The organism is Salinibacterium sp. PAMC 21357, from assembly GCF_000247645.1.
Taxonomy (GTDB): Bacteria; Actinomycetota; Actinomycetes; order Actinomycetales; family Microbacteriaceae; genus Rhodoglobus.
On the sequence record NZ_AHWA01000005.1, the window covers coordinates 285,066 to 395,303 of the forward strand.

Annotated in this window: 119 protein-coding genes, 3 tRNA genes, 2 pseudogenes and 1 riboswitch (2 of these 125 running past the window's edge); of the genes and pseudogenes, 78 read left to right on the forward strand and 46 right to left on the reverse strand. The window is 60.9% G+C overall.

Features of this window, described 5'->3' with window-relative positions:
- From ON14_RS11610 to ON14_RS11655, 10 genes are all read left to right on the forward strand, one after another.
- Positions 1-327, forward strand: partial view of an NAD(P)-dependent oxidoreductase gene (locus ON14_RS11610; protein ID WP_010205301.1) — the 3' portion only. 594 nt of this gene lie to the left of the window's left edge; 327 of the gene's 921 nt are visible here — the last part of the coding sequence; its start codon lies off the left edge, out of view; its stop codon occupies positions 325-327.
- Complete coding sequence (locus ON14_RS11615; RefSeq protein WP_010205302.1) at positions 324-1,304, forward strand: aldo/keto reductase; 981 nt, start codon at positions 324-326, stop codon at positions 1,302-1,304. The genes ON14_RS11610 and ON14_RS11615 overlap by 4 nt, the downstream gene beginning before the upstream one ends.
- A gap of 55 nt (positions 1,305-1,359) precedes the next feature.
- Positions 1,360-2,676 carry an ABC transporter substrate-binding protein gene (locus ON14_RS11620; protein WP_010205303.1) on the forward strand — a complete coding sequence of 439 codons (1,317 nt, stop codon included), beginning with the start codon at positions 1,360-1,362 and terminating at the stop codon, positions 2,674-2,676.
- On the forward strand, positions 2,673-3,617 hold the full coding sequence (locus tag ON14_RS11625) for a carbohydrate ABC transporter permease (RefSeq protein ID WP_010205304.1): 945 nt from the start codon (positions 2,673-2,675) through the stop codon (positions 3,615-3,617). The genes ON14_RS11620 and ON14_RS11625 overlap by 4 nt, the downstream gene beginning before the upstream one ends.
- A gap of 7 nt (positions 3,618-3,624) precedes the next feature.
- Positions 3,625-4,506, forward strand: a complete 882-nt coding sequence (locus tag ON14_RS11630; protein ID WP_141630049.1) for a carbohydrate ABC transporter permease — start codon at positions 3,625-3,627, stop codon at positions 4,504-4,506.
- A 14-nt stretch (positions 4,507-4,520) separates the two neighbouring features.
- Positions 4,521-5,138, forward strand: coding sequence for a DUF624 domain-containing protein (locus ON14_RS11635; RefSeq protein ID WP_158000090.1), 618 nt, complete (start codon positions 4,521-4,523; stop codon positions 5,136-5,138).
- A complete protein-coding gene (locus ON14_RS11640) occupies positions 5,135-6,208 on the forward strand; it encodes a hypothetical protein (protein WP_010205307.1) in 1,074 nt (357 codons plus the stop codon). Before ON14_RS11635 ends, ON14_RS11640 begins: the two co-directional genes overlap by 4 nt.
- Positions 6,209-6,269: 61 nt before the next feature.
- The gene (locus ON14_RS11645; RefSeq protein WP_010205309.1) at positions 6,270-7,214 is read left to right on the forward strand and encodes a sugar phosphate isomerase/epimerase family protein; all 945 of its coding nucleotides are present in this window, start codon (positions 6,270-6,272) and stop codon (positions 7,212-7,214) included.
- Positions 7,215-7,481: 267 nt separating this feature from the next.
- A complete protein-coding gene (locus ON14_RS11650) occupies positions 7,482-7,694 on the forward strand; it encodes a hypothetical protein (protein WP_010205310.1) in 213 nt (70 codons plus the stop codon).
- Positions 7,691-8,284 (forward strand): hypothetical protein, encoded by a 594-nt coding sequence (locus ON14_RS11655; protein WP_010205311.1) that lies wholly within the window; start codon positions 7,691-7,693, stop codon positions 8,282-8,284. The genes ON14_RS11650 and ON14_RS11655 overlap by 4 nt, the downstream gene beginning before the upstream one ends.
- Before the next feature lie 72 nt (positions 8,285-8,356).
- On the opposite strand, the gene ON14_RS15870 is transcribed toward ON14_RS11655, so the two are convergent.
- Positions 8,357-8,524 (reverse strand): hypothetical protein, encoded by a 168-nt coding sequence (locus ON14_RS15870; protein WP_158000091.1) that lies wholly within the window; start codon positions 8,522-8,524, stop codon positions 8,357-8,359.
- Positions 8,525-8,759: 235 nt separating this feature from the next.
- Here ON14_RS15870 and ON14_RS11660 point away from each other — a divergent pair, with 235 nt between their 5' ends.
- The 4 genes from ON14_RS11660 (at position 8,760) to ON14_RS11675 (ending at position 12,273) form a co-directional block, all read left to right on the forward strand.
- The gene (locus tag ON14_RS11660; RefSeq protein ID WP_010205312.1) at positions 8,760-9,491 is read left to right on the forward strand and encodes a hypothetical protein; all 732 of its coding nucleotides are present in this window, start codon (positions 8,760-8,762) and stop codon (positions 9,489-9,491) included.
- Between the two features lie 135 nt (positions 9,492-9,626).
- A complete protein-coding gene (locus ON14_RS11665; protein WP_010205314.1) occupies positions 9,627-10,589 on the forward strand; it encodes a metal ABC transporter substrate-binding protein in 963 nt (320 codons plus the stop codon).
- 74 nt (positions 10,590-10,663) lie between these two features.
- Positions 10,664-11,404 (forward strand): metal ABC transporter ATP-binding protein, encoded by a 741-nt coding sequence (locus ON14_RS11670; protein WP_026037702.1) that lies wholly within the window; start codon positions 10,664-10,666, stop codon positions 11,402-11,404.
- The gene (locus ON14_RS11675; protein WP_010205317.1) at positions 11,401-12,273 is read left to right on the forward strand and encodes a metal ABC transporter permease; all 873 of its coding nucleotides are present in this window, start codon (positions 11,401-11,403) and stop codon (positions 12,271-12,273) included. Before ON14_RS11670 ends, ON14_RS11675 begins: the two co-directional genes overlap by 4 nt.
- Positions 12,274-12,320: 47 nt before the next feature.
- Here ON14_RS11675 and ON14_RS11680 read toward each other — a convergent pair whose 3' ends face one another.
- From ON14_RS11680 to ON14_RS11690, 3 genes and pseudogenes are all read right to left on the reverse strand, one after another.
- Positions 12,321-13,055 (reverse strand): metal-dependent transcriptional regulator, encoded by a 735-nt coding sequence (locus ON14_RS11680; protein ID WP_010205319.1) that lies wholly within the window; start codon positions 13,053-13,055, stop codon positions 12,321-12,323.
- Between the two features lie 101 nt (positions 13,056-13,156).
- Complete coding sequence (locus ON14_RS11685) at positions 13,157-13,735, reverse strand: hypothetical protein (protein ID WP_010205320.1); 579 nt, start codon at positions 13,733-13,735, stop codon at positions 13,157-13,159.
- A 253-nt stretch (positions 13,736-13,988) separates the two neighbouring features.
- Positions 13,989-15,445: pseudogene (locus ON14_RS11690) on the reverse strand (cryptochrome/photolyase family protein).
- A gap of 100 nt (positions 15,446-15,545) precedes the next feature.
- On the opposite strand from ON14_RS11690, the gene ON14_RS11695 reads away from it, so the two are divergent.
- Complete coding sequence (locus tag ON14_RS11695) at positions 15,546-16,442, forward strand: mechanosensitive ion channel family protein (RefSeq protein ID WP_010205322.1); 897 nt, start codon at positions 15,546-15,548, stop codon at positions 16,440-16,442.
- A gap of 70 nt (positions 16,443-16,512) precedes the next feature.
- On the opposite strand, the gene ON14_RS11700 is transcribed toward ON14_RS11695, so the two are convergent.
- The gene (locus ON14_RS11700; protein ID WP_010205323.1) at positions 16,513-16,974 is read right to left on the reverse strand and encodes a MepB family protein; all 462 of its coding nucleotides are present in this window, start codon (positions 16,972-16,974) and stop codon (positions 16,513-16,515) included.
- A gap of 452 nt (positions 16,975-17,426) precedes the next feature.
- On the opposite strand from ON14_RS11700, the gene ON14_RS11705 reads away from it, so the two are divergent.
- On the forward strand, positions 17,427-18,368 hold the full coding sequence (locus tag ON14_RS11705) for a variant leucine-rich repeat-containing protein (protein WP_010205324.1): 942 nt from the start codon (positions 17,427-17,429) through the stop codon (positions 18,366-18,368).
- Between the two features lie 53 nt (positions 18,369-18,421).
- The gene (locus ON14_RS11710; RefSeq protein WP_010205325.1) at positions 18,422-19,078 is read left to right on the forward strand and encodes a hypothetical protein; all 657 of its coding nucleotides are present in this window, start codon (positions 18,422-18,424) and stop codon (positions 19,076-19,078) included.
- A 46-nt stretch (positions 19,079-19,124) separates the two neighbouring features.
- Here the strand turns inward: ON14_RS11710 and ON14_RS11715 are convergent, their stop codons facing one another.
- Together ON14_RS11715 and ON14_RS11720 are read right to left on the reverse strand one after the other, a co-directional pair.
- On the reverse strand, positions 19,125-19,448 hold the full coding sequence (locus ON14_RS11715; RefSeq protein WP_010205327.1) for a DMT family transporter: 324 nt from the start codon (positions 19,446-19,448) through the stop codon (positions 19,125-19,127).
- Positions 19,449-19,457: 9 nt separating this feature from the next.
- Positions 19,458-19,522: riboswitch (guanidine-III (ykkC-III) riboswitch) on the reverse strand.
- A gap of 105 nt (positions 19,523-19,627) precedes the next feature.
- Positions 19,628-21,658 (reverse strand): transketolase family protein, encoded by a 2,031-nt coding sequence (locus tag ON14_RS11720; RefSeq protein ID WP_010205328.1) that lies wholly within the window; start codon positions 21,656-21,658, stop codon positions 19,628-19,630.
- Between the two features lie 110 nt (positions 21,659-21,768).
- Between ON14_RS11720 and ON14_RS11725 the strand changes: the two genes are divergently transcribed.
- The 4 genes from ON14_RS11725 (at position 21,769) to ON14_RS11740 (ending at position 25,408) form a co-directional block, all read left to right on the forward strand.
- Positions 21,769-22,965 carry an ROK family protein gene (locus ON14_RS11725; protein WP_010205329.1) on the forward strand — a complete coding sequence of 399 codons (1,197 nt, stop codon included), beginning with the start codon at positions 21,769-21,771 and terminating at the stop codon, positions 22,963-22,965.
- A 109-nt stretch (positions 22,966-23,074) separates the two neighbouring features.
- Positions 23,075-23,527: a PTS sugar transporter subunit IIA gene (locus tag ON14_RS11730; protein ID WP_010205331.1), complete on the forward strand. Its 453-nt coding sequence runs from the start codon at positions 23,075-23,077 to the stop codon at positions 23,525-23,527.
- A gap of 28 nt (positions 23,528-23,555) precedes the next feature.
- The gene (locus ON14_RS11735; RefSeq protein ID WP_010205333.1) at positions 23,556-23,831 is read left to right on the forward strand and encodes a PTS sugar transporter subunit IIB; all 276 of its coding nucleotides are present in this window, start codon (positions 23,556-23,558) and stop codon (positions 23,829-23,831) included.
- Between the two features lie 44 nt (positions 23,832-23,875).
- Entirely contained in the window at positions 23,876-25,408 is a 1,533-nt protein-coding gene (locus tag ON14_RS11740; protein ID WP_010205334.1) for a PTS ascorbate transporter subunit IIC, read from the forward strand.
- 103 nt (positions 25,409-25,511) lie between these two features.
- Here ON14_RS11740 and ON14_RS11745 read toward each other — a convergent pair whose 3' ends face one another.
- A complete protein-coding gene (locus ON14_RS11745; RefSeq protein ID WP_026037703.1) occupies positions 25,512-26,147 on the reverse strand; it encodes a pyridoxamine 5'-phosphate oxidase family protein in 636 nt (211 codons plus the stop codon).
- 94 nt (positions 26,148-26,241) lie between these two features.
- Between ON14_RS11745 and ON14_RS11750 the strand changes: the two genes are divergently transcribed.
- Positions 26,242-26,439, forward strand: coding sequence for a helix-turn-helix transcriptional regulator (locus tag ON14_RS11750; protein ID WP_010205337.1), 198 nt, complete (start codon positions 26,242-26,244; stop codon positions 26,437-26,439).
- Positions 26,440-26,443: 4 nt separating this feature from the next.
- Positions 26,444-26,824, forward strand: a complete 381-nt coding sequence (locus tag ON14_RS11755) for a hypothetical protein (RefSeq protein ID WP_010205339.1) — start codon at positions 26,444-26,446, stop codon at positions 26,822-26,824.
- A gap of 81 nt (positions 26,825-26,905) precedes the next feature.
- Here the strand turns inward: ON14_RS11755 and ON14_RS11760 are convergent, their stop codons facing one another.
- Positions 26,906-27,691 carry a winged helix-turn-helix domain-containing protein gene (locus tag ON14_RS11760; RefSeq protein WP_010205344.1) on the reverse strand — a complete coding sequence of 262 codons (786 nt, stop codon included), beginning with the start codon at positions 27,689-27,691 and terminating at the stop codon, positions 26,906-26,908.
- Positions 27,692-28,039: 348 nt separating this feature from the next.
- Positions 28,040-28,672 (reverse strand): uracil phosphoribosyltransferase, encoded by a 633-nt coding sequence (gene upp / locus ON14_RS11765; RefSeq protein ID WP_010205346.1) that lies wholly within the window; start codon positions 28,670-28,672, stop codon positions 28,040-28,042.
- Between the two features lie 43 nt (positions 28,673-28,715).
- On the opposite strand from upp, the gene ON14_RS11770 reads away from it, so the two are divergent.
- On the forward strand, positions 28,716-29,168 hold the full coding sequence (locus tag ON14_RS11770; RefSeq protein WP_010205347.1) for a deaminase: 453 nt from the start codon (positions 28,716-28,718) through the stop codon (positions 29,166-29,168).
- A 45-nt stretch (positions 29,169-29,213) separates the two neighbouring features.
- On the opposite strand, the gene ON14_RS11775 is transcribed toward ON14_RS11770, so the two are convergent.
- Positions 29,214-29,597, reverse strand: coding sequence for a hypothetical protein (locus ON14_RS11775; protein ID WP_010205349.1), 384 nt, complete (start codon positions 29,595-29,597; stop codon positions 29,214-29,216).
- An 18-nt stretch (positions 29,598-29,615) separates the two neighbouring features.
- The gene (locus ON14_RS11780) at positions 29,616-30,578 is read right to left on the reverse strand and encodes a cation diffusion facilitator family transporter (RefSeq protein WP_010205350.1); all 963 of its coding nucleotides are present in this window, start codon (positions 30,576-30,578) and stop codon (positions 29,616-29,618) included.
- A 23-nt stretch (positions 30,579-30,601) separates the two neighbouring features.
- On the opposite strand from ON14_RS11780, the gene proC reads away from it, so the two are divergent.
- Positions 30,602-31,429, forward strand: coding sequence for a pyrroline-5-carboxylate reductase (gene proC, locus ON14_RS11785; RefSeq protein ID WP_010205351.1), 828 nt, complete (start codon positions 30,602-30,604; stop codon positions 31,427-31,429).
- 72 nt (positions 31,430-31,501) lie between these two features.
- Here proC and ON14_RS11790 read toward each other — a convergent pair whose 3' ends face one another.
- The 7 genes and pseudogenes from ON14_RS11790 to ON14_RS11815 all read right to left on the reverse strand — a co-directional run bounded on the left by ON14_RS11790 (position 31,502) and on the right by ON14_RS11815 (position 38,065).
- On the reverse strand, positions 31,502-32,749 hold the full coding sequence (locus ON14_RS11790) for a sugar ABC transporter permease (RefSeq protein WP_010205352.1): 1,248 nt from the start codon (positions 32,747-32,749) through the stop codon (positions 31,502-31,504).
- A complete protein-coding gene (locus ON14_RS11795; RefSeq protein WP_010205353.1) occupies positions 32,746-33,570 on the reverse strand; it encodes an ATP-binding cassette domain-containing protein in 825 nt (274 codons plus the stop codon). The genes ON14_RS11790 and ON14_RS11795 overlap by 4 nt, the downstream gene beginning before the upstream one ends.
- Positions 33,571-33,661: 91 nt before the next feature.
- Positions 33,662-34,738, reverse strand: a complete 1,077-nt coding sequence (locus ON14_RS11800) for an ABC transporter substrate-binding protein (protein WP_010205355.1) — start codon at positions 34,736-34,738, stop codon at positions 33,662-33,664.
- Positions 34,738-34,890, reverse strand: a complete 153-nt coding sequence (locus tag ON14_RS16215; protein WP_237719732.1) for a hypothetical protein — start codon at positions 34,888-34,890, stop codon at positions 34,738-34,740. Before ON14_RS16215 ends, ON14_RS11800 begins: the two co-directional genes overlap by 1 nt.
- On the reverse strand, positions 34,875-35,855 hold the full coding sequence (locus ON14_RS11805) for an ROK family transcriptional regulator (RefSeq protein ID WP_010205356.1): 981 nt from the start codon (positions 35,853-35,855) through the stop codon (positions 34,875-34,877). Before ON14_RS11805 ends, ON14_RS16215 begins: the two co-directional genes overlap by 16 nt.
- Positions 35,856-35,980: 125 nt before the next feature.
- Positions 35,981-36,652, reverse strand: coding sequence for a potassium channel family protein (locus ON14_RS11810; RefSeq protein ID WP_010205363.1), 672 nt, complete (start codon positions 36,650-36,652; stop codon positions 35,981-35,983).
- Positions 36,645-38,065 (reverse strand): annotated as a pseudogene (locus ON14_RS11815) (TrkH family potassium uptake protein). Before ON14_RS11815 ends, ON14_RS11810 begins: the two are co-directional and overlap by 8 nt.
- Positions 38,066-38,148: 83 nt before the next feature.
- On the opposite strand from ON14_RS11815, the gene ON14_RS11820 reads away from it, so the two are divergent.
- The 3 genes from ON14_RS11820 (at position 38,149) to ON14_RS15520 (ending at position 39,197) form a co-directional block, all read left to right on the forward strand.
- Positions 38,149-38,631, forward strand: coding sequence for an ArsR/SmtB family transcription factor (locus ON14_RS11820; RefSeq protein WP_081503571.1), 483 nt, complete (start codon positions 38,149-38,151; stop codon positions 38,629-38,631).
- A gap of 134 nt (positions 38,632-38,765) precedes the next feature.
- Positions 38,766-38,960, forward strand: a complete 195-nt coding sequence (locus tag ON14_RS11825) for a helix-turn-helix domain-containing protein (RefSeq protein WP_010205365.1) — start codon at positions 38,766-38,768, stop codon at positions 38,958-38,960.
- Positions 38,961-39,098: 138 nt separating this feature from the next.
- The gene (locus ON14_RS15520) at positions 39,099-39,197 is read left to right on the forward strand and encodes a 30S ribosomal protein bS22 (RefSeq protein ID WP_003792170.1); all 99 of its coding nucleotides are present in this window, start codon (positions 39,099-39,101) and stop codon (positions 39,195-39,197) included.
- Positions 39,198-39,283: 86 nt separating this feature from the next.
- On the opposite strand, the gene ON14_RS11830 is transcribed toward ON14_RS15520, so the two are convergent.
- On the reverse strand, positions 39,284-40,048 hold the full coding sequence (locus tag ON14_RS11830) for an HAD family hydrolase (protein WP_010205381.1): 765 nt from the start codon (positions 40,046-40,048) through the stop codon (positions 39,284-39,286).
- 18 nt (positions 40,049-40,066) lie between these two features.
- Between ON14_RS11830 and ON14_RS11835 the strand changes: the two genes are divergently transcribed.
- Positions 40,067-40,330 carry a glutaredoxin family protein gene (locus ON14_RS11835; RefSeq protein WP_026037706.1) on the forward strand — a complete coding sequence of 88 codons (264 nt, stop codon included), beginning with the start codon at positions 40,067-40,069 and terminating at the stop codon, positions 40,328-40,330.
- Positions 40,327-40,626 carry a Dabb family protein gene (locus tag ON14_RS11840; protein ID WP_010205383.1) on the forward strand — a complete coding sequence of 100 codons (300 nt, stop codon included), beginning with the start codon at positions 40,327-40,329 and terminating at the stop codon, positions 40,624-40,626. Before ON14_RS11835 ends, ON14_RS11840 begins: the two co-directional genes overlap by 4 nt.
- Positions 40,627-40,690: 64 nt before the next feature.
- Here the strand turns inward: ON14_RS11840 and ON14_RS11845 are convergent, their stop codons facing one another.
- On the reverse strand, positions 40,691-40,981 hold the full coding sequence (locus tag ON14_RS11845) for a hypothetical protein (protein WP_010205384.1): 291 nt from the start codon (positions 40,979-40,981) through the stop codon (positions 40,691-40,693).
- An 85-nt stretch (positions 40,982-41,066) separates the two neighbouring features.
- Positions 41,067-42,395: an aspartate--tRNA(Asn) ligase gene (gene aspS, locus ON14_RS11850; RefSeq protein WP_026037707.1), complete on the reverse strand. Its 1,329-nt coding sequence runs from the start codon at positions 42,393-42,395 to the stop codon at positions 41,067-41,069.
- 67 nt (positions 42,396-42,462) lie between these two features.
- On the opposite strand from aspS, the gene ON14_RS11855 reads away from it, so the two are divergent.
- From ON14_RS11855 to ccsB, 5 genes are read left to right on the forward strand one after another with little or no spacing between them, the layout of a single operon-like run.
- Positions 42,463-43,098, forward strand: a complete 636-nt coding sequence (locus ON14_RS11855) for a histidine phosphatase family protein (RefSeq protein ID WP_026037708.1) — start codon at positions 42,463-42,465, stop codon at positions 43,096-43,098.
- Positions 43,095-43,685 carry a TlpA family protein disulfide reductase gene (locus tag ON14_RS11860; protein WP_010205387.1) on the forward strand — a complete coding sequence of 197 codons (591 nt, stop codon included), beginning with the start codon at positions 43,095-43,097 and terminating at the stop codon, positions 43,683-43,685. The genes ON14_RS11855 and ON14_RS11860 overlap by 4 nt, the downstream gene beginning before the upstream one ends.
- A complete protein-coding gene (locus ON14_RS11865; protein WP_010205388.1) occupies positions 43,685-44,428 on the forward strand; it encodes a cytochrome c biogenesis protein CcdA in 744 nt (247 codons plus the stop codon). Before ON14_RS11860 ends, ON14_RS11865 begins: the two co-directional genes overlap by 1 nt.
- A gap of 40 nt (positions 44,429-44,468) precedes the next feature.
- Positions 44,469-46,037, forward strand: a complete 1,569-nt coding sequence (resB, locus tag ON14_RS11870) for a cytochrome c biogenesis protein ResB (protein ID WP_010205389.1) — start codon at positions 44,469-44,471, stop codon at positions 46,035-46,037.
- Positions 46,034-47,056 (forward strand): c-type cytochrome biogenesis protein CcsB, encoded by a 1,023-nt coding sequence (ccsB, locus tag ON14_RS11875; protein ID WP_010205390.1) that lies wholly within the window; start codon positions 46,034-46,036, stop codon positions 47,054-47,056. The genes resB and ccsB overlap by 4 nt, the downstream gene beginning before the upstream one ends.
- Before the next feature lie 45 nt (positions 47,057-47,101).
- Here ccsB and ON14_RS11880 read toward each other — a convergent pair whose 3' ends face one another.
- Together ON14_RS11880 and ON14_RS11885 are read right to left on the reverse strand one after the other, a co-directional pair.
- Positions 47,102-47,731, reverse strand: coding sequence for a hypothetical protein (locus ON14_RS11880; RefSeq protein WP_010205393.1), 630 nt, complete (start codon positions 47,729-47,731; stop codon positions 47,102-47,104).
- A gap of 54 nt (positions 47,732-47,785) precedes the next feature.
- A complete protein-coding gene (locus tag ON14_RS11885) occupies positions 47,786-48,775 on the reverse strand; it encodes an o-succinylbenzoate synthase (RefSeq protein ID WP_026037709.1) in 990 nt (329 codons plus the stop codon).
- A 42-nt stretch (positions 48,776-48,817) separates the two neighbouring features.
- Here ON14_RS11885 and ON14_RS11890 point away from each other — a divergent pair, with 42 nt between their 5' ends.
- The 4 genes from ON14_RS11890 (at position 48,818) to ON14_RS11905 (ending at position 52,466) form a co-directional block, all read left to right on the forward strand.
- Entirely contained in the window at positions 48,818-49,252 is a 435-nt protein-coding gene (locus ON14_RS11890) for a hypothetical protein (RefSeq protein ID WP_010205395.1), read from the forward strand.
- An 85-nt stretch (positions 49,253-49,337) separates the two neighbouring features.
- Positions 49,338-50,321 carry a 1,4-dihydroxy-2-naphthoyl-CoA synthase gene (locus ON14_RS11895; RefSeq protein WP_010205396.1) on the forward strand — a complete coding sequence of 328 codons (984 nt, stop codon included), beginning with the start codon at positions 49,338-49,340 and terminating at the stop codon, positions 50,319-50,321.
- A gap of 18 nt (positions 50,322-50,339) precedes the next feature.
- Positions 50,340-51,449, forward strand: a complete 1,110-nt coding sequence (locus ON14_RS11900) for an AMP-binding protein (RefSeq protein WP_010205397.1) — start codon at positions 50,340-50,342, stop codon at positions 51,447-51,449.
- Between the two features lie 9 nt (positions 51,450-51,458).
- Positions 51,459-52,466 (forward strand): 1,4-dihydroxy-2-naphthoate polyprenyltransferase, encoded by a 1,008-nt coding sequence (locus ON14_RS11905; RefSeq protein ID WP_010205398.1) that lies wholly within the window; start codon positions 51,459-51,461, stop codon positions 52,464-52,466.
- On the opposite strand, the gene ON14_RS11910 is transcribed toward ON14_RS11905, so the two are convergent.
- Positions 52,449-52,742 carry a DUF4229 domain-containing protein gene (locus ON14_RS11910; RefSeq protein WP_010205399.1) on the reverse strand — a complete coding sequence of 98 codons (294 nt, stop codon included), beginning with the start codon at positions 52,740-52,742 and terminating at the stop codon, positions 52,449-52,451. The genes ON14_RS11905 and ON14_RS11910 overlap by 18 nt on opposite strands.
- 54 nt (positions 52,743-52,796) lie before the next feature.
- Between ON14_RS11910 and ON14_RS11915 the strand changes: the two genes are divergently transcribed.
- The 4 genes from ON14_RS11915 to ON14_RS11930 all read left to right on the forward strand — a co-directional run bounded on the left by ON14_RS11915 (position 52,797) and on the right by ON14_RS11930 (position 56,358).
- On the forward strand, positions 52,797-53,129 hold the full coding sequence (locus ON14_RS11915; protein ID WP_010205400.1) for a PLD nuclease N-terminal domain-containing protein: 333 nt from the start codon (positions 52,797-52,799) through the stop codon (positions 53,127-53,129).
- A complete protein-coding gene (menD, locus tag ON14_RS11920) occupies positions 53,110-54,825 on the forward strand; it encodes a 2-succinyl-5-enolpyruvyl-6-hydroxy-3-cyclohexene-1-carboxylic-acid synthase (protein ID WP_010205401.1) in 1,716 nt (571 codons plus the stop codon). The genes ON14_RS11915 and menD overlap by 20 nt, the downstream gene beginning before the upstream one ends.
- Positions 54,826-54,923: 98 nt before the next feature.
- Complete coding sequence (locus tag ON14_RS11925; RefSeq protein ID WP_010205404.1) at positions 54,924-55,748, forward strand: polyphosphate kinase 2 family protein; 825 nt, start codon at positions 54,924-54,926, stop codon at positions 55,746-55,748.
- Positions 55,749-55,872: 124 nt separating this feature from the next.
- Positions 55,873-56,358, forward strand: a complete 486-nt coding sequence (locus tag ON14_RS11930; RefSeq protein WP_010205405.1) for a hypothetical protein — start codon at positions 55,873-55,875, stop codon at positions 56,356-56,358.
- Between the two features lie 59 nt (positions 56,359-56,417).
- Here the strand turns inward: ON14_RS11930 and ON14_RS11935 are convergent, their stop codons facing one another.
- Complete coding sequence (locus ON14_RS11935; protein WP_010205406.1) at positions 56,418-57,671, reverse strand: isochorismate synthase; 1,254 nt, start codon at positions 57,669-57,671, stop codon at positions 56,418-56,420.
- A 128-nt stretch (positions 57,672-57,799) separates the two neighbouring features.
- On the opposite strand from ON14_RS11935, the gene ubiE reads away from it, so the two are divergent.
- From ubiE to ON14_RS11950, 3 genes are read left to right on the forward strand one after another with little or no spacing between them, the layout of a single operon-like run.
- Complete coding sequence (gene ubiE / locus ON14_RS11940; RefSeq protein ID WP_202800950.1) at positions 57,800-58,600, forward strand: bifunctional demethylmenaquinone methyltransferase/2-methoxy-6-polyprenyl-1,4-benzoquinol methylase UbiE; 801 nt, start codon at positions 57,800-57,802, stop codon at positions 58,598-58,600.
- A 26-nt stretch (positions 58,601-58,626) separates the two neighbouring features.
- A complete protein-coding gene (locus ON14_RS11945; RefSeq protein WP_010205412.1) occupies positions 58,627-59,703 on the forward strand; it encodes a polyprenyl synthetase family protein in 1,077 nt (358 codons plus the stop codon).
- Positions 59,704-59,752: 49 nt separating this feature from the next.
- Complete coding sequence (locus ON14_RS11950) at positions 59,753-61,111, forward strand: FAD-dependent oxidoreductase (RefSeq protein WP_010205416.1); 1,359 nt, start codon at positions 59,753-59,755, stop codon at positions 61,109-61,111.
- A 20-nt stretch (positions 61,112-61,131) separates the two neighbouring features.
- Here the strand turns inward: ON14_RS11950 and cls are convergent, their stop codons facing one another.
- The 3 genes from cls to ON14_RS11965 are packed head-to-tail and all read right to left on the reverse strand — an operon-like array spanning position 61,132 to position 64,385.
- On the reverse strand, positions 61,132-62,607 hold the full coding sequence (gene cls / locus ON14_RS11955; RefSeq protein ID WP_010205417.1) for a cardiolipin synthase: 1,476 nt from the start codon (positions 62,605-62,607) through the stop codon (positions 61,132-61,134).
- A gap of 59 nt (positions 62,608-62,666) precedes the next feature.
- Positions 62,667-63,881: a cation:proton antiporter gene (locus ON14_RS11960; protein WP_010205419.1), complete on the reverse strand. Its 1,215-nt coding sequence runs from the start codon at positions 63,879-63,881 to the stop codon at positions 62,667-62,669.
- Between the two features lie 15 nt (positions 63,882-63,896).
- Positions 63,897-64,385, reverse strand: coding sequence for a YajQ family cyclic di-GMP-binding protein (locus ON14_RS11965; RefSeq protein ID WP_010205420.1), 489 nt, complete (start codon positions 64,383-64,385; stop codon positions 63,897-63,899).
- A 134-nt stretch (positions 64,386-64,519) separates the two neighbouring features.
- On the opposite strand from ON14_RS11965, the gene ON14_RS11970 reads away from it, so the two are divergent.
- From ON14_RS11970 to ON14_RS11980, 3 genes are all read left to right on the forward strand, one after another.
- Positions 64,520-64,604, forward strand: a tRNA-Tyr gene (locus ON14_RS11970).
- 113 nt (positions 64,605-64,717) lie between these two features.
- On the forward strand, positions 64,718-65,827 hold the full coding sequence (locus tag ON14_RS11975; protein WP_010205421.1) for an ion transporter: 1,110 nt from the start codon (positions 64,718-64,720) through the stop codon (positions 65,825-65,827).
- 217 nt (positions 65,828-66,044) lie between these two features.
- On the forward strand, positions 66,045-66,464 hold the full coding sequence (locus ON14_RS11980; protein ID WP_010205422.1) for a helix-turn-helix domain-containing protein: 420 nt from the start codon (positions 66,045-66,047) through the stop codon (positions 66,462-66,464).
- On the opposite strand, the gene ON14_RS11985 is transcribed toward ON14_RS11980, so the two are convergent.
- Positions 66,461-67,543 (reverse strand): DUF3039 domain-containing protein, encoded by a 1,083-nt coding sequence (locus ON14_RS11985; protein WP_039742667.1) that lies wholly within the window; start codon positions 67,541-67,543, stop codon positions 66,461-66,463. The two genes, ON14_RS11980 and ON14_RS11985, sit on opposite strands and share 4 nt — an antisense overlap.
- Positions 67,544-67,699: 156 nt before the next feature.
- Between ON14_RS11985 and ON14_RS15875 the strand changes: the two genes are divergently transcribed.
- The 7 genes from ON14_RS15875 to ON14_RS15940 all read left to right on the forward strand — a co-directional run bounded on the left by ON14_RS15875 (position 67,700) and on the right by ON14_RS15940 (position 72,118).
- The gene (locus ON14_RS15875) at positions 67,700-67,846 is read left to right on the forward strand and encodes a hypothetical protein (RefSeq protein ID WP_158000092.1); all 147 of its coding nucleotides are present in this window, start codon (positions 67,700-67,702) and stop codon (positions 67,844-67,846) included.
- A 145-nt stretch (positions 67,847-67,991) separates the two neighbouring features.
- Positions 67,992-68,678 (forward strand): inositol monophosphatase family protein, encoded by a 687-nt coding sequence (locus ON14_RS11995; RefSeq protein WP_237719734.1) that lies wholly within the window; start codon positions 67,992-67,994, stop codon positions 68,676-68,678.
- 207 nt (positions 68,679-68,885) lie between these two features.
- Entirely contained in the window at positions 68,886-70,115 is a 1,230-nt protein-coding gene (locus tag ON14_RS12000) for a M23 family metallopeptidase (protein ID WP_010205426.1), read from the forward strand.
- 99 nt (positions 70,116-70,214) lie between these two features.
- Positions 70,215-70,286, forward strand: a tRNA-Thr gene (locus ON14_RS12005).
- Between the two features lie 25 nt (positions 70,287-70,311).
- Positions 70,312-70,385, forward strand: a tRNA-Met gene (locus tag ON14_RS12010).
- A gap of 191 nt (positions 70,386-70,576) precedes the next feature.
- Complete coding sequence (gene rhuM / locus ON14_RS12015) at positions 70,577-71,527, forward strand: RhuM family protein (protein ID WP_010205427.1); 951 nt, start codon at positions 70,577-70,579, stop codon at positions 71,525-71,527.
- Between the two features lie 447 nt (positions 71,528-71,974).
- A complete protein-coding gene (locus ON14_RS15940; RefSeq protein ID WP_010205431.1) occupies positions 71,975-72,118 on the forward strand; it encodes a GPGG-motif small membrane protein in 144 nt (47 codons plus the stop codon).
- Between the two features lie 112 nt (positions 72,119-72,230).
- Here the strand turns inward: ON14_RS15940 and ON14_RS12025 are convergent, their stop codons facing one another.
- Positions 72,231-72,767: a hypothetical protein gene (locus ON14_RS12025; RefSeq protein ID WP_141630051.1), complete on the reverse strand. Its 537-nt coding sequence runs from the start codon at positions 72,765-72,767 to the stop codon at positions 72,231-72,233.
- A 199-nt stretch (positions 72,768-72,966) separates the two neighbouring features.
- On the opposite strand from ON14_RS12025, the gene ON14_RS12035 reads away from it, so the two are divergent.
- From ON14_RS12035 to ON14_RS16530, 5 genes are all read left to right on the forward strand, one after another.
- Positions 72,967-73,536, forward strand: coding sequence for a GNAT family N-acetyltransferase (locus ON14_RS12035; RefSeq protein ID WP_010205435.1), 570 nt, complete (start codon positions 72,967-72,969; stop codon positions 73,534-73,536).
- A gap of 51 nt (positions 73,537-73,587) precedes the next feature.
- Positions 73,588-73,935, forward strand: a complete 348-nt coding sequence (locus ON14_RS12040) for a LysR family transcriptional regulator (protein WP_010205437.1) — start codon at positions 73,588-73,590, stop codon at positions 73,933-73,935.
- A gap of 11 nt (positions 73,936-73,946) precedes the next feature.
- Positions 73,947-74,501: a GNAT family N-acetyltransferase gene (locus ON14_RS12045; RefSeq protein ID WP_010205439.1), complete on the forward strand. Its 555-nt coding sequence runs from the start codon at positions 73,947-73,949 to the stop codon at positions 74,499-74,501.
- Positions 74,502-74,591: 90 nt separating this feature from the next.
- Positions 74,592-75,395 carry a heliorhodopsin HeR gene (gene heR, locus ON14_RS12050; protein ID WP_010205440.1) on the forward strand — a complete coding sequence of 268 codons (804 nt, stop codon included), beginning with the start codon at positions 74,592-74,594 and terminating at the stop codon, positions 75,393-75,395.
- Positions 75,396-75,533: 138 nt separating this feature from the next.
- Positions 75,534-75,635 (forward strand): LPXTG cell wall anchor domain-containing protein, encoded by a 102-nt coding sequence (locus ON14_RS16530; RefSeq protein ID WP_081503564.1) that lies wholly within the window; start codon positions 75,534-75,536, stop codon positions 75,633-75,635.
- Positions 75,636-75,739: 104 nt separating this feature from the next.
- Here ON14_RS16530 and ON14_RS12055 read toward each other — a convergent pair whose 3' ends face one another.
- Both ON14_RS12055 and ON14_RS12060 read right to left on the reverse strand, forming a co-directional pair.
- Positions 75,740-76,744, reverse strand: a complete 1,005-nt coding sequence (locus tag ON14_RS12055; protein ID WP_010205442.1) for an NADP-dependent oxidoreductase — start codon at positions 76,742-76,744, stop codon at positions 75,740-75,742.
- Positions 76,745-76,795: 51 nt separating this feature from the next.
- Positions 76,796-77,500, reverse strand: coding sequence for a type 1 glutamine amidotransferase domain-containing protein (locus ON14_RS12060; protein WP_026037712.1), 705 nt, complete (start codon positions 77,498-77,500; stop codon positions 76,796-76,798).
- 126 nt (positions 77,501-77,626) lie between these two features.
- On the opposite strand from ON14_RS12060, the gene ON14_RS12065 reads away from it, so the two are divergent.
- Entirely contained in the window at positions 77,627-78,232 is a 606-nt protein-coding gene (locus tag ON14_RS12065; RefSeq protein ID WP_010205444.1) for a TetR/AcrR family transcriptional regulator, read from the forward strand.
- A 217-nt stretch (positions 78,233-78,449) separates the two neighbouring features.
- Here the strand turns inward: ON14_RS12065 and ON14_RS15880 are convergent, their stop codons facing one another.
- A complete protein-coding gene (locus tag ON14_RS15880; protein WP_158000093.1) occupies positions 78,450-78,587 on the reverse strand; it encodes a hypothetical protein in 138 nt (45 codons plus the stop codon).
- A 59-nt stretch (positions 78,588-78,646) separates the two neighbouring features.
- Here ON14_RS15880 and ON14_RS12075 point away from each other — a divergent pair, with 59 nt between their 5' ends.
- Positions 78,647-79,078 (forward strand): hypothetical protein, encoded by a 432-nt coding sequence (locus ON14_RS12075; protein WP_010205448.1) that lies wholly within the window; start codon positions 78,647-78,649, stop codon positions 79,076-79,078.
- Here the strand turns inward: ON14_RS12075 and ON14_RS12080 are convergent.
- The 3 genes from ON14_RS12080 to ON14_RS12090 all read right to left on the reverse strand — a co-directional run bounded on the left by ON14_RS12080 (position 79,062) and on the right by ON14_RS12090 (position 82,929).
- A complete protein-coding gene (locus ON14_RS12080) occupies positions 79,062-80,021 on the reverse strand; it encodes a helix-turn-helix domain-containing protein (RefSeq protein WP_026037713.1) in 960 nt (319 codons plus the stop codon). The two genes, ON14_RS12075 and ON14_RS12080, sit on opposite strands and share 17 nt — an antisense overlap.
- A 101-nt stretch (positions 80,022-80,122) precedes the next feature.
- Entirely contained in the window at positions 80,123-81,139 is a 1,017-nt protein-coding gene (locus tag ON14_RS12085) for a LacI family DNA-binding transcriptional regulator (RefSeq protein ID WP_010205459.1), read from the reverse strand.
- Positions 81,140-81,267: 128 nt separating this feature from the next.
- Complete coding sequence (locus ON14_RS12090; protein ID WP_141630052.1) at positions 81,268-82,929, reverse strand: glycoside hydrolase family 13 protein; 1,662 nt, start codon at positions 82,927-82,929, stop codon at positions 81,268-81,270.
- A 178-nt stretch (positions 82,930-83,107) separates the two neighbouring features.
- Here ON14_RS12090 and ON14_RS12095 point away from each other — a divergent pair, with 178 nt between their 5' ends.
- The 5 genes from ON14_RS12095 (at position 83,108) to ON14_RS12115 (ending at position 90,649) form a co-directional block, all read left to right on the forward strand.
- The gene (locus ON14_RS12095; RefSeq protein WP_026037715.1) at positions 83,108-84,340 is read left to right on the forward strand and encodes a sugar ABC transporter substrate-binding protein; all 1,233 of its coding nucleotides are present in this window, start codon (positions 83,108-83,110) and stop codon (positions 84,338-84,340) included.
- A 133-nt stretch (positions 84,341-84,473) separates the two neighbouring features.
- On the forward strand, positions 84,474-86,087 hold the full coding sequence (locus ON14_RS12100; RefSeq protein WP_010205462.1) for an ABC transporter permease subunit: 1,614 nt from the start codon (positions 84,474-84,476) through the stop codon (positions 86,085-86,087).
- Between the two features lies 1 nt (position 86,088).
- On the forward strand, positions 86,089-87,015 hold the full coding sequence (locus tag ON14_RS12105; RefSeq protein ID WP_010205473.1) for a sugar ABC transporter permease: 927 nt from the start codon (positions 86,089-86,091) through the stop codon (positions 87,013-87,015).
- Positions 87,015-88,937: a glycoside hydrolase family 13 protein gene (locus ON14_RS12110; protein WP_010205479.1), complete on the forward strand. Its 1,923-nt coding sequence runs from the start codon at positions 87,015-87,017 to the stop codon at positions 88,935-88,937. Before ON14_RS12105 ends, ON14_RS12110 begins: the two co-directional genes overlap by 1 nt.
- A gap of 152 nt (positions 88,938-89,089) precedes the next feature.
- Complete coding sequence (locus tag ON14_RS12115; protein ID WP_010205481.1) at positions 89,090-90,649, forward strand: hypothetical protein; 1,560 nt, start codon at positions 89,090-89,092, stop codon at positions 90,647-90,649.
- Here ON14_RS12115 and ON14_RS12120 read toward each other — a convergent pair.
- The 4 genes from ON14_RS12120 to tdh all read right to left on the reverse strand — a co-directional run bounded on the left by ON14_RS12120 (position 90,636) and on the right by tdh (position 94,801).
- Positions 90,636-91,667 carry an NADPH:quinone reductase gene (locus ON14_RS12120; protein ID WP_010205482.1) on the reverse strand — a complete coding sequence of 344 codons (1,032 nt, stop codon included), beginning with the start codon at positions 91,665-91,667 and terminating at the stop codon, positions 90,636-90,638. The two genes, ON14_RS12115 and ON14_RS12120, sit on opposite strands and share 14 nt — an antisense overlap.
- A 73-nt stretch (positions 91,668-91,740) precedes the next feature.
- Positions 91,741-92,517: a GntR family transcriptional regulator gene (locus ON14_RS12125; RefSeq protein ID WP_010205483.1), complete on the reverse strand. Its 777-nt coding sequence runs from the start codon at positions 92,515-92,517 to the stop codon at positions 91,741-91,743.
- Between the two features lie 8 nt (positions 92,518-92,525).
- Complete coding sequence (locus tag ON14_RS12130) at positions 92,526-93,707, reverse strand: glycine C-acetyltransferase (protein WP_010205484.1); 1,182 nt, start codon at positions 93,705-93,707, stop codon at positions 92,526-92,528.
- Positions 93,708-93,775: 68 nt separating this feature from the next.
- The gene (tdh, locus tag ON14_RS12135; RefSeq protein WP_010205485.1) at positions 93,776-94,801 is read right to left on the reverse strand and encodes an L-threonine 3-dehydrogenase; all 1,026 of its coding nucleotides are present in this window, start codon (positions 94,799-94,801) and stop codon (positions 93,776-93,778) included.
- Positions 94,802-94,959: 158 nt separating this feature from the next.
- On the opposite strand from tdh, the gene ON14_RS12140 reads away from it, so the two are divergent.
- The 5 genes from ON14_RS12140 to ON14_RS12160 all read left to right on the forward strand — a co-directional run bounded on the left by ON14_RS12140 (position 94,960) and on the right by ON14_RS12160 (position 101,583).
- Positions 94,960-96,192, forward strand: coding sequence for a metal-dependent hydrolase family protein (locus tag ON14_RS12140; protein ID WP_010205486.1), 1,233 nt, complete (start codon positions 94,960-94,962; stop codon positions 96,190-96,192).
- Positions 96,193-96,369: 177 nt separating this feature from the next.
- Entirely contained in the window at positions 96,370-97,956 is a 1,587-nt protein-coding gene (locus tag ON14_RS12145; RefSeq protein WP_010205488.1) for an ABC transporter substrate-binding protein, read from the forward strand.
- 41 nt (positions 97,957-97,997) lie between these two features.
- Positions 97,998-98,993: an ABC transporter permease gene (locus ON14_RS12150; protein ID WP_010205490.1), complete on the forward strand. Its 996-nt coding sequence runs from the start codon at positions 97,998-98,000 to the stop codon at positions 98,991-98,993.
- Positions 98,990-99,787, forward strand: a complete 798-nt coding sequence (locus tag ON14_RS12155; RefSeq protein ID WP_010205491.1) for an ABC transporter permease — start codon at positions 98,990-98,992, stop codon at positions 99,785-99,787. The genes ON14_RS12150 and ON14_RS12155 overlap by 4 nt, the downstream gene beginning before the upstream one ends.
- Entirely contained in the window at positions 99,784-101,583 is a 1,800-nt protein-coding gene (locus ON14_RS12160; RefSeq protein WP_010205492.1) for a dipeptide ABC transporter ATP-binding protein, read from the forward strand. The genes ON14_RS12155 and ON14_RS12160 overlap by 4 nt, the downstream gene beginning before the upstream one ends.
- A 26-nt stretch (positions 101,584-101,609) precedes the next feature.
- Here the strand turns inward: ON14_RS12160 and ON14_RS12165 are convergent, their stop codons facing one another.
- Positions 101,610-102,524: a cation diffusion facilitator family transporter gene (locus tag ON14_RS12165; RefSeq protein WP_010205493.1), complete on the reverse strand. Its 915-nt coding sequence runs from the start codon at positions 102,522-102,524 to the stop codon at positions 101,610-101,612.
- A gap of 144 nt (positions 102,525-102,668) precedes the next feature.
- Positions 102,669-102,935, reverse strand: a complete 267-nt coding sequence (locus ON14_RS12170) for a hypothetical protein (RefSeq protein ID WP_010205494.1) — start codon at positions 102,933-102,935, stop codon at positions 102,669-102,671.
- Positions 102,936-103,394: 459 nt separating this feature from the next.
- On the opposite strand from ON14_RS12170, the gene ON14_RS12175 reads away from it, so the two are divergent.
- On the forward strand, positions 103,395-104,444 hold the full coding sequence (locus ON14_RS12175; protein ID WP_026037716.1) for a threonine aldolase family protein: 1,050 nt from the start codon (positions 103,395-103,397) through the stop codon (positions 104,442-104,444).
- 120 nt (positions 104,445-104,564) lie between these two features.
- Here ON14_RS12175 and ON14_RS12180 read toward each other — a convergent pair whose 3' ends face one another.
- Together ON14_RS12180 and ON14_RS15260 are read right to left on the reverse strand one after the other, a co-directional pair.
- Positions 104,565-106,271 (reverse strand): MDR family MFS transporter, encoded by a 1,707-nt coding sequence (locus ON14_RS12180; protein WP_010205496.1) that lies wholly within the window; start codon positions 106,269-106,271, stop codon positions 104,565-104,567.
- Between the two features lie 36 nt (positions 106,272-106,307).
- Positions 106,308-106,802, reverse strand: a complete 495-nt coding sequence (locus ON14_RS15260; RefSeq protein ID WP_010205497.1) for a MarR family winged helix-turn-helix transcriptional regulator — start codon at positions 106,800-106,802, stop codon at positions 106,308-106,310.
- A gap of 166 nt (positions 106,803-106,968) precedes the next feature.
- Between ON14_RS15260 and ON14_RS12190 the strand changes: the two genes are divergently transcribed.
- From ON14_RS12190 to ON14_RS12205, 4 genes are all read left to right on the forward strand, one after another.
- Entirely contained in the window at positions 106,969-107,613 is a 645-nt protein-coding gene (locus ON14_RS12190) for a DNA alkylation repair protein (protein ID WP_050993068.1), read from the forward strand.
- A gap of 120 nt (positions 107,614-107,733) precedes the next feature.
- Positions 107,734-108,111: a hypothetical protein gene (locus tag ON14_RS12195; RefSeq protein ID WP_010205499.1), complete on the forward strand. Its 378-nt coding sequence runs from the start codon at positions 107,734-107,736 to the stop codon at positions 108,109-108,111.
- Between the two features lie 100 nt (positions 108,112-108,211).
- Complete coding sequence (locus tag ON14_RS12200) at positions 108,212-108,643, forward strand: hypothetical protein (RefSeq protein ID WP_010205501.1); 432 nt, start codon at positions 108,212-108,214, stop codon at positions 108,641-108,643.
- Between the two features lie 96 nt (positions 108,644-108,739).
- Positions 108,740-109,621 (forward strand): F510_1955 family glycosylhydrolase, encoded by an 882-nt coding sequence (locus ON14_RS12205; RefSeq protein ID WP_010205502.1) that lies wholly within the window; start codon positions 108,740-108,742, stop codon positions 109,619-109,621.
- Positions 109,622-109,793: 172 nt separating this feature from the next.
- On the opposite strand, the gene ON14_RS12210 is transcribed toward ON14_RS12205, so the two are convergent.
- A protein-coding gene (locus tag ON14_RS12210) for an SRPBCC family protein (protein ID WP_010205503.1) crosses the window boundary here: on the reverse strand, positions 109,794-110,238 show its 3' portion. 29 nt of this gene lie beyond the right edge of the window; 445 of the gene's 474 nt are visible here — the last part of the coding sequence; its start codon lies beyond the right edge, outside the window; its stop codon occupies positions 109,794-109,796.

Below are 110,238 nucleotides of genomic sequence, written 5' to 3' on the forward strand. Positions count from 1 at the left end.
TTTGCTCGTGCTCTCGGCCTCGATCCGGCGGCGGTGCTCGATGCCGTCGAGACGGGCGCGGCTGGTTCATTCATGCTCAGCGACCGAGGACCGCGCATGGTCTCGGTTGATGACCCGCCCGTGTTGAGTGCTGTCGACATTTTCGTCAAGGATACGGAGCTCGTACTCACCGCCGCGCGCGCCGCCGGCTTGGATGTGCCGTTTGCAGAACTCACCGCAACTCGTTTCTTAGCGGCACGCGAGCGTGGGTGGGGCCGCCGCGATGATGCCACGATCATCGAGCTGTACACGACCCCCACCCCACAACTAGAGGAGATCTCGTCATGAAATACATCAATATTGGGCGCAGCGGACTTCAAGTTTCCGCCGTCACTCTGGGGTGCATGAGCTATGGCGACCCCGGCCAAGGCGCTCACGGGTGGAGCTTGCCGGAGGAGGAAAGCCGAAAGTTCATCCGCCTCGCGCTTGAACGGGGAATTACGATGTTCGACACCGCGAACATCTATTCCATGGGTCACAGCGAGGAAATTGTGGGGCGCGCCCTCAATGACTTCGCGTCTCGCGACGACGTCGTCATCGCGACGAAAGTCCACGGCGCTATGCGCCCTGGTCCGAATGGTGGTGGCCTCTCTCGCCGCCACATCATGGAGCAAGTCGACGCTAGCTTGCGCCGTCTTGGCACCGACTACATTGACCTCTACCAGATCCATCGCTTCGACCCGGCAGTGCCGATAGAGGAGACTCTCGAAGCGTTGCATGATGTCGTCAAGGCCGGCAAAGCTCGCTACCTCGGCGCCTCGTCCATGTATGGGTGGCAGTTCGCCAAGCTCCAATACACCGCACGATTGAACGGTTGGACTCCCTTCATCTCGATGCAGGCGCAATACAACTTGCTCACTCGCGAAGACGAGCGTGAGATGTACCCGTTCTGCCTCGACCAAGGCATCGGCGCGCTCCCGTGGAGCCCCCTTGCCAGAGGCAAACTCACCCGCGATTGGGACGAAACATCGAGCCGGATCGACTCCGATCCGCTTTTCCCCAAGCTGTACAACCAGTTCGAGTCTGAGGACCGCAAGATCGTTGAGTCCGTGGCCGAAATCGCCGCCGAACGCGGCGTCACGCGCGCCCAAATTGCCCTGGCATGGGTCATGAGTCGACCCGTTGTCACGTCGCCCATCGTCGGGGCGACGAAACTGTCCCACCTCGAAGATGCCGTTGCGGCCGCAGAACTCACCCTTACCGACAGTGAGATTTCGCGCCTCGAAGAACACTACGTGCCCCACGCTGTTGAGGGTTTCGTCTAAGCCAGCACAATCCGCTTTCCCACTCATTTCAAAGAAGAAATCAGGAGAACATCACATGTCATTCGACCTCACTCGCCGCTCGCTCCTTACTGTGGGGATGGGCGGCCTCACACTGGCCGCTCTAGCCGCCTGCAGTGGTGGCGGTAACACCGGTGCGCTGCCCAAGCCTGGCGAGACTCCAACGTTCGGCGGTAGCCTGCGCATGTCGCAGTACGGCACCGCGGAACGCAAGGCGCGCCTCGATAAAATGTTTGCTCTTTACACGAAACAGTTCGGCGGAGAGGTCAAAGTATCTGCCGTCGAGAGCGCCAGCTATGGCGAGAAACTCGCGACAGAGATGGCAGGCGGTGCCGCGGCTGACATCGTCCCGATGTACCAGTCCCTCGTCGCCGAATACGCCCGCAAGGACCTATTGGCCGACCTTGATGGGTGGCCAACCATCACCGACGTATCCGGGCTGGACCAAGTCTCGATCACCTCTGGGGTCATCGACGGCAAGCGCACGGCTCTGCCGCTCGGCGATAACTCGTACGCTGCCTTCTACGACCGCACCCGACTGAAGCAACTCGGCTTCGAGCCGCCCGAGCCGGGCGACTCCTGGGAAGACTTCATCCGGTTCTCGAACGACGTCAGCACCAAGTCGGGTGGTAGCTACTTCGGCACGATGGATGCCGGCGCCGACATGAATCTCTTCGAAGTGTTTCTCCGTCAGCGCGGCGTCTCGCTCTACGACGGTAGCGCCCTCGGGTTCACCGCCGCTGACGCGGAAGCGTGGTTGGGGATGTGGGAAGACCTCCGCAAGTCTGGAGCAGCACCTTCCGCCGATCGTACGGCTGAGGCCGCAATTGGTGGATACGGCACCACGCAACTCGTCACGGGACAGGCCAGCAACTTCTTCATCTTCGGCAATGTTTTCAAAGCCTTTTCGGATCTGACGGCAAGCGAGCTCGCCATCACGAGTCCCCCGATGCCGTCGGCGTCGGACTCCGGCCTCTACGTGCGTGCGTCGAACTGGGCCGCGGCCTACGCCCGTGGCAAGAACGTGGGCGACGCTGTTAACGTCATCCAATTCATGCTCAACGACCCTGAGGCCGTTGAAACGCTCGGCACTGAGTTTGGCGCACCGCCGAACCTCGACCTGCGCGCTTCTCTCACCTATGACGCCGCCGACCAGGCGTTCGTCGACTACCTCGACCTCGTGGCCTCGGACTTCGCGCAGCCCATCGCCGACCTCGCCGCGACGTTCCCGGCGGGGGCGACCAAGTCGGGGCAGGCTCTCAAGACGGTAAGCGAGACGGTCGCGTTCGGTGACCAGTCAGTCGTGGACGGTGCGGCTTCGCTCGTTGCTCAGATGGAAGGATTTCTTAAGTGACTGCTCTCTCCACTGAGCCAGTCACTGCAACGCTTAAGACCGGGTCGGCACGCAAGGTTCGCCGACCCGGCGACGGACGCTGGGCTGCAGTTTTCTTGGGTCCGTGGGCGATTGGGTTGGTGCTGCTCACAATCGGCCCGATGATGGCCTCGCTTTACCTGGCCTTCACTGATTACGACCTGCTGACCACTCCCACATGGACGGGATTCGATAACTTCACCCGGATGTTCACTGATCCGCTGTGGCAGAAGGCGATGACAGTCACGATCATGTACGTCGCTGTGTCAGTTCCATTCCAGCTCGCATTCGCGCTAATGCTCGCGTTAGCGCTCAATAAGGGCGTCTGGGGTGTTGGCTTCTTTCGCTCGGTTTACTACATTCCGAGTCTTGTCGGCACGAGCGTGGCCATCGCCATCTTGTGGCGTCAGGTATTCGGCAGCGCAGGCCTGTTCAATCAAGGCCTCGGGCTGCTTGGCATCGAAAGCACCACAAGCTGGATTGGTGACTCGTCGACCGCTCTCTGGACACTTATCCTTCTGCGTGTATGGGAATTCGGTGCGCCCATGGTGATCTTTCTCGCGGGTCTACGCCAAATTCCGACCGAGCTCTACGAATCAGCGTCGCTTGACGGTGCCGGGCCATGGCGCCAGTTCTGGAAGATCACCATGCCCTTGTTGACGCCAGTGCTGTTCTTCAACCTCGTACTTCAGATCATCAACGCATTTCAGGTATTCGGGTCGGCGTACATCATCGGCGGCAATGGTGGAGGTCCCGCCAACTCGCTTCTTCTCTACTCGGTGTACCTGTATCAGGCCGCCTTCGCCAATTTCGAAATGGGATACGCCGCGGCCATGGCCTGGGTGCTGCTCATCCTCATTGGGGTCGTCACCGCGCTCAACTTCTGGGTCGGCCGCTTTTGGATCACTTACTCTGATGATTGAGGCTCACATGACTACCAACACCAGGTTGGCTGCCGTCGCAACTCGCAGACGCCGCCCTGTGCCCATCTCGAAGATCGTTCTCACTGTCGTCATATCCGTCGGCGCGTTCGGCATGCTCTACCCGCTGATTTGGCTCCTCTTCGCTTCGTTTAAACCGAACAACGAAATCTTCGCCGTGTCACAGCTATTGCCGCAGATATGGGAGTTCGGCAATTATGCCGAGGGATGGTTTGCTGCCGGCACCCAAACGTTTGGTCGCTATTTCGGCAACTCCGTCGTCATCGCGTTAGCCTCCGTCGTTGGCAACCTCATCTCTTGCTCGCTCGCGGCCTTCGCCTTCGTTCGGCTCAAATTCCGCTTCAAGAAACCGTTGTTCGCCCTGATGCTGATGACGGTGATGCTGCCCGCTCAAGTGACGATCATCCCGCAGTTCATCTTGTTTCACTCGTGGGGTTGGGTGAACACGTACTGGCCGCTCATCTTGCCGAAGTTCTTCGGGGTCGAGGCCTTCTTCATCTTCCTGATGATCCAGTTCATTCGCGGCATCCCGCGGGATCTCGATGACGCAGCGCAGTTGGATGGGTGCAATCCGTGGCAGCTATTCTGGCGAATCATCCTTCCCCTTCTGCGCCCCGCGCTGGTCACCACGGCGATCTTCTCGTTCCTGTGGAGCTACAACGATTTCTTCTCACCGCTCATCTATTTGACGGAGTCGGATCTCTTCACAGTCCCATTGGCGCTGCGTCAGTTCCTGGACTCATCCGGTGAATCCGCCTTCGGCCCGATGTTCGCCATGAGCACTCTGTCGCTGCTGCCGCCCATCATCATGTTCGCGATCTTCCAACGTCAAATCGTCGACGGAATCGCTACCTCCGGTTTGAAAGGTTGACGATGCTCTCGCGAATGACTCAGCACGCTCTCGACCTCGGTGCCCGCGCCGACGTGGTTGTGCGTTATCTGTGGCTCAACGTGTTGTGGCTTGCGGTCGCACTCACAATCGTGGGTGCACCCGCAGCCACGGTCGCCATGCACGCCGTCACCGCAGAGTGGGCGGAGGGCGACGAGCGCCCCGTCGCACAACGCTTTTTCGCAGCCCTGCGCGCAACCGGTTTACGCGCGACCGCCGTCGGCGCCGCCCTAGCTATCGTCGCGTCACTCGTCACCATGAATGTCGTCATCGCGGCCGAAATGGGGCCACAGGCTCCCTTCGTACTGGGCGGGCTGGGGGCAGTGACGCTGGTGACTGCCCTTCTGGCAACCGGCGCACCGCTCGTGATCACCCAAGGCGCTCGTGGCATCGGCGGCATCGCCCGCGCGGCGGCCTACCGTGTTGCCACCCAGCCGGCGGCAGCAGTGGTGTCGCTCGGCTTGGTCCTAGCGATTGCTTTGGCCGCTCTCTCCTTTCCGCCATCGCTACTCATGCTGCCCGCACCGTGCGCGCAGCTCGTCCACTCCATCCGCTCCAAGCGACGGGTGGCATTCCATCTTCCGCGCACTCGCTCCGAAAGGACTTACGCATGACTATTCTCAGCATTGAAAAAACCCACTTCTTGATCGACGGAAAAGTGGTGAACGCCGGACGCCGGCTCGGCGACATTCCACTCGACGGGCTACTGCTCAACAGCCGCATGATCAACGGCATCTTTGATGATCTGACTCCTGAAACCCGCAAGAACTGGGTCTACCCTGACACCGGGGTGTGGGATCCAGACCGCAACACTGACGAGTTCATCGCCGCTATGCCGCAGTGGCGCGCAGATGGCTTGGATGCCTTCACCGTCGGCGTGCAGGGCGGCAGCCCGTTCGGGTACAGCAAGGAACAAGCGTGGGACTCCGGTGGATACGATCCCGATGGCAGCCTGCGACCAGCATCGTTTGAGCGACTTCGCCGCATCCTCAACGCGGCCGACGACCTCGGCTTCGCCGTCATCCTCGACCTGTTCTATCAAGGACAAGAGATGCGACTCATTGACGATGCCGCAGTACGCCGTGCGGTAGTCGCTAGCGCGGATTTCATCCTTGAGGGAGGATGGCGCAACGTCGCGATCGAGATCGCGAATGAGTGCAACCTCCCGCACGAGTACACGCACAGCCGCCTCATGCGGGCAGAGAACGTGCACGAGCTCATCTCACTCGCTCAGTCCGTCGAACGCGAAGGCCGTCGCCTTCTCGTGTCGTCGAGTTTCGTCGACATGAGACACGCGAAGGACAACCCCGAGGTCGTCTTCGTGACAAACGAGACTCTCGCGGTAGCCGACTTCGTGCTGCTGCACGGCAACGGTACGAAAACACCTCACGTCGTCGTGGAGGGTGCGGAAGAACTGAAAGCGATGCCGGGATATCGCGAAGTGCCGATCATCATCAATGAGGACGACCACTTCGAGTTCGACGCCGACGACAACCACATGAAGGCCGCGCTGCGGGCCGGTATCTCGTGGGGCTACTTCGATCCCGGTTCGGAGACCACGTGGCCAGACCCGCAGTCAACGCCTGGCGACTACGAAAACGGCTTCCAATCTGTTCCCATTAACTGGGGCGCGTCATCCGAATTGAAGCGCCGCTTTTTTGGAGAGCTTCGTTCGGTGCGTTGACGCCACACGGGAGAGGGCCGGCCGCGACGCGCCTCAACCACTCATTTCGAAGGGGAATTTAATGAGCATCGACCACCGTGTGAGCTGCAGCACAATTACTCTCCGGCACCTTCCTCTCAGGGAAGCGCTGACGGCCATCTCGGAGGCGGGTTTCACTGAGATTGACCTCGGTGCACTGCCCGGAGTTTGCGACCATGTGCCGTACGTTCTTGATCACGCCGCCGTCAGCGAGGTCTCGCGGATTGTGACGCTGTCGGGCCTAAGCGTGCGCTCAATCAATGCCGACGTCGGTGACCTCAACGTTCCTCTGGATGATCGAGCGACGGTCGCTCGAGCCGAACACGTCGACCGCCTCATCGACCTCTGCGTCGCTGTCGGCTCCCGTGCGTTGGTTCTCCCCAATGGACGCCAGCAACACGACCCGGTCGAGGGCTTGGAAAGCGACCTTGAATTGGTCGCCCGCGAACTCGCCGCCATCGACGCGAAAGCACGGGGGCGCGGCATCGAGTTGTGGGTCGAGGCACCGCATTGGTTCCGATTGGTTTACGACCTGGACCGCACAGCGGCTCTGCTGGATCTGCTGCCCCCTACCGTGGGTGTTGTGTGTGATGTCAGCCACATCACGGCCAGCGGCTCCACTCCGCGAGCCTTTCTTGCTCGCTTTGGACGAAGAACGCGACATGTGCACATTCGGGATGCCGAGCCCGGGTACATTCACCACTCCGTGGGACAGGGAGTGGTCGATTTTCCCGATCTCGTTAGTGCTTTACATGACATTTCTTATGACGGCGTCATGGCGCTCGAACTGGAGACCCGAGACACCGCAGACGCCGAACGGGCGCACGAAGCTCAACGAGTCGCGACCTACCTGTCCGGTCTTCTCAGCGTCAATGCTGACCTAAGGCAACAGTTGGATTCCACTGCCGCTGTCGAGCGATCAGCCGCGGTGACGACGATCGTGTCGGAGGGTGTCGCAGCAGGGTCGACAGTGTCAAGCGAGCTCTAAGAGCTTGATGGAGGTGTGTCAAGAAATGAAGCCTACGGTGTCAGGATGACGCATGAATGCCGGGGAGCGTTGGCGCACCTTGACGTTTATTTAGGGTGTACCCCACTTGGGCGGTTCGCGACCGCGAACGTCCGTAAGGGGAACCTCGAACGGAACGGCGGGTCAAAGAAGTCCACGGTGACAACGCGAAAGGCACCAGTCAGGACCGATACGGATCGCACGTCAATCCATGGTTGACAAAAGACTTAGTCAATCTATGATTGACACATGGTTCCTGAAAATTCGGCCCTGAAGTCGCGGGCAGCGTTCGTATCTACATTTCTCGCGCTTGCTTCCGTTGGTCTCGCGCTGTCCTCGCTTCTTGTGGCTTCCATTGCGATCAAGGTCGTAGTACTCGTTGTCGCCGTGTTGCTGATCGGCGCAGCTGGGGCTTACTTGGCCGTGGTGATCGCACGTCCCAAGCCACCCCGCGACCGGTGAGCCAAGAACCCGAGCGGGCCGACGATATTCTGCGCCGCGCCCTGTCCGAGGCGCTTGCGTCGGTTGACCCAGCACTGGCGGGGCGCCTGGAACACGACCCCGACTCCTATCTGGACCTCATTGATCTGACATCCCGAAGCGCGGCGGAGATCAGTCAGCTTCTGCATTTTGCCGTCACGTCCGCTCGTCAGGCGGGCGTTAGCTGGGAGCGTATCGGGCAACGACTTGGCATGAGCCGGCAAGCAGCCCAGCAGAGGTTCGGACGGGCAATAGACAGCATCGACGTTCATGACGCTGGGGACAAGCGTCGCCTCTTTCCCCTGACCGCGTTCAACGAGATGGACGCGCTTGACGAAGCTGGACGCACGGGGTGGCATTCGATTGACTATGGAATGTACTTCCACGACGTCATCCAGTCCGATGAGCAATGGGAACACCGACGCGTTGCCGCATTCGGATCCAGCCGACACAGCCTCGAGAGCGACGGATGGCACCGAATAGGAACAATGTGGTTTCCGTGGGCCTACTACGCGCGCCCCACAGGGAAGCCAATCGAAGCAGCCAAACCACCCGCTGGTTCAAAGCCCTAACGGACGTCGTTACCTCAGCCAGGATCCGGACGCGACAGCGGGTGGGGTCTCTTTGTTCGCAAGGGGAACCTATTACGGTCGGTAGTCTTCGCGGTCTTCGCGGTCTTCGCGGTCTTCGTAGAGTGAGCGAGCGCTGGGATCCGCGCTTCGGCCACCGTTGGCCGCTCCGCCTAACTGGGTAAACACGAATGCCAGGCGCTTAGCGACCCGACCCATCACATTGAGAAACCGTCTGAACATCGTTGGTCCCTTCTCGATTAGCTCAACTATATTCAGCACCGCAGTTCGACTGCAATACTCGCCTCCGCATCCCGGAGTTCGAACCGGGTCACAAGCGGAGCGCCGAATGCGCTGATGTCATCACACAGGCTTCGGTCACCCACTACGAGATGCCGATGCCGATGTCAGGTGTGAGGTCGCAGTAGCAGTGCGCCACCGCATCCGGCTGACCCGCTCGGGATAAAGTTGCGGTCACATGAAGAGCTCAGTGAGTCAGTTGCGTGGTCGTGGATTTTTGCGCGACGAGGACCTCGATGCGTCCCGCCACTTGTCGGCGGCTGAGCTGACGCAACAGTTGGACTCCACTGACCCTGTCGAGCGATCAGCCGCGGTGCGGTTACTTTCGCGTGCTGCGCCTCCGGATGCTTCGCTGAATCAGCTTTTCGTGGAGCGACTCATGCGAGAGACCAAGCTCTATACCAAGCTCGAACTGTGCGAAGCGCTCCAAGCGGGCGGCCACGAAACCGCCCAGCTGCTCATTCCGCTGCTCGGTGCTATCGGGCGGAATCAGCACGAAAAGCCCTCCGCCGAAGCGTTCAAGAAGACTAGCTACCCGCTTCCGCGAGACATCGTGGCGCGGATTCTCGCGCGTATGGGCCCTGTGGTGTTGCCGCCCTTGATCGCGGCCGTTGTCGACGGATCGCGGACGCAGGCGGTTGAGGCGATCGATGCCGTTGGCTTCCTCTGTTTCTATTCGGCGGCGACAACGACGGATCGGCTGGCTGCGCTTCACGCGCTCACCGAGAAGCTTCGCGGCAACCCTGATGACGAGCTCATGCAGTGGAAAATCGCGCGTGCGCTCGAGAGTTTCAATCATCCGGATGCCACGCTCATCCTTGAGCTAATCGTCGAGGAAAATGCCAATCCGGTGATAGTTCAGGAAGCTCAGCGGTCGCTCGCGTTGGGTGCCGAACGGCCTGCGCTGTAGAGGGGCTTGTGGCGTTCTCCTGCGCCAATCATGCGCAGGAGAAAGATCCGCAACTATTACCGATCGTTGAGGTTTCACGCTAACTACGTCTCAACGTAGTTTCTTAAAGAGGCTCTCCCAACATAGGATCAGAACATGGGAATGAGAGCTGCAACAGGGCGCCGGCACACCACGCGCGCGACGACGATTGCCGCTGCGGCATCCGCCCTTCTTATCGGTCTCACCGGCTGCACTGCGGTGTCGGATGCTGGTGCCACGACCGACCCAGACGACGACCGCCCCGTCGTGCTCACCACGTTCACGGTGCTCGCCGATATCGCCGAGAACGTGGCCGGCGACAACCTGCGGGTGGAATCCATCACCAAGGTGGGTGCTGAGATTCACGGCTACGAACCAACGCCCGGCGACATCGCCAAAGCCGCCGAAGCCGACCTGATTCTCGATAACGGTCTCAATCTCGAGGTGTGGTTTGAGCAGTTCGTCGATGGTCTCGACGTTCCTCATGTTGTGGTTTCTGACGGGGTGGAGCCGATCGATATCACCGAGGATGCCTACGCTGGTTTGCCCAACCCGCACGCGTGGATGAGCCCCCTCAACGCACAGATTTACGTCGACAATATGGAGGCCGCGTTCGCCAAGCTCGACCCTGATAATGCCGCCGACTACGCCGCCAATGCCGAGGCCTACAAAGCCGAACTGCAGCTCGTGAACGATGAACTCACGGCCGAACTCGCCGAGTTGCCGGCGTCACAGCGCGCGCTCGTCTCGTGCGAAGGAGCGTTCTCTTACCTGGCGCGCGACGCAGGGCTCAGCGAGCATTACCTCTGGGCGGTTAACGCTGAGCAGCAGTCGACGCCGCGCCAGATTGCCTCTGTGATCGAGTTCGTGCGGGCCAACGACGTTCCCGCCGTCTTCTGCGAATCCACGGTCTCTGACCGCGCGATGCAGCAGGTCGTTGAAGCCACCGATGCCAGCTTCGGCGGAACCCTCTATGTTGACTCGCTGTCGGAGGAAGGCGGCCCGGTGCCCACCTACCTCGAGTTGCTGCGCCACGACGCCGAGACCATCATCGCCGGTTTGACCGGGGTGTCGGAATGAGTGGCGAGCGCGCCGGCGCTGCACGAGACGGCGGGGGAGCCGCGTCATCCGTCCCGCTCGGTTCAGCGCCCGCGATGATCGTGCCCGCCATCGACGTGCGCAACGTCACCGTTCATTACGGTGACGTTCTCGCGCTCGACAACGTGAGCCTCAGCCTCGCGCCCGGCCGCATCTACGGCCTCATCGGCATGAATGGCTCGGGCAAGTCCACGCTCTTCAAGACCATTACCGGGATGCTGCGCCCCGACCGCGGAACGGTCGCGCTGGCCGGTCAGCAGCCTGCACTCGCGCGCAAGGCCGGAGCAGTTGGATACGTTCCGCAGAGCGAAGACGTTGACTGGGCGTTCCCGCTCTCGGTGCGCGATGTGGTGATGATGGGCCGCTACGGGCATATGGGCATCTCCCGCCGCCCGAAGGCTGCAGACAAAGCTGCCGTTGCCGCGGCGCTCGCCCGCGTCGAACTGACCGACCTCGCCGACCGCCAAATTGGCCAGCTCTCGGGCGGCCAAAAGAAGCGGGCATTCGTGGCGCGCGGCATTGCCCAGGGCGCGACGATCCTGTTGCTCGATGAGCCATTCGCCGGCGTCGACAAACGCTCCGAGGGAACAATCACGACACTCCTGCGCGAGCTCGCCGCCGAGGGAGCCACCGTGCTCGTCTCCACCCACGACCTCAATGCGCTGCCGAAGCTCGCCGACGAAGCGATCTTGCTGATGCGCACGGTGCTGCTGCAATCCACTCCCGCCGAAGTGCTGAAACCCGAAAACCTTGCACGGGCCTTTGGCCTCGATGTCACGGCGGGAGACGCCGCGTGAACCCTCTCGACTTTCTCCTCGAACCCCTCAGTTACGACTTCATGGTGCGGGCTCTCGCCACGAGCGTGACCGCCGCGATTGTGTGCGCGGTGCTCTCGTGCTGGCTTGTGCTCGTGGGCTGGTCGCTCATGGGCGATGCCGTTTCGCACGCCGTGCTGCCCGGCGTCGTGCTCGCCTACGTTGTCGGTGCCCCGTTTGCTGTGGGCGCGGTCATCTTTGGCTTCCTTGCCGTCGCCCTCATCGGCATCGTAAGAAACACGAGCCGGATCAAAGAGGATGCCGCGATCGGCATCGTCTTCACCACCCTGTTCGCCCTCGGAATCGTGCTCATCTCGATAACCCCGTCGCAGACCGACCTGAACCACATCATCTTCGGCAACCTGCTCGGAGTCTCCTGGGCCGACCTCGCCCAAGTGCTCATCCTCGGTGCGATCACGCTCACGATCCTTCTCGTGAAGCGCCGCGATTTCACCCTCTACGCCTTCGACGCCACCCACGCTCACGCGATCGGCCTCAACCCCAAGGTTCTCGGCGCTGCCCTCCTCGGGCTCCTCGCCCTCACGGCGGTCGTTGCCCTTCAGGCGGTCGGCGTCGTTCTCGTCGTGGCGCTGCTCATCATCCCCGGCGCCACCGCCTACCTACTCACCGATCGCTTCTCGCGCATGCTCGTGATCGCCCCGGCGATGTCGGCGCTCGCCGCAGTCACCGGGCTCTACCTCAGCTACTACCTCGACACGGCATCCGGCGGCATGATCGTGCTCGTCGAAGGCTGCATCTTCGCGCTCGTTTACCTGTTTAGCCCCACGCAGGGCGTGATCGGTAAGCGCCTCGGTGCTAGGAAGCGGCAGCGGATGCTCGCCGCCCAGTAAAGGCAAAAACACCGCCAGCGCGCCGAACCCGCGCGGTGCGCCTCACGCTATTCGGTGAGGGTGCCGCCCGATACGTAGAGTGCGTCGGTCGCGCTCCGGCCCAGGCTGATCGGCCCGGCGGATTGGCGCCCGCCGTTGTTGCTCGCCCCACTGGTTTCGCCGTCGACGCCACCCAGCACCACAACCTCGAGCGCATCCGAATACGGCGCCCCGGCGTTCACGCTGAGCTTCGCTTCGAACACGATGCCGCGCTCTTCGAAGAACTTGAGCAGCTCGGGGTCGTCGTCAGAGATGCGTTCCACGACCACGGTGCTGCCGGGGGCGACGCGGCTCAGCTGCACGGCATCCGGAATCGTGATCACGCCGTCGGCGCTGGGGATCGGGTCGCCGTGCGGGTCGCGGGTGGGGTGTTCGAGAAACTCATCGATGCGCTCGACCATGAAGTCGGAGACGGCATGCTCAAGGTTCTCGGCTTCGTCGTGCACCTGGTCCCAGCTGTAGCCGAGCACGCTCACGAGGAACGATTCGATGAGGCGGTGGCGGCGAACCATTGCCACGGCGTGAGCGCGTCCCACATCAGTGAGCGCGATGGAACCGTAGCGGGCGTGGTCGAGGAAGCCTTGATCGGTGAGGCGACGCACGGCATCCGAGACGCTCGAAAGCGTGTAGCCGGTGCGTTCGGCGATCACGGTGGCGGTGACGGGGGCATCTGACCATTCGGAAAGACTCCACACGGTCTTCAGGTAGTTCTGGGTGCTGACCGAGAGCTCTGTAACCGACATGCGCCCAGTCTAGAGCCGAAGATTGAAGTACGGCGAGACGTAGTTAACGACGCTTGCCCTCGCCCGGAGAACATCAGGCGAGGGCAAGCGGGTGAAGAAAGTTAGTTGAACATTCCGTCGAGACCAAGGTCACCGGTGATGCCACCGATGAGGTCGTCGGTGTCAATAACACCGTCGAGGATGTCGTCAACGTTCACAATGTCGCTGACGTTGTCGGTGACATCGGTAACCACGTCGGTAACTTCGGTGACGTTGTCAACAACGTCGGTTACCTGAGTCGCGTTGTCGACGACGTCAGACACGTTGGCGTCGTTCGCAACGTCGCTGACGTTGGCCGAGTCGCTGATGTTGCCGATCGCAGTGTCGTTGCCGGAAGCAACGGGGGCGTTTACTTCGTTGCCCGACGCGATCGCGTTTCCGTTGAGGAGGTCACCGTTGAGAATTCCGCCGCCGAGAATGTCCCCGCCCAGGATGTCGCTGCGCAGGAGGTCAACATCGCCAACCTGAGGTGCGATCAGTACCGGGATGTCGGTGCTGCTGGAGGATGAGTAGGAGTAGCCCTTCGTCGAGGAGTCGCTGTCGCCGGTTGCTGCCATGGCGGGAGCTGCGGCTCCAACTGCGATCAGTACTACTGCAGTAGCGGTTGCGCCGATCGTGGTCTTCTTCGTGAATGCGTTCATTACTGAACTCCTTCTAACATTTTTGGCCCGGTGGGGCCGTGCGTCTCGAGTCTTTCCCGAGCCGCAATGAGTACTCCGGAGCGAGGCTGTGACCGGTTTGGGGGTCATTCCAAGAAACGCGAAATTCAAGCAATCTGGCATGCGGATGCGGGCAACTCTCGCCCTCAGATCCGCATGATTCCGGGGCTGTGAGAGCAAGCTGGCAGTCAACTGAGTGGAGTCTGGCGAAGTGCCGAGTGGTGCATCCAGCGGCCTATTCCGCCGCCGCGGCCTTCACGGCCGTGTACGCCTCGAGGGCTTCGCGGCGGGTTTCGGCGAGATCCACAATCGGTTCGGGATACGCGTCGGTGCCGAGTTCCGGAATCCAATATGAGACATAGGCGCCCGTAGGGTCGAACTTTTTCTGTTGCAGCACCGGGTTGAACACACGGAAGTAAGGCGCGGCGTCCGCCCCGGATCCCGCGACCCACTGCCAGTTGGCGGGGTTGCTGGCCTCGTCGGCGTCAACGAGGGTGTCCCAGAACCACTGCTCGCCCGCGCGCCAATCGATGAGCAGGTTCTTGATGAGGAAGCTTGCGACGACCATGCGCACGCGGTTGTGCATCGTGCCGGTGTGCCAAAGTTCGCGCATCCCGGCATCGACGAGGGGGATGCCGGTGCGGCCGCGACGCCACGCTTCGACTTCGCTGACTCCCGCGGGTTCGTCCACGCCGCCGAGTTCGTCGACCGTGTATCCCCAGGGGAACGCGTTGTAGGCGGGGCGGTAGCTGTCGGTCGCAAGGCGAGGGTTCTCGAAGAGCAGGGCGGTCGAGAATTCGCGCCAGCCGATCTCGCTCAGGAACTTGGCGACGTTCTTGCGGGCCGCGGTGGGGATGCCAGCCGAGCCCGAGCCTGCGCCGTTGCCCGAACCAGAGCCCGATCCACGCAGCCGGTGCCAGATTTGCGCAGAACTGATCTCGCCAAACCGCAGGTGCGGGCTGAGGCCACTCGTGGCATCCACGGAGGGCTCGTCACGGCGGTGGTAGTCGGCAAGGCGGTCGGCAACGAAGCTTTCGAGGCGATCGAGCGCGCCCGCTTCACCGGGAGTCCACGTCTCGCGCAATCCCTCGGCCCAATCGGGGCGCATCGGCAGCAGCGACCAGTCGGCGAGGTCGTCGCTCGCGGGGGAGTCGGCGGGCCAACTCAGCGCACTCGCCTCAGGCGACGGAAGCAACTCGCGCACCGGGGCTCCTGCGCCGCACGCCAATACGGGGTGAAAACCTTGTACGGCTCGCCCTGCCCGTTGCGAATCTGCCACGGCTCGTTCAATAGATTGCCCTGATGGCTTTCGACCGTGAGTCCCTGCTCGCGCAGACTCGTTTTGAGGCCAGCGTCAATATCGCGGGCTGCCGTGTAGCGGCGGTTCCAGTGCACCGAGGCGGCGCCGAGCTCGTCCACGAGCGCCGGCAGCACCTGCGCGGCGGGGCCGTGACGCAGGGTCAGTTGGCCGCCCAGATTCTGCAGGGCGGCATCCAGAGCAGTGAGGCTGTGATGCAGCCACCACTTGCTTGCCGAACCCAGCGGCCGGATGCCGTCGCCGGTTTCGTCATGAATGTACACAACCACGAGTGGTCGGCCTTCACTCACGGCCGCCGTCAGGGCTGGGTTGTCGGCTAGTCGCAGGTCGTTTCGCAACCACACGACGGAGGGCTGATTCTGGTTTGCGCTCACCCCGCCACTCTACGTTTCGCGCCTGAAAAGAGCAGGCGTAAAATCGCACCTCACAGGTCGCGTTGCCGATGGTGGCGATGCGCGAGAGGGGTGACCGGCTATGAGTTTCTTCGGTGTTCGTTACGAGACTGCTGACTTCGGCGATGTGCTCGACCGGGTGCAGGGCATTTTCACGGACCTCTTCTTGGCGCTGCCGAATGTGATTCTCGGCGTGCTGGCCTTTGTGATCTTCTGGGGTATTTCGTGGCTCGTGGCGAAGCTCGTGCGGTCGGCAGCGCGGCGAGCAGGGCAGCCGCGCGGACTGCAGGTCGTGCTGAGCCGCTTGGTCGCGTGGTCGATTCTCGCGTTCGGGCTGCTGGTGGCGCTGACGATCATTTTTCCGACGATCACGCCGGCGTCACTCTTCGGCACCCTCGGCGTGAGCGGTGTGGTGATTGGGTTCGCGTTCCGAGACATTTTTCAGAACCTGCTGTCGGGCATCCTGATCCTGTTCACCCGTCCGTTTCGTATCGGCGATCAGATCGTGTCGAGCGATCACGAGGGTGAAGTTATTGACATTCAGGTGCGGGCTACGCGGGTGCGCACCTACGACAATCGGGTGGTCGTGATCCCCAATAGTCAGCTCTATACCGAGCGTGTTGTCGTCAACACGGCCTTCGACAAGCGGCGGCTGAGTGTGGCGGTCGGCATCGGCTATGACGACAGCATTGCGGATGCTCGTGCCGCTATCGTCGACGCCATCACCGCGTTGCCCGGCATCATCGACGACCCCGCCCCGACCGTTTTGGTGACGTCGCTCGGTGACTTCAGCGTGAATCTTGAGGTGCGGTTCTGGATCAACCCGCCCAACCGCCGCGAAGCCGTCGAGGCGCAAGATCAGGTGCTTGAGGCGATCAAGAAGGCGCTCGGCGATGCGAACATCGAGATCCCGTTCCCCATTCAGCAGCTCAAGATCGAAGACGGGTCGGCGCGGACTCGCGAGAGCGACGCGGAGTAGATCGCGGGGGCGGCTGGCGGCGCTGGTTCGTTGCGATCGGCACGGTCGTCGCATCCGGCATCCGGCATTCTCAGCGTCCGCTGAGCGGGTGAAAGTGCTCGCACTGCCAGCGCTGGGTGTTCTGCGCTTGACGATTGCGGGTGTCGGCCCAGGGCGGGTACACGCGAAAGCCACGTTTGCCGCCATGGCCGTCGACCGAAACGATGCCGCGGGCGACTAGCACTCTGAGCGGAAAGACGAAGGCGCCGAAGCTGTTGCTGTCGCGGGTGACGACGACGAGGTGCTGCGTGTCATCGTCGCTGGGGAATGGTTGCGTAGTGCCATCGGCGTCTCGCCGCCAGACCGTGACGAAGAACCCGGGTTTGGTGGGGGTGAGTTTCGCGACCCGAAACCGGGTTGCAGCGGGGAGCGTGGTGACGGCCCCGTATTCGGCATTGTCGGGCTCAGGCACGAGTTGGTCGTGCTCGGGCAGCGCGTCGCCGAGGCTGTGGATGGCGTGGTCGACATCCGGATGTAGCGCGGCGGCGGTCACGGTGTCCGTTCGATTCGGTGGTCGTGCCAGCCTAGATCGTGCCTGCCTAGGTCGTGCCCGCCCCGGGATTCGGGCATCCGTTAAATAGTTAGAGGGCCGGTTTCAGAGGCATGAAACCGACCCTCTCCCTTTGCACCAAGAGTGTCCTGCAATCACATTCCGCAGTAGCTGCCACAGCAAACAACTTCTGCCCTATGAATGTATAACGGAAACATAACGCTGTCTAGTTACCAATCCGTTATTTTTAGACATTTTTCAGAAAACTTTGTCTACCCCCAGTCTTTTGGCCGAAACTGCAGTGAACCGACAGCACCGCTTGCGGCTGCACGGCGGGGGTTCGGGCGTCGATCGACACCCCCTCAACCCCGCAGCCATTGCTCTGATCAAATTTGGCATAACCTCAATAAACAACCTCGAACTACTCCGGCCGCAATGAGAACGAAGAGATCACTATGACTGCACCTGAACCAGCAAGCTTCACTCTTGCGGACCTCGCTGATCCCTCCGTGCCCGCGGCGACGCTGGGCCAGCTCGCAGGGTCTCGACCCGATTTGTGGAACGCGATCGTTGCGCACCCCAACTGCTATCCCGGTCTCGCCGAATGGATCGGCCAGCAGACGCAGAACCCCGCTCCGCCGCCCACGGCCGCCGAACAATCCCCTCAGCCGGTGCCGGAAGCTGAGTGGACCGCGCGGTTCAGCCGAGAACAAGGCCGCGAGCCGCTGTTGAGTGAGTATCACGCCGCCGTCGCAGCGGGAGAGATCATCACGGAACGTAAAGCAAGCGATGTCTCGGTGGAGCAGATGGCTGCGGGGGCGAAGCAAATGGCCTCGGGGGCGAAGCAGTACTTCACAAAGACTGTCGCGCCGGCGGCAAGCGGAGCAGCTAAGTCGATCCACAATGCGGTGAACGAGCGGTCAGCGCAATCGCCGAGCTCCGCGATGTGGCCGACCGTGACCCAAATTACGATCCTCGTCGCGGCCTTCATCGGCCTCTTTAGTCTGTTCCTGCCGCTCGCTTCGGTATCGGGGTTTGGCATCTCGGCCAGCATCAACTTCTTCTCCGATGAACTTGCCGCGGAGCTCGGCAGTGACAGCAAAGGGGGAGAGGGTGTCATTCTGGTGCTCTTCATGCTCGCCCTGATGGCGCTCACCGTGATCTCGTTGGTCTTTCGCAAGCGGTGGGCGCGCATCGCCGTCAGCGTGGTTGCGATCATCGTCGGACTCGTCTGCATGTTCGACGGTTTCGTGATGATGGTAAACTTCAGCCGCATGAGCTTTGTCACGCTCGGCGCGGGACTGGTACTTCTCGCTTTCGTCGGCATCGTGCTTGTCGTTGCCGGCACTCTGACGCTCTTGCTCAAGAAGCCAACTCCCGTCTCGCCGGCGGTCTAGCAGCAACGCAACTCTGAACTGCCACCAATCTCATTTTTGGCTTATTCTCAAATATGGCCCTAACGGATGTTGTCGACCACCAGCGTGCTCAGGTCGCCTACGTCATCGGTGCCGGCGTCATTGCGCTGGGGGCCGCATCGTTCGCTGTCGCCAGCGACATTCCTGCGTGGATGCTCGCGCCGGTAGCCCTTCTTTATCTGGGGCCACTCGGGCTCGCCGCCTTCATCCTGGCAAGCACTATCGCGCTTTTTGCTGTTGAGCTCCCCGCTGGAGTCGTTCTCTCGCTCTCCGTCATCGGGTCGGTGGGCATCGCGTTCGTGAACGTGATCAGTGCGCGCCAATGGCGCCTGCGAAAGCACGCTGATCCAGCCATTGTGGGCAGTGCGCTCCGTCAGCGGGGGTGGGATCGGCTGTATGGAAGCATTCTCTTCGTGCTGGCGGGTGGCGCGTTCATCGCCCTCTCCATCGCCGCAGGCTATGCAGCGTTCTTCGCGGAATACGAGGTTAACGCGTCGAACACGGTGGATCGCTCCGACGAGGTCGAGCTCGTCACCTCGGTCGCCTGGTGGCTGGGGCTCCTCGTCGCGGTCGTCGGGCTTGTGCGGTGGCGAGTGCGCCTAGGGCAACACCAGCGAATCTTCTCGTGGGGCGCCCTCGACTTCGCGGCGATGCTCGGGCTCATCGCTGCGGTCGTGCACGTCTCGCGGTGATCCCTCGTCGAAAGGCCGCAAGCGCTAAACCTGCACCGAGAAACGTTTAGTTCGCAGAGTCGACGAGCTTGAGCCCCACCACGCAGCCGACGAGCCCCATGAGCAGCAGTACCTTGACCCACGAGACGGGTTCTCCGCCGAAGATCATCGCATAGGTGACGGTCAGCGCGGCGCCGATGCCGACCCAGATTGCGTAGGCGGTGCCAATGGGGATCTCGCGCATGGCATAACCGAGGCCACCCATGCTGGCGAGAATCGCAACGCCGAAAATTACGGTAGGCCAGAGCTTCGTGAAGCCCTCCGACTTGCCGAGGGCGGTGGCCCACACGGCTTCGAGCACGCCAGAAAGAATCAGAATAAGCCAGTACACAACAGTCTCCTTGGCCAGTCTTGTCGCATACCCGGTACTGATCCGTCGTCGGGAGCCGACTATCGCGGCTACCCTCTCACCGTATCAAATCAGGGCTAAATTGGCAGGGATGTTGGCGGCAGCGCAGCGCTGAACGTCGTTCGGAGGCTAGAGAACGGGCTCGCCTCTCCGCTTCGGCCCTAGCGCTCGAGGGTGCGGCGAGCTGCGGCCACCACTGCCTCCAGCGTGATCCCACGTCGAGCCATCACTTGAGCACCCGAACCAGATTCGCCAAACTCTTCGACGCTCACTACTTCGCCGTCGAGCCCGACCCAGCGGTACCAGCCGTCACCGCGTCCAGCCTCAACGGCAACACAGGCGGCAATAGCTGCAGGGAGAACGCTCTCGCGGTACGCAGCATCGCTCGCCGCAAACCACTCGACGCTCGGCATCGAGATAACCCGAACGCCGACGCCGTCCGCGGCCAATGCTTCGGCTGCCTCAAGGGCGAGTGAGACCTCGCTGCCGGTGGCAATAAGTGCGAGATCGAGGCCGTCGCCGTGCTGCCACGCAACATAGCCGCCGTGGGCGACCTTGGCATCCAAGTCGTCGCGTTCGTGCAGCACGGGAACATCTTGGCGAGAAAACACGAGAGCCGTGGGGCCAGCGGGTTGCGCGATCAGGCGCTTCCACACGGAGACGACCTCTGCGGCATCCGCGGGGCGCACAACATCAAGCCCGGGCACGGTGCGCAGTGAGGCAATCTGCTCAACGGGCTGATGCGTCGGCCCGTCCTCACCAACCGCAACACTGTCGTGAGTGAACACATAAACGACAGGCAACTGCATGAGAGCTGCGAGGCGGATGCTCGGCCGCATGTAGTCGCTGAACACAAGGTAGGTCGACGCAAACGGTCGCCATGGCCCCTGAATCGCGATGCCGTTGAGTATCGCTGCCATGGCGTGCTCGCGTATCCCGAAGCGGATGAATTCGCCGCCGGGGTTGCTCGCGGTCACGGCGGAGCCGGGCACATCTACTCCCGTAGAGCCGGCGAGGTCTGCTGATCCGCCCCACAGCGATGACGTGCCCTGCAGTGCCTTGAGAGCGACGCTGTTGAGTTTGCGGGTGGCCGATGGGGCGCCAACCGCGGGGAGTTTGATCGCCTCGAGTGCGCTCAGTGCTGCTGTCGCATCGGGCTTGCGGAAGGAGTGCCAGGCGCTCGCCGCGGCGGGCTCTGCAGCTTTCCACGTCGAGAGTGCCGCGTTCCATTCGTCTTCTGCGGCTTGGCCGCGAGTGAGGGCGCCGCGGGCAAAGGCGAGCCCGTCGTCGGTGATGAGGTCGTTGAGAGGGGCATCCGGAGCAAAACCGAGTGCACTTTTGATGGCCGCAACTTCGTCGTCGCCGAATCCGCCAGAGTGGGCAGCGGGCTTGCCAGAGAACTGCGCTGATGGTGCGCCAATCACGCTGCGCAGAGCGACGAATGTTGGCCGACCATCGCGTGATTGCGCGTCAGCGAGCACGGACTCAATCTCGTCAAGATTGCTGGCGTCGGCGATGTCGAGCACTCGCCAGCCGTAGGCGGCATAGCGTGCGCGCACGTCTTCGCTGAAGGCTGCTTCGCCGGTGGAGTCGATGGTGACGTTGTTGTCATCCCAAATCACGACGAGGTTGTCGAGGCCGAGAGTGCCGGCCAGGCTCGATGCTTCGCCGCTTACTCCTTCTTGCATACAGCCGTCGCCGGCGATGGCCCAAATGGTGGTGTCGAGCAGGTCGTTGTTTGGAGAGAAGAGGGCGCGCTCGCGGCGGGCGGCCAATGCCATGCCCACGGCAGAGGCGACTCCCTGGCCGAGGGGCCCGGTGCTCATTTCGATGCCGGGGGTGTGCTCGATCTCTGGATGCCCGGGGGTGCGGCTGTCGAGGGTGCGGCTTTTGGTCAGTTCGTCGAGCTCAAGCCCGTAGCCCGTCAGAAATAGCTGCACATACAGCAGCAGGCTGGCGTGGCCGGCGGAGAGCACGAGGCGGTCGCGGCCGAGCCAGGCGGGGTTGTGGGGGTTGTGGCGCAGGATCCGCTGGTAGAGCACGTGGGCGAGGGGCGCCAGCGCCATGGCTGTTCCGCCGTGGCCGTGGCCTTTGGCTTGCACGACGTGGGCGGGGATTGCGATGGCTGCGCGCAGGGAATCCGCTTCAGCGGGAGTGATGTTTCCTGAAAAGGGGAGGCCGGTTTCTGACATACCTGACACTTTGGTCTACAAGTGTACTAAAGTCAATGTGTGCAGAAAGATCTGCGCAGTCACGAAGTAGACTTTCCGTCACGGTCGGTCACAATGCGGAGGACAAAGCTATGGCGCACGTGATCTCGACGGGTTCTGGCGTCGTGCTTGATCTCATCCGTTCAGCCCAGGCGACCACCCGCTCGGATCTCATCGCGCAGCTGGGCTGGTCGCGAATCACGCTCGCGCGTCGCCTCGACGAACTGCTCAACGCCGACATCATTGTTAGCGCCGGCCAGTCTGACTCCCGCGGCGGGCGCCCGCCCGAAGAGTTTGTCGTCAACAAAGATGCCGGTCTGCTGCTCGCGATGGATATCGGTGGCTCGCACTCACGCCTCGCCATCACCGACCTGGTGTCGAACATCCTTCTCGAAGACGAAGCCGATATCGGGCTCAGTCATGGCCCCGACGACATCTTCGACTGGAGCTGTCAGGTTTTCGATCACCTACTCGCCAGACTCGGCAAGTCGCGCGCAGATGTGCGCGGAATCGGTGTCGGCGTTCCCGGCCCCGTCGATCCGACTAGCGGCCGAATCGCCTCGCCGCAGGTCAATGCCCAGTGGGCGGATGTCATTGTCAAAGATTATTTCCCGGACGATTTTCGGGCGGTGTTCGCTGTTGATCGCGACGTCAACATTCTCGCGATCGCTGAGCATCGCTTGGGGTGGCCGGAGCACGCTGATGCCATCGTTCTGAAGGTCGGAATGGGCATCGGTTGCGGTCTTGTTCTTGACGGCCGTGTTTATCACGGTGGTCGTGGTGGGGCGGGAGATCTTGCGCACTCGCCCGTCGGCGGCGACGAGGAGTGCCTGTGCGGACGAGTCGGATGCCTCGATACGGTGGCCAGCGGCCGTGCGATCAAACGCGAGCTGCACGCGCGGGGAACTTCGGTGCGCACGAGTGCTGACATTGTGGAGCTGGCCTCCAGCGACCATCCGGGAGTTGCCCAAATTTTGGCACATGCTGGAAGCCAAATCGGTGAGGCGCTGCTCGATCCTGTCGCGTTGCTGAACCCTTCTGCTGTGGTCGTGGGCGGCAATATCGCGCACGCGGGAGCAATCTTCCTTGACCCCATCCGCGAGCGACTGCTGCAGGACGCTACCACCTTCTCTCGCCGTGATCTCGTGGTGATTCCCGCCAAGTTGGGGCATCAGGCAGGTGTCATTGGGGCGTCGCTTATTGCGCAGGACGCACTTTTCGAGCCGGATCGCATTAGCCGGTTGACCAGAGAAGACGATGCTTCTTTGGCGAAATACGGCGAGAAATAGCCACTTAGGGATATTCGTAGACATAAGTCCTGTTGGGGGACTAGGCTCACAAGCGCCCAGCGCGCTCATTAAGTGAGTGCGTGAACGACCGGTGAGAGAGCAGGATGCAGTGAGCGACACCTTGGCCGACGAACTCAGCGACGACGCGATCGTCTTGCACGCTGACGCGAGCGACTGGCGTTCCGCCGTTCGCATTGCCGGCGATGCCCTCGTCGCCACCGGTTCAACCACCGACGAATACACCGCCGAAATGATCCGCGCCGTCGAAGAACTCGGGCCATACATCGTTATCGCACCGTCAATCGCACTGGCACATTCGCGACCGTCGCCTGCCGTGCTTAAGACGGGACTCAGCTGGGTCAGTTTGGCGACTCCGGTCGAATTTGGCCACTCGGCTAACGACCCCGTTCGACTCATCGTTGGCCTTGCGGCCGTCGACCACGATTCACACCTCGCCACCATGTCGAACCTCGCTGGAGTGCTCAGCGGCGATCTCGACCGCCTCCTTGAGGCGACCTCCGCAGAACAACTCCGGGAAATCATCCGAGAGAACACGCAGTAAACCACTCTCGAAATCGAAAGGCAAAGACATGAAGATCGTTGCGGTCTGTGGAATGGGTATCGGTACCTCCGTGCTCTTGAAGATGAATGCAGAGAAAGTTCTTCGCACCCTCGGTGTCGACGCCGATGTCGAGGCTGCCGATATCGGTGTGGCTCGCGGCATGGCTCGCGACGCACAGATCGTACTGACCTCGGAAGAGTTTGCCGACGAGATCGGCGAGGTTCCTGCGAACGTCATCATTATCGACAACTTCTTCGACCTCGAAGAGATCACAGCAAAGCTCAAGGCAGCGCTGCCCGAATAACGCTTCATCTTTTCGCCTAACCAACAAACTCAAGGGAGAACACAATGGAGTGGCTTGTTGTAGTCCTGAATTTCCTCGGACAACAGATCCTCAACGTTCCGGCCTATCTCGTCGGAATCATTACCGCAGTGGGGCTCATCGCTCTCAAGCGGCCAGCCGGAGCCGTTATCGGCGGTGGCCTTAAGGCCGCGCTCGGCTTCCTGATCTTGGGCGCCGGCGCCGGAGTTGTGGTTGGTTCGCTCAACCCACTCGGTGACCTGATCCTTCGGGTCACGGGGGCGCAGGGTGTCATCCCCACCAACGAGGTCATCACAGCCCTCGCCTCGGTCGAGTACGGCGCCACTAGCGCTTACGTTCTCACCCTTGGCTTCATCGTGATGCTCGCCCTTGCTCGGTTCACGCCGCTCAAGTACGTGTTCCTCACCGGCCACCACATGGTGTTCATGGCGCTGCTGCTCAGCGTTGTGCTTTCTGTTGGTTTCGGCCCCGACCTTAACTGGCTCGTCATCCTGATCGGCGCACTGCTGCTCGGCGTAATCATGGTCGTCATGCCGGCGTTCGCTCATCCGTGGACCAAGAAGATCACGGGTGACGACACCATCGCTATCGGCCACTTCGGTACCCTCGGCTACATTGCCGCCGGTGCTGCTGGTCAGGCAACCGGTCAGAAGAGCCACTCCACGGAGAAGATCAACTTCCCGCAGGGCCTCAAGTTCCTGCGTGACTCGATGGTCGCCACCGCAATCTCGATGGTGCTCATCTACCTGGTCTTCGCCGTCTGGGGCCTCATCGCCCTGCCGCAGCAAGAAGCGTTCGACGTCTTCGGATCAGCGGATGCCGGTGCCTACATCATGGCCGCATTTGCTCAAGCACTGCAGTTCGGCGTTGGTGTCGCGATCATCCTTTACGGTGTGCGCACGATCCTCGGCGAGCTTGTTCCTGCGTTCCAGGGAATCGCCGAAAAGGTTGTTCCTGGTGCCAAGCCGGCCCTCGACATCCCGCTGGTATTCCCCTTCGCCGCGAACGCTGTGCTGATCGGATTCCTCGCATCGTTCCTCGGTGGGCTCATCTCGCTCGCACTCCTGGCAACGTGGCTTGGCCCGGTCTTCGGCCTTGCGCTGATCCTGCCCGGCATGGTTCCCCACTTCTTCACGGGTGGTGGTGCTGGCGTTTACGGCAACGCGACCGGTGGACGAATTGGTGCGGTAATCGGTGGTTTCGTCAACGGTGTTCTCATCACGATCCTGCCCGCGATCCTGCTGCTGGTGCTCGGCGAGCTTGGCTTCGCCAACAGCACCTTCGGCGATGCTGACTTCGGTTGGTTCGGAACCCTCATCGGCGTCAGCCTGCTGAGCGGCGTGCCGGCAGTGGGAGTGGTTCTGACCATTCTTATTGCGGTCGTGCTCGTTGTTGTGGCATCCATCTTCCAGATCCGTGTCGTCAACACGGGTTGGGTGCCGGGAGCCAAGCGTGATGCGTGGCTCGCTGTCGAGGCTGAGAAAGCTGAAGCAGAGAAGGCAGCTGAGAAAGCGGCGGCAAAGGCTGCTGCTGAGCCTGCTGCAGAAACAAAAGCTTAACCGCGGAGTCGAGCCATTCGGGTAGCTCGGCTGGGCGCCATTCCTTCGGGGGTGGCGCCCTTTTCTGTTGGCCGCCTATTTTCTGCAACTCGCCTGTTGTCGGTCAGCCGCGGTCATGCAGCGCTCGAACCGACTCTGGTGCGTGGATGCCGGAGCGCAGGTCAGGCGCGTCAACGACGGTCGCAGCTCTTGTTCCCCATCGCACCTGTCCGGCCCACGCATCATCGGCGATATCGTCGTCGGTGTCTTCCGGCCAGCCATCGGAGACGCGGAGAGACCACTCGTCAACGGGAAGGGCGAGCACGAGTGTTGCTGCGAGCTCTTTCTTATTGTTCGGGCGAACTTCGCGCAGGCGCCCCGGGATCAACTTCTCGGTCAGTGCATCGAGCGCGGCGGACTTCTCGTCTCCGTGGAGTACCTGAAACGACCCGAACAGCACGGCGCTGCTATAGATCAGCGACGACTCAAATGCCGATCGGGCGACAACGATCCCGCCGAGCGAGGTGACGGACACTGCCGCTGGGACTCCGGAGACGAGGCGCATCCACCGCGAGCCGGTCGATCCGTGCACGATGAGCGAATCACCAAGCCGGGCAACTGCTGTTGGCAGTAGCCCTGGGCTGCCGTCGTCATTGACGTAGGCGACGTTCCCGACGATCTCCGAATCGAGCAGCGCGTCTAACGCTTCGCGCTCGTGTGACATCAGTTCGGGCATCCGGGTGGCGTTCGTTCTGCTCATTCGATCAGTGTGACAGGCAAGCCCGCGTAAGCCTAGAGGCGCATAATGACAAGCCCGCTTGACACCAGCCGAGTGTGTAAAGGATGCTTGTCACATGGAATCTGAGATTAGAGATAGGCGCCAGGCTGCTGGGCTTTCGCAGGCAGCTCTAGGCGAAGCGCTCGGCGTTTCTCGCCAGACCATAAATGCCATTGAGACAGGGCGTTACGACCCATCCCTGATTCTCGCTGTTCGGCTTGCCCGGTTCTTTGGGTCGACGATTGAGGAAGTGTTTCACATTGAAGACAATTAGTCGTTTGAAGATTTCAGCCATCAACGTGGTGTTGCTGTGCGTTCTCGTTGCCGCAGCAGTCGTCACAGGAGTCACCGGCAACTGGTTCGAAATGACCCTCCTGCTCCTCGCGGCGGTATTCATCTTCGCCAGTGCCGTATACGCGCGAGGCCAGAAAGCCAGCGATGTCCTCCGGCTTAATGCGATCGAATACCGCGACGAACGCGACCGACTCCTCGCGAAGAGCGGGTTCGCCGTTGTTGGTATCGTCGCGCTCATTCTCGCGATCGCCGAGTTCATTCTCGCCGCAGTGTTTCAGGAACTGCTCGCTCTTGCCTCAGCGCAAGTACTTGTGCTGAGCGCGGTGTGGGGTGTCGCCAATTCCGTTGCAGCCAAGCGCGGTTAGGCGCGGCTAAGCGACCGCCGTTCGCTCGTGCATCCGATTTCTCGAAAGACGCGCAGCGAGGCGAGCGGTTGCAGCTGCGCCCTAGATGAAGTCAGGGCTGGGCGTCGAGGCGAAGCGCACCGAGACATCCGGATGACGGTCGTAGCGGTAGCCGATGCCGCGAACCGTACGAACAACATCTTCGTACGCGCCAAGCTTGGAGCGCAGGCGACGGATGTGGACGTCGATGGTGCGCTCGTTGGGGGCTTCGTCGTCTTCGGCAGACCAGAGGGTCGAGATCAGCTGAGCCCGGTCGATGGTTTGTGATTCGCGCAGGATGAGGAACTGCAGCAACTCGAATTCTTTGTAGGTGAGAGCTGCGGGCTCGTCGTCGATGAGTACGCGCTTGCGGGAGAGGTCAACGACGACGCCGCTGGCTGGTTTCTCGACTGGCTCTTCGGCTTGGCGGTGCTTGGCAAGGGCTGAGGGGTCTTGAAGGGCGAGGCGGACAACATCCACATCGCGTCCTCCGGCACCTACTGGAGCGAGGGCGACGGCGGCGTGGGTTTCGGAGCCGGGCACGAGCTGCTGCGTGAGCAGTTTGAGCTGCTCAACAATGGCGCTCAGGTCGGTGCCAGCAGCTGCTGCCTTGAGTTCGTCGATGCCGACGTACAGGACAAAGCCGCGGGCTTCAGTTCCCTGAGGCACGGCGCGAAGGCGAGGCGCCTCGGCTGCGGGAACGGCGGGAGCCGTAACAGCAGCGGGGCGCGTGTCGCGCGCTGGCTGGACGGCAAGTGACAACTCACGAGCTACATGAGTTGGCGCAAGGGCGGGAGCCGCCGGAGCGAAAGAGGTGCGAGGGGTACGTTCGATGGTTGCAAGTGACATGGGTCCAGAAATCCTTGGAGAAGGGGTGAAGGGCCTCTGATGATGAGGGTGTGATCCTTCGGGAAAAAACAAATGTGACAAGTGAGATAGTCGCCGTTATGAGGACGAAAATCTGGGGGCGCTAATTCTGGTGAGAACGCCCGGCGCTGGTTGGCCGACTAGGCACACATTCGACAACACGAAGCTGCACTTACAAGCGCAGTGCCCGCCACCGCAGTGCTCGTAAGCATCGCGCTAGCGGTCCTGGAAGCCACGAGGGCGGTCAGGTCGCGAGTTTGTACAGTCATGGTTGCAATGATGTTTCATGCAGCGCGCCTCTGTCAAGTTACGCGCGAGAAAAGTGTGCGGCTAGACGAGACCGTACAGTCTGTCTCCCGCGTCGCCGAGTCCGGGCACGATGTAGCCGTTCTCGTTGAGGCGCTCGTCGAGCGCTCCGAGCACGATGGTGACGTCGCGACCTTCCATGGCCTTTTCGACGGCAGCAAGGCCTTCGGGGGCTCCGAGGATACACACGGCCGTGACATCCGTAGCGCCCCGGTCGAGCAGGTACTGGATAGCAGCGATGAGTGAACCACCGGTGGCCAGCATCGGGTCGAGCACGAAGCACTGGCGGTTCGACAGATCATCGGGAAGGCGTTCGGCATAAGTATCGGGCTGCAGGGTTTCTTCGTTGCGCACCATGCCCAGGAATCCGACCTCAGCGGTGGGAACGAGCTTGACCATACCCTCGAGCATTCCGAGCCCGGCACGCAGAATAGGCACGACGAGAGGCTTGGGCGAGCTGATAGCGACACCCGTGGTCTTGGTGACCGGAGTCTCAATCTCGACCGCTTCGACCCGCACAGAACGAGTGGCCTCGTAGGCCAACAGGGTCACCAACTCTTCGGTCAGCGCCCGAAAAGTGGGGGCGGCAGTGTTCTTGTCGCGCAGCACGGTGAGCTTGTGCGTGATGAGCGGGTGGTCGGCAACGTGAACTCGCATAGGCTAAATCTACTTGAGGTCTGGACCGATAGGAGAACCGATCGTGACAAAGTTCGATCAGTGGATGACGCGGGCCATCGCCGAGGCGAAGCTCACGGCCGATTCTGCTGACGTTCCTGTCGCCGCTCTCGTCTTCGATCAGAACGACAATCTCGTCTCCGTTGGGCGCAATGAGCGGGAGCTCACGGGCGACCCCACGGCGCACGCCGAGGTAGTGGCGATCCGGGCTGCGGCCGCGGCCACCGGTTCGTGGCGCCTCGACGAGATGACTCTCGTGGTCACGCTCGAGCCGTGCACGATGTGTGCTGGCGCGATTCTGCAGGCTCGCATCCCGCGCGTGGTGTTTGGCGCGTGGGACGAGAAAGCCGGCGCATCAGGCAGCGTTAATGATTTGCTGCGTGACCGCCGGCTTCCGCACAAGGTTGAGGTGGTGGCGGGCATCCAAGAGGCTGAGTGTGCTGCGCTGCTGACCGAATTCTTCGAAGCCCGTCGCTGACCCACTTGGCATCGCTGACCACACGGGTTAGCTAGCCCGTGTGGCTTAGTGCCAGAGCACCGCGACGAACACGTTGATGAGCGCCCCCATGCCCGCAAGGTGCAGGAACGGCAGGGTGGCTTTCTTCTCGCTCGTGCCAGCGCTGAGGGCTTTGGCCTGACGCGAGCGAGCGACCATGACGGCAACGAGAACGACGATAGCGAAGATCAATTTTACGGCGATCTTGGCGTTGTTGACGTCTTCGTCATTCATCTGAACTAGGCCAACAAGGATGAGACCGGTGACGAGCTGCGTGATGGCACCAATGAGCATGGTGCCGAGTTCGAAGCCTTCTTTGCGGCGCAGCTGGAGAGCGAACGATCCGATGATCAGCGCAAGCCCCAGGATGTGCAACGCGAGCACGGTGTGAATGATTGGTTCAAAGTTCATGGTTTCGGGTTCTTTCTACTAATCGTTTCCCACGATGACGATTGCGTCGGTGGGCGGTGCAGCTTCTGGCGGGCGGCGGTAGACGTCTGGCTCGATGTAGATCACGCGAGCCATGGGCTCTGCCTCCCGAATGTCGCGTTCGACGCTATCGATGCTGGCGGCAACATCTGAGACGCGGGAGACCGATCCGAAGTCGATCTTGGCTCCGACGAGAAGTTCTTCTGGCCCGAGGTAAAGCGTCTTCATGTGGATGAGCGAGCGCACGTCGGGGTGAGCGTTGATGGCATCGCGGATGAGGTTGCGCTGCTTCACGGTTGCGCCTTCTCCGACGAGCAGGCTCTTTGTTTCGATGCCGAGAACGATGGCGACGATGATCAGCAAGATTCCAATAGCAATAGTGCCGATGGCATCCCACAGGGAATCCTCGGTGAGAATCGTGAGGCCAACGCCGAAGAGGGCGAGCACGAGGCCGAGCAGCGCGGCAACGTCTTCGAGGAGAACGACGGGCAGCTCGGGTGCTTTGGCATGACGGATGAAGGCAATCCAGCTTTGCTTGCCTCGAACCAGGTTCGACTCGCGCACGGCGGTGCGCAGCGAGAACGACTCGAGAACGATCGCGATCAACAGCACCGTGATTGGCAACCATGCCTGCTCAAGCGGGTGCGGATCCTGCAGCTTGCTGACGCCCTCGTAGAGCGAGAACACGCCACCGACGGAGAACAGGATGATCGAGACAACGAAGGCGTAGACGTAGCGCTCGCGGCCGTAACCGAACGGATGCTCGGCATCCGCGTGTTTCTTGGCTTGCTTGCCGCCGAGGAGAAGTAGGCCTTGATTGCCCGAGTCAGCAAGAGAGTGCACACTCTCGGCAAGCATGGAGCTTGAACCCGAAACGAGGAATGCAACGAACTTTGTTACCGCAATTCCGGCATTTGCCAACAGTGCCGCAACGATTGCTTTGTTTCCGCCAGACGCGCTCATGGGATCAATCCTAGGATGTTCAGGTGACTACTTCTCTTCCAAGCATTGCAATTGTCGGCGCCGGATCAATGGGGGGTGCAATCCTGCAGGGTCTACTTGACCCTTCGGTGACCGTAACCGGGGGCATCCGTGTCACAAACCGCTCGGAAGCGAAGGCTGCTGCCGTACGTTCAGAGGGCGTTGAGTCGTTCGCTTTGGAGAATACTCCTGACGGCAACGCTCGTGCTGTGAAGGGCGCCAAAGTTGTGATGCTCGGCGTAAAGCCGCACATGATTCCCGACACCCTCGCCGACCTTGCCCCGTTCCTTGAGCCCGATGCAATCATCATCAGCGTCGCCGCCGGCGTCACTACTGCGCGGATGGAAGCCATCGTCGACAACGTGGTGTTGCGTGCCATGCCCAACACTCCCGCTATCGTCGGCAAAGCGGTGACCGGCCTCAGCGCCGGATCGCGGGCCACTGAAGATGACCTCGCTATCGGCCGTGCCGTATTTGGCACTGTCGGCGCTGTTGTCGAAACGCCCGAATCGCAGATTGATGCGCTCAGCACGATTTCCGGATCGGGCCCGGCCTACGTGTTTTTGATTCTCGAAGAGTTTTCCCGCACCGCCGTCGATATGGGGTTCACGCCCGAGCAGGCGTTGACTTTGGTGGCGGGAACATTTGAGGGTTCGCTGGCGCTGCTGGCGTCATCCGACAGTTCGCCAGCGCAACTGCGCAAGCAGGTTACAAGCCCCAAGGGCACCACCGAGCGGGCGGTCGAGCAGCTTCAGGCTGCTGACCTCAAGGCGATCTTCGACAAGGCGACGGCCGCAGCGTTAGCTCGCGCTAAAGAACTCGCGGCAGGCTAGTTCTCTGGTTGCCCGCTAGCGCCTCCGTAGCGCTAGCGAGCAGCCTCCACTCGCAGTACGCGCCTTGTGCGGCTAGAAGCGGCCGTGCAGCGCGCGTGAGCGGCGTGACAGCGAGTCGATGATCACGGCCAGCAGCAGTACTGCTCCGGTGACCATGTAGCGCACTGACGAGTCGAGGCTCAGCAGAGTGAGCCCGCTCGAGATCGACTGAATGACGACGATGCCGAGCAGGGCAGACCAGGCGCTTCCGCGGCCGCCGAAAAGGCTTGCGCCGCCGATGACTGCCGCGGCGATTGCGGTGAGGTTGGTGTCGCCGCCCCCGCTGCTCTGGTTGGCCGCCGCCAAGCGTGATGCCGCAAGAACTCCGCCGAGAGCTGCGAGCGTCGCGCTGACCATAAACACCGAAATATAGACCCGATCGACCCGGATGCCGGCACGCCGGGCTGCTTCGACGTTGCCGCCGATCGCATAGATCGACCGCCCCCAGCGAGTGCGTTTGAGCGCGAAGTCCACCGCGACCACGAGCACGACAAAGAGCAAGAACATGAGCCCGATGCCGCGGTCGGTGTTGAGGTACCAGGCTCCGAACACGAGCGCGACGATGAGCAGGCCACCCCGTAAGAGGATCGATGTTCGTGATTCTGGGAGTAGTCCGGCACGCAGGCGACGGTTGGCCAGCGAGAGGTGGGAACCGACGTAGGCGAGCGTGGCGAGCGCGGCAAGCACATACGAGAGCCAGGCGGGTAAGAACATTAGTTGGGCGAATTGCACGATCCAGGAATCGAAGGGGATGTTGATCGAGCCGAGGGATCCGAGCACCCACAGTTGAAGGCCCAAGACCCCGAGGAGTCCGGCGAGGGTAATGACAAAGCTGGGCACACCGAAACGGGTGAGGAGAAAGCCGTAGAACAGGCCAAAAAGTGCGCCAGCGGCTAGCGCAGCGAGGATTGCTAGGGGCAATGGCCAGTTCAGCTGGGTGAAGGCGACGGCCAGAATTGCCGCGGCGAGCCCCGAGAGCGAGCCGACCGAGAGGTCGATTTGGGCGAGCAATAAGACGAGAACAACGCCGAGCGCGATAGTGCCGAGCGCGGCACACTGCATTGCGAGGTTCACGAGGTTGGCGCTCGACAGGAACGTGGGGTTCAGGATCTGAAAGACGGTCCAGATGATTGCAAGTCCGACGACGACAGGGATCGCGCCGAGGTCACCGCCGCTGACGCGGGCCCGGAAGGCGGCCAATGATTCTGCGATGCCGGTCGCGGGCGCGAGCTCGGCCGGGGGAGCGGAATCGCGCGGTGGGCGGGGCGTGGAAGTGCTCATGAGCTGAGTCCCTCCTTGGCGCGGGTGAAGTTCGCGCCCTGTAACGTGGCGCGGCGACTCACCGCGTTGTCGGTAGCGCCGGTTATCGCCGCGATGATGTCTTCGTAGGTGACGTCGGCGACGGCAAAATCACCATTGTTGCGGCCGAGGCGCAAGACGACAACACGGTCGGCAACGGCCTGCACGTCGGCCATGTTGTGGCTCACCAGCACGACGCCGTGCCCGCGTTCTCGCAAGTGCTCGATCAGGTTCAACACTTCAGCAGTTTGGGCGACTCCGAGCGCCGCCGTTGGTTCATCAAGCACGACAATCGTCGGGTCTCCGATGAGGGAGCGTGCGATCGCGACGGTCTGGCGTTGGCCACCAGAAAGTCCAGCAACGGGCGTGCGCACCGAAGGAATCTTGGCCGAAAGCTGTCGCAGCAGCTCCCACGTGCGTTGCTCCATCTCGACCTCGTTGAGGGCCCCAGAGCCTAGCTCCCGGCCGAGGAACAGGTTGGAGACAACGTCGAGGTTGTCGCACAGCGCCAAATCTTGAAACACCGTCGCGATGCCAAGATCGCGGGAATCCGTGGGGTTGGCGAGGGAAACCTCATCGCCGTAGTGGGTGATCGTGCCCGAGGTGGCCTGATGCACCCCGGCCAAAATCTTCACGAGCGTCGACTTGCCTGCGCCATTGTCGCCGACGATCGCCACGACTTCGCCGGGGTAAATGTCGAGCGACACATCGATCAGCGCCTGAATCGCGCCGAACGATTTGTTGAGGCCGCGCATCGAGAGGATCGGCTCATCGTCAGAAACAGTCTGAGTGACTTCGGTCATAAGACGCTCTCTTTCGTGCTCGAAACGTGTGCGCGCGAATCGCATGCGCCCGCACGGTTCGCGCGAGAGTCGCCGCTGAATTGGCGCGCCATTATTGAATCCCCGCGGCCGCGCACGCTTGAGCGTATTCGGTGGTGCAGATCTGCTCCACCGTGTAGAAACCGTCAGCAACGACCGTCTCCATGATGTTCTCGATGGTGACGATTACCGGGGTCAGCAGGGTGGTCGGGATGCCGTTGGTTTCGGTGCTCTGCCCGACAAGAGTTTTACCGTCGAGCAGTGAAACTGCGTGGGAGGCGGCGATCTCTGCTTCCCGCTTGAAGTCTTTGTAAATGGTCATGTACTGGTCGCCACTCACAATGCGCTGAATGGCCGTGAGCTCAGCGTCTTGACCGGTGACCGGGGGAAGCAGTTGCACGCCACCTGATTTGAGCGCCGCAATTGCGCCGCCCGCGGTGGCGTCATTTGCGGCGTAAACGCCAACAAGGCTGTCGCCGTGCTGGGTGACCTGGCTGGCCATCCACTCTTGGGCTTTGTCTGGGCTCCAATCCGGAGTATCGAATTCGGCAACAACGGTATACGCGCTGCCGTCGATGACGCTGTGCGCGCCCTTCTTGAACAGCCGTGAATTGTTGTCAGTGGGGGAGCCATTGATCATGACGATGTCGCCAGAGGAAAGCCCCTGCTTAGCTAATCGTTCAACGAGCGCCTTGCCCTGAAGTGAGCCGACTTTTTCGTTATCGAACGACACCCAGAACGCCAACTCGGGGCTGCCGATTAGCCGGTCGTAGGAGATCACCGGAACTTTGTGCCGCTGAGCCGACGCCACAATCGTCACCGCCGCCGAAGAATCAACCGGGTCAAGAACGAGCACGCTGATTCCTTGAGCAAACGCTGACTCTGCCTGCTGTTGTTGTTTCGCCGGATCTTGGTCCGCGTTGGCGTACACGACCTCACACTGCGGGCACAACTCGGCAACCTTGGCTTCAAAGAAGGGGCGGTCGTAGGCCTCATAGCGAGCGGTCTTCGACTCCGGAAGCAGCAAGGCGATCCGAAACTCAGCCCCCGCGCTGGAAGCGCCGACAATGGTGCAGCCACCGAGAAACAGCATGACGAACAGAAGCGAGGCAATGACGCCGGCGCCGCGCCGTGACCGGACACCCCACATCACGAGACAGCCTGGGCGGTTGTCGATTCAGTACCGATAGTGAGCTGGTCGATAGCAAACGAGATAGCACCAAGCAGCTCAGTGCGGGCACCGAGTTGGCTTTGCACCAGATCGGCCGCACGATCGGGGCCGACGATTACGGCCCGTTCCATGGCATGCCGCATTGGGCCGAGTAGCAGCTCGCCACCTGCGATAGCTCGCCCCCAACCGCGATGCGATCGGGATCAAGAACGTTGCAAATGTTTGCCGCAGCGATGCCCAAATGACGGCCGGCGTCGGCGATCGCCCGGATGCTCGCCGCGTCCCCGCCGATCGCCTTCACGACAACATCGTGCAACTTGAGCCCGCGGCGGCCTGCCCGCACCGAATCGATGATGGCGTCGCCGCCCACGAGCGTTTCTAGGCAGCCGCGATTTCCACAGCGACACAGGGCGCCATCTTCATTGAGCACCATGTGCCCAAATTCCCCCGCGGTGCCATTGTGGCCGCGGAACACTTCGCCGTTCAGAATGAGCCCAGCACCGATGCCCTCGTCGACACTTATGTACAGCGAATTCGGTTTGCCTCGCAACGCCCCGGTGCGGTACTCCGCCAGCGCCCCAAGGTTGGCATTGTTGTCCACATACACGGGGCTGTTGAGACGGATGCCCAAAGACTCAGCCACCGGAACGCCATCCCAGCCGCGCATGATTCCGGTTCGGGTAATGATGCCGCTCGACACATTCATGGGTGCAGGCATGGCCAAGCCGACGGCCAAAATCTCGTCATGGGTGGCATCAACCGACTCAAGCATGTCGGTGATCAGTTGAGCGGCACGATTGAGTTCGTTGTCGGCACGGTGGTCTTTTGCCAGCGGCATGTGTTGCTCAGCAACAACCGTGTGAGCCACATCTGCGAGCGCTACCCGCATGTGGCGTTCGGAGAAATGCACGCCAGCCACGAGGCCAAGAGCGCGGGCAAGAGTCACCTGATGGGCGCGACGGCCGCTGCGCGTGCTCATGGTGGTCGCGAGCACTCCGGCGGCCACAAGCTCTTTGACGATATTGGAAACGGTGGCGGGAGAAAGCCCTGTAATGCCCGACAGCTCGATCTGGGTGAGCCCACCATGATGCTTCACCGCGTCTACTATGCGAGCGCGGTTAGCTTCGCGGAGCGAAGATTGCGACCCAGGGGTCGCCCGTTGTTTGCTCACTGAATCAAGATACAGGTACGCGGGGTTGAAGAATCAGTCCGCAAACGGGGCTAACTCGCGAGAGTCGCGAACTTTTCAATGTTTTCTGAGTTGCCGCTCACGATCACCAGATCATGATTCGAGATCACGGTCTCTGGAGTGGCATAAGTGAATTCCTTGCCGGGTGACTTCACCCCGACTACGGTAATTCCGTACTTGCGGCGAACCTGTGACTCGCTGAGGGGAATTCCGCGAATCGGCTTCGGTGGGTACATTTTCACGATGGCGAAGTCATCATCGAATTCAATGAAGTCGAGCATCCGCCCCGACACCAAATGAGCAACGCGCTCGCCGGCTTCAGCCTCAGGGTAAATGACGTGGTTGGCGCCGATACGGTTCAAGATCTTGCCGTGCGAACGACTGATCGCTTTCGCCCAAATCTGGGGAATCTTGAGGTCGACCAGGTTGGCGGTGATGAGCACGCTCGCCTCGATCGACGAGCCAACAGCTACGACGGCGATAGAAAAATCTTCAGCACCGATCTGGCGAAGCGCGTCAATGCTGCGCGCATCCGTCTGCACTGCATGGGTGACACGCTCTGACCATTTTTGAACGAGGTTGAGGTCGGCGTCGATCGCGAGAACTTCGCGGTCGAGGCGCTGAAGTTGACCGGCGGTGGCAGCACCGAAGCGGCCGAGGCCGATCACTAGAACCGGTGCATTGTGCGGAATTTTGTCAACCAACGATTGGCCTCTCTTCTGCTCTGGTGAACAACTGACGACGCTGACTGGCCGCAAGGGCTGCCGCCAGCGTAACTGTTCCCACTCGGCCTGCCCACATGGTGGCGGCCAGAATGTACTTGCCACTATCGGGCAGGGATTCGGTGAGCCCCGTGGATAGACCACAGGTAGCAAAGGCAGAGATCACGTCAAACAGAACCCGATCGAGTGGCTCTTTCGTGATCTGCAGAATTGCGACGGTCGAAATAGCAACGATCGTTGCTCCCCACAGCGTGACGCTGACGGCCAAACGCAAGACATCCGTGGGAATGCGGCGATCGAAGGCGTGCATGTCGTTATCGCCGCGGGCTTCGGCCAGCGCGGCCAAAAAGAGCACAGCAAGCGTCGTGACTTTGATGCCACCAGCAGTGGATGCCGAGCCGCCACCCACAAACATCAGCATGTCGAATACGAGCAGCGACGAGCCATTGAGTTCGTTGATATCAATCGTGGCGAAACCGCCAGAGCGCGTCATCGTCGAAAGGAATGTGGCCGTCAGAGGTCTCGACATGATGCTTTGGCCGCCAAGGGTATTGGCGTTATTCCACTCGAGCACTATGACGGCGATAGCGCCAAAGATGATGAGCAGTATCGTCGTGGTGATCGTGAGTCGAGCGTGCACCGACAGGCGAGCTCCAGACTTGAGCTTGCGAACGACAGCGAAGATGACCGGAAAGCGAGGCTACCCAGAAAGACGCCAGTGCCGATGGCTCCGAGCATCCACGGGTCTTGAGCAAAAGCTTCCATGCCCCCGACGGACGGCACGAAACCAGTGTTCGTGAAAGCGGATGCCGCAAAGTAGAACCCTTGCCAAATGGCGGGCCACACATCGAGGCCTTCAACCAGCAGCCGGGGAATGATGACGAGGGCGAGAACGAACTCGATGGCTAGGGCGCTGATCGCGACAGTGGCCAGGAGCCCACCAATTTCACCGAGGCGAATCGCTTGCGACTCAGAGACGGGGCCGACGTGAATTCGTGACGGGTTGGAATCGCTGGCAGCGATCAGTCGTTGGCGCAGTCCGAGGCGACGAGAAACAACCAGGCCAAGCATGCTGGCGAGGGTGAGCACGCCGATTCCGCCGACCTGAAGCCCGACCAAGATTGCGGTGTTGCCGAATGCCGACCAGTGAGTGGCCATATCCAGTGTCGTGAGGCCCGTGACACAAATCGCCGAAACTGCGGTGAAAAGGGCATCTACAAGGGGAGTGGCCTGCCCGTCGCGAGCCGAAATGGGCAACACGAGCAGAGTGGTCAGCACGATCACGAGGGCCGAGAAGATGGCGATCGCGAATCGAGCTGGGGTCGCCGCAGCGAAGCGATCTACAACGTCACGTATCTGACCGGCGATACTGCGATCACGATTATGTGCACGCATGGGTGCCCGCGGACTCATAAGTTTTCTCTCCCCACGCACAGGAGGCCATGGTACTACCCAGCCAGCCCGACTACCCTTATGCAATGGCCGACATCTTTGACGTAGTAGCCGATTCAACGCGGCGTAGCCTTCTAACAGTGCTGCTTGAGCAGTACATCGCCTCTGATTCCCCGAGTGGTGAACTCAGCGTGAGCGAGATTGTTGAGAAGCTCGATTTGAGCCAGCCGACTGTCTCCAAGCACCTTAAAGTGCTGCGCGATCATGGTTTGGTTTCGGTGCGTGAAGACGGTCAACACCGTTATTACCGCCTCGACTCCTCGCCCCTTGAGGAGGTTGAAGACTGGTTGATCCCCTTCCTGAGTGCGGACTTCCATGAGGACTTCGACGACGCGGTTCGCGAATCGACCGGCGCCTTTGCGGCGTGGTCGGGGGCAGATGTTGGCGATAACTTTGGCCGCCAAGTCGCTGAGCGAACTCATCAGGCTCGCTCGGCGTTGCACGATGTTTCGGAGGCTGCCAAGAAGCTGCCCCGCAACATGCGCACTCGCATCTTCGGTAACGATTAGAGCGAAGGCGCGCCGCAGCTGCGGCATTAGGGCTTTACAGCGAGTCACACCAGCCCCTAGTGTTACCGATTAGCACTTCAGTCACACACTGAATGTGTTTTGCAGCCGTCTGTGAGCTAAAAGGGGCTAGACCAATGTCACGGGATCTTTCTGAGATGCGCTTTCTCACCGTCGCTGAAGTAGCGGACATGATGCGTGTCTCGAACATGACCGTGTACCGCCTTGTTCACTCAGGAGAACTGCCCGCAGTTCGCTTTGGCCGGTCATTTCGCATTCCGGAATCGGCCGTGGCCAATGCGGTTGCACCCTCAATTTCTGAGGTTGGCTAACAGCTAACATTCAGTCTGGGTTCGATGCTTGTTCCTCGAATCTGCAAAACCCGCCCGGTGCGGTAAACTCTTCCGGTATGTCTTTCCGCGGTTCTGAATCGGACCGGGTCGGTTCGTTCAGAAATCAGTGAGGTCCCTATGGGTTCAGTCATCAAAAAGCGTCGTAAGCGTATGGCCAAGAAGAAGCACCGCAAGCTGCTTCGTAAGACGCGCCACCAGCGCCGCAACAAGAAGTAAGTAGTCCTAACGACTATTGACCGTCCTTAAGGGCGGTCTCAAAGCCGAACACCCGACCGTTCGAAAGAGCGATCGGGTGTTCGTCGTTAACGCCGGCTTTTGCGAACCGTTTTGGCTTCCCGCTTGACGCGTTTTCTTGCCTCTTTCAGGCCGGCGCGGTTGAGCGGCATGACCTGCCAACCCATTTTTTCGGCATGATGCGTGAGTTTGGCATCCGCATTCACCGCAACGCGGTGGCCCACTGCAGTCAGCAAGGGGATGTCGTTGCTGGAATCGGAGTACGCCCAGCACTCAGCGAGGTCGGCTCCGAGCCGCTCGGCGAGCTCTGTGGCGACGACAGCTTTCTCGTCTCCGTGAAGCACGTGACCGTCGAGTTCGCCCGTGAGAATGCCATCTTTGGCGTGAACGCGGGTTCCTAGCGCGCCAGTGAGTCCGAGTCGCGCGGCAATGACCTCCGCGACAAACTGTGGAGTTGCCGTAACGAGCCACACTTCATGACCCTTCGCGAGGTGCTCACGAGTGAGGTCGACAGTCTCAGGCCACAAGTTCGGCAAAATATCGCGTTCATAGATCTGTTCAGCCAATTCGAAGAGCGTGTGTTCCGAGTGCCCGCCGACTATGGCCAACGCACGTTCGCGCGCAGTGGCCATGTGCTTGTGATTCTCGCCAACCGAAATAAAACGGAATTGGTGCCACGCAAAGCGAGAAATGTCGCGCCACCCCACGATTCCTCGGCGCCAGGCCTCCTTGGCGAGGTAATAGACACTTGCGCCACGCATCAGAGTGTTGTCCACATCAAAGAAAGCCAGAACAGCGTTCTGACTGGTCAGGGGCGTCGTTACCTCGGGCATCGGCATTATTCTAGGGTCGTGGCCACTAAACGTCTTACTTTGATTTCGAAACCCGGTTGTCACCTGTGTGACGATGCTCGGGATGTGATCACTCGCGTCATCGCTGAACTCTCTCCTGAGCTCGTGATCGACGTTACCGAGAAGTCGATTCTCGATGACGAAGAACTTCACGCAAAGCACTGGGATGAGATTCCCGTAGTGCTCATCAACGACCGCGTTCACACCCTGTGGCGTGTCGACCCCGCGCGGCTGAGCGCCGCACTCTTGGAGGAATCCGAATGATCCGTCACGTCGTCATGTGGAAGCTCAACGCCGAAGACCCTGAGGGCCAGAAGGTCGCCGCCGAGGCGATGGCCGCAGCGCTTGAGCCGCTTGTTGGCCAGATCGATGGCCTAGAGCGGCTCACCGTGCGCCAAAACGTTGCTAACGCCGCGACGAACTGGCACGTCATCCTGGAGTCAGACCACACCTCAATTGAGGCTGTTGCGGCCTACGGCGTACATCCGTTGCACGTTGAGGCCGGAGCCGTGGTCAAAGCGAACACTCGCGAACGCGCAGCGGTCGACTTCGAGCTGTAGAGCCCACGAGCTGTAGCGGCCACAAACTGTAGCGCCGGCGAGCTGCAAGGCGCGCGCGGTGGCCCTACTTCTTTATGGCGATGGGGCCCGTGAGGTGATTCTTGATCGAGTCACGCTCAGCGGCCAGCGACGCGAGAGTTCCACTGTCTAGCCCGGGCTGCAGCATGTCGTCGAACGGATTGCCCTGTCCAGACTTGGCGTGCACAATCTCGGCATAGTTGGTTGCCGCCGCGGCAACCTGAGCGCTCGCTCGTTGCGCTTTCTTTAGCGAAACGGGCTTGGTGCCCACCACTTCCGCATGCTTATTGAGCGCCTTTTTCAGATCTTTGAGTGCGGCATCAATTTTCTTTGACATGTCGTCATCCTGCCTTAGTGGGCTATGCGCTGGCTATGGGTTCGGTGTGTCGAACTGTGAGGCCCTCGCGAGCCCCACATAAGGGCTACGGAGTGAGGCGGGTTGGTCCGCGGAACAGGTACGTGGCTTCACGCAGGTTCGGCAGGCCGAGCATCAGCATCAGCACGCGGCCAAGGCCCATGCCGAAGCCACCGTGCGACGGCACTCCGTAACGGAAGAAGTCGAGATAGAAGTCGAGCTCGGCTGGATCAATTCCCTTGTCGCGAATCTGCGCCTCCAACACGTCAACGCGGTGCTCGCGCTGAGCGCCAGTGGAGATCTCGACGCCGTTGTAGACGAGGTCGTAGCTGTTCGTGAGGCCCGCATCATCCGCGTGACGCATGTGGTAAAACGGACGGATGCTCGCGGCGTAGTCAGTCAAGAACACGAAGTCGTGGTCGAAAGTTTCTTTCACGTAGGCGGCGATCTGGCGCTCACCCTCCGGGTCCATGTCAGCATCGGCGCGCGGCACCGTGTAGCCGCGGTCGCTGACGATCTGCTTAGCCTCGGCAAGCGGGATGCGGGGGAACGGCGTGGTCGGAACGGTCAACTCAATGCCGAACAACTTCTCGATCTCTTCGCCGTGCTTGTCTTTGACAGCTTGGAAGCCAACGACCATGAGTTCTTCGTGCATCTTCATGACGTCTTCGTGGCTGTCGATCCAGCTGATCTCGTTGTCAACCATCGTGAACTCGGTGGCGTGACGTGACGTGAAGCTGGGGTCGGCACGGAAGCTGGGGGCAATCTCGAAGATCTTGCCGAAGCCGGCAGCCTGAGCCATCTGCTTGAAGAACTGCGGGCTCTGCGCGAGGTAGGCCTTGGTGTCGAAGTATTCAACCTCGAACAGTTCAGCCTTCGACTCGCTGGCACTCGCCATGAGCTTGGGGGTGTGAACCTCAATGAAGTCGTTCTCGACCCAGTAGGTGCGCCACGCGTGCTCAAGCGTGGTCTGGATGCGGAAAATGAGGCTGTTGCGCGGAACGCGAAGGTCAAGGAAGCGCCAGTCCATGCGCTTGTCGACGCTGGAGTCTTCAGCAATGGGAGTCTCGGCGATCGCTTCGCCGGCAAGCTCGAGCCCATCGAGCTTGATCTCAACGCCGCCGAGCTTGACGCGCTCATCGTGCTTCAACTCACCGGTTGCGGTGAGGAAGGTGCCCTGGGCAAGCCCAGAGATGATGTCGGCGAGAGCATCCTCAGCCGGTGTTCCGTCTTCGTTAAATGAGCGGGGGTGAACAAGCTGCACCGCACCCGACTCATCGCGCAGCACAACAAACTGCACCTTCTTTTGATCTCGGACCTTGTCGACCCAACCCGAAACGGAGGTTGCTCCATCGCTCGCGGCGGCCAAGTTCTTAATAAGGGTGCGTGTAGTCACAGCGCCGAGTTTACAAGGCATCCCGGCGGAGAAAGTGCGTCAAGGCACTCGACGTAGACTGAGAGGCGTGCCAGCAGACCTCATCCATCTTGTCCGCCATGGTGAAGTGCACAATCCAGACCGCATTCTTTATGGCCGACTGCCGGGTTATCACCTCAGTGAACTCGGCCACAGAATGGCAGACCTTGCCGCCGCAAGCCTTGCCGATCGGCCCCTCACCGCGCTCTACGCGAGCCCGCTGCAGCGCGCCCAAGAGTCAGCGCAACCCTGGGTCGATCGCTACAAGCTCCCCATCACGACCGAAGATCGCCTCGTAGAGCCCTACAACTGGTTTGAGGGCGGTCGTTTTCAATTTCCCCAAGTGCTGCGCAACCCGAGGGCTTGGCCGCAACTGATCAACCCGCTCAAGCCGAGCTGGGGCGAAGCCTACGTCAGCGTTGAAGCGCGGATGCTCGCCGCCGTCGATGCGGCGTGGTCTGCGGCTGAGGGTGGCGAAGTAGTGATGGTGAGCCACCAGATGCCGATCGTGATGGTCGCGCGTTCGGTCAAAAAGATGCGCCTCGCGCACGACCCCCGCAATCGTCGCTGCACCCTGTCGAGCATCACGACGTTGGCCCGCGAGGGTGACAGGTTCGTCGAGGTTGACTATCAGGAACCTGCGGGAGAATTGCTCGCAGCATCCATCGATCTAGGAGCAGTGTGAACCGCCGCCTCATCGCCGCCATTGTGGCGGTCTCTGCTCTTCTCACGGTTTCGTGCTCGAGCCCAAACGAGTCGTTGGCCGAGCAGTACGAGAACGGGTCCGAAGAGGGTTATATCTCGGGTGATGGTTCGACCGTCGAGATCCCCGCTTCTGAACGCGACGCACCCGTCAGCTACGAAGCCGTGCTCGATACCGGCGAACAAGTTTCAAGTAGTGACTTCGATGGTTCGGTGTACGTCGTGAACTTTTGGTACTCCAGTTGTCCGCCCTGCCGACTCGAAGCCCCCGATCTTGCCGAGTTGAGCGTTCAATTTGCTGACGTTCCGTTCCTGGGTGTGAATGTGTCTGACACCGCCGAGACGGCGCGAACCTTCGCCACCGCGTGGGGTGTGCCCTACGCGTCCGTCGTCGATGCGAAAACTGCAGGCGTTCAACTGGCGTTCGCCGGTTCCGTTCCCCCCAACGCGGTGCCAACCACCCTCGTGGTTGACCGCAATGGAAAAGTCGCCGCCCGTATTAGTGGCCTCATCCGTGATCCGAGCATCCTCGAAGCGATGATTGACTCTGTCGTCGCCGAGGGCCAGTAGTGTCGAGCCCGATCGGCGAGCTCGTTCTCGGTGGCAATCTTCTTGTTGTGATTCCGATCGCGTTGCTCGCGGGTCTCGTGTCTTTCGCGTCTCCGTGCGTGCTGCCTCTCGTGCCGGGCTACCTCGGCTACATCGGCGGCTTTACGAGCGCCGAAGAGAAGGGCAGCACCAAGCGGCTCGTTCTGGGCGTTGGCCTGTTCATTCTGGGCTTCACTATCGTCTTCGTCGCGTTCACCGTGCTGTTCGGCACTGCCGGCCTATTGTTGCGGCCGTGGCTTGATCTCATCACCCGAATCGCTGGCGCCCTCGTGATCGTCATGGGGCTTGTCTTTATCGGGCAAGTCACTTTTGCGCAGCGAACGATCCGACCGCAGTTCAAGGTTGCGACTGGTCTTGCTGGCGCACCGTTGCTGGGTATTGTGTTCGCGCTCGGCTGGACACCCTGCGTTGGCCCAACGCTCATTGCGGTTGGCAGCATGGTCTTGGATGGCGGCGACCCCGGGCGCGCAGCAATTGTCGGCATCGCCTACAGCCTCGGTCTCGGCATCCCGTTCCTGTTAGTGGCGCTTGGTTTGAACTGGGCAACCACGTCGGTCACCTGGATGCGTCGCCACATCCGCCTAATCAATCTGATTGGTGGCGGGCTACTCGTGCTGATCGGAGTACTCATGGTCACCGGCGTGTGGCGTGCAATCGTGACAAGTTTGGGGGCGGTGATCGGTGGCTTCGACACACTCCTCTGATCCAGTGACCGGTGGGGATGCTACGCGTCCCAGTGACCACATGGATGCTCCGGTTCCCCAGAGCAAAATTCAGCAGCCGCGGCTGGGCTTCGTGGGGTATGCGCGCTTCTTCTGGCGTCAGCTCACGAGCATGCGCACCGCGCTGTTCCTGCTGTTGCTGCTGGCTGTGGCAGCGATTCCCGGCTCCCTCGTGCCGCAGGTTAGTTCTGACCCCAACGGTGTTGTGGCGTACCACCGCAACTATCCCGACACCGCAGCGGTGCTCGATTTCTTCCAGGTCTTCACCACGTACACCTCGGTGTGGTTCTCGGCGATCTACCTGCTGCTGTTTATTTCGCTCATCGGTTGTGTCTTGCCCCGCACGAAGCATCACTTCGATGCGCTTCGTGCTCGCCCCCCGAAGACTCCGGCACGGCTTTCGCGCCTCGAAGGCTTCACGACTCGCACTACTGAGGCAGACGCTGCCACTGCGGTTGACGGCGCTCGACGCTTGCTGCGCTCGCAGCGTTACCGCACCGAGCTGTATGGCGATTCGGTCAGTGCTGAGCGTGGCTATTTGCGAGAAACCGGCAACCTCGTCTTCCACTCGGCTCTCGTGGGTGTTCTTTTGGCCGTCGGCCTCGGTGGTGGATTCGGCTACACCGGGCAGCGCGTCGTCGTTGAGGGGTATGCGTTCAGCAACTCGCTCGCCAGCTATGACTCGTTCAACCCTGGTCGGTTCTTTGCCGATACCGCGCTCGAGCCATTCACTATTGCGCTTGACTCGTTCGTGCCGGTGTATGAACAGTCGAACAAGGATGCCATTGGGCAGGCCATTGACTACACCGCGAATGTGACAACGACCATGCGTGGTGAGGCCTCACAGTCTGCTCGAGTGAAGGTCAATGAGCCGCTGAGCCTTGGCGGCACCAACGTTTACCTGTTGGGAAATGGCTATGCGCCGGTGCTCACGGTTCGAGACGCTGACGAAGCCGTCATCTGGTCGCAGCCAACAGCCTGTCTGCCTTTTGACTCCAACTTGGGCAGTACGTGCGTGATTAAGATTCCGGACGGCTTAGAGCAGCAGATTGGCATGCTCGGCTTTCTTTACCCCACCACTAATGCGCTCAGCACTGGCGCGTTGGTTTCGGTGTATCCCGACCTCATCGCTCCGACGCTCACGCTGGAGGTGTATGAGGGCGATCTCGGCCTCGACAACGGTCAAGGCACCAATGCCTACGCGCTCAACACAGACTCGCTTGAGCAGATCGCCGGTCGTACTTCTGAGGCCGACACCATTCGCTTAACTCCGGGGGATCGGGCAGAGCTGCCTAATGGTCTCGGCAGCGTCGAGTTGGCGAGCATCCCACGCTTCGTCTCGCTTGATGTGCACCATGATCCGTCGCAGGGCCCCGTGCTGCTGTTCGCGATTCTGGTGATTGCTGGCCTCGTGACAAGCCTGTTTGTGCCACGACGACGGATGTGGGTCGCAGCATCGACAGACAAGACAGGCACGACAACGATCGAGTACGCGGCGCTGGCACGTGGTGACGACCCGAACCTCGAAGCGGCAGTCGCCGAGTTCGCGGATAAACATTCCCAGCAACTGAGCGTTAGGGTGGATTCGTGACTGAGACCTTTGTGTCGTTTTCCTTAATCGCTGTCTATTCAGCGATGGCGATTTATACGTTGGCGTTCGTGATGTTCGCCGTCGATGTGGCGCGCCGTTCTGCCGAATCGAGTGATGCCTCCGCGGCTGCCGCGACCGGGCTGACTTCGGCTTCGACCAGCCGTGTTGGTGTGATGGCTGCCGCTGCGGGTTCGTCCGCTGTCGGCACAGCAACCAGCACGCTGACGAGCGACAATGCGCCGCGTTCGGGCGCAGAAGCTGCTCGCCCCGCCTCGCCCAAGTACTTGCGCCTCGCGATGGCGCTCACTGTGATCGCTTGGGTGCTGCACGTCGGCGCTGTGGTGTTCCGTGGCGTTGCCGCTAATCGGGTGCCGTGGGCCAACATGTTTGAGTTCACGCTCACCGCCACCGCGCTCATTGTCGGTGTGTTCCTGCTGGTTCAGTTCTGGCAAGACCTCCGCTTCTTGGGTTCGTTCATCACCGGTTTCTCGCTGATCGCCTTGGGCGTTGGCACATCAAGCTTTTATGTGGATGTTGTGCCGCTGCCGCCAGCGCTGCAATCAGCCTGGTTGGTCATCCATGTCTTCGTTGCCAGCTTGAGCACTGGCGTCTTCGCGCTAGCGGCTGGGCTCTCGATCGTGCAGCTCATGCAGTCGCGTCGTGAATCAGGCAAGGCCCTCAAGCTGCGCTTTCTCGACACTCTGCCTGCCGCAGATCGCCTCGAAACTTTGGCGTACCGCCTCACCGTCGTTGGCTTCGTCATGTGGACCTTCACTCTCATCGCTGGTGCAGTGTGGGCCGAGCGGGCTTGGGGTCGTTATTGGGGCTGGGACACCAAGGAGGTCTGGACTTTCATCATCTGGACCATCTATGCCGGTTACATTCACGCGCGGGCAACTCGTGGCTGGCGTGGCTCACGATCCGCCTGGTTAGCCATTGTTGGGTTCGCTGCGATCGTCTTCAACTTCACGATCGTCAACCTCTTCTTCAAGGGACTACACGCCTACTCAGGCCTGTAAGCACGCACGCTGGGTGCGGTCGATCGCCGCGGTCGTTCGCTGGATTTAGCCGGCCGGAGTCAGCTGAATCGGAACTCGCGGGCTGCTCTCGCCAGTAGCGAATTGCAGAACGGGCCCGTCGGCGGTGCACTCATACGGTGCTGAGTTGATGGGGGCGCTCGACATGAACGCGCCGAACAGGTCCGTGCCATCGATCGTGACCCCAGACACCGTGACCGAGACGGCAACGGCGCTCACATCATGCGACGTGGTGATCTCAGTGTCGTTGGCGGTGTAATCGCCGGTGACACCGCCCGTGATGCTGCCGACGCCATCCGCCCCAGCGACGGTCAAGAGAATCGAGAAATCGGGGGTGTAGGCGTAGGTGGACTCAGTAAACGTTAGTCCGGTGCCGCCATCGACCGTGATGTTGACGCCCTCACTTGAGGTGCTCACGGCTGAGTAAAACGCCTGCATCTGATCTTGAGCGATGTACCAGTCACCGATCAGACACTCTGGTCCTGTCTCGGGCTGTTCTGCCTCCGGCAGCGCTGCTTCTGCTTCCGCCTCAGCGACCGGTGTCTCGGTGGCGGGTTCCGGAGTGGAGCAGGCTGTCAGCGCGCCCAATCCCACCAGGCTCAGCGCCAGCAGGCGCACGGGCAAACGAGCGGGAACCCGACACGACACAACAGTCATTTTCACTCCTCGGCAAGCGGTCAACAGTGCCCAGCATAGTGAGCACACCGATCGCTACAGTGAGTAGTTTTTACCTAATTCGTGGCAGCGTTCGAGGCGAGAAAGCCACCACTGAGTGCGCTCCGGATTTGCCGCCCACCGGGTAAGGAGAGCCTCGTCAGCATCCACTCGCCGCACCTCGATGCGCCCACCGCGGGCCCGCAGGGGAGAAGCGGTGACATCGGCAGCGAGCAGCGACGCCGTCCCCAGCCCGCAGTCATAGTCGAGCGGGTCGATCGCCGCGGCCAAATGCGCACCCATTGCGAGCCCCACCGACGTCTCAAGGGCGCTGGAGACCACAACGGGCAGCTGTGCCTCGGCGACGATGCTCAAAGCCCGAGAGATGCCACCCAACGGTTGTGCCTTGATGACCAGCAAGTCTGCGGCGCCCGACCGAGCAACCGCCAGAGGATCTGCTGCCTTGCGTACACTCTCGTCGGCGGCAACCGGGATATCCATGTACGCGATTCGGCCCCGCAGTTCGCCCAACTCCTCCACCGAGGCGCAGAGCTGTTCCACATATTCGAGGTCGAACTCAGCGAGAGCATGAACGGCACGCTCTGCCTCATCGACCGTCCACGCGCCATTCGCATCAATGCGGATGCGACCGGCCGGCCCCATGACGCGACGCACCTCAGCAACGCGCGCAACATCATCCGCGAGCGTATCGCCTGGCTCGCCGACCTTGACCTTGGCGGTGCGGCAGCCATCGAAGCGCTCGAGCACGGCTTCGACAAACTCGGCGGCAACCGCCGGTACGGTCGCGTTCACGAAAACGTGGTCGCGCACCAGCGGGGGAGTCTCGGTGAAGGCATAGTCGATCGCGGCCATCAGCCACACGGTCGCCTCAGCATCGTCGTACTCGACGAAAGGAGAGAACTCGCTCCAGCCTTGAGGGCCGCGAAAGAGCAAAGCCTCACGCTGATCGATGCCCCGAAAACGGGATGTCATGGGAAGGGACACCACATGAGCGGTGTCGAGAATTTCGTTCACTGAAGGGAACATGTTCCTAGTCTGGCAAGTTCCACCGTCAGTTAGGGTTATTGCGTGACTAATCCGGGGGATATTGATCGTATTGCGACGAAAGTTGTGCCGTACTACGTGGTGGGAGTCGTCGACGACGATCCCGAAATCTCGGCAGACGACCCCAATTTTAACGATGACGGCCCTGACGACGCTGCCCCCGACGGCTACCTTGCTCGCCGACCGCGCCCAACCTGGCTCGGCTATATCGCGGCATTGCTGGGCTTCGCGACCCTTGTACTGCTCATCGTGGCGATGCTCGTTGCTACCGGGGGAAACTTTGGCGCCGGCACCGCACTCAGCTACGCGACGATCATTGTTTCGATCTCGGCCATCATCACCGCCGTCATCTGTCTGGTTCTCGGCTACCAGCGTCGGTGGGCGGCATTCGGGCTCGCGCTCGCCATCCTTGCCAACCCGATTGGCCTCGTGACAGTGTTTCGCTACTTTGGTGGCTAACTAACGCGTGTTCACCGCTGGCGAAAGCTGAGCATCCACGGTCCGGCATGCCGCCGCTGCGCAAGCCGGTAGCTAGGGTGGAGCCATGGCGCTGGTTTCAGAAATCTTTGACGAAAAATTGTGGCGATCAGTCGCCGGGTTCGATGACCTTACGGACATCACCTACCACCACGATGTGACGGGCACGATAGCGCGCATCGCCTTCGATCGCCCCGAAGTGCGCAACGCCTTTCGCCCGCACACCGTCGACGAGCTCTACCAAACCTTGGATGATGTTCGCCAGAATCCCCGCATCGGCGTCGTGCTGCTTACCGGCAACGGACCGAGCGAAAAAGATGGCGGCTGGGCGTTCTGCTCCGGCGGCGACCAGCGCATCCGCGGGCGTGCTGGCTACGAGTACGAAGGTCAAGAGGGTGCCACGAACCCCACAGCGGCCGGTGCCGCCGCTGCAGCCGGCGACGCGGCACTAACCGAGGCCGAAGCTGCCGCCGCCGCCGGGAAGCGTCGTGCCGCCGCCGGGCGCCTCCACATTCTCGAAGTACAGCGCCTTATCCGCTTCATGCCCAAGGTCGTAATCGCCGTCGTTCCCGGCTGGGCAGCGGGCGGCGGGCACTCCCTTCACGTGGTCTGTGATCTCACCATTGCCAGCGCCGAACATGCCAGATTCAAGCAGACGGATGTCGACGTCGGCTCGTTCGACGCCGGCTACGGCAGCGCCTATTTCGCCCGCCAAGTCGGCCAAAAGTTTGCCCGCGAAGTATTCTTCCTCGCTCGCGAGTACGACGCCCAACGCGCCCTCGACGCCGGAGCGATCAACGCCGCCGTGCCGCACGCCGAGCTCGAAGCGACCGCCTACGACTGGGCTCAGACGATCATGACCAAGTCGCCAACGGCCATCCGCATGGTGAAATTTGCGCTCAATGCTGTTGACGACGGGCTCGTCGGTCAGCAAGTATTTGCTGGGGAAGCAACCCGGCTTGCCTACGGCACTGATGAGGCCGTCGAAGGCCGCGACTCGTTCCTCGAGAAGCGCGCCCCCGACTGGTCACCATTTCCCTGGCAGTACTAACGCAACGGAGCATTAGCGATGACACGAGAACTCTGGTCAGTCGACGCACGAGACCCCCGCAAAGTGTGGGCGGCCATAGTGCCAGCACTCGACGGGTCAGGAGCCGCGATTCTGCCGCACCCTGCCTCCCCCTCAGGTCTGCCAGAGACCGTGCCAGCGGAAGTCGCCGTCGTCGTCGAAACGAGCGGATCGACCGGCCGACCCAAGCGCGTCATGCTGAGTGCTGCCGCGCTGAAGGCGAGTGCTGCGGCATCCGATGAGCTATTGGGCGGGCCAGGCCAATGGCTCTTGGCGGTTCCCGCGCACTATATTGCGGGCATCAACGTGTTGGCACGTTCGCACTTTGCGGGCACCGTTCCGGTGATGATGTCGCCCAAAGGATTCACTGCCGAGACTTTCGTGGCGGCCGCAACCGAACTCACCGCTGAGCGACGCTTCACCTCGCTCGTGCCCGTTCAATTAGCCCGACTTCTCGAATCTGAGGATGCCGTTGCGGTGCTCGCGACCTTCACGCGAATTCTGGTCGGTGGCCAATCGACCCCGCCGACACTCTTGGCGGCGGCCCGCGCTCGCGGAATCACCGTCTCGACAACCTATGGGTCGAGTGAGACCAGCGGCGGGTGCGTGTGGGATGGTCGGCCGCTGCCCACCGCCCAAATGCGACTCGTGGATGATCGAATCGAACTAGCCGGCCCCATGCTGGCTGTCGGTTACCTTGACGACCCCAGGCGCAGCGCATTCTCGTTCCGCGAACACGACGGCACCCGCTGGTATCGCACCGATGATGTCGGCGAGATTGTCGACGGAGTGCTTCGGGTGCGCGGCCGTGCCGATGACATGATCATCTCCGGCGGAGTCAAGGTTTCGCTGGCTGAAGTAGAGAACGCCGTTCGCGCGTTACCCGGCCAGAGTGCGGCGGTGGTTGTTGCCGCACCGCATCCTGAATGGGGTGAAGCAGCGGTAGTCATTACGACAGTCTCGATCGATGTTGATGCCGTTCGCCACTCAGTTTCGGCGCAACTGGGGGCTGCAGCAGCGCCCGCTCGCGTCATGCTGATCGATACGATTCCCCTGCTGACTACAGGAAAACCCGACCGCTTGGCGCTGGCGTCAGTAGTGCTTAAGTAGAATCCCACCGTGGCCTCTCCTAAACAGCAACGCATCGACCCCAAAACCGTCGCACCGAAATCGAGCACCAATTCGGCAAAGAAAAGCGGTCGCCCTGGTGGTCGCCCGCCCAAAGCACCCAAGATTGCGAAAGCAACAGCGCGCGATTGGATCAGCGGAGCCCGTATTCAAACGTTGCCGCTGGCCTTCGCCCCCGTGGCCCTCGGAACCGCAGCCGCCTACGTGCTGCCGCATGAAGAAGATGGGGCTGGCTGGCACTGGTTGCGCGCGCTGCTCTGCCTGATTGTTGCGGTATCGCTTCAGATCGGTGTCAACTTCGCGAACGACTACTCCGATGGAGTGCGCGGAACCGACAAGAACCGCGTCGGCCCCCGACGCCTCACCGGCTCGGGTGCTGCTCGACCACGCACCGTCATCACCGTGGCGTTCGTCTGGTTCGGCATCGCCGCTGTGGCCGGGCTCATCATTGTGATCCGCAGCGGACACTGGTGGATGCTCGCCGTCGGCGCCCTCGCAATCATCGCCGCCTACTTCTACACCGGTGGCAAGCGACCGTATGGCTACCTCGGCCTTGGCGAAGTGTTTGTGTTCATCTTCTTCGGGCTCGTCGCGACTGCCGGAACCACCTATGTGCTCGCCGATACCGTGACCTTGGAGTCATGGTTGGCTGCGGTCGCCGTCGGGCTCTTCGCTGTTGCCACGCTCATGGTCAACAACATCCGCGACATCGACCAAGACAAGGTTGCCGGCAAGCGCACGCTCGCTGTGATGATGGGCAACGTGCCATCGCGCGTCTTCTACGTAGTCGCCATGCTTGTGCCGTTCGGCATCTTGGGCGTCTTCACGCTGCTCTACGTGAACGCCTTCTTGGTCTACTTCGTATTGCTCGTAGCCCTACCGGCATGCGTGATCGTGTTGACCGCCAAATCGGCAGCCGAACTGATCTTGGCACTGCGGCTCACGGGGATGACGGCGCTGCTGTTCGGCCTAGGGCTCGCTTCAGCGGTCGCTTTCTAGATCGCGACGCTCGGCGTCGGGTTCTCCGGCGCCGAGTTCTGATTCCGCGTCTTCAGCATCACGGTCGGGGTCGTGGCTGGGGCCAGCCCGGCGTGCCACGATATCGAGAGCAACAGCATCCCGAAGCTTGCCGAAAAAGATATACGAAATCGCGAATCCGAGAATCGCGGCGATAAGGGCCGAGAGCCACCATTCCACCTGCGCGACCATCAGCAGTGCAAAGACCGCCGCAAAGATTCCGAGCCGCAAGAGTGAGTAGATGATCCAAGGTTTCACCGCATCAGTCTAGGCTCGCATCCCGCACGCAGTCTGCGAGCGTAGAATGGGCGCATGCCTCGTCTACTTGTCGTTCTCGCATTCGCGCTAGTCGCGGTAGACGTGTTCGCCATTGTTGATGTGATCCTCACCGATCGCAGTCGAGTTCGCGCAATGCCTAAGGCGTTGTGGGTACTGGTGATCGTGCTCCTTCCCGTTATTGGGGTGGTGCTGTGGTTCATGCTTGGCAAGGCACGTAGTGGCAGCGCTGGTCGCACGCGCACGCTTGCCCCCGATGATGACCCCGACTTCTTGCGCAATATGCGCGCCAAAGAAGAACAAGATGAACGCATTCGCCGCCTTGAACAGGAACTAGCAGATCTCGACGATGACGATAAGACCAACTAGCTCTCCGGCCACTAATTTCTCGGTAGCCCTTCTCGAAGAGTTCGTTCGTCTCGGCGTTCGAGACATTGTGGTGAGTCCCGGTTCGCGCTCGCAGGCACTCGCGCTTGCTGCTGCCGAATTTGAGAAGCAGGGTTTGTTGCGCTTGCGGGTGCGCATTGACGAACGAGTTGGCGCATTTCTCGCGCTGGGTCTTGCTGTCGAGACCGGGCTTCCTGTTCTGGTCGTCACGACCTCAGGCACGGCGGTCGCCAACCTGCACCCTGCGGTGCTCGAGGCGCACCATTCGGCGGTTCCCCTGATCATCATCAGCGCCGATCGCCCCGATTCCTTGCGGGGAATTGGCTCTAATCAGACCACCCAGCAGCCCGGTATCTTCGGCACCGCAGTGCATCAAACGTGGGATGTCGAAGCGCCAACGGGTGCTGCTGGAGAGATGGATGCTGCAGCACAGCTTGCCCGCGACGCCGTCGCCGCGGTCCATGGCCCCGTGCACCTTAACCTCTCCTTCGACGAGCCGCTATCGGCACCTTTCGCGTGGCAGCCGTCGGCGGTAGACGTGGCCCCCGAGGTGTCGGCCCCCAGCGAACCTCCGTTCCCTGACTTGTTTAGCGATCTTGATTCCGCGGTGGAATCACCCACTGAGCAGTCGCCAGAAGCGCCAACGAAGATTGCGTTGAGCCCTTCCCCTGCCACCGTGGTCATTGCCGGTACGGGCGCTGGCCCACGGGCTGAGCAAGTTGCCCGCGAGCTCGGTGCTCCCTTGATTGCTGAGGCAGCCAGTGGCGCCCACTTCGGGCCCAACCTCGTTGTTGCCTATCGCGAGCTGCTCAACGCCGCCAACTTTGGTGACCGGGTGGCGCGCGTTATTGTCTTCGGACACCCCACGTTGAGTCGGGAGATTCCGGCGCTGATTCAGCGACCCGGCGTTCAGACCATCGTGGTGCGGCATCCGTCTGCCGACGATTACAACCCTGGTCGTTGCGTTCGGCTCTTCGTCGACGAAGTTTCTGTATCGGGCGAGCCCACTGACCGGGCGTGGCTCGGTCGCTGGGTATCCTCAAGCCGCCAGTTGCTCGAGACCGAAAGCATTGCCCCCGATATTGAGGCGGATGCTGGCACTCACGCCAAGTCGGAGCTCGCGATTGTGCGCACCCCCGTCGACCGTCGCATGCTCGCTGAGGCTGTATGGCGAGCTACGTGGCCCCACGACCGACTGGTTCTTGGTGCTTCGCGATTGATCCGAGAAGTAGACCGTGTTGTGCCCGGCAAGAAGATTCCGGTGCACGCCAATCGTGGGCTGGCCGGAATCGACGGAACAATTTCTACCGCGTTGGGAATCGCCCTCGCCAGCCAGGCCGAGCCGGGCAACCAGGGAGTCACCCGAGTACTGCTCGGCGACCTCGCGATTTTCCACGATATTGGGGCCCTCATGTTTGGTGTGGGGGAGCCCCGCCCGCGCATCCAAGTCATTGTTGGTAACGATGATGGCGGCACCATTTTTGATGTGCTTGAAGTTGCGAACCAGGCTGGCGACAGCTTCGATCGCGTCTTGTTGACTCAGCAAAACGCCTCCATCGAGGCGCTCGCGGTTGCTTATGGCTGGCGCTATGTTCGGGCATCGACGCGCGGCGAACTCGATCAGGCACTGTCGGCTCATCCTGAGCCGACCATCATCGAAGTTCCACTGCCGCGTTAGGTGCAGCCGCACTAGGCGCTGCCGTTGCCGGGCTCGTGCGCTAATTCGTGCCTGAGATTTTCTGAACTCGGCGGTGCACGCGGACTAGCCTTGAGCGCATGAGCACTCTCTCTCCTGTCACTGCCGATTTTGAGCTTGCCGGTATCGATCCTTCGTCGACTCCCAGTTTTGAGGGCGGCAAGAAAGATGCCGAGAAACAGTTGTCGCGAAACGCTAAGCGATTGGCGGCGCTACAAGAGCGCCTCTTCGCTGAGAGCAAGTTTGGTGGCGAGCGCCGAGTGTTGCTGGTGTTGCAGGCCATGGACACGGCGGGCAAGGGCGGCATCCTGCGTCACGTAATTGGTGGCGTCGACCCCCAAGGCGTGCAGATTCATGCGTTCAAGGCGCCAACGGAGGAAGAAAAGTCGCATGACTTTTTGTGGCGCATCCGAAAGGAGCTGCCGACCGCGGGCAACATTGGAGTCTTCGATCGCTCGCACTATGAAGATGTGCTGATTCACCGAGTGCGTGGATTCTCCACCCCCGAGACCATCGAAGAGCGCTACGGAATCATTGAAGAGTTCGAGAATGAACTTGTTGCGCAGGGCACCACTGTGATCAAGGTCATGCTGCACATCAGTGCCGAAGAGCAGAAAGAGCGACTGCAAGAGCGACTTGATCGCCCAGAAAAACACTGGAAGTACAACCCCGGCGATGTGGATGAGCGCTTGCTGTGGGCTGACTACCAGCAGGCTTACGAGATCGCACTTCAGCGCACGACTACTGACGCTGCGCCTTGGTATGTGGTTCCGGCTAACCACAAGTGGTACGCCCGGCTAGCGGTTCAGCAACTGCTGTTGGAGGCGCTGGAGGCGATGGATCTGCAATGGCCGGGCGCTGACTACGACGTTGAGGCGGAGAAGAGGCGGCTGGCTGCCAGCTAGCGGGCACGATAAAGGTGGGGACAAAATATTCTGTTCACGGGGCTGCGCGTGAAGGATATTCTCAATAAGGTTGCTCGCGCCCTAGATGCGGCAGCCCGCGATTATGCAGAGGTAGAGAAGACAAATGAGTCCCGCTGGCCGCACTGATTCTATTGAGCATTATCCCGCCCGTTCGATGGAGGTGTCGTTAGGGCCCGCGTCGGTGCACGAGGTCGTCCTGGCGGCGATGACACGCCACCGGTACCGTCTTCACGGCGATGTTGCTGCCGGGGTGGGTATCTACCGAATCGGGTCTGCCGCGAGGGAATTTCTCAATCAGGTGCTGCCTGTTGAGATATTTTCTACCATGGCGGGAAAGCCGCACGGCTCGGCAGAGATTGCGGCCTGGACTGTTCCTGTGCCTGGAGGGGTGCGGCTGACGCTAAGCCTTCGTACCGGGTTCCCTCACGCTGTGGTCGTGCGCGCTGTTGCTGCTGAACTCATCGATGAGTTTCGTGCCAATGGAGTTTTGATTCAGGCGAGTGAACCGTTCACGGGGCTCGATCTGCCACCTGAATCGCCCGGGCGCCCCAAGAACGTGCCCAGGGGAAGGCGCGCTCAGTCGGATTAGGGCCGGATGCAGTTCTCGCGAACGCTAGCTGTGCGAGATACCCGCAGAAGACCAGACTCTTAGCCGAACGCTTCGATAATCGGGCGAAACTTCAGCGCGGTCTCCGCCAGTTCCTTCTTCGGGTCTGAGCCCGCAACGATGCCGGCACCGGCATACGCCGTGATGTTCGTGCCGTCGACTTGCGCACAGCGCAACGCCACCGCCCATTCTCCGTTGCCGTTCGCATCCACCCAGCCAACCGGCCCGGCGTAACGACCGCGGTCAAAACCTTCAAGCTCGTCGATGATGCGAATCGCGGCCGGTGTTGGGGTGCCCGCCACCGCTGCAGTCGGGTGAAGAACGGCCACGAGATCGAGCGCACTTGAACGTTCGGTCAGCTGCCCCTCGATGTCGGTCGCGAGGTGCCACAGGTTCGGCAATTGCAGGGCGAACGGTGAGGATGCCGCAAACAGTTCACTGCTCAGCGGCAGCAGGGCATCCATCACGCTGGCAAGCGCGAGCGCATGTTCTTTCTGATCTTTAGCGGAGCTCGCGAGGGTTGAGGCTGCTCGCCCATCGGAGATGCGGTCATCGCCGCGCGCTGCACTGCCGGCGAGAACACGGGCGCTCACGGCGCCATTCTGAACGCGCACGAGAGTTTCGGGGCTCGAGCCGATAAGGCCATCGACGGCAAAAGTGAAGGTATCGGGATAGCAGGCCGCCAGGGCATCGATGGGCACTCGCAGATCGGCGTTGGCGGGCAAGGAGCCCCTTTGATCCCGGGCGATTACGAGTTTCGCGGCATGACCTTTCGAGATTTCGCGCAGTGCTGCTTTTACGGTCGAGGTGAACCCTTTGGGGCTCATTTCGCCTGGCGCGAATGACAGGTGCACTGGATCACCGAGGGCAGTGCGCGGAATGCTGGCGATGAGATCGGTCGTGTCGGGCAGTCCGCTCACTTCACCGCTGGTTATGGAGGTCACCCACTGGATGCCGTCGCGGCTGCCGATGATGATGCGGGGCACGATAAGCACACTGACTGCGGCGGACGAATCGGCAAAGGCAAAGCTGCCGAATGCTACGAGCCCGGTGCCGGCGCGTTTAACGCTGTCGTGCACTACAGCGGTGCGAGAAAGTTCGTTCCACGCTGCGGTGGCTTCGGAAAATCGGTTGGCGCCGTGGAATTCGAGGCGGAGTAGTTCGCCGATTCCGACGATTCCGTCACCATTGCGCACAAACGCGAGGGGGTGGTCGGGCGCGATCCAGTCAAGGATGCGGTCTACCGCGCCACTGGGGCGCGTAACAATGCTGAGCGGTTCGCGCGGGCTAGTCATCGCAATCGTCTGTTTTATGGTCGGGTACGGGCTGTAGGGGAGCCCAATTATGCCTCACAACTATCAGAGTACCTGTCAGTTGCCGCGAAGGAAGTGAGCATCTGGTCAGAGCGCCCTAGACTGATGGGGTGGGTAAGGCAGACATGAATAAGCGACCGGACGACGTGGCCGGAATGTTTGACGGTGTCGCAAAACATTACGACCGCACAAACACGGTTTTGTCGGCCGGAAACGCGGTGCTGTGGCGGGCTGCCACGGTGCGCGCTATTGCGCCGGCAGCGGGCGAACGCATCCTCGATATTGCGTCGGGCACTGGCACAAGTTCAGCGGCTCTTCACCGCAACGGTGCCAGAGTTGTTGGCCTCGACTTTTCTACAGGCATGGTCGAGCAGGCTCGCAAGCGTCACAAGAAGATCGAGTTTGTTCAGGGCGATGCTGAGCAGCTGCCTTTTGGTGACAACGAGTTCGACGCCGTGACGATCAGTTTTGGGCTGCGCAACATCAATGACCCCCGCGCCGCTCTCTCAGAGATGTTCCGAGTTCTCAAGCCTGGTGGTCGTCTCGTGATCACCGAATTCTCTAAGCCTCCGGTTGCCATTGTGCGTGCCGGGTACTTCACTTACTTGAACCGGGTCATGCCGATCATTGCTGACCGCACGAGTTCGAACCCTGAGGCCTACACGTACCTTGCAGAGTCGATTCGTGAATGGCCAGATCAGGGTGAGCTCAGCCAGTGGATTCGTGCTGCTGGTTTCACCAGGGTCGCATACCGCAATCTCACGGCGGGCATCGTTGCTATGCACCGCGGCCACAAGCCTGTCGATGAAACTGTGCTCGCTTCGGTCGCCAAGCGCAAAGATCTCGCCACTCGGCCCATCAAGACCATCAGGACCCCCAAGACCCCCAAAGACGCCACACCGAAGCCGTAGCGCTTCGCAAAAGAAACCGGTTGATAGTGAACCCGAGCGTTCCTTCTGCTCGCCGCAGCAACACCCTGAGTTCCTCTCTGGGGCTGGGCGAAAAGCTTTTTGCCTCTAGCGATGAGCGCCGCTTTGCTGCCGCGATTGAAGAAGGTCTCGAGCAGGTTGAAGCCGGTCTTCTTGCGCACATGAAGTTCGCTGATGACATTGCGGATGCCACGAGCCGTTACTTGCTTGAGGCTGGTGGCAAGCGGGTGCGTCCCGTTCTCGCGCTGCTCACCGCTCAGCTGGGTTCTGGCAATAATCCAAACGTGGTGACGGCCGCGCAGGCCGTGGAAATCACTCACCTGGCTTCGCTGTACCACGACGATGTTATGGATGAGGCGCAGCTGCGCCGCGGCGTGCCCAGCGCACAAAACGTGTGGGGAAACTCGGTCGCGATCCTGACGGGTGATCTGTTGTTTGCGCGGGCGAGCAAGCTCGTTGCGGGCCTCGGCAAAGACGTGCTGATGTTGCAGGCGAACACCTTTGAGCGATTGTGCCTTGGACAGCTTCACGAAACTCTGGGCCCGAAGCCTGGTGAGAATCCGGTCGACCACTACCTTCAGGTGCTGGCAGATAAGACCGGGTCGCTCATCGCTGCGGCGGCCGAAGTCGGCGTCATGTTGTCTAATGCGCCAGAAGAATACACGGTGCCCGTGCGCGATTTCGGGGAGAAAGTTGGCGTCGCCTTCCAACTCATCGACGACGTCATCGACCTTTCTGGCGAGACCGGCAAGACGGGCAAGAAGGCCGGCACTGACCTGCGCAGCGGTGTTGCTACGTTGCCGCTGTTGTTCCTGCGCGAGCTGGCCACAACAGACAGCGATGCCGCCGATTTGCTGACGCGCATTGAGCGTGATGTCAACGCCAACTTCTATGGCGAAGGCGATGATGCTGCACTGGATGCCGCAGTGACCGAACTGCGGGAGCACTCGGTTACGAAGAAGACTTTGGATGAGGCTCGTCGCTGGGGCCGTGAAGCGGTTGCTGCTCTCGCGCCGCTTCCTGATGGCCCTGTCAAGAAAGCCCTGACGCGTTTCGCCGAGAGTGTTGTTGAACGCTCTAACTAGCACTCCCTACTCGCCCGCGCTGCCTCGAGATGAACGGAAACTACAGCCGATGAGCAAGCTCAGACTCGCCATTGTTGGTGCCGGCCCCGCCGGAATTTATGCCGCAGACATCCTGCTGAAAGCAGAACGACAGTTCGACGTGTCGATTGACCTGTTCGAGCAGTTGCCCGCGCCGTATGGTCTCGTACGCTATGGCGTTGCCCCCGATCATCCGCGTATCAAGGGCATTGTGAATGCTCTGCGCGATGTGCTCGATACCGGCAACATCCGTCTTTTCGGCAACGTCACTTATGGGCGCGATATCACCCTCGACGATCTCAAGAAGCACTACAACGCCGTGATCTTCTCTACGGGTGCGGTGCGGGATGCTCCGCTTGCGATCCCCGGAATCGACCTGCCCGGCAGCCATGGTGCCGCCGATTTCGTCAGCTGGTACGACGGTCACCCCGATGTTTCCCGCGAGTGGACGCTCGACGCGAAAGAGACCGCAGTTATCGGCAACGGAAACGTTGCACTCGACGTTGCCAGAATGCTCGCTAAGCACGCGGATGACCTCCTGCCGACAGAGATTCCCGCCAACGTCTATGAGGGCCTCAAATCGAGCCCCGTGACCGACGTGCACGTGTTTGGTCGTCGCGGACCCATGCAGGTGAAGTTCACCCCGCTCGAGTTGCGCGAACTCGGCGAGCTCGACGATGTTGACCTCATCGTCGATGAAGAAGATTTCGACTACGACGATGCCTCGAAAGCGGCGATCGAGTCCAACAAACAGATCATGGTGCTTGACCGAATCTTCACGAAGTGGCGCGGCCAAGAAAAGGGCACAGCATCACGTCGCTTGCACTTGCACTTTTATGCCGGCCCCGTTGAAGTGCTCGGCACCGATCGTGTCGAAGGTTTCCGCTACGAACGCACCAAGCCCGACGGGCAAGGCGGCGTTGTCGGCACTGGCGAGTTCCGTGAAGTTGCGGTGCAGAGCGTGTATCGCGCTGTTGGCTACTACGGATCGCCGCTCGACGGCATCCCGTTCGACAACCACCGCGGAGTAATTCCCAACCGCGAAGGCCAAGTCATTGACGACAACGACGAGCCGGTGCACGGCGTTTACGCGACCGGTTGGATCAAGCGTGGGCCCGTCGGTCTCATCGGTCACACCAAGTCTGACGCGATGGAAACCATCAAACACGTCATGAATGACCAAGCAAACTGGTGGAGCCCCGAACATCCAGAAGAACAGTCCGTTGTTGATCTGCTGAAGAGTCGCGACGTCGACTACACCAACCTGCAGGGCTGGCAGCTGCTGGATGCTCACGAAATCGCTCTCGGAGAACCTGAAGGCCGCGCGCGCATCAAGCTCGTCGACCGCGACGAAATGATTGCAGCCTCGAAAGCGGTTGGCAGCAACTAGCGCGGTAGCACCGACGCGCTCTACTGAACGGCGGCGGTGAGTCGTGCGATGTTGTCGAGCACTTTGGAGCGCCGCGGGCGTTCCATCCACTCTTCGAGGGTAAGTTCGCGACTCACGCTGCGGTATTGCTCCTCGAGGACACGCATGTCGGCAATGATTTCGGCGCCATGCATCATGACCGAAATTTCAAGGTTGAGGCTGAACGAACGCATATCCATGTTGCTCGAGCCAATCACCGCGATCTGGTCGTCGATCGTGAAGTGCTTTGCGTGCAAGACCGTTGGCGTCGGGTAGAGCCAAATTCTCACTCCAGCGCGCAAGAGCGTCTCGTAGTAGCTGCGTTGGGCGTGATAAACCAGCGCCTGATCACCGACTTCAGAAACGAAAAGCTGCACATCTAGCCCGCTCTGAGCTGCTGTCGTGATCGCATAAAGCATTGAGTCGTCTGGCACGAAATAGGGGCTCGTGATGATCACGCGTTCTTGAGCGGCATAGAGCAACGAGTTGAACAAGCGCAGGTTGTTCTCACCCTCGAAGCCGGGGCCGCTTGGCACAACCTGGGCGTCAAGGTTTGCTTCGGTGGCCATTGGCGGGGCCAACGCACTCTCGCGCACGAGCAGTTCATTCGTTTCGCTGTACCAGTCGGTGATGAAGAGCGCGTTAATTCCGGCAACGATTGGTCCCTCAAAGCGCACCATGAGGTCTTTCCACTGGAGGCCGCGTTTCTTATTGACGCGCTTGTTGTACGTGGAGTCGACCATGTTCTGTGAACCCGTGAAGGCGAGCTTGTTGTCGATCACGAGCAGCTTGCGGTGGTTGCGCAGGTCGAGGCGTTGAAACTTCCACTTCAGCGGTTGCAACGGCAGCATCAGTTGCCACTGCACCCCCATCTGCTTCAGGCGGCGAATGGTCGTGAAGTAGCCAGGGGAGCGCAGCGATGCCAAGTGGTCGAGCAGCACTCGAACCCGAACACCACGCCTGTGCGCCGCTTCTAGGGCGTCGAAAAAGGGCGCGGTTGTCGAGTCCAGACTGAGAATGTAGAACTCAACGTGCACATAATTGCTGGCACCGTTAACGGCCGCAGTCATGGCATCCAGCGACTCTTTATAGTCAGAGAAAAGCTTCGCCGAGTTTCCACCGACGAGGGGCATGGCGCCGAGAGTGCGATTGAGCTCCACAACGGGTTCGAGCCACGGTGGCCACGGCTGATCTCGACTGACCTGATCCATACCTTCTGTGGACTCAACGATGAACTGGCTAATCTCGGCCTGCTTATCGCGGCGCCCCTTCGGCAGCTTGCGGCTACCGAACATGAGGAACAGCAGAATGCCAACATACGGAATGAAGAATATGGCGAGCAGCCACGCCATGGCGGTTTGCGGACGGCGATTGCGCGGAACATAGATGATCGAAAACACTCGCACCGCGACGTCGATGAGGATGAGAACAGCCGCGAGAATCGCTGTAAAGCTGAGATCAATGCTGCCCAAGTCCATGGGCGAAGTCTATCCAGTAACGACGCTAGCAATGGCGCCGCGGTGCTGCTGTCATTGCCCTAGTTAGGGGGGCCGTTGCCGTTCAGCGGCGGGCCCTGCCAGGCCGGGGTCTCGCCAGGCTCGCTGAATGATCGGGCGACTACAACATCCGTGGAGGAATGGGCGATGATCGACAGCGCAATCGTGAGTGCCACGAGGTGGAAGATCAGGTCACCGGCGGGAATATCTGCTGAGACCACGACGAGAACGTAGACCACGGAGGCGAAGCCCTTCGGACCAAACCACATGGCCGCCACTTGCTCTCGCATCGAAAGGCCTGAGCCGAGGAACGACACAAAGAGTGCCGCCGGGCGGGCGACGATGAGCGCGAGAATGGCGAAGAGCCAGCCGGTCCACGCGATCTCACCCAAGAACTTGAACGACAACAACGCCCCGAAGACCATGAGAGCAAGCAGTTTGAGCAATTCGGAGATGATCTCGCCAAACTCTTCGAACTCCTCGCGCTCTTTTTGCCCCACCGTCGCCACGGTGACTCCCGCAGCGAAGGCCGCGAGAAAGAGGTTGGCGTGCAGCGTGGTTGACAGGGCAAAAACAAGCAACCCGATCGCGATCGGAACAAGCGGTTCGAACACGCCAGCGGCCGCAAAGAGGCGGGTGTGGAGCGCCTTGATGACCAGCCACGGCACGGCAATTCCGATCACGGTACCGATGAGCAACTCGAGGCCCAACTCGCCTAAATGCAAATCTTCGGAGCCAGAACTGACCGCCAGAAAAACGATGACGAACGGTAGAGCGAGCCCGTCGTTCACCCCGGACTCAACATTCAGAAGCTGCCGCAATCGCTGCGGAACGCGCTTGTTGCCCACCAATGCCGCAGCGAAAACCGGGTCAGTGGGGGCCAGAATGGCGCCGATCAGCAGCGCCTCCGGCCAATCCAACCCCACCAGAAAGTGCGCCAACACCGCGGTGATGCCGAGAGTGAGCGGCAAACCCCAACCCAAGGCGCGACCGGGAAGCCGCCACGCTTTGCGCAGGTCAGGCCAACCCATCTTCATGCCATCCGTGAACAACACCACGAAGAGAGCAATCTCGGCGATCGTCGAGACTTCAGACGATGCCGAATCGAAACTCAGGATGCCCGTTGTCTCTGAACCGATCACAAACCCGACAAGCAAGAACAACACGGCCGCCGAGAGCACGGTTCGGCCCGCAAGCGCAGAAAAGAGCACCGCCACCAAAAGAGTGGCCGCGAAAATCAGCAGGAAGGTGTCCACGCTGCGGGGGAGCTGTTAGCGGAAGTTCACAAACTGAAGGGCAACTTCGAGGTCTTTGCCCTTGAGGAGCGCCATCGTCGCCTGCAGATCGTCACGGCTTTTGGACTGCACGCGCAATTCATCGCCCTGAATCTGCGACTTCACGCCCTTGGGGCCCTCATCGCGGATGATCTTAGAGATCTTCTTTGCGTCTTCAGAGGAGATGCCATTCTTCAGGCTGATCTCGATGCGGTATTCCTTGCCGCTGGCAAAAGGCTCACCAGCATCAAGGCTGCGAAGCGAGATGCCGCGCTTGATGAACTTGGCTTCAAGGACCTCAAGTACCGCCTTCACCCGCTCTTCGGCGTTTGCCTTCAACAGCAGGCTCTCACCGGTCCACTCGACCGAGGCGCCAACGCCTTTGAAGTCGTAACGCTGAACCAGCTCCTTCTGAGCCTGGTTCACAGCGTTTTCCGCCTCCATTTGGTCAACTTTGCTCACAATGTCAAACGAAGAATCAGCCATGCGCCCATGCTACCCGCGCAACGCACAGAACTCTCATTGCCCGCTTTTGGCGATGTGGTCACATGGAGGTCAGTTTCCTTGTATTCTGGTTCAGCGCGTTCGGTCAGATGAATACATGTGGCCGAAGGCGTCTTGGCGAGTTACCCAAGTGGCCAAAGGGATCTGACTGTAAATCAGACTGCATCGCATTCGAGGGTTCGAATCCCCCACTCGCCACCACTTGTAAACATACGGAAACTGCCCCGGGAGCGCTCGACTACGAGATGCTCACCGGGGCATTTTCCTGCGCGGATGGTGCGCACTGTGCGTGCCCTTTCCGGAATAATGGGCGCGTGACTCTAACTTCATCTCCCGAGAGCCCGCCTTTTCGTCGTCGCTTAGCTCAGTTCGTTGACTCATCTCCGGTTCAGAACGCCGTTCTCGCCGTCATCATCGTCAACGCAGTGGTCATTGCCCTCGCCGCTGCAGCCGATGAGGGAACGACCCTGTACAGCGTGCTGCATGCCCTCGACTCGATTGCGCTCGTTGTCTTTGTCATTGAACTCGTCCTCAAGCTCGTCGCTTACGGGCCGAAACGGTTCTTCAGTGACGGCTGGACCGTTTTCGACTTCATTGTTGTTGCGATTGCCCTTGTTCCCAGTTCTGGCCCACTTTCGGTGCTCCGGGCACTGCGCGTTCTGCGCATCCTGCGGGTCGTGAAGTTTCTCCCTCAAGTGCGCATGGTGGTGGAAGCGTTGCTGCGCTCATTCCCCGGCATCGGAGCCATCGCGCTGTTGATGTCCCTCGTCTTTTTCGTGGCATCGGTCATGTCGACAGAACTATTCGGCGATGCCTTCCCCGAGTGGTTTGGTGACATCGGAAAGTCCACCTATTCGCTGTTCCAGATCATGACGCTGGAAAGCTGGTCAATGGGAATCGTTCGCCCCATCATGGAAGTGATGCCGCTGGCCTGGCTCTTCTTCGTGCCGTTCATCCTGATCGCCGCCTTCATCACCCTGAACCTCTTCATTGCCGTGATCGTCGACACCATGCAGTCCCTGCGGGTAGAGCGCGACGAGGCAAAGCACGCGGAATCTGAGCAGGAAAGCCCACGGGTTGCCCTAGACCTCGGCGACGACGAGCTCGTGATGCTGTCCAACGCTCTGGCTCGTTTAGCAGCAACGGAGTCTGCGCAGCCAGAAGTGCTTCGGATGTGGGAGATCGATACCCCTACGCTTTTGCGCGACGAGGTGCAGCGGCTACAGCAGGCTCTCGCCGGCGATCAAGACCTTTCACACACAGACTGGACGCGAGCCCTGTTCGCCTCTGATCGCGCGGTTATCAGGGGCTACGCTCACGGAGTGAAGTCTGAGCCGCGGGCCGCTGACGACCACGCGGCACTCACGCTTTCTCGCGCGATTCGCGCACGGTTCGATGCGCACGGCCTGGCGAATGCCAAGTGAGCATCTGCCGTACGTCGCAAAGCCCTAATCGATTCTTGCGAGTTGTCGATCAGATTTTGTGAGGATGACTGTAGCAAGTTGTCCGGCGATGCAAGCTCATCTTTTGCACGGATAAATCTGCCAGTTGTCTCAGCATTTGTAGAAAAGTTTGTAAAACAGATATTGCAGATAGTACAGTTGCTGCATATACACGGATGTGTGTCCGCGAAGGAATAAAATGCAAACTATCGAATCAACAAATACCGCTGACTCAGAAGTAGTTGAAGAGACATTGGCTGCTCTCCAGGATTCGCCTTTAGCCGCTCAGCTTCAAGCTCTTGTGCGTCAACTACGCGAAGGCCCTGTCAAATATGTAACAGGCGATAAGCCTTTAACTCCGAATGAGGCGGCAAAATTTCTCCAGATCAGTCGCCCTGTAGTAATGTCCCTCATTCGACGTGGAGAGCTGACAGCACTGCGCGTCGGCGAACGTGACAATCGAATCCCGTTCGCTGAAATTCAGAGTTTCGTCGCGAGACGAGATGCAGCTTCTAAGGATCTAGCTGCGTCCTTCGCTCGCGGAGCGTCGGCTCATGACGATGCCATTCTTCGAGTTGCTGGTGTCGACGCTGAGCGCGCAGCGGAGTTTGGTTTCTAAGAGACGCGATTCTCCGCGATTCGTCGAAGGAGCAGTTCTTTTACTGCGGACATGTTGGGTAGCTCGTCGACGCACCGATCGCAGACGTCCATGCTTGCGGGGTTCTGGCTGGAAACGAACCAAGCGCCACAGGCTGAACGCATAGGAACTTTTAGAACGATCGAATCGACAATCGCACGCTGATGGACGTAATGCGCGACAGTTGTCGGTTCCGTCTCAGCAATTGGCAGTTCGAAATCGCCTTCTACCTCTGAGGCGTAAAGCAATTGTTCTACTCTTGAGGGAGAAAGTTCTACGATGCAAAGCAGGTCCCCATCGTTTGTATAGCTGACATTTCGCCCCCAAACAACTTCGTCAGTCTCAAGTGTTGGCATGATCGTATTCACAAGCGTGTCCCCGATGGGCTGGCTCACGTGAACGCTCGGCGATAGCGTCAGAATTACCTGAACTAAAGCCTCCTCGCTCAACGCCTCTTTCGTGTCTGTGGGTACTGCCTCATCGCGAAGCAATTCGAATTTGATGTGTGCACGGATGGCGCTAACGTCGAGCGGCAAAAATGAAGGGGGAGGCTCGGGGAGATCTGCGCCAGCATGTCCCGTCCCATTTTTCCAAGCTTCCGCGAAGACCGTTATGACGGTTCGGACCAGCGAAGAACGCCATTCAACGGTCATTCGCTCAACCTGGTCGCGGCTCAGTTGCAGTGCCTTCACGGCGTCGTCGTCAGACGTGGGCAACATTGCTTTGCCGTGCCGCTTGAACTGTGCAGGCGAGGACTTGTGGAACGCGTCGTGAGTGTCGGCGAAGGCGATCCAGTGGGAGTTTTGATGACTCACGATTGCTGAGCGCCAACCGGCGCCGACTGACTTATCGCGACCCTCGATGACAGCGAATCCTGCACACTTAGTTGACTCGCGATGGAGCGAAAAGCGCGAGTGTTTCACTGCTGGATCGAAGGCTTGGCAAATCTGTACAGCGGGATGAGCGAGCTCGCTAAGTAACGGGAGTTCTTTGAACCGTTTTTCGACAAGAAGCTGACGCTGCGCGGTGTCTATCCAGCCGGAATTCAAGCCATTGAGCATTCGGAGAGTGGGCCAAGTCATGATTCGCAACCCTACCGCCTCATGACAATGCCTCGGGTAATACGTTCGTTCTTGGACTTGACGTGTTCAGGATCGCGAGGAAATTCGCCGCTATTGCTTGCACTGCACGGACCTCGCGAGGCAAAGCTGCGTGAGTTGACTTCGGGGATTCTACGCGACGTCGATGCCCAATATCCTGCTGATCGCTTCGAGATTGCCCTGCCGCGCCCCGCCGTCCTCAACGGCAGCGGCTGCGTGTGGCACCGCATCCGCATCCGAATCTACTCGGGCGATCAGCGGTGATGACTAACGCTGCTGAGGCCTAGGCTTAAGAAATGCCTCACGCCGAACTCCTTGACCTTGCTGCCAGCATTGCGACCCAGGCTGCAGAACTTGCTGCCCGCCGGCGTATGAAGGGGTGGCCGTTGCGGATCGAAAATCCTCGTCAGTGGATGTTGTCACTCACGCAGACCGCGAGACCGAGCAACTCATCCGCACGCTGTTGGCCGAAGCCCGCCCCGACGATGGATTCTTCGGTGAAGAGAGCACGCCCACTTCGGGCTCAAGTGGGCTGACTTGGGTAGTCGACCCCATCGATGGCACCGTGAACTATCTCTATGGCATCCCGCACTATGCCGTGAGCATTGCTGTTGTTGAGGGTGACCCTGACCCTGCGACGTGGCGTGCGCTCGCCGGAGCAGTCGTGAACTTGGGGGCGCAGGAAACCTACACGGCCAGTGCTGGCGGGGGAGCGTTTCTCAATGGAGAACGTTTGCAGGTTGCCGAGGCAGTAGACCTCTCTCAGGCACTCGTGGCCACGGGGTTCTCTTATATCCAAGATGTGCGCGTCGAGCAGGGCCGCGTTATTGCTGAACTGATTTCACAAGTGCGGGACATTCGACGCATGGGCACCGCATCGCTAGACCTCTGCATGGTGGCATCCGGTCGAGTGAATGCGTACTTCGAGCGTTGCCTGAAACCGTGGGATCACGCGGCAGGAGCGCTCATCGCGCAGGAGTCCGGAGCGACCGTAAAGGGCAGGGGAGACAACGCCGCTGGCGAAGACTTTATCTTGGCAGCAGAGCCGACCGTTGCCCGGCTTTTGGAAGACGTTTTGGCCAGACTTGACGTCTAAGTAGACCACTTGAAAGTGGGGTAGCGAGTAGACCACTTGCACGCTAACCTTTATGAATCTGTTACCCACGTGCAACCCGTACGCACGTGGGCAAATACCCGAATTATGCATTCACACCTAGCAGTGAATCGCGTGGAGGAGAAGAATGTCACTGACGAGCACCTGTGCCTCAGTGACGTTCTCCTCACGTGAAACGGGGCTCATTTAGTGAGCCTCGACGCCGCTTTCCCACAGCGCCCAGAAACGGGGGAGCATATCCCCCTCACGCGTAAGCAATTGCGTGAGCGCGAGCGAGCAGCCGACCGCGGCAATAACAAGCGCGGTTCGCAGCATGTCGAACAACCGGTGGAGGCTCCGGTTGTTCCCGTGTTGGCAGATCTCTTCACGCCCAGCACAGTCGCGGCGCCTGTGGTTGTCGAAGCAGTGGTTGTTGAAGCAGCGATTATCGAATCGCCGATTGTTGAAGCAGTGATTGTCGAGCCGGCGATCGACTCCCCAGTACGCGTCGACATTGAAGCCGTTTTGCCGAGTCGGCGATCACAGCGCGCACAAGTCGCGACGCCCACCAAAGCATCGAAGTCCACGAAGTCGCCGAAAGTTCCTAGGGCGTCGAAGTCGTCAAAGGTTGCGTCAGCTCCACGGTCGCGCAAGGCAGAACCCACGACCGTAAGGTCGAAGCGAATTCGGGTATCGTCGGCAACTTTCACCGCACAAAGCGCTTCCCGGCGGCCCGGCAAGAGTTTCGCATCCAAATCCTTGTCGCTTGCCGCAATGATCTTCGCGGGCGCCCTGCTTGTGGGCGTTTCGGTGCCCTCGAACGTTTTTCTCTCGTCAGAGGATGTCGCGGCTATCGCTGCCCCAGAACCGGAGACCCCAAATCTTGCCGCCGACTCGCGCCCCACACAGTCACTCGCTGTTTCGGATGCCGTGGTTGCTGAAGTGGCGGAGCACGACAGCCTCGAGGTCATTTCTTACGCAGAAATCCTTGCCCTCAAGTACGCCGGCATCAGTTATGAGTACCGCACCACTGCTGGTGCGGTGCGTTGGCCGTTTCCCAACCAGATCCCGATCACTGACGGTTTTGGTAACCGCATTGGTGGGTTCCACAAGGGAACCGACTTTGCGGCAGCCCAGGGCACCCCGATTTACGCCATTGCAGATGGGGTCGTCTCCTATATCCAGTCTGACTACACGGGTTATGGGTATAACGCGATAATCAGCCACGTGATCAACGGCCAGCAGGTTCAGAGCCAATATGCGCACATGGTCACCGGGTCGAGCCCACTCGTTGTTGGCGATCCCATTCGTGTCGGCGACTTCGTCGGACTTGTCGGTCAAACCGGGCGATCCTACGGCGCACACTTGCACCTCGAAATCCATCTCGACAAGGTCCCGGTTGACCCCTTTGCGTGGTTGAGCGCGAATGCTGTCAACTAATCTTCCGTAGGGGCCAAATTTCGGCCAAAACCGTACTTTGAGCCCTGAAACGGGTGCTAGTCTCTTACGGTGCCAATCGCGCGATATGCGTTTTTGTGTGCCCCCTTAGCTCATTGGTAGAGCACTTCCTTGGTAAGGAAGAGGTAATGGGTCCGATTCCCATAGGGGGCTCGCTTATCCAGTAATTGGATGATGCGGCTGAGTAGCTCAGTTGGTGAGAGCGCACGACTCATAATCGTGAGGTCGCGGGTTCGAATCCCGCCTCAGCTACAACTAAAGACGCCCGAGAATCCGCAGATTTGCCGTATTCTCGCTCCTGCGGCACGCTTACGATGTGCCCCGTCACGCACTCGATAGTCCTCTGCTCTGGGGAGGGCTTCGCCTTGATGCGGGTGGTCACCGGTACCCTGTGAGAGAGCGCCGATCGATGCGATCGTGATCGATCTGGAAGGGACTGTGTCATGAATGACGAGTCGGCTGGCCAAGTTAAGCTCTATCGTTCGCGGGATGGCTCCGTTTCTTTGGAGGTGCGAACGGGCAGTGACACCGTCTGGATGACGCGGCAACAGATGGCTGAGTTGTTTGGGCGAGATGTGAAGACGATTGGCAAGCACATTGGAAACGCCCGCAATGAGGAGCTTGCTGATATTTCAACTGTCGCAAAATTTGCGACAGTTCAACACGAAGGTGACCGGGTTGTTGAACGAAAAGTCGAGCATTTCAATCTCGATATGGTGCTGTCTGTGGGGTATCGAGTCAAGTCGGCTGAGGGCATCCACTTTCGCCGGTGGGCAAGTGATGTACTCACTCGATACGTAGTTGATGGCGTAGCGCTTAACCAGCAGCGTCTCGAGCAGGTCGGGTCGATCGTGCGTATTCTGGCGCGGTCGTCTGACGAGCTTATTGCCGGGGTCGCGGATGTGCTGGCCGGTTATCTTCCGAGCTTTCAACTTCTCCGTGACTATGACGCGGGACAGCTCGATGCTGGGCCCGGCTCCAAGCCCGGCTGGACACTCACTATTGACGAAGCGCGATCGGTGATCGCCGAGGTTCGCGCAGGGTTCACTGAAGACAACCTGTTCGGCTACGAGCGCGGCGAAGCGCTCGAGGGTGTGATCGAGTCGATCTACCAAGGGTTTGCCGGTCAGAAGCTTTACCCGACGGTGGAGTTGAAAGCCGCAAACTTGTTGTACCTAGTGATCAAGGACCACCCGCTGTCTGACGGCAATAAGCGCAGCGCGGCGGCCCTCTTCGTCACGTTCCTCAGCCGCAACAGAATTCTGTTGGATTCTGACGGCGTGCCCCGAATTTCGAATAACGCCTTAGCCGCGATCACTCTTCTGGTTGCCATGAGCGACCCGAAAGAGAAAGAGCTCATGGTCGCGCTGGTCGTGCGCATGCTGTCGGAGTGAGCCTGCCGCACACACAGCCGCGCGCGATCACCTCAGCTGCGCCGGTTTCGGCGGTGGAAGTGTTAGCTCGCATGGCGAGCGGCTACAACGGATACACGTCTCATAATCGTGAGGTCGCGGGTTCGAATCCCGCCTCAGCTACAAACGGCGGTTTCATTTATTGAAACCGCCATCGTCATTTAATTGGTTGAGCGCGGAGATCTTGGTCAGATCTATCCGTTCGCAGGCGAGCCTGACGGCACTTTAGGTCGCTGACCCTGTCCGAGTCACTCGGACTTGTCGACTGTCTCCGGAATCATGATGATGCTCTTGCCCTCGTGATCATCACCGCGAGAATTTTGATGGAATACGTTGGTCAGAGCCCGAATGGGGGGTACAGTTTCATCACCAAACCCGACCTGGCTATAGGCGTAAGGTCGTCGGATCTTAACGAAATGGAGCAACACCATGGCAACACTTCTCTGGATCATCGCCGCAGTTCTCGTTATTGCTGGCATTGTCGCGCTCGTTCGCCGCCAGCTAATTTGGGGCATTGTGCTCATCGTCGTGGGACTGCTGGTCGGTCCGGGTGGTGTGAGCCTCTTCACCTAACGCCGTGCGCTAGCGCGGTATCAATCGCACGCCGAAGCCCCCGGGATTCCGGGGGCTTCTTAGTTAAGCCGTAAACCTCGCATCCCGCTGCGCATGGGTCGAAGCGGTGGTGCTATTCGGGTGTCGATTGCGGAAGTTGGTCCGTAATGCGCAGAACAACATCGGCCGGGGCTCTTAGCGCAGTGATGACGAAGTCTGTACCTACTTCTGTAGTGGAGAAATCTCCGCCCTGTAGTTTGCCGGCGCAGGATCCCTCAAGCGTGACCTGTTCGACGCCCGCGTTCTCAACGCTGAACGTCACATCACCATCACCGCGGCAGGCGAAGAAGAACGAATATGATCCAGGCTCCAGCACGGAATCAGAAGTCGTGAGACTGCTGCTTGAGTCAGGGCCCACATGAGCGGCTATTCCCGCGAGGGCGGACTGGGGACCCAGGTTTGCGGTGACACTCGCCACCCAGTTGTCCATATCGACCGGGTCATGGGGCTGCCCGGGCTCCATCGCAGACATTGCCTGCGGTGTGGATGATGAAGTCGCTGCCGGAGAAGACGAGGCTGGGCCTGAAACATCTCCGGAGGAGCAACCCGCGGTCGACAACAAAAGTGCTGCCACGCTAAACACGACAACCAAATGTTTAGTCTTCTTCATGTTTGTCATCGCCCCAGCTAATCATGTAGTGCGGGAGTACCGAAAGAAGGAGTAGACGCCACAGGGCGCACTTTCAGGATCGAGAGGCGGCGTTTTACAGGATGTCATCGAGAGCAGTGCTGTTAGGTTAAACGTCAATGCGAAATTCATTCGGACGCGTGGTCTCGCGACCGCGAAACGTCAACCGAGGTCGATAACCATGTTCGGCATCACCCGCCCGCGACTGATGCGGGGAGCTTCACTTCCTGCCCCCGTGGAAGCTCCGATCATCCACACCGAACGTCTCACGCTGCGCCCTTTCTCGATGGCCGACAGCGACCGGTGGTTCGAGATCCAGTCTGACCCTCAAGTTCGGGCATTCACCTCGTGGCCTGAACGGAATCGTGACGAGTCTCGCCGCCACCTCAAGAACCGCACCCACCACGTGTTGTTGAAGCAAGCTGACGACTTTTTGGCCCTCGCAGTCGAACATGATGGCGTCCTGATCGGTGATGTTTCTCTTCACTTGCGGTCTGTCGAAACGGTCACTCGTTCCGCCGAGATTAGCTGGATTCTGCACCCAGACTCGCAGGGTCACGGCTTCGCGTTAGAAGCGGCACAGGCCATGCTTGAACTGGCATTCACCACCCTTGAGGCACGCGTGATTTACGCGCTCGTGCACCCCACCAACACGGCGTCGATAGCCTTGGCACAGAAGCTCGGATTCACTCCCTTCGACGGTCGCGACGGCGAGATAATTTTCGTCTCCACCGGCCTGCCCCGAAAGTAGCGCCGCCGGCGGAGGACAAAGCAACCCGCCTGATCGCCTACTCTGAAGGTAATGGATCACACTCTGCTCAAACAGTTCGTCGCCGCCGGGCGCGAACTTCACTTTGCGCACGCGGCACGCTCGCTTGGCGTTCCCCGCTCGAGCCTCATCGCCGCCATCCGATCGTTAGAAGCGCAGCTGGGTTATCCGCTGTTCGACACTTCCGCTTCGTCGACGCAGCTCACTCCTGAAGGCGAAATTTTTCTGGTGGATGCAGAACGACAGCTCGACAAGTCTGCAAAGTCTGCTGCAGCCTCGGTAGCAAAACCCGGTGGCAAAGCGAAAGCATCCAAGGGCAAAGGACGTGCACCAGCAGTAAAGGGTCAGTCGAAGCCCGGCAAGAGACGTCAATCCCGGTAGTTAGACGATCAATGCGAAGCCTGCGAAACCCTTCCATTGGCGTTGCCATCGATGCCCCGGTCATGCGCACCGCACGGCTGCTGCTGCGCCCCCACCGGCTGACGGATGCCGACCGCTGGTATGAAATTCAGTCGATCCCCGGAGTGCGGGAATACACGACCTGGCCTCAACGCAATCGTCGCTCATCGTTGCGCGACCTGAAGCGTCGAACCCGGCAAACACGATTGCGTCACAGCGATGATTATCTTTCCCTCGCCATAGAGCATGAGGGCGAACTTGTGGGCGATGTCGGATTGCATTTACGGTCAGTGTCAGCAACCGCTCGGTGTCTCGAAATCAGTTGGATCATTCATCCTGAACATCAAGGCCAAGGGCTTGCGTACGAAGCCCTGTGCGCAGTGCTCGACTTTGTGAGTGCCAATATTGAGGCGTTGTTGCTCGTTGCGGTGGTGCACCCCTCAAATGCTGCTTCTGTTGCACTGGCCCGAAAGCTGGGGCTGCAGCCCCTGCCCGGCGCTGCCGACCGCACCATTTTCGTGGGCACGAACGGGACGTTGCCCCAGTAGCACGCCACTTTCAGCAACAGAACGAGCCCACATCGGTGCCCGTGGCCTGAAGCACTGCTAGCGTGACAGCCACCGTCGAAGGGAATAACGATGTCAAAGAAGACCTATTCTCCAGAGCAGCAAGTTGATCGGCTGCGCATCTACAACATGGTCGCGGGCAGTCTGCATCTTCTGCAGGCCATCGGCTTTGCGATCGTGCTCACGATGCTCAACACCCAAGTACTGTTTGCTGTCACGGCGGACTACCTTGCGGGGCCTCCCGGTGCGCCCATTGCTCCCGAGCGCGTCACCGTGTTCGAGATCAATATCGGGATCGGGGTCGTCGCGTTCCTTGCGCTGAGCGCCTTCTTCCACTTCCTCATCTCGAGCCCTTGGTTCTTCGGACGGTATAAGACGGGCCTGCTGGAGAGCCGCAACTACTTCCGTTGGACGGAATACTCCCTCAGCTCATCCATCATGATCTGGCTGATCTTGGCAATCAACGGCGTAACCGACATTGCCGCGCTGTTCTCCGTCTTCGCCGTGAACGCCGCGATGATTCTCTTCGGGGCGCTTCAGGAGAAGTACGAACAGCCCGGCTCTGGTGGAATGCTGCCGTTCATCTTCGGATCAATGGTGGGAGTCGTACCGTGGATCATCGTCCTGATCTACTTCTTGCGCCCCGGCAGTGCCAACGAAGTTGCGGCCCCCAGCTTTGTTGTCGGCATTGTCATCTCGCTATTTGTGTTCTTCAACACGTTCGCCATCAACCAGTGGCTGCAGTACAAACAAATCGGCAAATGGAGAAGCTACCTTCAGGGGGAGCGCACCTACATCACGCTCAGCCTGGTCGCGAAGACTGCGCTCGCGTGGCAAGTGTTCTCGGGGGCGATCATCCCGGCGCTGACGAGTTAGCGAGCGACGACTTCCCGGTTAGTTGGACCACTTGTCTGCAAGCCGACGTCGATCCTGCGGCACCCCTAGGGTTAGCCGGGTCGGTTCTACTCACGCTCTGCGCCGGATGTTACGAACACCAGTGTGTGACCCGAACCGATGCTCGCTGCAACGGGCAGCTCAGTTCCGCTTCTGCCGATCGGTGTACTGGCAGCGTTGCTTCTCGCCGCTGGAATCGTGTTGCGCCGACGGATGGCCTGACTTGCGCGTTAGTTAAGAAATGCCCCGCAGCGTCAGCTGCGGGGCATTTCTATTTCACACGAGGTGTGTGTTGTGGGCCGTTCGGGTCGGCAGTTGCGGAAGGGTTACAGGCGAACGATTGCCTTGCCGATGTTTGCGCCGTTCATCATGCCGTTGAAAGCATCAAGAGCGTTATCGATGCCGTCGGTGATGGTTTCGTCGAAGACGATCTTGCCTTCGCCGAGCCATCCCTGCATTGCCGCACCGAACTCGGGGGCGAGGTGGAAGTAGCTTCCCATGGTGAAGCCCTTGATGGTCAAGCCACGGGTCACGATGTTGGCACTGTTCTTGATGCCCTCATCCTTGCCGTTGATCAATGACATGACGCCGCAGACTGCCACGCGGCCGCCGTCCTTGAACGCGCCGAGTGCTGCCGAGAGGTGCTCGCCACCCACGTTGTCGAAGTAGACATCGATGCCGTCGGGTGCTGCGGCATCCAGCTGACCGGCAACGTCGCCATTCTTGTAGTTGAAGGCGGCGTCGTAGCCGTACTTGCTCGTGAGGAGTGCAACCTTCTCGTCGGTGCCAGCGGAACCGACGACGCGTGCTGCGCCGAGGAGACGGGCAATCTGGCCGACCATTGTGCCAACTCCACCTGCTGCGCCAGAAACGAAGACGGTGTCGCCTTCCTTGATGTGCGCGATCTGAGTGAGGCCGGTCCAGGCGGTGATTCCGGTGATACCGAGAACGCTGAGGAACAGCGAAGGCGAGATGCCGGGAACATCGGGGAGAGCCGTGAACTGGCCAGCAGGAGCCTGCGCGATGTCGCGCCATCCGAGCTGGTGCTGAACCAGCGTGCCGACAGGAAGTGATGCGTCGTTCGACTCGAGGACTTCACCAACGGCGCCGCCGCCCATGGTCTCGCCGAGGTTGAAGGGAGCTACGTACGAGCGGCCCTCGTTCATGCGACCACGCATGTAGGGGTCGACCGAGAGGAAGGTGTTGCGTACGCGAACATCGCCGTCAGCGAGCTCGGGGAGTTCGATCTGAACCTTCACCACGTTGTCGGTGGTCGGAACGCCGGTGGGGCGTGAGGCGAGCTGCCATTGGGTGCTTGTAACAGTTGTCATGAAAATCTCCTTGAAGTTGTTAACGTGCGAAAAGTGAGAAGTGGGCGGTCGTTAGGACTTGTCGGCGACGATGCGCTCGGCGACGGCGACGGATGACGCGGGGTTCTGGCCGGTGTAGAGCTGGCCATCAACGACTACGTAGGGCGCGAAGGGTTCGGGAGCCTTGGAGTAGTCAGCACCCAATTCGACGAGCCGGGTCTCGACGAGCCACTTGACCTTGTCGGCGAGGCCGGCAATTTCTTCTTCGCTGTTCGCGAAGCCCGTCATCTTGCGGCCCTTGAGGGCCCATTCGCCGGTGGCCTTGTCGGTCGCGGCGAGTAATGCGGCGGGCGCGTGGCAGAGCACCCCGAGCGTGGTGTTCGACTTCACGGCTTCAACGATGAGTTGACCGGAGTCGTCGTCGGTGGCGAGGTCTTCCATGGGGCCGTGGCCTCCGGGGTAGAAGATGACGTCGTAGTCGCTGGCGTTGATGGCATCCAAGCGGAGTGGATGCTGCAGCACCGGCTGGAGTTCCGCGATGCGGGCTTCGAAGTCAGCGAGACGCTCGGCTGAACCGACACCACCTTCGCTGAGGCTGGAAGCGTCAAAAGTGGGGGCGATGCCGGCGGGGCTGGCGAGCTGAACTTTCCAGCCGGCCTCGGTGAAGATGCGGTACGGCTCGAGGAGCTCTTCTGCCCAGACACCGGTGGGGTGTTGTGTCTCGTCAGCGAGCGTCAGGTAAGACGCTGCCGAGAGGACCATTAGTACGTTTGTCATGTGAACTCCTTACAAAACCGGGTGGCTCGTTGCCGGGCCGATTGATCGTTTACCAAACCAATTGGTTCGACAGTACGTCCGCGTGTAAGCTAAGTCAAACCAACCGGTTCGATTTGGAGGTGTTTGGTGGTTTCGACAGAAATGCCGCGTGATCAACTCCGTGGCCGCGAAACAAAACAGCGCGTACTAGAGGCAGCTGCTGCCGAGTTTGCTGAATTTGGCGTTGCTGGGGCGCGAATCAATCGCATCGCAGAGACAGCAAAAGCAAGCAAAGAACGCATCTACGCCTGGTTCGGCGACAAAGATGCGCTCTTCGATCACGTCATGCAGACCGGCCTCGACCAGCTCGCCCATGCCGTACCCATCGACGCCGACCTTGTCGAGTACACCGTGCGGCTGCACAACTACTTCGTCAACGACAAGAGTGCACAGCGCGTCACAATGTGGGCGTGGCTCCACGACGCTGAGACGCTCGGCTCATTCTCCGAAGGGCGCGTCGAGGGATACCGGCACAAGCTTCAGGTGATCGCCGATGCGCAGGGGCGAGGGATCGTGGACTCATCGTGGCAGCCAGAAGAATTACTCGCACTGTTGCTTGCCGTTGCCAGCAACTGGGAACGCGCACCAGCAGAACTGCGATCCATCGGATGTGCAGAGTTTGCCGACAGCGAGAAAGCCCGCTGCGACTCCGTGCGCGAAGCCGCCCGCCGGCTCGTCGAGCCCAGCTCTTAGAAGCCCGGCGACGACATCCGTGACGTGTCCGGGTTCGTTCGGGATCGTCGAAATCGCACGGGCGCAGTGCTCGCAGGGAGTGTACTGGACGCTGACGACTAGACCCGTGAGTACAGACAGGGGCGGCATGACACTACACACCAACGACGATAAACGAGCTATTTCCGCCATCCTCAGCGAGGCGATGATGCAGGCAGATAGCCAGCTCGTTACCGCATCATGCGTTGCGCCCGATCTGGTCGCTGTCATCGAACGCACCGATGTCACTCGCCTCAAGGGGATCAGCAAACTGGAGTTCGCTGCCGTCACCTCTGAGCTGCGCCGAGCGCTCACCGCCTATAACGCGGACCACCATACAATCGCGCTCGAAGTGGCTGAGAAAGCACGACACCTGAAGAACCACGATCGTGACGGATGCTCGCCCAGGGCCTCCTTGTGGCTCTTGCGGTGGGCGGACTCTTCGTCGTTACGTTCGCTATTGTCTTCTCGCTCGTCATTCTTGTTGGAACGTTCGTCATGCGATCGGTGTGGATCGCTCGCCTCGGGGAACGCGCCGAAACGCTATCCCGCGCCTTCGAAGGTCCCGCGGCAGAGCTGCGGGAAAAGCTAGGCACGACCCCCGCGCAGGCGCGACAGACGATGTGGTCGAGCGCGACAGGCCTCTGCGCGCGTTCCGACGCGCTCTATCTTGAGTCGCTCGAACCAGCGCAGCGAGCGTCAGAACTTACGACGCGCCAGAAGGACGCGCAGCACTGGGCCGATCGTCGGTTCGCGCGGCAGTTCGGGAGTGAGCAACCGTACGAAGAACGGTCGGCGACCTCTGTGGGGCTCACCGTCGCGTGTTGAGCGATGGGCCGTTGCGTCGGCTGATTTCGGACAGGCCAAGCCTGCCGAGCAGATGAATGATGGCGAGAGCGGTGTAACCGGTGATGAGCTTGTCGGCGAGTGAGATCGAGATGTTGACGGTAAAAACGCTGGCCCACAGACCGTCGCCAATTGCCCGCAGTGTCGCAATAAAGTCGTCACCGGCGTGACCGGCAACGCCTCCAAATACCAGCACGGTGATCGGGACAGCGGTGATCGTGCAGGCAAGCGCCACTAAGACGTTGAGCAGCAAAAAACGTAGCCGGGTCCTATCGAGGTGCCAGAGTCGCACCCCGTAACCCCAGACGAGCGCCCCCACGACATTGACGATCGCGTAGGCGAGGGTTGCGGGCACCGTAGAGAAAACCCCGACGACGTTGGTCGAGAGCCCGACGAGGGCTCCCTGCCACGGCCCGAGCACGATCGCGACGACTGCGGTTCCGATCATGTCGAGAAAAATCGGCAACTCAAACTTTGAGACAACGCTGCCGCCGAAAAGGTTGAGGCCGACAGCCGCGACCATCAAAACGACGACAAAAGCGAGCCGTGAATCGGAGTTCGGGGTCGGGTTCAGCGGGGCGTGCGGGGTGGGCGGGATCTGCGCTTTCATCGTCGTGCGGGCGGCGAGACAGCGAGTTCTCCAGGCTTCGGCCTCGATGTCGTCGCGGCCCAGAGCGACAACAATTTCGGCCACAAGCTCGGCATTGATGCGGCTTCGTCCGGTGCGGAAGATGTCGAAGACCGTCGAACGGGCAACGCGCGCAGCGGCAGGACTAACGCCGTTTTCCTCACGGCGATGAGCGATGCGCGCGGCAAGCTCGGAGTACGACACTTCTCCGGCGGCGACCCGCAGTCGTTGCAGATCATCCGCTATCTGATCGAGAGAGTCGGCAGGAAAAGACGAGTGATCATTCTCCGTGCTCACGTCTGCCCCCAGACTCTCGACGCCTGCAAGAGGCCCATTCGACTCTGATTGTGCCACAGCGAAACTAGAGAACAGTCCGAGGTAACCCGAACTGGGTGGGGCTACTCGGGTGGACGGCTCGTGCTCGACCGCACGACCAAGTCGTAGCCAATCGGAGTGTTTTCGGGTATTTCGGGATGCTTTCCCGGCACCAACAAATTCATCAGAATCTCTACCGCATGCTCGCCCTGAGCTTGAGGATACTGGGCGACAGTCGTGAGTCCGAAAAATTCGGAGAGCTCGTGGCCGTCGATCCCGATGATGGAAATGTCGCGCGGAACGACAAGACCGAGATCGCGCGCGGCCAAAATGCAGCCGATCGCCATCTCATCGGACGACGCAAAGATTGCCGTCGGCCGCTGTAGAGGATTGCCCAGCAGTTGCTTAGCAGCGTGGTAGCCACCCTGAATGGTGAAGTCCGCGGTCGCGAAGAAGTGTGATTGTGGTTCGATGCCCGCGGAGCGCAGAGCAGCCTCGTAGCCGCGGCGGCGATTTGTCGGAATGTGGAACTCAAGATCGTAGTCCTCAGAGCCACCGATATGCGCAATCCGAGTGTGCCCCAACGACAACAGGTGACTCGTTGCCAGATTCGACACGGCATCGTCGTCGAGGGTGAGCGTGCGCACGCCGTCAATGGGGCCACCCACTCCCACCACAGGCTTATCCAACGCTTGCAGTCGATCGACCTCAGCGGGGGAAAGCTTCAGCGAGACCGTGACGATCCCATCAATCCGCTTTCGCTGAAGGAAGACGTCGAAGACTGCCTCACGTTCTTCCACGCTGCCCGACAGGTTGTACAGCGTCACGTCGTAGCCGTGGCGCATCAAAGACTGCTGGGCACCCTCGACCACAGACGTAAAGAACCAGCGCGCCAAATACGGCACCATGAGCCCCACGTTTTTGGTGCGCCCTGAGGCGAGGCTCGATGCGCTTGATGACACAACGTAGTCAAGCGCGGCAGCGGCATCCGCCACTTTCTCGCGCGAGGCCGCCGAAACGGGGCCATTGCCGCTGAGTGCCCGCGAGACCGTGGCGGTCGAGACGCCAGCGCGGCGGGCAACATCTTCGATGCTCGCCATCGGTAACCCCTCGTCGGATGCTTGTCGTTGTGCGCCACTGGGGCGAATGGATGCCGACCAACAGTCGGCACACTGCTGCCGATTCTAGCGACCGGCATCCGCTCGCTGCTATTCGGTAGGCCGGTGGGCTAGCAGCGCAGCCACACTGTGGTGTCGGCGGGAAGCTGATCGTCGCCGAGAGGGCCGCTCGAGAGCAGTACTTCGCCGGCGGGGAGAGCCACGGCGGTGTCGCCGGTGTTGGCGTACACCAGCACGTCGCCGTTGCGGAGGCCGAGCACAGATTCGGCGCCGGTTTCGAGCCACTCAAGGTCGCCGGTTCCCAGTTCGTGGGCGCGGCGGAGGGCGAGGGCGTGGCGGTACAACGAGAGCGTCGAGGTGCTGTCGTTGAGCTGGGTATCGCGGGCGAGGGATGCCCAGTCGGCGGGTTGCGGCAACCACGCGGCATCCGACGGGCCGAAGCCGAAGGCGGGGGAGTTGGCCTCCCAAGGGATCGGCACCCGGCATCCGTCGCGGCCGTAGCGTTCGCCGCCAGTGCGGAACCAGGTGGGGTCTTCGCGGGCCTCATCGGGTAGGTCGATTACCTCGGGCAGACCGAGCTCTTCGCCCTGATAAATGTAGGCACTGCCGGGGAGGGAAAGCATGAGCGCGGTGGCGGCGCGAGCGCGACGAAGGCCAAGCTCGGGGATGGGGAGACCCGCCGACTTGGGCCCGATGCCGTGACCCTGCGGATTCTCGGCCGTCAAAGCGAGGCGAGAAGCGTGACGCACGACGTCGTGGTTAGAGAGCACCCACGTGCTTGGCGCCTTGACCTCGCTGAAGGCGCTGATCGAAGCGTCGATAACCGCACGCAAAGGCTCTGCAGCCCAAGGCGTTTCGAGATAGGGAAAGTTGAAGGCCTGGTGCATTTCGTCGGGACGCACCCACTTGGCCATGTCAGTCAGCGGATCAACCCAGGCCTCGGCGGCGAGAATGCGTTCACCCTCGTAGCTGTTCAGAATGGTGCGCCACTCGCGGTAAATCTCGTGCACGCCATCCTGAGCCCAGAACGGTGCGCGGGATGCGGCGAGCTCGGCGGCCGCACCGCCCATGCTGCCGCCCGCGAGCGGGGGAGTCCAGTCGGGAAGGCCGTCGGCTTTGATCATGCCGTGGGCGACATCCACCCGGAATCCGTCAACGCCACGATCGAGCCAGAAGCGGAGTACGTCTTCGAACTGGCGGCGAACCCACGGGTTGTTCCAGTCGAAGTCGGGCTGGGTGGTGTCGAACAGGTGCAGATACCACTGGCCAGGGGTTCCGTCGGTTTCGGTGACGCGGGTCCAGGCACGCCCGCCAAAGACTGACTCCCAGTTGTTTGGCGGGAGTTCGCCATTCTCGCCCCGACCGTCGCGGAACATGTAGCGAGCACGCTCGTCGCTCCCTGGCGCGGCGGCGAGTGCGTCTTGGAACCAGCGGTGATCGCTCGAGGAATGATTGGGCACGAGGTCGACGATCACGCGCAGGCCAAGCTCGTGAGCTCGCTCCGTCATCGAGTCAAAGTCGTCAAGGGTGCCAAAGAGCGGGTCAACGTCACAATAGTCGGCGACGTCGTAGCCGGCATCTCGCTGAGGCGAGGTGTAGAACGGCGAGAGCCAGATGGCATCGACGCCGAGCTCGGTGAGGGCGGGAAGGCGGTCGCGAATACCCAGCAAATCACCCATTCCGTCACCGTTGGAGTCAGCGAATGACCGCGGATAGATCTGGTAAATCACAGCAGAACGCCACCACTCGGTGCCGGGAAGAACGGAAGTCATAGCCGTCACACTATCGCTTTCCTCGGCCAAATCTAAGCGCTTCCACATCATCGTGTCCTTATCTCCTCAAGAAAAACCTGAAATTTTCCCCAGAGGTGCTTGCTGAAAAGTGTCTATAAGAGGTATACATGGAAGCGCTTGCAGTTTGCAATGCTTTCACTGACGAAAGGCAGCACCAATGAGGGTGAACAACAAAGGACTGTGGGCCGTAGGCGCACTCACAGTTACTGCATCGCTAGTTCTAACCGGATGCACAGCAGCATCCGATTCAGCAGATAACGGATCCGGCACCGGCGAATCACTCACCGTGTGGGTCGACGCCGACCGTGCAGCCGTTCTCAAAGACGCCGCAGCAGACTTCACCGCCGAGACCGGCGTCGAGGTCAAGCTTGTGCAAAAAGAATTCGGTGACATCCGCGACCAGTTCATCGCCCAAGCCCCCACCGGAAAAGGCCCCGACATTGTGATCGGTGCCCATGACTGGCTCGGAACCTTCGTGACCAACGGTGTCGTTGCTCCCGTCGAACTCGGAGACAAGGCGGATGCTTTCCAAGACGTCGCCATCACCGCCATGAGCTACGAAGGCCAGGTTTACGGCGTTCCGTACTCGATCGAGAACATCGCCCTCGTGCGCAACACGGCCCTCGCGCCCAGCACACCGGCAACCTTCGACGAGATGGTCACCATGGGCCAAGCAGCAGGGACCGAATACCCGTTCCTCGTAGGACTCGACCCAGAAGCGGCCGACCCCTACCACCTGTACCCCTTCCAGACCTCGTTCGGTGCGCCAGTATTCGGCACCGCCGCTGACGGAAGCTACGACGCCGACGCCCTCGAAATCGGCAACGCCGGCGGCGACGCCTTCGCTGCCTGGCTCGCAGCTCAAGGTGCAGCTGGTGTGCTGAACACCAACATCACTGGCGACCTTGCCAAGGAGAAGTTCATCGCCGGTGCAGCACCCTTCTACCTGACCGGGCCGTGGAACGTACCCGCAGCAGTCGAAGCAGGCATCGACGTTGCGATCGAATCGATCCCCTCCGCCGGTGGAGAAGCAGCGCAGCCATTCGTGGGCGTGCAGGGCTTCTTCGTCAGCTCCAAGAGTGAGAACGCGCTTGCCGCCAACGAGTTCATTGTGAACTACATGGGCAGCGAAGACGTGCAGACCGCACTGTTCGAAGTTGGCGGACGCGCACCAGCGCTCACGGCATCCTTCGAAGCAGCAAGCGAAGACCCGATCGTTGCCGGATTCGGTGCCGTCGGTGAAAACGCGGTGCCCATGCCGTCGATTCCCGCGATGGGAGCCGTGTGGGAGTTCTGGGGCGTAACGGAAGCCGCCATCATCAACGGTGGCGACCCCGCGTCGCTCTGGCAGAAGATGTCAGGCGACATCGAAACCGCTATCGCCGGATAGCTCACGGTGGCCGTCCGTCTGCAAACGGGCGGCCACTTCCTCGCCCCACCATCGGACCGGGCGCTGTTTTTTCGCAACGCAGCCCCGGTTCGCACTGCTCAACTGACTCGCCCGCCTTCAATGGAGAATCCCCGTGACGACAACCCCCGAGACTGATCCCGGCCCCATCCGGCAGTCGGCCCGCGCGAAACGTGCGACCAGGATTGCGGATGCCGCAGCCGGTGGCTGGAAAATTGTCGCCGTAAAGATCCTTGGCCTCGGCGTCGTCGACGCCATCGCGATCTATGCACTGTTTGTGCTGGTGCGCAGCGAATCGTGGCTGGTGGCTGGACTCGTCGTTGCCGTCACGCTGCTCGTCAACTGGATTTACTTCTCCCGCGGAAAACTGCCGGCAAAGTACTTGACGCCCGGCCTGATTTTTCTCGCGATCTTCCAAATCTTTGTGTTGCTCTACTCGGGGTATATCGCCTTCACCAACTACGGCACCGGTCACAACTCGACCAAAGCGGATGCCGTCAACTCGTTGCTGCTCTCGTCGCAAAACCGGGTCGCGGATTCACCGAATTACCGCCTCACCGTGCTCGAACAGCTCGGCGAACTTTCCTTCCTCGTTACCGAACCCGACGGCAGCGTGAGCATTGGTGGCGAAGAGCGTCCGCTCAAGGACGTAAACAACGCGCAGCTGGAGGGCGGCGTTGCTGTCGGCCTCGACGGCTACACGACCCTCGGCTTTCAAGACATCCTCGGCCGCCAAAGTGCGATCGCCGGAATCAGCGTTCCACTCACCGATGATCCCAACGACGGAATGTTGCGCACCCCAGATGGGTCGAGCGCCTTCCTCTACACCTCGTCGCTCGACTACGACGAAGCCGCCGGCACGATGCGGGACAAGAACTCCGGCATCACCTACTCCGATATCGGCACCGGCGCCTTCACCGCCGACAACGGCCAAGAGCTGCTGCCGGGATGGAAAATTGAGGTCGGACTCGACAACTTCGTTCGCGCGTTTACCGAGGAATCCATCCGTGGTCCGCTTATTAGCGTGACCGTCTGGACCTTCGCATTCGCGTTCCTTTCGGTGTTCACGACCTTCGCGCTCGGCTTGTTCTTGGCGATCGTCTTCAACGACAAACGGATGAAGAGCCGCAAGTATTACCGGATCATCATGATCTTGCCCTATGCCTTCCCCGGCTTCTTGTCGGCGCTCGTGTGGGCCGGAATGATGAACCAAGAGTTCGGATTCATCAACACCGTGTTGCTGGGTGGGGCCGAAGTTCCCTGGCTCACGAACGAGTGGCTGGCCAAGGGATCGGTGCTGTTTGTGAATCTGTGGCTGGGATTCCCGTACATGTTCCTGGTGACCACCGGTGCACTGCAGGCCATCCCTGAAGAGCTCACCGAAGCTGCGACAGTGGATGGCGCGAAACCGTGGGCCATCTTCAGATTCGTGAAACTGCCCCTGCTGTTGGTCTCGGTAGCTCCGCTGTTGATCTCGTCGTTTGCGTTCAACTTCAACAACTTCAACCTCATCTACATGCTCACCAACGGTGGGCCGCGCGACGTCTCCGCAGGGGTGAATGTCGGCGCGACGGACATCCTGATTTCGATGGTCTACAAGGTTGCCTTCGTGGGAGCCAACCGCGACTACGGGCTCGCGAGTGCCTTCGCGATCATCATTTTCATTCTGGTCGCGGGCATCGCGATCATCAGTTTCCGTCGCACGAAGTCGCTTGAGGAGTTGAACTGAGATGACTGCAACAACTCAGAAGAACAATGCGGATGTCGCTGTCAGTCCGAATGCCGTCGTCGGGCATCCGCGACGCTCGTTCAAGCGCTGGGCCCGCGAAACCGGCTGGCGTCACATCATTGGCGTCATCATGTCGATCTTCGCCGCGTTCCCACTGCTCTACGTGTTTAGTGCGTCGCTGAACCCGGGCGGCACTCTCGTCACGGCCAACTCGCTATTCTCGAGCTTCAACTTCGGCAGCTACGTCGACCTCTTCAATCGGCCTCAGCAACCGTATGCCGCATGGTTCGGCAACACCCTGCTGATCGGCGGCATCTCGTCGCTCGGCACCGTTTTTCTCGGCGCCCTCGCGGCATATGCCTTTTCGCGCATGCGGTTCATCGGTCGTCGAGTTGGGCTACTCACGTTGCTGCTCGTGCAGATGTTTCCGCAGCTTCTCGCGGTCGTCGCGATCTTCTTGCTGCTCTCCGGCATCTCCGAGATATTCCCCGCGATTGGCCTCAACAGCCAGATCGGGCTCATCATGGTCTACCTCGGTGGCGCACTCGGAGTGAACACCTACCTGATGTACGGGTTCTTCAACACGGTTCCGTCCTCCATTGATGAAGCGGCGAAGATCGATGGCGCAGGTCACGCGCGCATCTTCTTCACGATCATCCTGCGTCTCGTCGCCCCGATTCTGGCTGTCGTCGGTCTGCTCTCGTTTGTGGGAACGACGAGCGAGTTCGTGATCGCCAGCATCGTGCTGATCGACCCCGATAAGCAGACCCTCGCGGTGGGCCTCTACCAGTTCGTCTCTCAAGAGTTCTCGCGCAACTGGAGCATCTTCGCTGCCGGTGCCGTGCTCGCGGCCATCCCCGTGATGACCCTGTTCTTGTTCCTGCAGAAATACATCGTCGGTGGTCTCACCGCGGGAAGCGTGAAGTAATGGATGCCCTACTCCCGCACCACGATGGCTCGGCGCTGCACGTCTCTATCCAGACGCCCGCGCTCGGCGACACCGTCACTCTGCGCCTTCGCGTGCCGGTCGGTTATGGCCCGCTGAAGGCTGTGCGGGTGCGCGAGAATCCCGACCACGAACCGCGCTGGACGGATGCTCGCCTCATCGGCACCGCCGCCGGCTGGGATTGGTGGCAGGCCGACATTGTCGTCGAGAATGTGCGGCACGGGTATCGCTGGTTGCTCGTGCATGACAACGCTGTTCAGGGCAATGCCGGCCGCGTCGAGTGGCTCAACCAGAGGGGGCTGCACTCGATCGAGACGCTCGACTCCGAAGACTTTGCCCTGCTTGCCACTCCGGCTGCCCCAGAGTGGTTGGCGGAGACGGTGATGTACCAGGTCTTCCCCGATCGCTTCGCCCGATCATCCGCCGCCGAAGCTCACGAGACACCCGAGTGGGCGATTGCCGCGCGCTGGTACGAACCGGTCGACCCCGTACTGCCGGGTCGTTCTAAGCAGTTCTATGGGGGAGACCTCGACGGCATCACCGAGCACCTCGATCACTTGACCTCGCTCGGCGTGACGATGCTGTACCTCACGCCGATCTTTCCGGCGCGCTCGAACCATCGCTATGACGCGTCGAGTTTCGTGGATGTCGATGACCTGTTGGGTGGGCGCGAAGCGCTGATCCGTCTGGTGGACAAGGCCCACGCTCGCGGGCTCAAAGTCATTGGCGACCTGACAACGAATCACTCGGGCGATGCGCACGAGTGGTTCCAGGCGGCGTTCGGCAAGCCGGAGGCGCCTGAGGGTGATTTCTACTACTTCACGAATGAAGAACACACCGAATACGTGGGTTGGCTGGGCACGCCTAGCCTGCCCAAGTTCAACTGGAACTCGACCGAGCTGCGTCGTCGCTTCATCGAGGGCGACGATTCGGTGGTCGCGCACTGGTTGAAGGAGCCCTACAACTTCGACGGTTGGCGCGTGGATGTCGCGAACATGACGGGGCGGATGGGCGCGGAGGATCTCAACGAGGAGGTGCGGCAGATCATCCGTCGCACCATGGAGGACGTGAACCCTGACACGGTGCTGTTGGCGGAATCGACGAACGATGCCGCGAGTGATCTGCAGGGTGATGCCTGGCATGGCGCGATGACGTATCCCTCGTTCACGCGACCGGTCTGGGGATGGCTCACCGAACCCGGCGACACCTCCCACGTGACCGCGGATGGGTCGATCGACCCCGAGGCGTGGTTCTTCGGGCAGCCCATTGGTGGCATTCCGAACTACAGCGCTCGCGACTTTGCGGAAATGACGGTGCGGTTCACGGCGAGCATTCCGTGGCGCATCCGGCTCGGCAATATGAACGCGCTCGACACTCACGACACCGCGCGGTTCCGCACGCACGCGCCCGCCGAGAATGTGCCGCTCGCTCTCGCGCTGTCGGTGACGCTGCCGGGAGTGCCCGTTGTGTTTGCGGGTGATGAATTCGGCCTCAGCGGCGACGATGGCGAAATGTCGCGCACGCCCATCCCGTGGGGAACCGAAAGTGACCCCGCCGTTGCGCCGACGCTCGACGTTTATCGCCAGCTGATCGCGCTGCGGCGCGAGTTGCCGACGCTCTCGCGCGGCGGCCTGCGCTGGCTACATGTCGCCGGCGACGCCCTAGTGTTTGTGCGCGAAGACGCCTCCGCCACTGTTCTCGTGGTTGTCGCGCGCTCGCCGCTGACGATCACGCTCCGGCCGGGGGCAATCGCGGCGACAGTTTCGGCGGCGGATGCTGCAGCACCCACCTTCCTCACTGGTGACGCGACTCTGGCATCCGCTGCCGCCGGGCACACGCTCTCGACGGCCGCCCACACGTGCGCGATCTGGACTCTGCCCGGCGTCGAGCACCCCGGCGCCTAGCTAGGGGCCGACTGGCTAGGGACCCGCCTCGCCGCGAGCGGCCGCCACGCCTAGAGACAGAAAGCGTTGCCGATGTTAGATTCTGCGTGGCACTGTGTGTCCTCCCGGCGTGCGCCCGCGTGCCGACAGGAGCGCTGCAGAGAGTGGGTTGAATGCGTTTCGCGGCCATCACTGCTCGAGCCCGCGGGCGCTTTCTGCGCTCCCTAGCGATTGAGTCCTTGTGGCTGCTTGGCGCGCTGGGCCTCGCGCTGTTCGTCGTCACGTATCTCGCCGGAACTTCCGGTCGCGGCGAGCTGATGTTCCTCGACGGCGACTCGATGATCGTGCCGCTGTTTTCGCGGTCGATCATTGAGGGCACTGCAAGCAATTGGGCGATGTCTGCGGTGCTGTTTGTGCCTGAGATCGCCGTGTTCCTCGTCCTCTCGCTCGTCGGCTGGGGCATCCACGAAGCACAATTTCTTTCAGCGGTCGCAAACTTTGTGGCGCTGTATCTTGTTTTTCGTGTGACAGCCGCAACGGTAGCTGTAGGCAACCGGGCGCCGCTCGCCGCCACCGCGGGCTTTGCGGCGGTCTGTGCTCTCGCGCTAACCGAGGGCAGCGGCGACGGCGACAGCGCGCAACTCGCTTCCCTGTTGGCGATGACCACCTATTACGCCGCAACCGTTCTGGGAGCCCTGCTCACTGTGGGCATCACGCGCCGCATCGTTGGCAGTGTGTCGCCTCAACGTTTGCTCGCCGTCGTGCTCTTCGTCGTTGCGGCTCTCTCCGTGCTTTCCAACCCGCTGTACCTCGCTTGGGCAATAGCGCCGCTCGTTGTCATTGTGCTCATCACGAGCGTTGGCGTTCAGGGGGCGCGCTCGCATTTTTGGGTTCTTGCGGCGCTTATCGGCGGCTCCGTGCTCGGCTATCTATTGAGGCTCCCGCTTGCACCGTGGATCGTGGCAAACCCGGATAACTACTTTCAGCCCAGCCGGTCACGCGCATCGCTCGAGTACTACTGGTCGCTTTTCCTTGAACGACTATCGAGCCCGGCGGGTGTTCTCGCAGTCGCCGTCGTGGTGACACTCGCGTTGCTCGGAATCTGGCTCACGGTGCGCTCGCTGCGCCACGGAGCAACCGCCTCCGCCGTCGTCGCGGCCTATTCGTGGTTTGCTCCCGTCGCGACGACGGTCGGCTTCATCCTGCTGGGCACCGAAGCGTCCCGCTACCTGCAGCTGTGGGCATTTGCTCCGGCACTCGCGCTGGTGGTTCTGATTGCGGATGCACGGCACCCGGCGCTCGCAGAGACACCGTGGCGTCGGCTCGTCGCTTTCGCTGCGATTCCGGCGCTGCTCGGCGGTGCCGTGTTTGTCGTGGTGCTTCCGGCAGCCGTCCAGCGGGCGTCAGAGAGCGACCAGTCACTCGCCTGTGCCGTCGACTGGGTGAACGATTCCGACGCGGTGGGTGCCGGCCAATTCTGGAGCGTTCGCGCCGTCAAGACTCATTTGGATGACCCAGCTCAGCTCATCCAAACCGACTTCGCCCTGCGCGATTATGCGTGGTTGGTCGATCGGTCAGATTTTGCTCAACGTGAGGTGTCGTTCTTGATTGTTGACAATCAAAGCTCACCCTTCACGCTCCCGCCGGCGGCAGCCGAGCTGCCCTCAACCACGATCGACTGCGGCCGCTTTCAGATTCTCGACTACAGCCCGGCGAGTATCACTCGGCCGTAACGTCAATCAGAACTTTGCCGACCGCTCCGCTCTCAACAAGAGCGTGAGCATCCGCGGTCTGCGGCAGGCCAAATCGGTGAATGGGCAGTCCGGTCTTGTCGCCGATGTCTAAGGCCCCGTCTTCGAGCGCGCCATTGATCGTTTCGCCGGCCGCCCGAATCGCGTCGATTCCGACGGTGTAGAGCAGCACGAATTGGTAGCGCACGTTGAGCGCGAAGTGGCGGCGCACGTCGAGCGTTACCAAGTCTCCGCCGTTGTTCGCGTAGACCGCAATTGACCCACGATTGCGGATAACCGCGAGGTCAAGGTCAGCATTTTGGGCGGGAGCGACTTCAACAATTTGGTCAACCCCATCCGGAGCAATCGCCCGGATCTGGTCGATGATATCGGCGTCAGTGTAGTTGAGCACGTGGTGGGCGCCAGCGGCGGTGGCGAGTGCTGCTTTCGCAGGACCGCTTACCGTGGTGATGACGGTTGCCCCGGCCCAACGCGCCAGTTGAATGGCAGCATGACCGACAGCACCGGCGCCTCCGGCCACAAGCACAACCTTGTCAGCAAGGGCAGTCGGGTGCAGCTGGTCGGGCCCATCTTCGGCAATAGTGAGCGCGCGGTACGCCGTTATCGCGGGAACCCCGAGGCTCGCACCCTGGTCAAAGCTTGCGCTTTCTGGCAGAACAAAAACCCGTTCGGCCGGAAGCACCGCCTGCTCTTGGCTCGTGCCGCTGGCGGCGCGCTGGTAGGCGGCAAGCGCCAACCACACACGATCGCCGACGCCAACATGTTGCACGTCTGAGCCGATGGCCTCCACAATTCCCGAACCATCTTGGCCGGGCACAACGTTGTCGAATGGCAATGCCTGACCGGATGCCGCGCCGCGGCGTGACTTCCAATCCGTGGGGTTTACCCCGCTGACGACGATGCGCACGCGCACTTCGTCGGGACCGGGTTCGAGCACTGGCCGCTCAACAAGTTGCAGTACGGAAGGGTCGCCGGTCTCGCGGTAAACAATTGCTCTCATGCTGAAGTCAACGGCTTGTCACTGCGGGAAAATTCCATAATTCAGGAGATCGCCACCCGAAATTTGGCCGTCGCTAGTGCCCGGGGATCGCACTCCACGGCGCTCGCATCGTGCGCACAAAGGAGTACATGACGAGCGTGGGGTGGTGGTGTTCGAGGGCGTAGAAGATGCGCTCGCCGCTGAGGGTGACGCCGATGGTCTCCCACATTTTGGCCTCGGTGCCCTTCTCGAGCTGCAGCAGATCGGCGTACTTGTCGTCGAGCAGCGCAACACCGGCGGTCACAATTTCCCACGCGATGCCTTCGCCCCAGAGGTTCTTGGCCGACTCGTAGACCGGGTCGGTGGGGTTGATCGGGTCGTGTTCGCCAGCGGGCAACGGGATCGTGTACTCGGCGACCATCGCGGCCTGGTCATCGGCGTACCAGCGCAGCACGATCTTCACGGCGCAGGTGGTGCTGAGTGGTGACAGCAGGGGAGCGAGATCGGCGGGAAGCTCAATCGTTTCGGCCGTCAAGATTTCGACCGAGGGCGTGTAGCCCATGCGGGCGAGAACTTCGCCGTAGGAGACACTCGCTTCGAAGCGTGCGCTCAACCGCAGGGCCACCGGGTCGACGACAGTGGCGGCGCCCTGACTGCGAATCACAATTCCCTGACGCTCCAACTGCGCGAGCGCCACCCGAACCTGCGGGCGACTGCAGCCCAACCACTCGGCAAGCTTGAGCTCGCCGGGCAGCAGAAAGTTGGAGTCGCGAGCAGCCTCACGCACGTGACGAAGCACGCCACTGAGGATTCGTTCATCCTCCGTGAGTGATCCGGTGACGATGCGGCCTTCGGGGACCGTAATTTCCATGTGCGCTCCTATGCGGCGATCGACTCTCGAGCGGCCACAAAAGCCTCAACGCAACGGCTGATGTCCTCGCTTGAGTGTCCAGCCGACAACTGTACGCGAATACGAGCTTTGCCCAACGGCACGACGGGGAACGAGAAGGCGATCACGTAGACGCCGAGCGCGAGCAGAGCATCCGCCATAGCAACAGCTTCGTGCTCATCAGCAAACATGACCGGAATGATCGGATGCTCGCCCGGCAGTAGCGTGAACCCGGCCTCGGCCATTCCGGCGCGGAACTGTTCCGCGTTTGCCTTGAGCTTGGCGCGGCTCTCAGCGCCTTCGGCCACAAGGTTGAGCGCTTCGATCGAGCCGGCAACCACCGAAGGTGCAACGGCGTTCGAGAACAGGTACGGGCGTGCGCGCTGACGCAGCAGTTCCACGATCTCGGCGTGAGCGCTGATGTAACCACCGGATGCTCCGCCCAGGGCCTTACCGAGCGTGCCCGAGATGATGTCGACGCGGTCGGAGACTCCGCAGTGCTCGGGTGTTCCCGCTCCGGTCTCGCCGACGAACCCGACAGCGTGCGAGTCATCGACCATGACCATCGCGTCGTACTGTTCGGCGAGGTCGCAGATCGCCTCGAGGGGAGCGAGGTAGCCGTCCATCGAGAAGACACCGTCGGTGACGATGAGCCGGCGGCGGGCATCCTTCGCGGCAATCAACTGGGCTTCGAGGTCGGCCATGTCGCGGTTCTTGTAGCGGTAGCGTGCAGCCTTCGAGAGGCGGATGCCGTCAATGATCGAGGCATGGTTCAACTCATCTGAGATCACGGCATCCTCGGCGCTCAGCAGCACTTCAAAGATGCCACCGTTCGCGTCGTAGCAGGAGGGGAACAGGATGGTCGCCTCCATGCTCAGCAGTGCCGAAAGCCGGTTTTCGAGCTCAACGTGCTGGGTCTGGGTGCCGCAGATGAAGCGCACGCTCGCCATGCCGAAGCCCCAGTCGTCGAGCGCTTCTTTCGCGGCCGAGACGAGGCGCGGGTGGTTGGCCAGACCGAGGTAGTTGTTGGCGCAGAAGTTGAGAACCGGTTTGCCTGCCGACTCGACGTGGGCCGACTGGGCGGTATCGAGTTGGCGTTCTACTTTGTAGAGGCCAGCGGAGCGGATCTCGCTCAGGGTGTCGTTGAGTTGTTCGCGAACTGTTCCGTACATTTCGTTCTCCTAAAAAATTGGGGCGACCGCGCGGGATGACCGAGCGAAGCTGAGTGATGGGGGTCGTGTTACGACCAGTCGATGATGACTTTGCCGCCGTTGCCGCGGCGAGCGGCGGCGAATGCTTCTTCCCACTGTTCGGCGGGGAATCGGTCGGTGACGACAGCCGAGACATCCAAACCGGTGTGCACCATGGCATTCATGGCGTACCAGGTCTCGAACATTTCGCGGCCGTAGATGCCTTTGATGGTGATCATGTGGGTCACGACGGTTGCCCAATCGATGCCGATGGGCTCGGCGGGCAGGCCGAGCATCGCAATGCGGCCGCCCTGATTCATGTTGGTGATCATCTCGGGCAGAGCCGTGGGGTGGCCACTCATTTCGAGCCCGATGTCGAAGCCCTCTTTCATGCCGAGCTGTTCTTGGGCTTCGGCAATGCGCGTGGTCGCCACGTTGATCGCGAGGTTCACGCCCATCGTGCGGGCGAGCTGCAGTCGCTCTTCGTTCACATCGGTGATTACGATGTTGCGGGCACCGATGTGGCGGGCGACTTGGGCGGCCATGAGCCCGATGGGCCCGGCGCCGGTGATGAGCACGTCTTCGCCCACCATGGGGAACGACAGTGCGGTGTGCACGGCGTTGCCGAGGGGGTCGAAGATGGCGGCGAGCTCGGGGTCGATATCGAGCGGATGCGCCCAGACGTTCTGTTCGGGAATCACGACGAATTCGGCGAAGGCTCCATCACGATTCACCCCAATGCTGGAAGTAAATTTGCAGAGGTGACGACGGCCAGCGCGGCAGTTGCGGCAGTGCCCGCAAACGACATGACCTTCACCCGAAACAAGGGCACCGACCTCGACGGAGGTGACGCCTTCGCCGAGCTCAACGACGTGGCCGGAGAACTCGTGGCCGGGAATCAGTGGGGCATTAATGGCGCCGGCGGCCCAGGCATCCCACGACTCAATATGCAGGTCAGTGCCGCAAATTCCGGTGCGGGCGACGCGGATTTTGACCTCGCCGCGGGCGGGGGTGGGCTCTGGTCGTTCGGCCAAGATGAGGCCGGGTCCGGCCTTGTCCTTATAGAGGGCTTTCATCGTTGATTCCTCTCGGGCGGCGCGACGTGGCGCGTGATGTGCGCTTGTGGCGCACGTCATTCGACGTGTCCGCTGCTGTGTTTCAGGGTACTGTCACTTGTTTACAAGTGCCACTCTTCTGCTAGCGTCATACAAATCATAAGTTGAAGGAGCCATTCGTGACCGAAATATCCCAGCGCATCGAGGGAATATCGCTATGGGATGGAACGGGCGCGCTCGGCATTGGCTCCATCAGCTGGACAGGTGACCGGATCGACGCGGTAGAAACTGCTACCGACGCCGACGCAGCTGATTCGGATGCCTCAACCACGGCATCCGAATACAGCGTGATTCCGGGTCTCGTCGATACCCACGTTCACCTCGGCGGCTACGCCGGACCGGACAAGGTCGACTGGGTTTCGTGGCCGCTGCTCACGCCGTGGGAAGAACAGGTCTTCCATATCGCGGCGAACGCGCACCAGGCAGCCCGCAACGGTGTCACCACGCTCCGCGATCTCGCCGGAGACGGACGTCAACTTGCCGTCAAGCGTGCCTTTGACCAGGGCATTCAGCAGGGCCCGCGCATTCTCGTGCACGGCCCCGTCGGCATGACCGCAGGCCACGGCGACCTCTTCATCCCGCCGCACTACCCGCACCGCACGCCCACCGCCGACAGCCCGGACGAGTGCCGCAAGCTCGTGCGCGAGTACGCTCGCGCCGGTGTTGACGGCATCAAGATTTTCACGAGTGGCGGCGTGCTCTCGACCGGCGACAAAGTCGGCTGGCGCAATCAGACGATCGCCGAAATCGAGACGACCCTCGATGAGGCGCACGCTCTCGGCCTCAAAGTCGCCGCCCATAGCCACTCCACCGAGGGCAACCAGATTGCCTTGGATGCCGGAGTCGACTCCCTCGAACACGGCACCGGCATCACCGAAGAACAGTGGCCAGCACTGCTCGAGCGCAACATCTCGGTGGCGCCCACGCTCATGATCAACGACGTAATCGCCGAGGCCCGCATCCCGGTCTCGGCAGAAGCGCAAGAAAAGGCGCAAGCCGTGGTGATCGAGCGCAACACCAACTTTGCTGCAGCAGGTCGCGCGGGAGTGCGCTTCGTGCTCGGAACCGATGCCAATGGCATCTTCGTAAAATTCGGCGATCAGATGGAAGAAGTACGTCTGATGGCCGAGATGTTCGGCTGGAGCGCCGAACGTGCGCTGCAGTCCGCAACCTCGGATGCCGCCGACGCAATCGGTCTGGCCGCCAAGGTGGGAACCCTCGCGACCGGAATGGGTGCTGACTTTGTCGTGCTCAGGGGCCGTCCGTGGGAAGACATCACTGAGCTTCGTACCGAAAACATTGTCGCGGTTGTCTCGCGCGGTGTCGTCGTGTTCGGAGAACTGCCGCAGTAATCGCGTCACCAGCGTCACCAGCGTCACCAGCGTCACCAGAACGACTACCTCCAGCAGTGACCGCACCACCCGCATGACCAGTACCAGCACCACCAGCACCACCAGCATCCGCATCGCATTCCGCAGTACCACCGCAACGCTCACCACGTTGCGTCGACAGCACTGAAAGGACCGAGTATGAACTCCCCGAAAAACCGAGTACTTCGCTGGGGCATTGCCCCCATCGGAGCACTTGCCGCACTGGGCCTGTTGGCCTCTTGCGCGGCAGGGCCAGCCGCTTCGCCCAAAACGGATATCACGATGGCAGTCACGGGCGACCCCGTGTGCCTCGACCCCCAGCAGGTCACCCTCACCACCGCGCTCAACATTGGCCGCCAGGTTGTTGACTCGCTCATTGATCAGAATGCCGAAACCGGCGAACTGGTGCCGTGGCTCGCCGAGAGCTGGGAAACCAACGATGACCTCACCGAGTTCACCTTCGTGCTGCGTGATGACGTCACCTTCAGCGATGAGACCGCGCTGACGGCAGACACCGTGGTCAAGAACCTCGACGCTCTCTTCGAGATGGGTTCCACCGCCTCCCTCGCCTCGCAGTACCTCGCCGGCTACGCAGGCAGCGCCGCTGTCGACGAGAACACGGTGACCGTGAACTTCGAGTCGTCGAACGCCCAGTTCTTGCAGGGTGCAAGCACCATCACGCTCGGCCTCGTCTCTGACGCCACCACCGAGCTCAGCCCTGAAGACCGCTGCCAGACCGTTGTCGGCACCGGCCCGTTCACGATCGACTCCTACGTTGCAAACGACTCCGTCGTGATCGCCAAGCGTGTGGGTTACGACTGGGCATCCGAACTTCGTGGCCACAGCGGTGAAGCACTCGTTGACACAGTCACGTTCCCGATCACGCCGGAGGCAGGCGTGCGCACCGGTGGACTCCAGACCGGCGAATTCGACATCATCCAGGATCTCCCGGCAGTAGATGAGGCCCGCTTCGACACCGCGGACTACACCATCTACTCTCGCGGAAACCCCGGAATGCCCACGAGCCTCGTGCCGAACACCACACGTCCCGTCGTCAGCGACGAGATCGTGCGTAAGGCAATGCTGCTCGCTACCGACCGTGCAGAAATCACCGCCCTCACCGGTTCCGCGCAGTCGCAGCCCGCATCGAGCGCGCTGAGCTCCGCCACTCCTGGCTACAGCAGCCAGGAAGACGCCATGGCCTACGACCTCGATGCAGCCACTGGGTTGCTCGATGACAACGGTTGGGTAGTCGGTACTGACGGCATCCGCGAGAAGGATGGCCAGCGTCTCACCATGAGCGTTACCGCGTTCTACGGCCAGGATGTTCTTGAGGCAACTCAGATTCAACTCGCTAAGGCTGGCATCGACCTGCAGCTCAACATCGTGACCGCCGGAGACTTCTTCGGAGCCATCGCGACCGGAGACTACGACTTCTTGAGTGCCAGCCTCACGCGCACTGACCCCGACGTTTTGCGGGTCACGTTCTCGAAAGATGCCATCTCGAAGTGGGCCATCATCGATGACGCTGAACTGGAATCGCTGCTCACTGAGCAGGCCAGCACGGCAGATACCACCGAGCGCACGGCACTCATCGCCGAAATTCAGGAGATGATTATTGACCGTGCGTACCTGATCCCGCTTCTCGAAGTTGCTCAGGTGCACGCCTCAACCGCCAACGTTTCTGGTCTGACCTTCGACTCGTCGTCGCGACTGATCATGTACGACGTCAGCGTCTCGGAATAACTCTCCCTAGGTGATGTGACCAGCATGAAAAAGCGTCAGTCGTGACACAGGTGAAAGCCTGGGCAGGCTACTTGCTGCCCAAACTCGGACAGTTCCTGTTCGTTGTCGTGGCTACCTACACGCTCGTTTTCGTGCTGGTCCATTTCCTTCCCGGTGACCCGTTGATCGCCGCCCTTGCAGCAAAGGGCGGCGCATCAACGGTCATCGATCCGGCTGAACTCGACGCCCTGCGCGTGCAGTACGGCCTCGACGGAACCCTCTGGCAGCAGTACTTTGGCCACCTCATTGCGGCAGCCCAAGGTGACCTCGGAATCTCCATCGCTACCGGTGTTCCCGTGACCGAGATGATCGGCCGGGCCTTCCCGTTCAGCGTGCAGATCGCCTCACTCGCTTTGCTCTTCGGCGTCACCTCCGCCGTTCTCATCACCTTCTTGGCTTACGCCGCACCGTGGCCGTGGCTGCGCCAACTGCTGCTGCAGATTCCGCCATTCGGGATCGCGGTGCCCGCCTTCCTGAGCGGCCTGCTGTTGATCAGCGTCTTCGCCTTCACTCTCGGCTGGTTGCCCTCGGCCGGCGCTCGCAGCTTCGACGCCGCCATTCTGCCCGCGATCACGCTCGCCCTGCCCGTTGGCGCCCTCTTCTTCCAAGTTTTCTCTTCTGCCGTGCTCGAAGCCCAGAACAGTCCTTATGTCTTTACGGCCGTCGCGAAAGGTGTGCCTCCGCGCCGCATCTTCACGAAGCACTTGCTGCGTAACGCACTGCTGCCCTCCATCACCATCCTCGGCTTGCTCATTGGGTACTTGGCCGGCGGAACCGCCGTCGTCGAAACAGTCTTCTCGCGCGACGGAATCGGCCGCATGACCGTTAACGCCGTGCTCGCTCGCGACATCAACGTCATCCAAGGCGTCGTGCTGGTGGTCGGCGCGATCTATGCGCTCGTCAACCTGCTCGTGGATGTTGCCTACGGCTTCATCGACCCGCGAACGCGCATCGGTGGCGGGGTTCCCTCGCGCGCTCGACTGGGGGCGAAGAAGTGACGAATCTGCGCAAGCCCGGCTTCGTTCTCGGGCTCATTATTATCGCGGTGGCGATCGTGGCCTCTCTGGCTCCCCAGCTGCTCGCGACTCACGATCCCTTCGAATCGGTCGCGACTGACCGCCTGCTGCCCCCGAGCGCTCAGTACCTGTTCGGCACCGATAACCTGGGCCGCGACCTCTACTCCCGCGTTATTTATGGAGCTGCCCTTTCGCTGCTCTCGGCATCGCTCGCCGTCGTCGTCGGTGTAGTCGTGGGCGCCATCGTCGGTCTCATCTCGGGCTTCGTTGGTGGTCGCACCGACTTCATCATCATGCGATTCGTGGATGTGCTGATTGCCGTTCCCGGAGTTCTCCTTGCCCTGATCGTCGTCGCCAGCCTCGGCTTCGGCCCGGTCTCGCTCGCTCTCGGTGTTGGACTCGGAGCCGCCGGCAGCTTCGCTCGCGTCATGCGCTCGCAAGTGCTGCGCATCCGCAGCGAAGAGTATGTCGAAGCGGCTCGCACGCTCGGCGTTCGCTCGCCCGCGATTCTCGTGCAGCACGTTCTTCCGAACGCCGCCCGCCCCGTGATCGCGATGGCGGCGCTCGAAATGGGCACCGCGATTCTCTCGGTTTCGGCTCTGACCTTTTTGGGCTTCGGCGCTCCGCCGCCCGCTCCCGAGTGGGGTGCACTCGTCTCGGCGGGCCGCGACTACGTGGCGACCAACCCCGGCCTCAGTATCATCCCGGGTGCCGTAATTCTTGTGGTCGTGCTTGCCGTAAACCGGGTAGCGCGATCGATCGGAGGCGACGAATGATCGAGCACGGTTCTGGTGCGAAAACAGGGTCTGGCGCGAACTCGGTTGCCGGCGACGGTGCCGCAGCGGACGACAATATTCTCGTCGTGCGTGACCTGCACGTTTCGTACGCCACTCGCTCCGGCCCCGTGGCGGCGGTGCGCGGCATCAGCTTCGTCGTTCCGCGCGGCAAGATCGTGGCGATCGTCGGCGAATCGGGCTCGGGCAAAAGCACGACCTCGCAGGCGCTGATTCGGCGACTGGCATCCGGTGGCCGCATCGACAGCGGCTCCATCGAGTTCGAAGGGCGCGACCTCGGCCCGATGTCGGAGCGCGAGTTACGCTCCATTCGTGGTGGTCGTATCGGCTTTGTGCCGCAAGACCCCAGCAAATCGCTCAACCCCCTTATGCGCGTCGGCGACCAAATCGCCGAAGCCCTGCGCCTGCACCTCAAGCTCGACAAGGCTGCAGCGGCGACCGAAGCCGTGCGCATTCTCGCTGAGGTCGGACTGCCTGATCCGGATGCCCGCGCCACCCAATTTCCGCACGAACTGTCGGGCGGGATGCGCCAGCGCGTGCTCATCGGAATCGCGTGGGCCTGCAACCCTCAACTCGTCATCGCGGACGAGCCGACCAGTGCGCTCGACGTCACCGTGCAACGCCACGTTCTCGACAACATCGACGAACTCGTGCGCCGCCACAACACCTCCGTCGTTCTCGTGACTCACGACCTTGCCGTCGCCGCCGACCGTGCCGACTACGTCGCTGTGATGAGCAATGGCGAAATTGTCGAACAGGGCACCACCGAGCAAGTTCTCTCCTCGCCCACCCACGAGTACACGAAGAAACTTGTGGAATCCGCTCCGGGGCTGGCGAGTAGACGCCTCACCCCGTCGTTGACTGCTCTCGGCGAACAACAGCAATCGAGCGCGGGAAAGCTATTCACCCACACCCGCCCGGCGCAGCCTGCGGGCTCGGCCACGGCATCCGGAGCCATCCCTGCACACAGTGGGGCGGATGCCGCTGGAGCCACCAACATTCTTGAGGTCTCGAACCTGGTCAAGACCTTCGCTCTCCGCCGCCAAGGTGGAGGCTCGCAAGTGTTGCGCGCCGTGGACGATGTCTCGTTCGTTGTTCCGCGCGGCTCGACCTTCTCGATCGTGGGGGAGTCGGGTTCGGGCAAGACAACGACCGCGCGCATTGCGGCTCGCATTGCGTCGGCCGATTCGGGCACCGTCAGCTTCGACGGCACCGACGTCACCTCGCTCTCGGGCGAAGCACTTCGCCAACTGCGCCGCCGCGTGCAAGTCGTCTACCAGAACCCCTTCGGCTCGCTCGACCCCAAAATGTCGATCGAGAAGATCATTGCTGAGCCGCTGCGCGCCTTCCGGGTGGGCGACCGCACCCACCGCGCCGAAGTGGCACGCGAACTGCTCGAGCACGTGAGCCTCAGCCCCTCGCTCGCCCAGCGGCGCCCCACCGAGCTGTCGGGCGGTCAGCGCCAACGCGTTGCCATCGCGCGTTCGCTCGCCATCGGCCCCGAGTTGATCGTGCTCGATGAGCCCGTCTCCGCTCTGGATGTCTCAGTGCAAGAGCAGATCCTGCAACTGTTGGTCGACCTTCAAGTGCAGTTCGGGCTCAGCTACCTCTTCATCTCGCACGACCTCGGTGTCATTCGCCAGATCTCTGACCACATTGCCGTGATGCGCTCCGGAAAGGTGCTCGAAGCGGGCACCGCCCACGATGTGCTGGCGAATCCGCAACATGAGTACACGCGCGAACTGCTTGCGGCGATTCCGGGGCAACGCGCGGTCTAACGCAGAACGCCTGTGCCCGTCGCCGCCTAGTGGTGGTGCACGTGCTCTTCGTCGATGTTGCTCTCTGGCTCGATCTGGAAGGTCGAGTGCTCGATGCTCAGCTCGAAGTGTTCAGCGACGCACTTTTGCAGGGCCGGCAGCATTTCGCCAGCGTGCCCGTCGCGAAAGCACGAATCTTCGACAATCACGTGGGCGGTGAGCACGGGCAGATCAGAGGAGATGCGGGTGATGTGCAGGTCGTGTACGGCAGTGACGTGATCCATTTCCAGAATGTGGGCGCGCACCGCTTCGGGGTCAATGCCCTTAGGGGTGGACTCCAGCAGCACGCCAAGACTGGCTTTCAGCAGGATGATGGTGCGGGGCACAATCAGGGTCGCAATCAGAATCCCCACGACGGCATCCGCCTGATACCAGCCATAGAGCGCGATCACGATAGCGCTGATGATGACGCCGACCGAGCCGAGCGCATCGTTGACGACCTCGAGAAAAGCGGCCCTCATGTTGAGGTTCGAGTTGCGCCCGCTTGTCAGCACAATCATTGCGGCAATATTGGCGAGCAGGCCGATGATTCCGAAAATGATGAGGCTGCTGGCCTGAATTTCGGGTGGATCAAAGAGGCGTCGGATGCCCTCGACCAGGGCATAGATTCCGACGGCAAAGAGCAGGGTCGACTGGGCCATCGCGCTCAACACTTCGGTGCGTCGGAGGCCCCACGAGTGTTTATTGGTGGCTGGCCGCTGCATGAGACCAGCAGCAAGCAACGCCATAAGAAGGCCGGCAGAGTCAGTGAGCATGTGAGCGGTATCGACGAGCAGTGCGAGGCTGCCGGTAACGATCGCCCCAATCGCCTGAGCGATAACGACGCCAACGGTGATGATGAAAGCGATGAGCAGCCGGTTGCGGTTGTTAGTGCCCGCGGCGTGGTCGTGGCCGGCGCCCATCAGCGTGCTCCTGCCGTGACGTGAGGCTGAAGGCGCACCGCTCGCGCTCGCAGGCAGTGTGCGATCGTGTTTCGGCTCATGGGGCGATTCTAATTGCCATGCCTGTGCCGGGCGAGTGCAGCGGCACCCCTCAAGGGTTTGGCGCTAGATCGTGGGTTGCGGCCCGGTCGAGGTCGGGTGAAACAGTCGCTGATGGCGAGCCTTCGCGTCAGCGAGCGAGGCGCAGACGCCGAGCGAATGGGCCTGATCGTCGGTGATGCTGAACTGCCCGCTGGAATCTCTTTCGATCATTCCAGCAAATTCACCGCTTGAATTGGCAATCCAAAGGCCAGCTTGAATGCTGGTCCACGCCACTAGGGGGCGTGCTCTATCAGCGGGACCTTCGGTCGGTCGGGGCGCGGTAATCGTCATAGTTTTCTACTCCTTCGAGTTCACACTATTGAAGACCTCGGACACTGTGGTCATGCAGCGCACTGCTGTGTGTTCTCGCTGCACGAACAATTCAACCCCTCCGTCGGCGGTCTGTCGACCCCTCATCCGAGCAATATGATTATTTGCTGCAATCGTCGCCCCTCTGGGTGTGGTCGCTCTTCTGCTCACAGTGCGATACGCAAGCAATGACCTGTCGGGCGGCATCCGCTTGCGTTCTGCGCAAGAAAACTGCGATACCCCGCAGGCGACGTCCGGTGTCTATCCCGCACAGCCACCACAAGTTATTATCGAAGTGAGTGGCTCGGAGCAGTGCTGATCGTCGCCGAACACTTGATGGTTGCGCTTTCTGCGGTGGCAAAACCGTCAGTAGCACCCCGTGGCTCAAAGCCCGACGGTGCAGCGATTGGCATCCCACATATTTCGTTACAGAAAGCTTCCATGACCTCGACCGACTCCATCCTGCGCGGCTATCTGAGTGACAATGCTGCAGGCGCTTCACCGCAGATTTTGGATGCCGTCGTTGCGGCATCCGCAGGCCCTGCTGCCCCCTATGGCAATGATCCGTTCACCGCCCAAATGCGCAGCAAGATGGCAGAAGCCTTCGAATGTGAGCTTGACGTCTTTGCGGTCGGCACCGGTTCAGCCGCGAACGGCATCGGACTTGCCGCTCTGACCCGGCCGTGGGGAAGCATTCTCGCGCACGCCGATAGCCACATTCAGAACGACGAAGCCGGGGCCCCCGAGTTCTTCACCGACGGGTCGAAGATTGTGTTGCTCGGCGGAGAGCACTCCAAAATTGATCCCGACGAATTGCGCGCCGCCGTAAAGGTTGGGGTGGGCGACGTGCACAGCGTGCAAGCATCCGTGCTCAGCATCACGCAAGTCACCGAGACAGGCAGCGTTTACACGATCGACGAACTGCGCACCCTGACTACCATCGCCCGCGAAGCCGGTCTGCGCATCCACATGGATGGTGCCCGTTTCGCCAATGCTCTCGTCGCTCTCGACGTATCGCCGGCCGAAATGACGTGGAAGCTTGGCGTCGACATGCTCTCGTTTGGGGCCACCAAAAACGGCGCCCTTACCGCGGATGCCATTGTCAGCTTCGACCCCACCTTGGCGACGGAGCTATCATTCCGGCACAAGCGCGGTGGCCAACTCACCTCCAAGATGCGCTTTCAGGCAGCCCAACTCGACGCCTACCTGACCGATGGCCTCTGGTTCGACAACGCTCGCCAAGCAAACGCCATGGCGGCACGCCTGCGGGCAGGAATCGCGGATGTCGCGGGCGTCACTGTTACCAGCGAGCCCGGCAGCAACATCCTCTTCGCCATCTTCTCCGACGAATTGACAGAAGCGCTGCACGATCGCGGCTTCGGTTTTTATGCCAACCGTTGGGAGGCAGGTGTCGTGCGCATCGTGGTGTCGTTCGCGCACCAGGCCGCTGACATCGATGCGTTCGTGGCGGCCATTCGCGAGCTGGCCTGACACCCGCAGCGATCACGAGACCCGCAGCGCCCGCAAGAGTTAACTAGAGCAGCCCGACTCGCATTTGCCATGAGGGCAAAATGCTTGTCGGGCTGCTCTGAGCATCACCGTCAGCGCGATTTAATCCGTGCTGGGGCGATTCGGGTGTTCAGAAGAGGTGTCGACTGCCTCTACGGTTGACTCGCTATCGGCCTTAGCGGCAGTCCCAGTGCTTGCCTCAGCCCCTGCGTCAGCCTCGGCCTCAGCATCGGTCGCTCCAGCGGTGGGAGCCATGCCGATTGTGGTGCGGAGCACTGAACCGCGGGCTACCGCGATGGCGATCACTGCGGTAGCGGTAACCAACGCGGCGATCATGAAGATGGAACCGAACGCATCCGCGTAGGCGTGGTGGAATGCCGTCTGGATGACGTCGGGCAGGTCGGTGATGTTGAGGCTGGTTTCTCCTGAACCATTCGAGAGCGCGCTGGGGTCAACGCCGATCTCGGCAAGGTCATCCTTGATGTTGCTGGTCACGTGGTTCGTGAGCACAGCGCCCAGGATGGTCACACCAACAGCGCCACCGAGCGAGCGGAAGAACGCGATTGCAGCCGAAGCTGATCCGACATCCTTCACGTCTACGGTGTTCTGCACGGCGAGCACAACGTTCTGCACGAGTGCACCGATACCGACGCCCATGAGGGCCATGTAGATCGCGACAGCCCAGTACGGGGTGTCGTGGGTGATGGTGCCGAGGCCGGTAAGGCCGGCGAGCATCAGGATGCTGCCGACAAGCATGACGGGCTTCCAGCGACCGATGCGGCTGACGATGAGCCCGCCGATGGTGGCCGACAGCAGTTGGGCGATGATCATCGGAATGGTCATCAGTCCCGCTTGGGTGGGGGTCGCGCCGGTACCGAGCTGGAAGTACTGGGTGAGGAACACCCCGGAGCCAAACATGCCGACACCGATGCCGACGCTGGCGATGATCATCCAGATTGTTGTCGAGTTGCCTAAGAGACGCAACGGAATCATCGGGGCGGGAGCGCGCAGCTCGACGACGACAGCGAAGAAGCCGACGATGAGGAAGGCGGCGAGGAAGACGCCTGACTGCCACGAGATCCAGTCGTAGTCGCTACCTGCAAAGGTAACCCAGAGCATCGGAAGCGCTGCCGTAATGGAGACGAGTACTGCTCCAAGGTAGTCGAGGCGCGTTTTGGCGTGCGGGTTGGTGGGCAGGTGAAGCTTCAGCTGCAGCACAATGAGCGCGATGATCGCCAGCGGCAGGCTGACGAAGAAGCACCAGCGCCATCCGAGCGAGTCGGTGATGATGCCACCGAGCAGCGGTCCGGAGACGGTGGCGACTGCCATGACCGCACCCATGTAGCCGGCGTAGCGCCCACGCTCACGCGGGGCAATGATCGATCCCATGATCGACTGCACGAGGGCAGTGAGGCCACCCATGGCGATTCCTTGGAGCGCGCGAGCGATCATCAGAACGCCGATGGAGCCAGCGAATCCGGCGGCGATGGAGCCGACGAGGAAGAAGACGATGGACAGCTGGGTCAGCATCTTCTTGTTGTAGAGGTCAGAGAGCTTGCCCCAGATCGGGGTCGTGATGGTCATGGTCAGCAGGCTGGCGGTGATCACCCAGGTGTACTGGCGCTGAGTTCCGTCAAGCTCGGCGATGATCGTCGGCAACGCGGTTGACACGATCGTGGTGGAGATCATGGCGGTGAAGAGGGCGGCAAGGAGGCCGGTCATCACTTGCAAGATTTCGCGGTGGGTATACGTTGCTGGCGCGCCGGAGGCGTCGGGCGATTGCGTTGTGGTGCGCGCAGTTGCTGTCATTCGTTGTTCTCTTTTTCGTCTTTAGTGGTGAAGGTGTCAGTTGATTGGGGTGGTGTCGGGCGTAGCGCTAGTTTCAGCGTCGGCCGAAGTTTCGGAGGGTTGAAGTACGTCAGCCAGTCGTTCGTTGAGCACGCTGAGCAGGCGGATGGCGCGCTCAGCTTCTTCGGGAGACCAGTCGTCAAGGGCGGTAGCAAACTTGCGGATGATGTGGCTGTTGCCTTCGGCCACTGCCGCGCGCCCGTGGTCGGTGATGGAGATGAGGATGGCACGCGCATCGCTCGGGTCGGGGCGGCGTTCGACGAGCTCTTCGGCCTCGAGGGCTTCCACAGCGCGGGAGGCAACGGGCGCCGACACCACGAGTTGGTTGGCGAGTTCACCGAGCCGAGCGTCGGAGTCGATCAGGCACCGCAAAAATCCGTACTTCGTGCCGGCGAGACTGCGTTCGCGACTGCGTTGGCCAGCCTTGCGAAAGGTGCGGCTGATCGTGACCATTCCCGTGAGCAGGCCTGCGGCATCCGTCTCGTCAATCATGGCTCATCTCCTTAAGTACTTAGCGAGAGTAACTATATTACTTACCTTAAGCAACTAAATAATGAGATGGATTTTTGGGTCACCCGCTGCACCAACCAAGTTCTCGCGCACGAGAAAAAGGGAGAGTAGCGTCGAACGCGTGAATAACACTGCAGCAGTTGAGGTGATGGCCGAGTTGGCGACGCTCGAAGACCCCAAAGTCCGGGCCATCAACGAACGCCACGGCGACGACCACGGCGTAAATCTCAGCAAGCTGCGAGCGATCGCGAAACGGCTCAAGACGCAGCATCCACTCGCCGTTGAATTGTGGAAAACCGATGACACCCCCGCCCAACTCGTTGCGCTACTCATCTGTCGGCCCGAAGAGTTCACTGCCGACGAGTTAGACGCCATGGTGCGCCAAGCACGAGCATCAAAGGTGCGCGACTGGCTGATCAACTATGTCGTCAAGAAAAGCCCGCACTTCGAAGAATTGCGCGTGGAGTGGTCGGCCGACGCGGATGCTGGCGTGCGCAGTGCCGGTTGGGCGCTGACCGCCGAGCGAGCGCGCAAAAACGCCGACGATCTCGACCTCCCTGGCTTGCTCGACGTTGTAGATGCCGAGATGAAGGATGCCCCGGATCGTCTGCAATGGGAGATGAACAACACCCTTGCCTATATCGGAATCGAGCACGCTGAGCTTCGCGCGCGGGCGCTAGAGATTGGCGAACGGCTTGGAGTATTGAAGGACTACCCGACGCCGCCAGGCTGCACTTCGCCTTACGCGCCGCTATGGATTGCGGAGATGGTGCGCCGCCAAGAAGCCCGGTAGCGTCGAATCATGAGCGAGTCGGCGAGCACGAGCACAAGCACAAGCACAAGCACAAGCACAAGCACAAGCACAAGTGCGGCCCGGGGTAGTGCGGCGAGCGCAGCCTCCAGTAGCGCAGCGATGCCACCCGAGGTGGCGGCGACTTTCAACGACTATCCGGAGCTGATCCGTGGCGAGCTCTTGGTGCTCCGCGACCTTATTCTCGCCACGGCATCCGAGACGGATGGCGTCGGCGCGATCACTGAGACGCTCAAGTGGGGAGAGCCGGCGTACCTCACGAAGGAGACTCGTAGCGGCAGCACGATTCGAATCGCACCGACGAACGCGAAATCTGCGCACGACTACGCGATGTTCTTTATTTGCAGCACCAACTTGGTTAGCGATTTCGAGCCCAGTTTGGCGACACCTTCGCGTATGAGGGTGATCGCGCGGTGTTGTTCACCGTCGGCGACAGCATCCCGGTCGACGAACTGCGCGAGTGTGTGCGGATGGCGCTGACGTACCACCTGCGCAGTGCGAGTGGCCGATAAGCGAGGCTGCCCTGCCGCGTTAGGGGCCACCGCTCAGCACTGAGCCGGCGTCGTCGATTACGATCGACATGGATAAACCGCAGGGGGTGGTGGGTGTGGCCGGGCAAGCGACGAACATTGTTCGAACCCTGCATGCTGCCCTCCTGCTCATTGCTGCGCTGCTAACAGTTGTGGCGCTAGTGATGATGCACTCGGTGGCCGCTGACGCCAGCACCACTTCTGCCGCCACCGCGCACTCAGCAATTCATACTGACGTCATCCCGCACGGCTCCGGTACCCCGAGCATTGAGCTGTGCCCGTGCCCTGGCGATTCCGGCTCGTCGATGTCGATGGCGGAGTGCGCGCCCGTTGCGGCCCCTGCCGGTCTGGTCGCTGTCGCGTCGCTACGCGCAGAGTGCGCAGGCTTCGCGCCGATTGCGCCAGCAACGTCAGCGCATGCTGGCACTCTTGGGCACGCCAAAACACCCTCTCTTTACGCACTTTCTATTAGTCGCACCTGATCGGGCAGATGTCGGCTTCGCCGAGATCTTTACGGCATCCATTGTGATGCTGCCGATGTGTGGACGAAATAGTGAAGGAACCCAGTGAAGAACAGAATGAAGAAGAATGTCGTCGCGCTTACCGCCGGCGCCGTCGTCACCGCCGTGGGGTTGGCGGGATGCGCCCCGACGACCACTCTCGAAAGTACGGAGACTGCGCCGTCAGCGCTCAGCGTCTTCGAGCACGTGCACGGCTTAGGAATTGACTCAGATGAGAACGTCTTAGTGGCGAGCCATTCAGGGATCTATCGAGTGGATGCTGCCGGTGAGTTGAGTGGCCCTCTAGGGGGAGAGCCTTTCGATGCCATGGGGTTCGCGTCGGCGGGCGACCAATATTTTGTGTCCGGGCATCCGAGCCCAGGATCAACAACCTTCGAGGGCCCGAACTTGGGGCTTCTTTCTAGTGCGGATGCGGGGGAGTCGTGGACGAGTGTTTCCCTCGCTGGCGAGACCGACTTTCATGCGCTTTCGGTGAACCAGAACGACCCGACCCGGCTGTACGGGCTGTCGTCTGACGGGGCGCCACTGCTGGCGAGTGCTGACGGCGGCGTCACTTGGAGCGAGGGTGCGAGCATCCAGGCGTATGCGGTGGTGCCTGACCCGAACGTACCCGACCGGCTGTATGCGACGACTCCCGACGGAATGTTGGTCAGCGCTGATGCGGGTCAGTCCTTTAGCTCGCTCGCGGATACGCCGCTTCTCTACCTGCTCGCAGCACCGTCTGATGTTGCCGGTGCGCTCGTCGGCGTAGATGTTGAGGGCGTCGTCTGGGTTCGCTCGGCTGAGGGTGGGCCTTGGTCTGATCGTGGCTCCGTCGAGGGAACGGCGTATGCGCTGACGACCGGCGCAGACGGCGAGCGCATTGCGCTGATTGATGACCGCGGGCTTGTGGAGACGTTCGACGGTGGCGAATCGTGGACGGTTCTCACCGAGGGGTAATCGGGCTCTAGCAAGGGGAGCCGCTGCCGTAGAGTGCGTCAGCGCACGCTCACCCGGCACCGGCCCCCTTGTTCTCTAGGTCCCCGGAATGGGCGACCTCCGCTCGATATATCGCTTTCTCGCGCCGGCGCTCGCGGCCTGGCCAAACGACTAGAAGTTGCTCTCAGTCTCGCTAGCGGCCCAAGCCGTCCTCGGACCGCGGTACTTCTCCGCGCCATTGGCCAGATTCAAAACCGTTCGACTCGATGAGTCGCTTGAATTCTGAGAGGTCCTTGGCGATCTGAAGGTCGTCAATTTGCAGAATCTCGCCAGCTTTCTCGACGAATCCTTCTGGCTTCCAGTCCATTTGGAGCGTGACTCGAGTGCTGCCTTCGCTTAGGCGATGGAAGGTGACGACACCCGCGTGCATCTTCTCGCCCGTGCTGGTCCAGGCGATTCGTTCGTCAGGGTGTTGTTCAACGATTTCTGCATCGAACTCACGGTCGACGCCGCCGACGGACACTTTCCAGTGCATCGTGCGGTCATCGATTTGAGCGATTGAGTTCACGCCGGACATGAAGGCGGGGAACTGCTCGAACTGTGTCCACTGGTTGTAGGCGACGCTAACGGGAACGTCT

What these genes read in the sequence shown, in the direction of transcription:
- ON14_RS12105 (WP_010205473.1), top strand. Translation starts at nt 86,089, where the DNA reads ATGACTGCAACAACTCAGAAGAACAATGCGGATGTCGCTGTCAGTCCG.
- ON14_RS11930 (WP_010205405.1), top strand. Translation starts at nt 55,873, where the DNA reads ATGAGTCCCGCTGGCCGCACTGATTCTATTGAGCATTATCCCGCCCGT.
- ON14_RS11965 (WP_010205420.1), bottom strand. Translation starts at nt 64,385, where the DNA reads ATGGCTGATTCTTCGTTTGACATTGTGAGCAAAGTTGACCAAATGGAG.
- ON14_RS11840 (WP_010205383.1), top strand. Translation starts at nt 40,327, where the DNA reads ATGATCCGTCACGTCGTCATGTGGAAGCTCAACGCCGAAGACCCTGAG.
- ON14_RS12060 (WP_026037712.1), bottom strand. Translation starts at nt 77,500, where the DNA reads ATGACAAACGTACTAATGGTCCTCTCGGCAGCGTCTTACCTGACGCTC.
- ON14_RS12035 (WP_010205435.1), top strand. Translation starts at nt 72,967, where the DNA reads ATGTTCGGCATCACCCGCCCGCGACTGATGCGGGGAGCTTCACTTCCT.
- ON14_RS12055 (WP_010205442.1), bottom strand. Translation starts at nt 76,744, where the DNA reads ATGACAACTGTTACAAGCACCCAATGGCAGCTCGCCTCACGCCCCACC.
- ON14_RS12170 (WP_010205494.1), bottom strand. Translation starts at nt 102,935, where the DNA reads ATGACGATTACCGCGCCCCGACCGACCGAAGGTCCCGCTGATAGAGCA.
- ON14_RS16530 (WP_081503564.1), top strand. Translation starts at nt 75,534, where the DNA reads ATGCTCGCTGCAACGGGCAGCTCAGTTCCGCTTCTGCCGATCGGTGTA.
- ON14_RS11760 (WP_010205344.1), bottom strand. Translation starts at nt 27,691, where the DNA reads ATGTCACTTGCAACCATCGAACGTACCCCTCGCACCTCTTTCGCTCCG.
- ON14_RS11745 (WP_026037703.1), bottom strand. Translation starts at nt 26,147, where the DNA reads ATGAGCAGAACGAACGCCACCCGGATGCCCGAACTGATGTCACACGAG.
- ON14_RS11725 (WP_010205329.1), top strand. Translation starts at nt 21,769, where the DNA reads ATGGCGCACGTGATCTCGACGGGTTCTGGCGTCGTGCTTGATCTCATC.
- ON14_RS11615 (WP_010205302.1), top strand. Translation starts at nt 324, where the DNA reads ATGAAATACATCAATATTGGGCGCAGCGGACTTCAAGTTTCCGCCGTC.
- ON14_RS12200 (WP_010205501.1), top strand. Translation starts at nt 108,212, where the DNA reads ATGGATAAACCGCAGGGGGTGGTGGGTGTGGCCGGGCAAGCGACGAAC.
- ON14_RS12175 (WP_026037716.1), top strand. Translation starts at nt 103,395, where the DNA reads ATGACCTCGACCGACTCCATCCTGCGCGGCTATCTGAGTGACAATGCT.
- ON14_RS15880 (WP_158000093.1), bottom strand. Translation starts at nt 78,587, where the DNA reads ATGGTGGTCCGCGTTATAGGCGGTGAGCGCTCGGCGCAGCTCAGAGGT.
- rhuM (WP_010205427.1), top strand. Translation starts at nt 70,577, where the DNA reads ATGAATGACGAGTCGGCTGGCCAAGTTAAGCTCTATCGTTCGCGGGAT.
- upp (WP_010205346.1), bottom strand. Translation starts at nt 28,672, where the DNA reads ATGCGAGTTCACGTTGCCGACCACCCGCTCATCACGCACAAGCTCACC.
- ON14_RS11935 (WP_010205406.1), bottom strand. Translation starts at nt 57,671, where the DNA reads ATGACTAGCCCGCGCGAACCGCTCAGCATTGTTACGCGCCCCAGTGGC.
- heR (WP_010205440.1), top strand. Translation starts at nt 74,592, where the DNA reads ATGTCAAAGAAGACCTATTCTCCAGAGCAGCAAGTTGATCGGCTGCGC.
- ON14_RS11680 (WP_010205319.1), bottom strand. Translation starts at nt 13,055, where the DNA reads ATGTCGGTTACAGAGCTCTCGGTCAGCACCCAGAACTACCTGAAGACC.
- ON14_RS11895 (WP_010205396.1), top strand. Translation starts at nt 49,338, where the DNA reads ATGGCGCTGGTTTCAGAAATCTTTGACGAAAAATTGTGGCGATCAGTC.
- ON14_RS11705 (WP_010205324.1), top strand. Translation starts at nt 17,427, where the DNA reads ATGACTGCACCTGAACCAGCAAGCTTCACTCTTGCGGACCTCGCTGAT.
- ON14_RS11790 (WP_010205352.1), bottom strand. Translation starts at nt 32,749, where the DNA reads ATGAGCACTTCCACGCCCCGCCCACCGCGCGATTCCGCTCCCCCGGCC.
- ON14_RS15940 (WP_010205431.1), top strand. Translation starts at nt 71,975, where the DNA reads ATGGCAACACTTCTCTGGATCATCGCCGCAGTTCTCGTTATTGCTGGC.
- ON14_RS11665 (WP_010205314.1), top strand. Translation starts at nt 9,627, where the DNA reads ATGGGAATGAGAGCTGCAACAGGGCGCCGGCACACCACGCGCGCGACG.
- ON14_RS12205 (WP_010205502.1), top strand. Translation starts at nt 108,740, where the DNA reads ATGAAGAAGAATGTCGTCGCGCTTACCGCCGGCGCCGTCGTCACCGCC.
- ON14_RS15870 (WP_158000091.1), bottom strand. Translation starts at nt 8,524, where the DNA reads ATGTTCAGACGGTTTCTCAATGTGATGGGTCGGGTCGCTAAGCGCCTG.
- ON14_RS11620 (WP_010205303.1), top strand. Translation starts at nt 1,360, where the DNA reads ATGTCATTCGACCTCACTCGCCGCTCGCTCCTTACTGTGGGGATGGGC.
- ON14_RS11825 (WP_010205365.1), top strand. Translation starts at nt 38,766, where the DNA reads ATGTCACGGGATCTTTCTGAGATGCGCTTTCTCACCGTCGCTGAAGTA.
- ON14_RS11950 (WP_010205416.1), top strand. Translation starts at nt 59,753, where the DNA reads ATGAGCAAGCTCAGACTCGCCATTGTTGGTGCCGGCCCCGCCGGAATT.
- ON14_RS11695 (WP_010205322.1), top strand. Translation starts at nt 15,546, where the DNA reads ATGAGTTTCTTCGGTGTTCGTTACGAGACTGCTGACTTCGGCGATGTG.
- ON14_RS15260 (WP_010205497.1), bottom strand. Translation starts at nt 106,802, where the DNA reads ATGATTGACGAGACGGATGCCGCAGGCCTGCTCACGGGAATGGTCACG.
- ON14_RS12120 (WP_010205482.1), bottom strand. Translation starts at nt 91,667, where the DNA reads ATGAGAGCAATTGTTTACCGCGAGACCGGCGACCCTTCCGTACTGCAA.
- ON14_RS11985 (WP_039742667.1), bottom strand. Translation starts at nt 67,543, where the DNA reads ATGCTCAATGGCTTGAATTCCGGCTGGATAGACACCGCGCAGCGTCAG.
- ON14_RS11735 (WP_010205333.1), top strand. Translation starts at nt 23,556, where the DNA reads ATGAAGATCGTTGCGGTCTGTGGAATGGGTATCGGTACCTCCGTGCTC.
- ON14_RS11630 (WP_141630049.1), top strand. Translation starts at nt 3,625, where the DNA reads ATGACTACCAACACCAGGTTGGCTGCCGTCGCAACTCGCAGACGCCGC.
- ON14_RS12095 (WP_026037715.1), top strand. Translation starts at nt 83,108, where the DNA reads ATGAGGGTGAACAACAAAGGACTGTGGGCCGTAGGCGCACTCACAGTT.
- ON14_RS11640 (WP_010205307.1), top strand. Translation starts at nt 5,135, where the DNA reads ATGACTATTCTCAGCATTGAAAAAACCCACTTCTTGATCGACGGAAAA.
- ON14_RS12125 (WP_010205483.1), bottom strand. Translation starts at nt 92,517, where the DNA reads ATGGAAATTACGGTCCCCGAAGGCCGCATCGTCACCGGATCACTCACG.
- ON14_RS15520 (WP_003792170.1), top strand. Translation starts at nt 39,099, where the DNA reads ATGGGTTCAGTCATCAAAAAGCGTCGTAAGCGTATGGCCAAGAAGAAG.
- ON14_RS12045 (WP_010205439.1), top strand. Translation starts at nt 73,947, where the DNA reads ATGCGAAGCCTGCGAAACCCTTCCATTGGCGTTGCCATCGATGCCCCG.
- ON14_RS11885 (WP_026037709.1), bottom strand. Translation starts at nt 48,775, where the DNA reads ATGTTCCCTTCAGTGAACGAAATTCTCGACACCGCTCATGTGGTGTCC.
- ON14_RS11980 (WP_010205422.1), top strand. Translation starts at nt 66,045, where the DNA reads ATGCAAACTATCGAATCAACAAATACCGCTGACTCAGAAGTAGTTGAA.
- ON14_RS12075 (WP_010205448.1), top strand. Translation starts at nt 78,647, where the DNA reads ATGCTCGCCCAGGGCCTCCTTGTGGCTCTTGCGGTGGGCGGACTCTTC.
- ON14_RS12145 (WP_010205488.1), top strand. Translation starts at nt 96,370, where the DNA reads ATGAACTCCCCGAAAAACCGAGTACTTCGCTGGGGCATTGCCCCCATC.
- ON14_RS12195 (WP_010205499.1), top strand. Translation starts at nt 107,734, where the DNA reads ATGCCACCCGAGGTGGCGGCGACTTTCAACGACTATCCGGAGCTGATC.
- ON14_RS11800 (WP_010205355.1), bottom strand. Translation starts at nt 34,738, where the DNA reads ATGTGGGGTGTCCGGTCACGGCGCGGCGCCGGCGTCATTGCCTCGCTT.
- ON14_RS12115 (WP_010205481.1), top strand. Translation starts at nt 89,090, where the DNA reads ATGCGTTTCGCGGCCATCACTGCTCGAGCCCGCGGGCGCTTTCTGCGC.
- ON14_RS11650 (WP_010205310.1), top strand. Translation starts at nt 7,482, where the DNA reads ATGGTTCCTGAAAATTCGGCCCTGAAGTCGCGGGCAGCGTTCGTATCT.
- ON14_RS12085 (WP_010205459.1), bottom strand. Translation starts at nt 81,139, where the DNA reads ATGGCGAGCATCGAAGATGTTGCCCGCCGCGCTGGCGTCTCGACCGCC.
- ON14_RS11845 (WP_010205384.1), bottom strand. Translation starts at nt 40,981, where the DNA reads ATGTCAAAGAAAATTGATGCCGCACTCAAAGATCTGAAAAAGGCGCTC.
- ON14_RS11830 (WP_010205381.1), bottom strand. Translation starts at nt 40,048, where the DNA reads ATGCCCGAGGTAACGACGCCCCTGACCAGTCAGAACGCTGTTCTGGCT.
- tdh (WP_010205485.1), bottom strand. Translation starts at nt 94,801, where the DNA reads ATGAAAGCCCTCTATAAGGACAAGGCCGGACCCGGCCTCATCTTGGCC.
- ON14_RS12110 (WP_010205479.1), top strand. Translation starts at nt 87,015, where the DNA reads ATGGATGCCCTACTCCCGCACCACGATGGCTCGGCGCTGCACGTCTCT.
- ON14_RS12130 (WP_010205484.1), bottom strand. Translation starts at nt 93,707, where the DNA reads ATGTACGGAACAGTTCGCGAACAACTCAACGACACCCTGAGCGAGATC.
- ON14_RS11750 (WP_010205337.1), top strand. Translation starts at nt 26,242, where the DNA reads ATGGAATCTGAGATTAGAGATAGGCGCCAGGCTGCTGGGCTTTCGCAG.
- ON14_RS11670 (WP_026037702.1), top strand. Translation starts at nt 10,664, where the DNA reads ATGATCGTGCCCGCCATCGACGTGCGCAACGTCACCGTTCATTACGGT.
- ON14_RS11720 (WP_010205328.1), bottom strand. Translation starts at nt 21,658, where the DNA reads ATGTCAGAAACCGGCCTCCCCTTTTCAGGAAACATCACTCCCGCTGAA.
- ON14_RS11685 (WP_010205320.1), bottom strand. Translation starts at nt 13,735, where the DNA reads ATGAACGCATTCACGAAGAAGACCACGATCGGCGCAACCGCTACTGCA.
- ON14_RS12165 (WP_010205493.1), bottom strand. Translation starts at nt 102,524, where the DNA reads ATGGGCGCCGGCCACGACCACGCCGCGGGCACTAACAACCGCAACCGG.
- ON14_RS12180 (WP_010205496.1), bottom strand. Translation starts at nt 106,271, where the DNA reads ATGACAGCAACTGCGCGCACCACAACGCAATCGCCCGACGCCTCCGGC.
- ON14_RS16215 (WP_237719732.1), bottom strand. Translation starts at nt 34,890, where the DNA reads ATGGAACGGGCCGTAATCGTCGGCCCCGATCGTGCGGCCGATCTGGTG.
- ON14_RS11880 (WP_010205393.1), bottom strand. Translation starts at nt 47,731, where the DNA reads ATGACTGTTGTGTCGTGTCGGGTTCCCGCTCGTTTGCCCGTGCGCCTG.
- ON14_RS11900 (WP_010205397.1), top strand. Translation starts at nt 50,340, where the DNA reads ATGACACGAGAACTCTGGTCAGTCGACGCACGAGACCCCCGCAAAGTG.
- ON14_RS12025 (WP_141630051.1), bottom strand. Translation starts at nt 72,767, where the DNA reads ATGAAGAAGACTAAACATTTGGTTGTCGTGTTTAGCGTGGCAGCACTT.
- ON14_RS11660 (WP_010205312.1), top strand. Translation starts at nt 8,760, where the DNA reads ATGAAGAGCTCAGTGAGTCAGTTGCGTGGTCGTGGATTTTTGCGCGAC.
- ON14_RS11775 (WP_010205349.1), bottom strand. Translation starts at nt 29,597, where the DNA reads ATGAACTTTGAACCAATCATTCACACCGTGCTCGCGTTGCACATCCTG.
- ON14_RS11780 (WP_010205350.1), bottom strand. Translation starts at nt 30,578, where the DNA reads ATGAGCGCGTCTGGCGGAAACAAAGCAATCGTTGCGGCACTGTTGGCA.
- ON14_RS12040 (WP_010205437.1), top strand. Translation starts at nt 73,588, where the DNA reads ATGGATCACACTCTGCTCAAACAGTTCGTCGCCGCCGGGCGCGAACTT.
- cls (WP_010205417.1), bottom strand. Translation starts at nt 62,607, where the DNA reads ATGGACTTGGGCAGCATTGATCTCAGCTTTACAGCGATTCTCGCGGCT.
- ON14_RS12160 (WP_010205492.1), top strand. Translation starts at nt 99,784, where the DNA reads ATGATCGAGCACGGTTCTGGTGCGAAAACAGGGTCTGGCGCGAACTCG.
- ON14_RS11795 (WP_010205353.1), bottom strand. Translation starts at nt 33,570, where the DNA reads ATGACCGAAGTCACTCAGACTGTTTCTGACGATGAGCCGATCCTCTCG.
- ON14_RS11915 (WP_010205400.1), top strand. Translation starts at nt 52,797, where the DNA reads ATGCCTCGTCTACTTGTCGTTCTCGCATTCGCGCTAGTCGCGGTAGAC.
- ON14_RS11820 (WP_081503571.1), top strand. Translation starts at nt 38,149, where the DNA reads ATGGCCGACATCTTTGACGTAGTAGCCGATTCAACGCGGCGTAGCCTT.
- ON14_RS11645 (WP_010205309.1), top strand. Translation starts at nt 6,270, where the DNA reads ATGAGCATCGACCACCGTGTGAGCTGCAGCACAATTACTCTCCGGCAC.
- ON14_RS12090 (WP_141630052.1), bottom strand. Translation starts at nt 82,929, where the DNA reads ATGACTTCCGTTCTTCCCGGCACCGAGTGGTGGCGTTCTGCTGTGATT.
- menD (WP_010205401.1), top strand. Translation starts at nt 53,110, where the DNA reads ATGACGATAAGACCAACTAGCTCTCCGGCCACTAATTTCTCGGTAGCC.
- resB (WP_010205389.1), top strand. Translation starts at nt 44,469, where the DNA reads ATGGATGCTCCGGTTCCCCAGAGCAAAATTCAGCAGCCGCGGCTGGGC.
- ON14_RS11925 (WP_010205404.1), top strand. Translation starts at nt 54,924, where the DNA reads ATGAGCACTCTCTCTCCTGTCACTGCCGATTTTGAGCTTGCCGGTATC.
- ON14_RS11635 (WP_158000090.1), top strand. Translation starts at nt 4,521, where the DNA reads ATGACTCAGCACGCTCTCGACCTCGGTGCCCGCGCCGACGTGGTTGTG.
- ON14_RS11710 (WP_010205325.1), top strand. Translation starts at nt 18,422, where the DNA reads ATGGCCCTAACGGATGTTGTCGACCACCAGCGTGCTCAGGTCGCCTAC.
- ON14_RS11740 (WP_010205334.1), top strand. Translation starts at nt 23,876, where the DNA reads ATGGAGTGGCTTGTTGTAGTCCTGAATTTCCTCGGACAACAGATCCTC.
- ON14_RS12190 (WP_050993068.1), top strand. Translation starts at nt 106,969, where the DNA reads ATGGCCGAGTTGGCGACGCTCGAAGACCCCAAAGTCCGGGCCATCAAC.